This window comes from Sphingomonas phyllosphaerae (assembly GCF_029623345.1).
GTDB classification, from domain to species: domain Bacteria; phylum Pseudomonadota; class Alphaproteobacteria; order Sphingomonadales; family Sphingomonadaceae; genus Sphingomonas; species Sphingomonas phyllosphaerae_C.
Map to the genome: position 1 here is coordinate 1 of NZ_JAPYKH010000006.1, position 114477 is coordinate 114477.

Annotated in this window: 101 protein-coding genes and 2 pseudogenes (1 of these 103 only partly in view); 45 read left to right on the plus strand and 58 right to left on the minus strand. The window is 70.7% G+C overall.

Going from position 1 to position 114477, the window contains the following annotated elements:
- Both rpoB and QBJ89_RS07535 read right to left on the minus strand, forming a co-directional pair.
- A partial coding sequence (gene rpoB, locus QBJ89_RS07530; protein ID WP_277979911.1) for a DNA-directed RNA polymerase subunit beta occupies window positions 1-4167 on the minus strand: 4167 nt, incomplete at its 3' end.
- Between the two features lie 66 nt (window positions 4168-4233).
- Complete coding sequence (locus QBJ89_RS07535) at window positions 4234-4887, minus strand: hypothetical protein (protein WP_277979912.1); 654 nt, start codon at window positions 4885-4887, stop codon at window positions 4234-4236.
- Window positions 4888-4894: 7 nt separating this feature from the next.
- Here QBJ89_RS07535 and QBJ89_RS07540 point away from each other — a divergent pair, with 7 nt between their 5' ends.
- Window positions 4895-5656 (plus strand): hypothetical protein, encoded by a 762-nt coding sequence (locus QBJ89_RS07540; protein WP_277979913.1) that lies wholly within the window; start codon window positions 4895-4897, stop codon window positions 5654-5656.
- A gap of 341 nt (window positions 5657-5997) precedes the next feature.
- On the opposite strand, the gene rplL is transcribed toward QBJ89_RS07540, so the two are convergent.
- Complete coding sequence (rplL, locus tag QBJ89_RS07545; RefSeq protein ID WP_183923453.1) at window positions 5998-6375, minus strand: 50S ribosomal protein L7/L12; 378 nt, start codon at window positions 6373-6375, stop codon at window positions 5998-6000.
- 69 nt (window positions 6376-6444) lie between these two features.
- The gene (gene rplJ / locus QBJ89_RS07550; RefSeq protein WP_277979914.1) at window positions 6445-6960 is read right to left on the minus strand and encodes a 50S ribosomal protein L10; all 516 of its coding nucleotides are present in this window, start codon (window positions 6958-6960) and stop codon (window positions 6445-6447) included.
- Between the two features lie 402 nt (window positions 6961-7362).
- Here rplJ and QBJ89_RS07555 point away from each other — a divergent pair, with 402 nt between their 5' ends.
- The gene (locus QBJ89_RS07555) at window positions 7363-9888 is read left to right on the plus strand and encodes a PhoX family protein (RefSeq protein ID WP_277979915.1); all 2526 of its coding nucleotides are present in this window, start codon (window positions 7363-7365) and stop codon (window positions 9886-9888) included.
- Window positions 9889-10091: 203 nt separating this feature from the next.
- Here QBJ89_RS07555 and QBJ89_RS07560 read toward each other — a convergent pair whose 3' ends face one another.
- A complete protein-coding gene (locus tag QBJ89_RS07560) occupies window positions 10092-10943 on the minus strand; it encodes a LysR family transcriptional regulator (RefSeq protein WP_277979916.1) in 852 nt (283 codons plus the stop codon).
- Window positions 10944-11208: 265 nt separating this feature from the next.
- Here QBJ89_RS07560 and QBJ89_RS07565 point away from each other — a divergent pair, with 265 nt between their 5' ends.
- Window positions 11209-12216, plus strand: a complete 1008-nt coding sequence (locus tag QBJ89_RS07565) for a bile acid:sodium symporter family protein (protein ID WP_277979917.1) — start codon at window positions 11209-11211, stop codon at window positions 12214-12216.
- On the opposite strand, the gene QBJ89_RS07570 is transcribed toward QBJ89_RS07565, so the two are convergent.
- Window positions 12203-13108 carry a pirin family protein gene (locus tag QBJ89_RS07570; RefSeq protein WP_277979918.1) on the minus strand — a complete coding sequence of 302 codons (906 nt, stop codon included), beginning with the start codon at window positions 13106-13108 and terminating at the stop codon, window positions 12203-12205. The genes QBJ89_RS07565 and QBJ89_RS07570 overlap by 14 nt on opposite strands.
- 112 nt (window positions 13109-13220) lie before the next feature.
- On the opposite strand from QBJ89_RS07570, the gene QBJ89_RS07575 reads away from it, so the two are divergent.
- A complete protein-coding gene (locus QBJ89_RS07575; protein ID WP_277979919.1) occupies window positions 13221-13586 on the plus strand; it encodes a hypothetical protein in 366 nt (121 codons plus the stop codon).
- A gap of 142 nt (window positions 13587-13728) precedes the next feature.
- On the opposite strand, the gene QBJ89_RS07580 is transcribed toward QBJ89_RS07575, so the two are convergent.
- Entirely contained in the window at window positions 13729-14382 is a 654-nt protein-coding gene (locus QBJ89_RS07580; RefSeq protein ID WP_277979920.1) for a TIGR02117 family protein, read from the minus strand.
- A gap of 23 nt (window positions 14383-14405) precedes the next feature.
- Between QBJ89_RS07580 and phhA the strand changes: the two genes are divergently transcribed.
- The 3 genes from phhA (at window position 14406) to QBJ89_RS07595 (ending at window position 16346) form a co-directional block, all read left to right on the plus strand.
- The gene (gene phhA, locus QBJ89_RS07585) at window positions 14406-15278 is read left to right on the plus strand and encodes a phenylalanine 4-monooxygenase (protein WP_277979921.1); all 873 of its coding nucleotides are present in this window, start codon (window positions 14406-14408) and stop codon (window positions 15276-15278) included.
- 193 nt (window positions 15279-15471) lie between these two features.
- Entirely contained in the window at window positions 15472-16032 is a 561-nt protein-coding gene (locus QBJ89_RS07590) for an FxDxF family PEP-CTERM protein (protein ID WP_277979922.1), read from the plus strand.
- Window positions 16033-16139: 107 nt separating this feature from the next.
- Window positions 16140-16346, plus strand: coding sequence for a hypothetical protein (locus tag QBJ89_RS07595; protein ID WP_277979923.1), 207 nt, complete (start codon window positions 16140-16142; stop codon window positions 16344-16346).
- Here QBJ89_RS07595 and QBJ89_RS07600 read toward each other — a convergent pair.
- The gene (locus tag QBJ89_RS07600; RefSeq protein WP_277979924.1) at window positions 16328-16513 is read right to left on the minus strand and encodes a hypothetical protein; all 186 of its coding nucleotides are present in this window, start codon (window positions 16511-16513) and stop codon (window positions 16328-16330) included. The two genes, QBJ89_RS07595 and QBJ89_RS07600, sit on opposite strands and share 19 nt — an antisense overlap.
- 71 nt (window positions 16514-16584) lie before the next feature.
- Here QBJ89_RS07600 and QBJ89_RS07605 point away from each other — a divergent pair, with 71 nt between their 5' ends.
- The 3 genes from QBJ89_RS07605 to QBJ89_RS07615 all read left to right on the plus strand — a co-directional run bounded on the left by QBJ89_RS07605 (window position 16585) and on the right by QBJ89_RS07615 (window position 18139).
- Window positions 16585-17286 (plus strand): NAD-dependent deacylase, encoded by a 702-nt coding sequence (locus tag QBJ89_RS07605; protein WP_277979925.1) that lies wholly within the window; start codon window positions 16585-16587, stop codon window positions 17284-17286.
- Window positions 17287-17507: 221 nt separating this feature from the next.
- Complete coding sequence (locus QBJ89_RS07610; RefSeq protein ID WP_277979926.1) at window positions 17508-17879, plus strand: SAM-dependent methyltransferase; 372 nt, start codon at window positions 17508-17510, stop codon at window positions 17877-17879.
- Window positions 17876-18139 (plus strand): hypothetical protein, encoded by a 264-nt coding sequence (locus QBJ89_RS07615; RefSeq protein WP_277979927.1) that lies wholly within the window; start codon window positions 17876-17878, stop codon window positions 18137-18139. Before QBJ89_RS07610 ends, QBJ89_RS07615 begins: the two co-directional genes overlap by 4 nt.
- Before the next feature lie 122 nt (window positions 18140-18261).
- Here the strand turns inward: QBJ89_RS07615 and QBJ89_RS07620 are convergent, their stop codons facing one another.
- From QBJ89_RS07620 to QBJ89_RS07640, 5 genes are all read right to left on the minus strand, one after another.
- Window positions 18262-20295, minus strand: a complete 2034-nt coding sequence (locus QBJ89_RS07620) for a response regulator (RefSeq protein ID WP_277979928.1) — start codon at window positions 20293-20295, stop codon at window positions 18262-18264.
- Window positions 20292-21779 (minus strand): ATPase domain-containing protein, encoded by a 1488-nt coding sequence (locus tag QBJ89_RS07625; RefSeq protein ID WP_277979929.1) that lies wholly within the window; start codon window positions 21777-21779, stop codon window positions 20292-20294. Before QBJ89_RS07625 ends, QBJ89_RS07620 begins: the two co-directional genes overlap by 4 nt.
- 121 nt (window positions 21780-21900) lie before the next feature.
- Complete coding sequence (locus QBJ89_RS07630) at window positions 21901-23211, minus strand: L-fuconate dehydratase (RefSeq protein WP_277979930.1); 1311 nt, start codon at window positions 23209-23211, stop codon at window positions 21901-21903.
- A 271-nt stretch (window positions 23212-23482) separates the two neighbouring features.
- Entirely contained in the window at window positions 23483-24271 is a 789-nt protein-coding gene (locus tag QBJ89_RS07635) for an IclR family transcriptional regulator (RefSeq protein WP_277979931.1), read from the minus strand.
- A gap of 271 nt (window positions 24272-24542) precedes the next feature.
- Window positions 24543-26858 (minus strand): TIM-barrel domain-containing protein, encoded by a 2316-nt coding sequence (locus QBJ89_RS07640; RefSeq protein WP_431522522.1) that lies wholly within the window; start codon window positions 26856-26858, stop codon window positions 24543-24545.
- A gap of 282 nt (window positions 26859-27140) precedes the next feature.
- Between QBJ89_RS07640 and QBJ89_RS07645 the strand changes: the two are divergent.
- Window positions 27141-27964, plus strand: a pseudogene (locus QBJ89_RS07645) (3-keto-5-aminohexanoate cleavage protein).
- A 175-nt stretch (window positions 27965-28139) separates the two neighbouring features.
- On the opposite strand, the gene QBJ89_RS07650 reads toward QBJ89_RS07645, so the two are convergent.
- Genes QBJ89_RS07650 through QBJ89_RS07680 form a run of 7 tightly spaced genes read right to left on the minus strand, consistent with a single transcriptional unit; the run spans window position 28140 to window position 34655 of the window.
- Window positions 28140-28490 (minus strand): L-rhamnose mutarotase, encoded by a 351-nt coding sequence (locus tag QBJ89_RS07650; RefSeq protein WP_277979933.1) that lies wholly within the window; start codon window positions 28488-28490, stop codon window positions 28140-28142.
- Window positions 28487-29215, minus strand: a complete 729-nt coding sequence (locus tag QBJ89_RS07655) for an SDR family oxidoreductase (RefSeq protein WP_277979934.1) — start codon at window positions 29213-29215, stop codon at window positions 28487-28489. Before QBJ89_RS07655 ends, QBJ89_RS07650 begins: the two co-directional genes overlap by 4 nt.
- Window positions 29212-30195 carry an aldo/keto reductase gene (locus QBJ89_RS07660; RefSeq protein WP_277979935.1) on the minus strand — a complete coding sequence of 328 codons (984 nt, stop codon included), beginning with the start codon at window positions 30193-30195 and terminating at the stop codon, window positions 29212-29214. Before QBJ89_RS07660 ends, QBJ89_RS07655 begins: the two co-directional genes overlap by 4 nt.
- Entirely contained in the window at window positions 30192-31001 is an 810-nt protein-coding gene (locus QBJ89_RS07665; protein ID WP_277979936.1) for an amidohydrolase family protein, read from the minus strand. The genes QBJ89_RS07660 and QBJ89_RS07665 overlap by 4 nt, the downstream gene beginning before the upstream one ends.
- Window positions 30998-32227 (minus strand): L-fucose:H+ symporter permease, encoded by a 1230-nt coding sequence (gene fucP / locus QBJ89_RS07670; protein WP_277979937.1) that lies wholly within the window; start codon window positions 32225-32227, stop codon window positions 30998-31000. The genes QBJ89_RS07665 and fucP overlap by 4 nt, the downstream gene beginning before the upstream one ends.
- On the minus strand, window positions 32224-33855 hold the full coding sequence (locus tag QBJ89_RS07675) for an alpha-L-fucosidase (RefSeq protein ID WP_277979938.1): 1632 nt from the start codon (window positions 33853-33855) through the stop codon (window positions 32224-32226). Before QBJ89_RS07675 ends, fucP begins: the two co-directional genes overlap by 4 nt.
- A gap of 2 nt (window positions 33856-33857) precedes the next feature.
- On the minus strand, window positions 33858-34655 hold the full coding sequence (locus QBJ89_RS07680) for an SGNH/GDSL hydrolase family protein (RefSeq protein ID WP_277979939.1): 798 nt from the start codon (window positions 34653-34655) through the stop codon (window positions 33858-33860).
- A 331-nt stretch (window positions 34656-34986) separates the two neighbouring features.
- On the opposite strand from QBJ89_RS07680, the gene QBJ89_RS07685 reads away from it, so the two are divergent.
- Window positions 34987-35895, plus strand: coding sequence for a VOC family protein (locus QBJ89_RS07685; protein WP_277979940.1), 909 nt, complete (start codon window positions 34987-34989; stop codon window positions 35893-35895).
- A 210-nt stretch (window positions 35896-36105) separates the two neighbouring features.
- Here QBJ89_RS07685 and QBJ89_RS07690 read toward each other — a convergent pair whose 3' ends face one another.
- The 6 genes from QBJ89_RS07690 to QBJ89_RS07715 form a co-directional block, all read right to left on the minus strand.
- A complete protein-coding gene (locus QBJ89_RS07690; RefSeq protein WP_277979941.1) occupies window positions 36106-36567 on the minus strand; it encodes a DUF3429 domain-containing protein in 462 nt (153 codons plus the stop codon).
- Window positions 36568-36572: 5 nt separating this feature from the next.
- Window positions 36573-37196 (minus strand): YbhB/YbcL family Raf kinase inhibitor-like protein, encoded by a 624-nt coding sequence (locus QBJ89_RS07695; RefSeq protein WP_223013768.1) that lies wholly within the window; start codon window positions 37194-37196, stop codon window positions 36573-36575.
- 201 nt (window positions 37197-37397) lie between these two features.
- Window positions 37398-38393, minus strand: coding sequence for a DUF2891 domain-containing protein (locus tag QBJ89_RS07700; RefSeq protein ID WP_277979942.1), 996 nt, complete (start codon window positions 38391-38393; stop codon window positions 37398-37400).
- The gene (locus tag QBJ89_RS07705) at window positions 38390-39289 is read right to left on the minus strand and encodes a 5-oxoproline transporter, DUF979 family subunit (protein ID WP_277979943.1); all 900 of its coding nucleotides are present in this window, start codon (window positions 39287-39289) and stop codon (window positions 38390-38392) included. Before QBJ89_RS07705 ends, QBJ89_RS07700 begins: the two co-directional genes overlap by 4 nt.
- Complete coding sequence (locus QBJ89_RS07710; RefSeq protein WP_277979944.1) at window positions 39286-39951, minus strand: DUF969 domain-containing protein; 666 nt, start codon at window positions 39949-39951, stop codon at window positions 39286-39288. The genes QBJ89_RS07705 and QBJ89_RS07710 overlap by 4 nt, the downstream gene beginning before the upstream one ends.
- 364 nt (window positions 39952-40315) lie before the next feature.
- Complete coding sequence (locus QBJ89_RS07715; RefSeq protein ID WP_277979945.1) at window positions 40316-43888, minus strand: hydantoinase B/oxoprolinase family protein; 3573 nt, start codon at window positions 43886-43888, stop codon at window positions 40316-40318.
- 85 nt (window positions 43889-43973) lie between these two features.
- Here QBJ89_RS07715 and QBJ89_RS07720 point away from each other — a divergent pair, with 85 nt between their 5' ends.
- The 5 genes and pseudogenes from QBJ89_RS07720 (at window position 43974) to QBJ89_RS07740 (ending at window position 46584) form a co-directional block, all read left to right on the plus strand.
- On the plus strand, window positions 43974-44816 hold the full coding sequence (locus QBJ89_RS07720; RefSeq protein WP_277979946.1) for a hydroxypyruvate isomerase family protein: 843 nt from the start codon (window positions 43974-43976) through the stop codon (window positions 44814-44816).
- 233 nt (window positions 44817-45049) lie between these two features.
- Window positions 45050-45421, plus strand: a complete 372-nt coding sequence (locus tag QBJ89_RS07725; protein ID WP_277979947.1) for a GtrA family protein — start codon at window positions 45050-45052, stop codon at window positions 45419-45421.
- A 53-nt stretch (window positions 45422-45474) separates the two neighbouring features.
- On the plus strand, window positions 45475-45819 hold the full coding sequence (locus QBJ89_RS07730) for a hypothetical protein (protein ID WP_277979948.1): 345 nt from the start codon (window positions 45475-45477) through the stop codon (window positions 45817-45819).
- A pseudogene (locus tag QBJ89_RS20200) lies at window positions 45729-46262 on the plus strand (acyltransferase family protein); the annotation flags it as partial. The gene QBJ89_RS07730 and the pseudogene QBJ89_RS20200, both read left to right, overlap by 91 nt.
- 181 nt (window positions 46263-46443) lie before the next feature.
- Complete coding sequence (locus QBJ89_RS07740) at window positions 46444-46584, plus strand: hypothetical protein (protein WP_277979950.1); 141 nt, start codon at window positions 46444-46446, stop codon at window positions 46582-46584.
- Window positions 46585-46587: 3 nt separating this feature from the next.
- Here QBJ89_RS07740 and QBJ89_RS07745 read toward each other — a convergent pair whose 3' ends face one another.
- From QBJ89_RS07745 to QBJ89_RS07755, 3 genes are read right to left on the minus strand one after another with little or no spacing between them, the layout of a single operon-like run.
- Window positions 46588-46767: a hypothetical protein gene (locus QBJ89_RS07745; RefSeq protein ID WP_219754705.1), complete on the minus strand. Its 180-nt coding sequence runs from the start codon at window positions 46765-46767 to the stop codon at window positions 46588-46590.
- A 40-nt stretch (window positions 46768-46807) separates the two neighbouring features.
- The gene (locus QBJ89_RS07750) at window positions 46808-48130 is read right to left on the minus strand and encodes a PQQ-dependent sugar dehydrogenase (protein WP_277979951.1); all 1323 of its coding nucleotides are present in this window, start codon (window positions 48128-48130) and stop codon (window positions 46808-46810) included.
- Window positions 48127-48579, minus strand: coding sequence for a DUF2231 domain-containing protein (locus QBJ89_RS07755; protein ID WP_277979952.1), 453 nt, complete (start codon window positions 48577-48579; stop codon window positions 48127-48129). Before QBJ89_RS07755 ends, QBJ89_RS07750 begins: the two co-directional genes overlap by 4 nt.
- Before the next feature lie 314 nt (window positions 48580-48893).
- Here QBJ89_RS07755 and QBJ89_RS07760 point away from each other — a divergent pair, with 314 nt between their 5' ends.
- Together QBJ89_RS07760 and QBJ89_RS07765 are read left to right on the plus strand one after the other, a co-directional pair.
- A complete protein-coding gene (locus QBJ89_RS07760) occupies window positions 48894-49481 on the plus strand; it encodes a glutathione S-transferase family protein (protein WP_277979953.1) in 588 nt (195 codons plus the stop codon).
- A 126-nt stretch (window positions 49482-49607) separates the two neighbouring features.
- The gene (locus QBJ89_RS07765) at window positions 49608-50309 is read left to right on the plus strand and encodes a helix-turn-helix transcriptional regulator (RefSeq protein ID WP_277979954.1); all 702 of its coding nucleotides are present in this window, start codon (window positions 49608-49610) and stop codon (window positions 50307-50309) included.
- A 4-nt stretch (window positions 50310-50313) separates the two neighbouring features.
- Here QBJ89_RS07765 and QBJ89_RS07770 read toward each other — a convergent pair whose 3' ends face one another.
- Window positions 50314-51009, minus strand: coding sequence for a glutamine amidotransferase (locus QBJ89_RS07770; RefSeq protein WP_277979955.1), 696 nt, complete (start codon window positions 51007-51009; stop codon window positions 50314-50316).
- A gap of 208 nt (window positions 51010-51217) precedes the next feature.
- Between QBJ89_RS07770 and QBJ89_RS07775 the strand changes: the two genes are divergently transcribed.
- From QBJ89_RS07775 to QBJ89_RS07790, 4 genes are read left to right on the plus strand one after another with little or no spacing between them, the layout of a single operon-like run.
- On the plus strand, window positions 51218-51724 hold the full coding sequence (locus QBJ89_RS07775; protein ID WP_277979956.1) for a 2Fe-2S iron-sulfur cluster-binding protein: 507 nt from the start codon (window positions 51218-51220) through the stop codon (window positions 51722-51724).
- A complete protein-coding gene (locus QBJ89_RS07780) occupies window positions 51721-52710 on the plus strand; it encodes an FAD binding domain-containing protein (RefSeq protein WP_277979957.1) in 990 nt (329 codons plus the stop codon). The genes QBJ89_RS07775 and QBJ89_RS07780 overlap by 4 nt, the downstream gene beginning before the upstream one ends.
- Window positions 52707-55046 (plus strand): xanthine dehydrogenase family protein molybdopterin-binding subunit, encoded by a 2340-nt coding sequence (locus tag QBJ89_RS07785; RefSeq protein WP_277979958.1) that lies wholly within the window; start codon window positions 52707-52709, stop codon window positions 55044-55046. Before QBJ89_RS07780 ends, QBJ89_RS07785 begins: the two co-directional genes overlap by 4 nt.
- 56 nt (window positions 55047-55102) lie before the next feature.
- The gene (locus QBJ89_RS07790) at window positions 55103-55786 is read left to right on the plus strand and encodes an AcvB/VirJ family lysyl-phosphatidylglycerol hydrolase (RefSeq protein WP_277979959.1); all 684 of its coding nucleotides are present in this window, start codon (window positions 55103-55105) and stop codon (window positions 55784-55786) included.
- 241 nt (window positions 55787-56027) lie between these two features.
- On the opposite strand, the gene QBJ89_RS07795 is transcribed toward QBJ89_RS07790, so the two are convergent.
- The 9 genes from QBJ89_RS07795 to QBJ89_RS07835 all read right to left on the minus strand — a co-directional run bounded on the left by QBJ89_RS07795 (window position 56028) and on the right by QBJ89_RS07835 (window position 64899).
- The gene (locus QBJ89_RS07795; protein WP_277979960.1) at window positions 56028-57449 is read right to left on the minus strand and encodes an efflux transporter outer membrane subunit; all 1422 of its coding nucleotides are present in this window, start codon (window positions 57447-57449) and stop codon (window positions 56028-56030) included.
- A complete protein-coding gene (locus QBJ89_RS07800) occupies window positions 57446-58339 on the minus strand; it encodes an efflux RND transporter periplasmic adaptor subunit (RefSeq protein ID WP_277979961.1) in 894 nt (297 codons plus the stop codon). The genes QBJ89_RS07795 and QBJ89_RS07800 overlap by 4 nt, the downstream gene beginning before the upstream one ends.
- A 5-nt stretch (window positions 58340-58344) precedes the next feature.
- Window positions 58345-58569, minus strand: coding sequence for a DUF1656 domain-containing protein (locus QBJ89_RS07805; protein WP_277979962.1), 225 nt, complete (start codon window positions 58567-58569; stop codon window positions 58345-58347).
- The gene (locus tag QBJ89_RS07810; protein ID WP_277979963.1) at window positions 58566-60581 is read right to left on the minus strand and encodes an FUSC family protein; all 2016 of its coding nucleotides are present in this window, start codon (window positions 60579-60581) and stop codon (window positions 58566-58568) included. Before QBJ89_RS07810 ends, QBJ89_RS07805 begins: the two co-directional genes overlap by 4 nt.
- Before the next feature lie 4 nt (window positions 60582-60585).
- On the minus strand, window positions 60586-61038 hold the full coding sequence (locus QBJ89_RS07815; protein WP_277979964.1) for a MarR family winged helix-turn-helix transcriptional regulator: 453 nt from the start codon (window positions 61036-61038) through the stop codon (window positions 60586-60588).
- 139 nt (window positions 61039-61177) lie between these two features.
- Window positions 61178-62044: an SDR family oxidoreductase gene (locus QBJ89_RS07820; protein WP_277979965.1), complete on the minus strand. Its 867-nt coding sequence runs from the start codon at window positions 62042-62044 to the stop codon at window positions 61178-61180.
- 447 nt (window positions 62045-62491) lie between these two features.
- On the minus strand, window positions 62492-63160 hold the full coding sequence (locus QBJ89_RS07825; protein ID WP_277979966.1) for a hypothetical protein: 669 nt from the start codon (window positions 63158-63160) through the stop codon (window positions 62492-62494).
- Window positions 63154-63951 carry a metallophosphoesterase family protein gene (locus QBJ89_RS07830; protein WP_277979967.1) on the minus strand — a complete coding sequence of 266 codons (798 nt, stop codon included), beginning with the start codon at window positions 63949-63951 and terminating at the stop codon, window positions 63154-63156. Before QBJ89_RS07830 ends, QBJ89_RS07825 begins: the two co-directional genes overlap by 7 nt.
- A 27-nt stretch (window positions 63952-63978) precedes the next feature.
- Window positions 63979-64899 carry a hypothetical protein gene (locus QBJ89_RS07835; protein WP_277979968.1) on the minus strand — a complete coding sequence of 307 codons (921 nt, stop codon included), beginning with the start codon at window positions 64897-64899 and terminating at the stop codon, window positions 63979-63981.
- Between the two features lie 417 nt (window positions 64900-65316).
- Here QBJ89_RS07835 and QBJ89_RS07840 point away from each other — a divergent pair, with 417 nt between their 5' ends.
- The gene (locus QBJ89_RS07840) at window positions 65317-67275 is read left to right on the plus strand and encodes a putative bifunctional diguanylate cyclase/phosphodiesterase (RefSeq protein WP_277979969.1); all 1959 of its coding nucleotides are present in this window, start codon (window positions 65317-65319) and stop codon (window positions 67273-67275) included.
- Here QBJ89_RS07840 and QBJ89_RS07845 read toward each other — a convergent pair.
- Together QBJ89_RS07845 and QBJ89_RS07850 are read right to left on the minus strand one after the other, a co-directional pair.
- A complete protein-coding gene (locus QBJ89_RS07845; RefSeq protein ID WP_277979970.1) occupies window positions 67272-68186 on the minus strand; it encodes a crotonase/enoyl-CoA hydratase family protein in 915 nt (304 codons plus the stop codon). The two genes, QBJ89_RS07840 and QBJ89_RS07845, sit on opposite strands and share 4 nt — an antisense overlap.
- A 97-nt stretch (window positions 68187-68283) precedes the next feature.
- Window positions 68284-68541, minus strand: a complete 258-nt coding sequence (locus tag QBJ89_RS07850; protein WP_277979971.1) for a hypothetical protein — start codon at window positions 68539-68541, stop codon at window positions 68284-68286.
- A gap of 202 nt (window positions 68542-68743) precedes the next feature.
- On the opposite strand from QBJ89_RS07850, the gene QBJ89_RS07855 reads away from it, so the two are divergent.
- Complete coding sequence (locus QBJ89_RS07855; protein ID WP_277979972.1) at window positions 68744-69064, plus strand: DMT family transporter; 321 nt, start codon at window positions 68744-68746, stop codon at window positions 69062-69064.
- Between the two features lie 146 nt (window positions 69065-69210).
- Window positions 69211-70710: a PAS domain-containing protein gene (locus QBJ89_RS07860; RefSeq protein WP_277979973.1), complete on the plus strand. Its 1500-nt coding sequence runs from the start codon at window positions 69211-69213 to the stop codon at window positions 70708-70710.
- Window positions 70711-70929: 219 nt separating this feature from the next.
- Here the strand turns inward: QBJ89_RS07860 and QBJ89_RS07865 are convergent, their stop codons facing one another.
- From QBJ89_RS07865 to recF, 10 genes are all read right to left on the minus strand, one after another.
- On the minus strand, window positions 70930-71742 hold the full coding sequence (locus QBJ89_RS07865) for an NIPSNAP family protein (RefSeq protein ID WP_277979974.1): 813 nt from the start codon (window positions 71740-71742) through the stop codon (window positions 70930-70932).
- 52 nt (window positions 71743-71794) lie between these two features.
- Window positions 71795-72190: a hypothetical protein gene (locus tag QBJ89_RS07870; protein WP_277979975.1), complete on the minus strand. Its 396-nt coding sequence runs from the start codon at window positions 72188-72190 to the stop codon at window positions 71795-71797.
- Window positions 72187-72471 carry a CsbD family protein gene (locus QBJ89_RS07875; RefSeq protein WP_277979976.1) on the minus strand — a complete coding sequence of 95 codons (285 nt, stop codon included), beginning with the start codon at window positions 72469-72471 and terminating at the stop codon, window positions 72187-72189. Before QBJ89_RS07875 ends, QBJ89_RS07870 begins: the two co-directional genes overlap by 4 nt.
- Complete coding sequence (locus QBJ89_RS07880; RefSeq protein ID WP_277979977.1) at window positions 72468-73826, minus strand: mechanosensitive ion channel; 1359 nt, start codon at window positions 73824-73826, stop codon at window positions 72468-72470. Before QBJ89_RS07880 ends, QBJ89_RS07875 begins: the two co-directional genes overlap by 4 nt.
- Before the next feature lie 37 nt (window positions 73827-73863).
- Complete coding sequence (locus tag QBJ89_RS07885; RefSeq protein WP_277979978.1) at window positions 73864-74178, minus strand: hypothetical protein; 315 nt, start codon at window positions 74176-74178, stop codon at window positions 73864-73866.
- 336 nt (window positions 74179-74514) lie between these two features.
- Entirely contained in the window at window positions 74515-77007 is a 2493-nt protein-coding gene (gene gyrB / locus QBJ89_RS07890) for a DNA topoisomerase (ATP-hydrolyzing) subunit B (RefSeq protein WP_277979979.1), read from the minus strand.
- A gap of 52 nt (window positions 77008-77059) precedes the next feature.
- Window positions 77060-77938, minus strand: a complete 879-nt coding sequence (locus QBJ89_RS07895; RefSeq protein WP_277979980.1) for an alpha/beta hydrolase — start codon at window positions 77936-77938, stop codon at window positions 77060-77062.
- A gap of 3 nt (window positions 77939-77941) precedes the next feature.
- Window positions 77942-79144: an MFS transporter gene (locus QBJ89_RS07900; RefSeq protein ID WP_277979981.1), complete on the minus strand. Its 1203-nt coding sequence runs from the start codon at window positions 79142-79144 to the stop codon at window positions 77942-77944.
- Between the two features lie 358 nt (window positions 79145-79502).
- The gene (locus QBJ89_RS07905; RefSeq protein ID WP_277979982.1) at window positions 79503-80807 is read right to left on the minus strand and encodes an MFS transporter; all 1305 of its coding nucleotides are present in this window, start codon (window positions 80805-80807) and stop codon (window positions 79503-79505) included.
- A gap of 78 nt (window positions 80808-80885) precedes the next feature.
- Complete coding sequence (recF, locus tag QBJ89_RS07910; RefSeq protein WP_277979983.1) at window positions 80886-81923, minus strand: DNA replication/repair protein RecF; 1038 nt, start codon at window positions 81921-81923, stop codon at window positions 80886-80888.
- Between the two features lie 152 nt (window positions 81924-82075).
- Here recF and rarD point away from each other — a divergent pair, with 152 nt between their 5' ends.
- Entirely contained in the window at window positions 82076-82966 is an 891-nt protein-coding gene (gene rarD, locus QBJ89_RS07915) for an EamA family transporter RarD (RefSeq protein WP_277979984.1), read from the plus strand.
- Between the two features lie 146 nt (window positions 82967-83112).
- Here the strand turns inward: rarD and QBJ89_RS07920 are convergent, their stop codons facing one another.
- Both QBJ89_RS07920 and QBJ89_RS07925 read right to left on the minus strand, forming a co-directional pair.
- The gene (locus QBJ89_RS07920; RefSeq protein WP_347342824.1) at window positions 83113-83874 is read right to left on the minus strand and encodes a Coq4 family protein; all 762 of its coding nucleotides are present in this window, start codon (window positions 83872-83874) and stop codon (window positions 83113-83115) included.
- A gap of 61 nt (window positions 83875-83935) precedes the next feature.
- Complete coding sequence (locus QBJ89_RS07925) at window positions 83936-85195, minus strand: dicarboxylate/amino acid:cation symporter (protein WP_277979986.1); 1260 nt, start codon at window positions 85193-85195, stop codon at window positions 83936-83938.
- Window positions 85196-85264: 69 nt separating this feature from the next.
- On the opposite strand from QBJ89_RS07925, the gene glmM reads away from it, so the two are divergent.
- The 7 genes from glmM (at window position 85265) to QBJ89_RS07960 (ending at window position 92455) form a co-directional block, all read left to right on the plus strand.
- Entirely contained in the window at window positions 85265-86602 is a 1338-nt protein-coding gene (glmM, locus tag QBJ89_RS07930) for a phosphoglucosamine mutase (protein ID WP_277979987.1), read from the plus strand.
- A 177-nt stretch (window positions 86603-86779) separates the two neighbouring features.
- Complete coding sequence (locus QBJ89_RS07935; RefSeq protein WP_277980113.1) at window positions 86780-87004, plus strand: DUF1272 domain-containing protein; 225 nt, start codon at window positions 86780-86782, stop codon at window positions 87002-87004.
- On the plus strand, window positions 87001-88170 hold the full coding sequence (thiD, locus tag QBJ89_RS07940; protein ID WP_277979988.1) for a bifunctional hydroxymethylpyrimidine kinase/phosphomethylpyrimidine kinase: 1170 nt from the start codon (window positions 87001-87003) through the stop codon (window positions 88168-88170). The genes QBJ89_RS07935 and thiD overlap by 4 nt, the downstream gene beginning before the upstream one ends.
- The gene (locus QBJ89_RS07945) at window positions 88170-88778 is read left to right on the plus strand and encodes a ribonuclease HII (protein WP_277979989.1); all 609 of its coding nucleotides are present in this window, start codon (window positions 88170-88172) and stop codon (window positions 88776-88778) included. The genes thiD and QBJ89_RS07945 overlap by 1 nt, the downstream gene beginning before the upstream one ends.
- Window positions 88779-88958: 180 nt before the next feature.
- Window positions 88959-90089 carry a site-specific DNA-methyltransferase gene (locus tag QBJ89_RS07950; protein ID WP_277979990.1) on the plus strand — a complete coding sequence of 377 codons (1131 nt, stop codon included), beginning with the start codon at window positions 88959-88961 and terminating at the stop codon, window positions 90087-90089.
- Window positions 90090-90330: 241 nt separating this feature from the next.
- Window positions 90331-91377 carry a dihydropteroate synthase gene (gene folP, locus QBJ89_RS07955; protein WP_277979991.1) on the plus strand — a complete coding sequence of 349 codons (1047 nt, stop codon included), beginning with the start codon at window positions 90331-90333 and terminating at the stop codon, window positions 91375-91377.
- A gap of 193 nt (window positions 91378-91570) precedes the next feature.
- On the plus strand, window positions 91571-92455 hold the full coding sequence (locus QBJ89_RS07960; RefSeq protein ID WP_277979992.1) for a bestrophin family protein: 885 nt from the start codon (window positions 91571-91573) through the stop codon (window positions 92453-92455).
- A 16-nt stretch (window positions 92456-92471) separates the two neighbouring features.
- Here the strand turns inward: QBJ89_RS07960 and msrB are convergent, their stop codons facing one another.
- Window positions 92472-92921, minus strand: coding sequence for a peptide-methionine (R)-S-oxide reductase MsrB (gene msrB, locus QBJ89_RS07965; protein WP_277979993.1), 450 nt, complete (start codon window positions 92919-92921; stop codon window positions 92472-92474).
- Window positions 92922-93246: 325 nt separating this feature from the next.
- Here msrB and QBJ89_RS07970 point away from each other — a divergent pair, with 325 nt between their 5' ends.
- Window positions 93247-95670, plus strand: coding sequence for a TonB-dependent receptor domain-containing protein (locus QBJ89_RS07970; protein ID WP_277979994.1), 2424 nt, complete (start codon window positions 93247-93249; stop codon window positions 95668-95670).
- Between the two features lie 28 nt (window positions 95671-95698).
- Here the strand turns inward: QBJ89_RS07970 and QBJ89_RS07975 are convergent, their stop codons facing one another.
- A complete protein-coding gene (locus tag QBJ89_RS07975) occupies window positions 95699-96211 on the minus strand; it encodes a metallophosphoesterase family protein (RefSeq protein WP_277979995.1) in 513 nt (170 codons plus the stop codon).
- Window positions 96208-97290 (minus strand): SPL family radical SAM protein, encoded by a 1083-nt coding sequence (locus tag QBJ89_RS07980; protein ID WP_277979996.1) that lies wholly within the window; start codon window positions 97288-97290, stop codon window positions 96208-96210. The genes QBJ89_RS07975 and QBJ89_RS07980 overlap by 4 nt, the downstream gene beginning before the upstream one ends.
- 148 nt (window positions 97291-97438) lie before the next feature.
- Here QBJ89_RS07980 and QBJ89_RS07985 point away from each other — a divergent pair, with 148 nt between their 5' ends.
- From QBJ89_RS07985 to QBJ89_RS07995, 3 genes are all read left to right on the plus strand, one after another.
- Window positions 97439-99511: a M13 family metallopeptidase gene (locus tag QBJ89_RS07985; RefSeq protein ID WP_277979997.1), complete on the plus strand. Its 2073-nt coding sequence runs from the start codon at window positions 97439-97441 to the stop codon at window positions 99509-99511.
- A gap of 220 nt (window positions 99512-99731) precedes the next feature.
- Window positions 99732-101288: a cryptochrome/photolyase family protein gene (locus QBJ89_RS07990; RefSeq protein ID WP_277979998.1), complete on the plus strand. Its 1557-nt coding sequence runs from the start codon at window positions 99732-99734 to the stop codon at window positions 101286-101288.
- A 135-nt stretch (window positions 101289-101423) separates the two neighbouring features.
- Entirely contained in the window at window positions 101424-101975 is a 552-nt protein-coding gene (locus tag QBJ89_RS07995) for a gluconokinase (RefSeq protein WP_347342823.1), read from the plus strand.
- 54 nt (window positions 101976-102029) lie between these two features.
- Here the strand turns inward: QBJ89_RS07995 and QBJ89_RS08000 are convergent, their stop codons facing one another.
- Entirely contained in the window at window positions 102030-102707 is a 678-nt protein-coding gene (locus tag QBJ89_RS08000) for a FadR/GntR family transcriptional regulator (protein ID WP_277979999.1), read from the minus strand.
- Window positions 102708-102906: 199 nt separating this feature from the next.
- Here QBJ89_RS08000 and QBJ89_RS08005 point away from each other — a divergent pair, with 199 nt between their 5' ends.
- The 5 genes from QBJ89_RS08005 (at window position 102907) to QBJ89_RS08025 (ending at window position 109416) form a co-directional block, all read left to right on the plus strand.
- On the plus strand, window positions 102907-103155 hold the full coding sequence (locus QBJ89_RS08005) for a response regulator transcription factor (RefSeq protein ID WP_277980000.1): 249 nt from the start codon (window positions 102907-102909) through the stop codon (window positions 103153-103155).
- 59 nt (window positions 103156-103214) lie between these two features.
- Entirely contained in the window at window positions 103215-106226 is a 3012-nt protein-coding gene (locus tag QBJ89_RS08010; protein WP_277980001.1) for a glycosyl hydrolase family 28-related protein, read from the plus strand.
- Between the two features lie 79 nt (window positions 106227-106305).
- The gene (locus QBJ89_RS08015; RefSeq protein ID WP_277980002.1) at window positions 106306-107412 is read left to right on the plus strand and encodes a GAF domain-containing protein; all 1107 of its coding nucleotides are present in this window, start codon (window positions 106306-106308) and stop codon (window positions 107410-107412) included.
- A complete protein-coding gene (locus QBJ89_RS08020; RefSeq protein WP_277980003.1) occupies window positions 107402-107830 on the plus strand; it encodes a response regulator in 429 nt (142 codons plus the stop codon). The genes QBJ89_RS08015 and QBJ89_RS08020 overlap by 11 nt, the downstream gene beginning before the upstream one ends.
- A gap of 83 nt (window positions 107831-107913) precedes the next feature.
- The gene (locus QBJ89_RS08025) at window positions 107914-109416 is read left to right on the plus strand and encodes a hypothetical protein (RefSeq protein ID WP_277980004.1); all 1503 of its coding nucleotides are present in this window, start codon (window positions 107914-107916) and stop codon (window positions 109414-109416) included.
- A 6-nt stretch (window positions 109417-109422) separates the two neighbouring features.
- On the opposite strand, the gene QBJ89_RS08030 is transcribed toward QBJ89_RS08025, so the two are convergent.
- The gene (locus QBJ89_RS08030) at window positions 109423-111957 is read right to left on the minus strand and encodes a glycoside hydrolase family 9 protein (protein WP_277980005.1); all 2535 of its coding nucleotides are present in this window, start codon (window positions 111955-111957) and stop codon (window positions 109423-109425) included.
- A 179-nt stretch (window positions 111958-112136) separates the two neighbouring features.
- Here QBJ89_RS08030 and QBJ89_RS08035 point away from each other — a divergent pair, with 179 nt between their 5' ends.
- Both QBJ89_RS08035 and QBJ89_RS08040 read left to right on the plus strand, forming a co-directional pair.
- Window positions 112137-113201 (plus strand): alpha/beta hydrolase, encoded by a 1065-nt coding sequence (locus tag QBJ89_RS08035; RefSeq protein WP_277980006.1) that lies wholly within the window; start codon window positions 112137-112139, stop codon window positions 113199-113201.
- Window positions 113198-114477, plus strand: partial view of a glycoside hydrolase family 43 protein gene (locus tag QBJ89_RS08040; protein ID WP_277980007.1) — the 5' portion only. 277 nt of this gene lie beyond the right edge of the window; the window shows 1280 of its 1557 coding nt (coding positions 1-1280); it begins with the start codon at window positions 113198-113200; its stop codon lies beyond the right edge, outside the window. Before QBJ89_RS08035 ends, QBJ89_RS08040 begins: the two co-directional genes overlap by 4 nt.

The following is a 114477-nucleotide window of genomic DNA, read 5'->3' on the forward strand; positions in this document are numbered from 1 at the left end:
GGCGACGCCGTCCTCGTCCACGCCCAGGTCCATCGTCTTGAGATCGACGTTGAGACCCAGCGAGCGCATCTCCTTGACGAGCACGTTGAAGCTCTCGGGGATGCCGGCCTCGAACGTGTCGTCGCCCTTGACGATCGCCTCATAGACCTTGGTGCGGCCGACGACGTCGTCGGACTTCACCGTCAGCATCTCCTGCAGCGTGTAGGCGGCGCCGTACGCCTGAAGCGCCCACACCTCCATCTCGCCGAAGCGCTGCCCACCGAACTGCGCCTTGCCGCCCAGCGGCTGCTGGGTAACGAGCGAGTAGGGCCCGATCGACCGCGCGTGGATCTTGTCGTCCACCAAGTGGTGCAGCTTGAGCATGTAGATGATGCCCACCGTCACCTTGCGGTCGAACTGGTCGCCGGTGCGCCCGTCGAACAGGTCCGACTGGCCCGAGCGATCGAGCCCGGCGAGCTCCAGCATCTCGGCGACGTCGGCTTCCACCGCGCCGTCGAACACCGGGGTCGCCATCGGCACGCCCGCCTTCAGGTTCTGCGCCAGCTCGACGATCTCGTTGCCGTCACGGGCGCGGATGTCGTCGAGATAATGCTCGCCATAGACCGTCTCGAGCCGCTCCTTCACCGCCGCGGGCATCTCGCCCGCCTTGGCGTCCGGGTTGGCGTCACGCCAGTCTTCCAGCGCGTGCGCAATCTGCTGGCCGAGGCCGCGCGCGGCCCAGCCCAGGTGGGTCTCGAAGATCTGCCCGACGTTCATGCGCGACGGCACGCCCAGCGGGTTGAGCACGAGGTCCACCGGCGTCCCGTCGGCGAGGAACGGCATGTCCTCGACCGGCAGGATGCGGCTGATCACGCCCTTGTTGCCGTGACGGCCGGCCATCTTGTCGCCCGGCTGCAGCTTGCGCTTCACCGCGACGAACACCTTGACCATCTTGAGTACGCCCGGCGGCAGTTCGTCACCGCGCTCCAGCTTCTCGCGGCGATCCTCGAACTTGTCGCGGATCTTCTTGGCGGCCTCGTCATACTGCGCCTTGACCGCTTCCAGGTTGGCCTGGACCGTGTCGTCCTGCACCGCGAACTTCCACCACTCGTGGCGGTCGACGCTGTCGAGCAGGTCCATGTCGATCGTGGCGCCCTTCTTCAGGCCCTTCGGCACCGCGGTGGCGACCTGGTCGAGCAGCATCTCGCGCAGGCGCGACCAGGTGGCGCGGTTGAGGATCGTGCGCTCGTCGTCCGAGTCCTTCTTCAGGCGCTCGATCTCCTCGCGCTCGATCGCCATCGCGCGCTCGTCCTTGTCGATGCCGTGGCGATTGAAGACGCGCACGTCGACGATCGTCCCGGCGACGCCCGGCGGCAGGCGCAGCGAGGTGTCGCGCACGTCGCTGGCCTTCTCGCCGAAGATGGCGCGGAGCAATTTCTCCTCCGGCGTCATCGGGCTCTCGCCCTTCGGCGTGATCTTGCCGACCAGGATGTCGCCCGGCTCGACCTCGGCGCCGATATAGACGATGCCCGCCTCGTCGAGGTTGCGCAGCGCTTCCTCGCCGACGTTGGGGATGTCGCGGGTGATGTCCTCCGGCCCGAGCTTGGTGTCGCGCGCCATCACCTCGAACTCGTCGATGTGGATCGACGTGAACACGTCGTCCTTCACGATCCGCTCGGAGATGAGGATCGAGTCCTCGTAGTTATACCCGTTCCAAGGCATGAACGCGACGAGCGCGTTACGGCCCAGCGCCAGCTCGCCGAACTCGGTCGACGGGCCGTCCGCGATGACGTCGCCGACATTGACCACGTCGCCTACCTTCACCAGCGGGCGCTGGTTGATGCAGGTCGACTGGTTCGAGCGCTGGAACTTCATCAGCGTGTAGATGTCGACGCCCGACTCGGCCGCGCTGACGTCACCCGTGGCACGGATCACGATGCGGCTGGCGTCGACCTGGTCGATCACGCCGGCGCGCTTGGCCGCGATCGCCGCGCCCGAATCGCGCGCGACGGTCTCTTCCATGCCGGTGCCGACGAACGGCGCCTCGGCCTTGACCAGCGGCACCGCCTGGCGCTGCATGTTCGAGCCCATCAGCGCACGGTTGGCGTCGTCGTTCTCGAGGAACGGGATCAGCGACGCCGCGACCGACACGAGCTGCTTGGGCGAGACGTCCATCAGCGTGATCGTCTCGGGCAGCGCCATCAGGAACTCGCCCGCCTGGCGCGCGGAGACGAGCTCCTCGGTCAGCCGGCCGTCTGCGTCGAGGTCGGCGGAGGCCTGCGCGATCGTGTGCTTGGCCTCCTCCATCGCCGACAGATAGACCACCTCACCGGTGACCTTGTTGTCGACGACCTTGCGGTACGGCGTCTCGATGAAACCATATTTGTTGACGCGGCTGAAGCTCGCGAGCGAGTTGATCAGACCGATGTTCGGGCCTTCCGGCGTCTCGATCGGACAGATGCGGCCATAGTGCGTGGGGTGGACGTCGCGAACCTCGAAGCCCGCGCGCTCGCGGGTGAGGCCGCCCGGCCCGAGCGCCGAAACACGACGCTTGTGCGTCACTTCGGAGAGCGGGTTGGTCTGGTCCATGAACTGCGACAGCTGCGACGAGCCGAAGAACTCGCGCACCGCGGCGACCGCGGGCTTGGCGTTGATCAGGTCGTTCGGCATGACCGTCGACACGTCGACCGACGACATGCGCTCCTTCACCGCGCGCTCCATGCGCAGCAGGCCGACGCGATACTGGTTCTCGAGCAGCTCGCCGACCGAACGCACGCGGCGGTTGCCGAGATTGTCGATGTCGTCGATCTCGCCCTTGCCGTCCTTCAGGTTGACCAGCGTCTTGACCACCGCGAGGATGTCCTCGGTGCGGAGCGTCGTCACCGTATCCTCGGCATCGAGGTCGAGGCGCATGTTGAGCTTGACGCGACCCACCGCCGACAGGTCGTAGCGGTCCGGATCGAAGAACAGGCCGGCGAACAGCGACTCCGCGGTCTCGAGCGTCGGCGGCTCGCCCGGGCGCATCACGCGATAGATGTCGGACAGCGCCTGCTCGCGCTCCTCGGCCTTGTCGGCCTTGAGCGTGTTGCGGATCCACGGCCCCGTCGTGACATGGTCGATGTCGAGCAGCTCGATCCGGTCGATCCCGGCCTTGTCGAGCTTCTCGAGGCTCTCCGGCCCCATCTCGTCGCCAGCCTCGACGTAGATCTCGCCCGTCTTCTCGTTGATCAGGTCATAGGCGGAATAGCGGCCATAGATCTCCTCGGTCGGGATCAGCAGCGTCTGCAGACCGTCCTTGCCCGCCTTGTTGGCGGCGCGCGGGGTCACCTTGGTGCCCGCGGCGAACACCACCTCGCCCGAGGCGGCGTCGATCAGGTCGAACGTCGGCTTCACGCCGCGCCAGTTCTCGGCCGCGAACGGGATCTGCCAGCCACCCTCGCCGCGCACATAGGTGACGCGGTTGTAGAAGTGGTTGAGGATCTCTTCCGAGTTGAGACCGAGCGCGTACAGCAGCGCCGTCACCGGCAGCTTGCGCTTGCGGTCGATGCGGACGTTGACGATGTCCTTGGCGTCGAACTCGAAGTCGAGCCACGACCCGCGATACGGGATGACGCGCGCGGCGAAGAGATACTTGCCGCTCGCATGCGTCTTGCCGCGATCGTGGTCGAACAGCACGCCCGGCGAGCGGTGCATCTGCGAGACGATCACGCGCTCGGTGCCGTTGATGAAGAACGTGCCGTTCTCGGTCATGAGCGGCATGTCGCCCATGTAGACGTCCTGCTCCTTGATATCGAGCACCGAGCGGGTCTCCGTATCGGGATCCACCTCGAACACGATCAGGCGCAACGTCACGCGCATCGGCGCGGCGTAGGTGATGCCGCGCTGGCGGCACTCCTCGACGTCGAACTTCGGCGGCTCGAGCTCGTAGGTCACGAAGTCGAGCTCGGCGGTGCCGGCGAAGTCACGGATCGGGAACACGCTGCGCAGCGTCTTCTCGAGACCCGAGACGTAGCCGATCGAGGGATCCGAGCGCAGGAACTGCTCGTAGCTCTCGCGCTGGACCTCGATCAGGTTCGGCATCTGCACGACTTCGTGGATGTTGCCGAAGACCTTGCGGATGCGCCGCTTGCGCGTGCCGCTGAGCCGGTCGGAACGCGCGGAGCCCGCGTCGATCGCCTTGGTTGCCATAGGAGCGTGTGCCTCGTCAGCCAGAAATACGGGCGCTTGGGACAGAACGGCGAAAGGCCGCGCGTCTTACCCCGGCGAGCGGGAGACGGCGACCTTCAGCGTCCTGAACCCCTCGACCCATACGTATGACTCGCTGCGCGACGGCGTGCCATGTCCCGAGATCGAAGGAAGTGACCGGGATATAGGCTCGTCGTGTTGGAGCGTCAACCGGGCGGGGTCGACGCGGCGGCGCGGGGGAGAGCGGTTGACCTCGTCGGCGAGCGCGGTAGCGGATGCGACGATGTTCACGCGTAACTTCCTGTTCCTGCTGGCGGCCGCTCCGCTCGCCATGCCCGCGTTGGCGCAACAGGCGAGGCCGGCGCCGGTCACCACCGTGCCGCCGGCCGACTCGGCGGTGCCGCCGCCGATCTCCTGGTCGCTGCCGCCGGGCCCTGGTGCCACGCCGAGCGTGCCCGCCGCGGTCGCGCCGGTGCGGGTCGCGCCGACGCCGCGTCCCACGCCCACCGCCCGCGTGTCGCCCGCACCGGTGCTGCGAGCAAGTGCGACGCCGCGGGTCGCGCCTACGCCGACCCCGCGCAGCAGCGCCACACCGGCTGAACCTGCGCCGGCCGCCATCGCGACGTCGGTTGCTGCACCCAGTCCGTCGGTGACACCGTCCATCGCGGCTCCCGTCGCGACACCGTCGTCGACGCCGTCGCCCAGCGCTGCGGCGAGCGGCATCGGACCAGTGCCTCCACCCGCTCCCGCTCCACCGGCACCGCTGTGGCGGGCCGACGGGCTGATCGCGGGTGCGCTCGTCCTGCTGGTCGGCGTCGCGCTGCTGCTGTGGCGGCGGCGACGCAACGGACCGAGCGACGGGGACGCCGATGAGGTCGCGGTCGCCCCGATCACAGCGGAGCCGCGCGCGCACCGGCCGCCCTCGGAGCCGGCATCACGCATCGCGCCGGTGCCGAGCGGCCCCACCCCGGCGTCGCCCGCCGTCGGCGCACCGCGCGCGCGCCTCACGCTCGCGCTGCGCCCGCGCCGCGGCGGGATCAATCTCGTCACCGCGACGCTCGACGCCGAGCTGGAGATCGTCAACGCGGGCGACGCGCCGGCGGGCGCGGTACAGGTCGCGGCGCGGCTGCTGAGCGCGCATCGCGACCAGCAGGCCGAGCTCGATGCGCTCTTCGCCGAGCCCGGTGTGCGTCCCGCGGTGATGCCGTTCGCGCTCGCGCCGGGCGAAGGTCGCGTGCTGCCGCTGCTGCTGACGCTGCCGCGCGGCGCGATCCGGCCGATCGACATGGGCGGGCGGGCGATGTTCGTGCCCGTCGCCGCGGTGGACGTGCGCTATGCCAGCGGGGCCGCGAAGGCGCAGAGTGCGGCGGCGTTCGCGGTGGGCGTGGAACGCGACGGCGCGGCGAAGCTCGCGCCGTTCTGGCTCGACGGTCCGGCGCGGATGCACGAGACGCTCGGCGCGCGGCCGCACGGCGAGCCCGTGATGCGCTAACGGCTGATCCGGGTCGGCCGCAGCGATCGCACCGACGGTTGTTAGATCGCGCGGCGTCCGCCAACCCGCGGCCGTCACTCCGGACCTGGTCCGAAATCCAGCCTCCCGTATACACCGCGAGACCTGCTCCTGCGGGTCGGTGGATCCCGGACCAAGTCCGGGATGACGGATGGGGGCGCGCCATGTCGGCGCGTCGGGCCCGTCACCACGCGCGATCGACGAAGCGTCCACCGGCACGCCATTTCCACCAACGCGAACGGGGCGACCTTCCGCCAGGAAGGCCGCCCCGCTGCTGCTGAGCCCGTGCCCCGCGGGCGAACCCGCGGGATCCGGTGATCGGCTTACTTGAGCTCGACGGTCGCGCCGGCTTCCTCGAGCTGCTTCTTGACCTTCTCGGCCTCGTCCTTGCTCACGCCTTCCTTGACCGGCTTCGGCGCGCCCTCAACGAGAGCCTTCGCCTCGGTCAGGCCGAGCCCGGTGAGCGCGCGGACCTCCTTGATGACGTTGATCTTCTTGCCACCGTCGCCGGTCAGGATCACGTCGAACTCGGTCTTCTCCTCGACGGCCGGAGCCGCCGCACCGGCGCCGCCGGCGGCCGGCGCCGCAACCGCCGCAGCGGCCGAGACGCCCCACTTCTCTTCGAGCAGCTTCGAAAGCTCGGCGGCCTCGAGGACGGTCAGCTCGCTCAGCTGGTCAACCAGCGCGTTCAGGTCTGCCATGATGTTACTTCCTATCAAGCGGGGACAGGTGCCCCAAGTTCACGAAACAAAAGCCGGTCAGCTGCCCGATCAGGCGGCTTCCTTCTCCGCATAAGCAGAGAGGACGCGCGCGATCTGCGCGGCCGGTGCCTGGGTGATCGTCGCGATCTTCGTGGCCGGGGCCACGATGAGGCCGACGAGCTTGGCGCGCAGCTCGTCCAGCGACGGAAGCGTCGCCAGTGCCTGCACGCCGGCCAGGTCGAGCGCGGTCGCGCCCATCGCGCCGCCGACGATCTCGAACTTGTCGGTCGTCTTGGCGAAATCGACCGCCACCTTGGCTGCCGCGACCGGATCGGTCGAGGACGCCAGGCCGACCGGGCCCGTCAGCATATCGCTGAGCGAACCGTAATCGGTGCCGTCGAGCGCGATCCTGGCAAGCTTGTTCTTCGAGACCCTGTAGCTCGCGCCGGCATCCCGCATCCGGTTGCGCAAGTCGGTCGACTGCGCCACCGTCATCCCGAGGTTGCGGGTGACAACCACCACGCCGACCTTCGAGAAGGTATCGTTCAGCTCGGCAACGGCCGCGGTCTTCTGACTACGATCCATGCCATTCTCCACGTTGGGACAGAGGGCCGAGGCCGACTGTCCGAGTACGAACCGCCAAGCGCGAGCGCCCGGCGATACAGTCCAGCGATGGGGAATGGGAGCCCGTGTGGGCAGCGACAGCACGTGCCTATGAGAGGCGCGCCGCTGCCGCGTTGGTCCTGTCCCCGTCTCGGCGGGGAATTAAGGCCCTGGGGCCACCCGCTGTCTCGGACGGTGCGTCACCACCCGGGGGGCGGGACGCGCGGGGCGGCACATAGCGGATCGGGCGCGCCAGTCAAGCGGGTCACCGCTGTCACGCAGCCGTAACGCTCACGTCATTCTCCTCTCATCAAACTGTCGCGCCCGTGCCTCGGAGCGCGGCCATTACGCCTGGGTACAAGCACATAGCGCCCAGGGAGCGTCATGACCGACCAGCAGCTCAGCCTCGCCACCGCATCCTACGAAGACGGTGACATCGACACCAACCCGACGCGCAACCCGCATCTCGCCGACCTCGTCGCGCGTCGCTACTCGCGGCGCCAGCTGATGGGCGGGATGAGCGCGATGACCACCGCGGTGTTTGGCGGCGCGCTGCTCGCCGGCTGCGACGACGACAACAAACAGGACGTCATCACCGTTTCGGATGGCGTTAACGTGCAGACCCAGGGTGGCCGCGTGGTGACGCTCACCGCCACCGCGACCGACAATGCCAGCACGACCAAATTCACTCAGGTCAGCGGCCCGACCGTACCGGTGATCACGAGCGGCAACTCGATCACCTTTACCGCGCCCAATGTCGCGCAGTCGACCGCGCTGGTGTTCGAGTTCACCGCCAGCGGGGGCAGCGGTTCGAGCAGCGCGCGCTCCACGGTGACCGTGCTGCCGGCGACGCTCGCCTTCGCCGCGGTGGCGAAGAATCTCAACGACATGGTCACCGTGCCGTCCGACTATCAGGTGACCGTCCTCTACCGGCTCGGTGACCCGATCGCGGCCAGCGTCGCCGCCTATGCCAATGACGGCAGCGACACCAATTTCGCCCAGCGCGCCGGCGATCATCACGACGGCATGTCCTTCTTCGGCCTCGCCGCGAGCGGCAACACGCCGGACACCACCAACAACACGCGCGGCGTGCTCGTGCTCAACCACGAGAACATCACCCAGGCCTATCTGCACGCCAGCGGCCCGTCGCCGTCGCCCCGCCCGGAGGCCGAGGCGATCAAGGAGATCGAAGCGCACGGCGTCTCGGTGATCGAGGTCACCCGCGCCAGCAACACCGGCGCGTGGAGCTACGTCCAGGGCAGCGCGCTCAACCGTCGCATCACCCCCAACACGCCCGTGCAATTCAACGGCCCGGTGCGCGGCAGCGCGTCGCTGCGCACGCTCTACTCGGCCGACGGCACCACCGGGCGCGGCACGATCAACAATTGCGCCAACGGCTATATGCCCTGGGGCACCTACCTCACCAACGAGGAGAATTGGGCGGGCTATTTTCGTCGCACCGGGGGGGATGCCGCGGTCCGCACCGCCGCAGGCAACGCCAAGCAGAACGTGTCGCTGACCCGCTACGGCATCAGCGAGGGCCGAGCCGGCAATTACGGCTGGACCACGGTGACGCCGTCCGACGCGGCCAGCACCGTCTTCATGCGCTGGAACGCCACCGCCAGCGCCAGCGCCGCGGCGGACGGCACCGCCGACTTCCGCAACGAGCCCTTCCAATTCGGCTGGGTGGTCGAGATCGACCCCTATACGCAGACCGCGACGCCGCGGAAGCGCACCGCGCTGGGCCGCATGAACCACGAGGGCTGCATGGCCGGTCGCGTGATCGCGGGCGTCCGCCCCGCCTTCTACATGGGGGACGACGCGCAGAACGAATATATCTACAAGTTCGTCTCGGCGACGCCCTGGATCGCCGGCGATGCCACGCCGAGCGACCGCCTCGCGACGGGCGACAAATATCTCGACACCGGCACGCTCTATGTCGCGCGCTTCGAGGCCGACGGCACCGGCACCTGGCTGCCGCTGACGTTCGGGCAGAACGGGCTGACCGCGTCCAACGCGAGCTACGCCTTCGTCGACCAGGCCGACGTGCTGATCAACGCGCGCCTCGCCGCCGACGTGCTCGGTGCGACGCGGATGGATCGGCCCGAGTGGACCGCGGTCAACCCGGTCAACGGCGAGATGTACTGCACACTGACCAACAATTCGTCGCGCACCCCCGCCACCACCGACGCCGCCAACCCGCGCGCCTATACCGATCCCAAGCTGCCACAGGGCGACGTCATCAACGCCGACCCGCCGACGAGCGCGCAGGCGACCCGCGGCAATGCCAACGGCCATGTCATCCGCCTGCGCGAGGCCGGCGATACCACCGAGGCCACCGGCTTCACCTGGGACATCTACGCTTTCGGCGCGGGCAGCGACCTTGATCCGACCAACATCAACCTGTCGGGTCTCGACGCGAGCAACGACTTTTCCTCGCCCGATGGCTTGTGGTTCGGCCTGCCGAGCAACGCCAGCGGTCAGGTCGCGCCGGTGCTGTGGATCGAGACCGACGACGGCGCCTATACCGACGTCACCAACTGCATGCTGCTCGCGGCGATGCCGGGCAGCGTCGGCGACGGCGGCACGCGCGTGGTCAACAACACGCTGACGACGGCTGCCAATACCACCACGACGAGCACCACCACCACGCGCATCGGCGCGGCGCCGGGCAGCAAGCTCAAGCGCTTCCTGGTCGGGCCCAAGGAGTGCGAGATCACCGGCATCACCTCGACCCCGGACGGCCGCTCGCTGTTCGTCAACATCCAGCACCCGGGCGAGAACGGCGGCCCGGCAAACATCACCTCGAGCTGGCCGGCGAACCAGGCCGGCGCGGTGACCAGTCCGACACGCCCGCGCTCGGCGACGATCGTGATCACCAAGAACGACGGCGGCGTGGTCGGCCTCTAACGCGGACGCGAGGACGGTACCGCCGCCCGGCCGACGGGCGCGGTCACGTCTATAGCGACAGACGTGCGCGTACCCGTTCCCCGGCGAACGCCGGGCCCAGCTGGGGAACGGTTCGGTGAACCCAAGACGGCCAACCCAACCGGGCCCCTGCCTTCGCCGGGGAACAGCGTAGCCTCGCGACGCTAGCCTCCCCCACGACATCCTCACCGTACCCCGCGCGACCAGCCGAGCATCGCCGCCGCCAGTGCCGCGATGGCGGGGTCGTGCCCGGGCGCGATCACCACGAACTCCATTGCCGGCAACGCTGGTAGCGCTTCCCCGGGCGGCAGCACCGCCAGTCCGGCGGGCAGCAGCCGCGCCGAGTGCGGCATCACGCCCAGCCCGGCGCGTGCCGCTGCGCTCAGCCCGGTGAGGCTCGCGCTGGTGAAGGCGACCCGCCACGTCCGCCCGGCCTCCTCCAGCGCGGCGATCGCGCGCGCGCGGGTCACGCTCGGTGGCGGGTACAGCAGCAGCGGCAGCGGCGCCTCGGCCTCAGCGCGCCAGCCCTCGCGCCCGACCCAGGCGATCGGCTCCTCCCACGCCAGCGTGCCGCGCCGGTCGCCGCTGCGGCGCTTGACGAAGATGAGGTCGAGCTGCCCCGCGTCGAACGCCTCGTAGAGGTGCTCGCTCAGCCCGGCGCGAAGCTCGAGGTCCACCTCGGGGTGGCGGCGCGCAAAGCCGGCGAGCACGTCGGGCAGCGCCGACAGCACGAAATCCTCCGACGCGCCCAGCCGCAGCCGCCCGCGCAACGGCACCGCGGCGAGGTGGCGCGCGAGTCGCTCGCTCGCCGTCAGCACCGCGCGCGCCTGGTCGAGCAGCGCCTCTCCATCCGGAGTGAGCGCGACGCGGTGCGTGTTGCGATCGATCAGCCGCCGCCCGGCCTGATCCTCGAGCCGGCGGATGTGCTGGCTGACCGTCGACTGGCGCAGGTCGAGCGAGCGCGCGGCGGCGGTGAAGCTGCCGTGTTCGGTCACGGCGACGAAGGTGCGGAGGAGGTCGAGCGCGATGTCAGGCATGATCATCACGCTAGATGATAAGCGATATCGCGGCGATCGGGTTTGTGCATGAGCTGCGATCGCCTAGATGGAGACTGAAGCGGTGCCACCCCGTCCGTCATTTGCGCGAAGGCGGGAATCCAGACGCGCCCACCTCACGGCCAGAGGCGCGGCGTCAGCGCGTATGGATCCCCGCCTTCGCGAGGATGACGGAAGGGGGCGAGGGTTGCGAGGTGGTGGAACCGTAGCCCTTGAGACAGACGCCACCCCGAACGAAAGGTCCCGCATGTCCTCCCGCTCCTTCCGCTGGCCGCGCGTCGACCGTTACCTGCTGCTGCTGATCGCGACCGTCGCGCTCGCCGCGCTGCTGCCCGCGCGCGGCGCCTTCACCAGCGTCGCCGACGGCGCGGTGACGGTCGCGGTGGCGCTGCTATTCCTGCTGTACGGCGCGCGGCTCGCGCCCGAGGCGATCTGGGCGGGACTCACGCACTGGCGGCTGCAGGCGCTGGTATTCGCCAGCACCTTCGTGCTGTTCCCGCTGATCGGACTCGCCACCGCGGCGGCGACCAGGCCCTTCCTGCCGGCGCCGGCGGTGACAGGGCTGCTGTTCCTCAGCCTGCTGCCCTCGACCGTCCAGTCGTCGATCGCCTTCACTTCGATCGCGCGCGGCAATGTCCCGGCGGCATTGTGCAGCGCGTCGCTGTCGAACCTCGTCGGCACGCTGCTGACCCCGCTGCTGGTCGCGCAGCTGATGCCGGCGGCGAGCGGGGGCGTGTCGCTCGCCGCGCTGGAGGAGATCGCGGTGCAGATCCTGCTGCCCTTCGTCGCCGGCCAGCTGGTGCGCCCGCTGATCGGCCAGTGGCTGCTGCGCCATCCCAGGCTCACCGCGACGGTCGACCGCGGATCGGTGCTCGTCGTCGTCTACGCCGCGTTCAGCGCCGGCATGGTCGCGGGGATTTGGACCCAAGTGTCGCTGGTGGACCTCGTCGCGATCGTCGCCATCGCCAGCGTGATGCTGGCGCTGGTGCTGTTCGCCACCCGCGCCGCGGCCCGTGCGCTCGGCTTCAGCAAGGAGGATGAGATCGCGATCGTCTTCTGCGGCTCGAAGAAGAGCATGGCGAGCGGCATCCCGATGGCGGCGATCCTGTTCCCGGCCGCCTCGGTCGGGCTGATCGTGCTGCCGCTGATGCTGTTCCACCAGATCCAGCTGTTCGTCTGCGCCGTGCTGGCGCGGCGCTATGCCGAGCGCACGGACACGCCGGCGCCGGCGCTTGCCACGGTCACGGGTAGCTGACGGTCTTGGGCACTTCGGGGATCGGGATCCACTCCTTCTCGTCGCCGGGCACGCGCGCGAACTCGCCCGCCATCCAGGCGCGCTTGGCCTCGCGGATCGCCTCGCGCGACGAGTGGACGAAATTCCACCAGACGTGGCGCTTGGTCGCGAAGGCCGCGCCGCCGGCGAGCATCGCGCGCCCGCCCAGCGCCGAGCTCAGCGTGGCGGCGGTGCCGGGGCGCAGCACGTAGAGCTTGCGCGGATCGAGCACGAGACCGTCGAGCGAGGCCTCGCCCTCGGCAAGATAGAGAGCGCGCTCGTCGGTGCTGACGTCGATCGGGACGCTCGCGCCCGGATCAAGCACGACGTCGGCGTAGATCGTATCGGCGTAGGTGGTGGTCGGCGCGCGCGCACCCCATAGCGACCCCATGATGACGCGCGCGCGGGCGCCGCCCGCCTCGACGATAGGCAGGTCACCCGCGCCGACATGCTCGAACGCGGGCGCAATGTCCTCGCGCCCGTCGGGCAGCGCGAGCCAGGTCTGGATGCCCGCGAGCGCGGGACCGTCGGCGCGGACGTCGGCGGGCGAGCGCTCGGAGTGGACGATGCCCGTCCCCGCGGTCATCAGGTTGACCGCGCCGGGCGTGATCCGCGCGTCGGTGCCGAGCGAGTCCCGGTGCTGGAACGCGCCGTCGAACAGGTAGGTGACGGTCGACAGGCCGATATGCGGATGCGGGCGCACGTCGACGCCGTCGCCGGGGGCGAGATGCGCCGGACCCATCTGGTCGAAGAACAGGAACGGGCCCACCATCGTGCGCTCGCGATGGGGCAGGGTGCGGTACACCTTGAAGCCACCGAGGTCGTGCGTGGCGGGCTCGAGCGTCTGTAGGATCAGGTCGTCGCGGGTCGACATGGCGCGTCTCTCGGGTTGCGGTTGAACGGGCTAGCAGGTTGGCGACGCGGCGGAAACCTTCCGGTCCTCGCGGTCGCGGGAACGCGCGCGCGCGCCGCCCGTTGACCCGCGCATGACCCAGAAGAGCAAGCCGAAGGGCAAGAGCAAGCGCGGCTACAAGCCGGATCACCATCGCCGCGACCGCGCGATCGCGGCCGCCGGCCTGATCGGCGCGGTCGCCGCCGGTATCGGGGCGGCGCTGAAATTTGGCTGGTTCGACCGCTACTTCCCCGGCGACGACGGCGAGCATGCCGCGCCTGACCTCGCCGCGGACGCACCGACACCGGGCACGACCCGCGCGCCCGACGCGTTCCGGCCGGACCCGACCGCGCCGGTGCCCGCGTCCGAGCGCGAGTCGCTCCGTCCGGCGACCGGCCCTGCACCGACGCTCGCGGCGACGCGCGGCGAAATGGCGAACCAGACCGGCGCCGCGAACTGAGGCTGGCGACGGGCGCTCTGTGCTTGTGCCCCGGCGACGGCCGGGGCCCGGTTGGAGCGCCGCCGGTGGGTCTCCAGAGCGTGCCCCACCCGGGCTCCGGTCTTCACCGGGGTACGAGTGGAGCGGTCACGATCCGCTTACGCTAGAACCATCGCATCACGGTCGTGGGGAAGGGCGTCCACCACCCGACGCGGACGCCCGCCGCTGCCAGCGTATTCCCGGTCCAGGCGTTACACGTCGTGATCGCGTCATACCGCCCGGCACCCGGGTAGAAGGCGTCGAATCCATAATAGCCGCGCACCGCGGGCCCGGGGGCGCGGCTCGCGCGAACCGCCGCCGCCAGCCGGCGATACTCCTCCGGCCGCAGCACGATCGCGCGCACGCCAGGGCCAAGCAGCGGGCGCGACACGTGCTCGACATGGACCAGCGTCGAGTCGCTGCCGAATGCCGCGCCGAGCAGCACGCCCGGTCGCACGTCCCACCACGTCGGCGTGCCGAGATAAAAGCCGCGCTCGCCCCAGCCGATCGCGACATGGTCATAGCCGGCGTAGCGTGGGTCGACGAGGTCGGCGGCAGGGAAGTCGGCGGTCCAGTCGATCCCGGCGGCGCGCTTGGGCACCACCAGCCCGGTGTGGACGCCATTGTCCTCCACCCAGATCGTCACGCCGCGCGCCGGCGGTCGCCAGCCGGGATGGCGCGGGATCAGCCCGCCGACGGTCGCCGCGACCGCATAGCCGAAGAGCAGCAACGCGACGACGGCGAGCAGGCGACCGAGCGAGGCGGATAGGCGAGCCACGCGGCCATGCTATACCGGGAGGCATGACCGAGGAAACACACGTGCTCGACTCCCCGCCGCCCGGCGCCGCGACCGACTGGACCGTCGCGCAGGACTGGTCGCACTACACCGCCGAGGAACACGCCACCTGGGACATGCTGTTCCAGCGCCAAAGCGCGCTGTTGCCGGGGCGCGCGGCCGACGCCTACCTGCGTGGACTGGACGTGCTCAATCTCTCCAAGCCCGGCATCCCTGACTTCCAAGAACTGTCCGAGCGGTTGATGAAGCTGACCGGCTGGCAGGTGGTGGCGGTGCCGGGGCTGGTGCCCGACGACGTGTTTTTCGACCATATGGCGAACCGCCGCTTCGTGGCGGGCAATTTCATCCGTCGCCCCGATCAGCTCGACTATATTCAGGAGCCCGACGTCTTCCACGACGTGTTCGGGCACGTACCGATGCTCGCCGACCCGGTTTTCGCCGACTACCTCGAAGCCTATGGCCGCGGCGGTCAACGCGCGCTGGAGCTCGGCGCGCTCAAGCAGCTGGGCAGACTCTACTGGTACACGGTCGAGTTCGGGCTGATCGACGAGGGCGAGGGACTGCGCATCTATGGTTCCGGGATCGTCTCATCGGCGGCGGAGACCCGGTTCGCGCTGGAGAGCGACAGTCCTCACCGGATCGCCTTCGACCTGAAGCGGGTGATGCGCACCGACTATCGCATCGACGATTTTCAGCAGAATTACTTCGTCATCCCGAGCTTCGACGCGCTGCTGCGCGCCACGGTGGAGACCGATTTCGCGCCGCTCTACGGGGAGATCCTGGCACAGCCCGACGTACCCGTCGCGACGATCCTGCCTGCGGACGAAGTGATCACGCGCGGCACTCAGGCGCATGCGCGCCGCGCGGCGCAGGCGTAAGCGCCGCGTCCTGCGGCGATCACGTTACCACTCACCCGCAAAAGTTCCCGAAGAAAATGAAAAAGCACCTGTTTTGACTGCCTCGCGCTGGGGCAGGCGCGGTTCACAAGAGGGTCACGCCGATCGACGCTCTCGGGCATTCTGAACGACGGCTTCGTGCGTCGAAGTCGTGTTCCAGTCAGGGAGTTCATACATGAGATCTGTCGTCGCTATCGCCGCTGCCGCCGCCGCGGTGATCGGTGCTGCCGCGCCCGCCGCCGCCGCCACCTACCCGGTCGGCTCGCCCAACTTCCAGGCGACCGCCGGCCCCAACGGTACCTTCTCGGGCGCGTTCTACGCGACCGGCCTCGCCGCCGGCGTGTTTTCCGACACCTTCACCTTCACGCTGCCGACCAACGGCCTGGGCAGCGGCACGGTGACGACCAGCGTGACCGACCTCGGTTCGGCCAACGATCTCGACTTCACCTCGGTGACGATCAACGACATCGCGGCGCAGATCACGAAGACGGCGGGCGGCGCCTTCGAGGTCGCCTTTACCAACAACGTGCCGATCGTGGCCGGCCAGCTGAACAAGCTCGTCGTCACCGGCCTGTCGCGCGGCAATGGCGCGTACGGCGGCCAGGCCACCTTCACCCCGGTCAACTCGGCGGTGCCCGAGCCGGCGACCTGGGCGATGATGATCATGGGCTTCGGCGTGGTCGGCTATGCGATGCGTCGCCGTCGTACCGCGGTGCGCTTCAGCCAGGCGGTCTGAAGACCATCCCGCTGCGCGTCGACGTGAGTCGGCGCATCGAGGGCGGCGCAGTACCGCGTCGCCCTCACCCCGCGCCGGCTGACCACCGGCGGCCAGGACATCGCACCATGTCGAGCCGACCCATCACGCCGTCGCTCGCGGGCACCACCCGCGTGACCTATTGCCAGGATCAGCCGAAGCGCTTCCTCTGCGAGCGCGACGAGGCATCGCTGCCCACCGCTGGCGGCTATGTCGCGCTTGGGGAAGCGCGCTACGCTGTCCGCCGTGTGGAGCGGATCGCGCGCGAGGCGCTCGCCTATGTCATGCCCGACTGATCGCGTCGCAGCGCGGCTCGATCGTCGGCCTGATGGTTGTGCTCGGTCAGCCGAGGATTGTGCGCGCTCGTCTTGAACACCAGCATCACCGCGACGATCGCGACCAGGCCGATCGCGATCGCGATCAGCAGGCGTCTGGCGGCATAGCGGCCCGGTTCTCGCGGCATCATCGGCTCCCCAGCAGCGCGCCTCCAGGCGGCGCTAGTCGGCTCGGGCCCGCGGCGATATCACCTGGCGCATGACCGCCGTCGGCAACATCGTCATCCTCACCGGCGCCGGCGTATCGGCCGAGAGCGGCATCGCGACGTTCCGCGGACCGGGTGGCCTGTGGGAGGGCCACCGCGTCGAGGACGTCTGCACGGCCGAGGCGCTCGCGCGCGATCCCGCGCTGGTGCATCGCTTCTACGACTTGCGCCGCGCCGCGCTCGACACGGTCGCGCCCAACGCCGCGCATGACGCGCTGGCGCGGCTCGACGCCGCCTGGCCGGGCGAGCTGCTGATCGTGACCCAGAACGTCGACGACCTGCACGAGCGCGCCGGGGCGCGCCGTTTGCTCCACATGCACGGCGAGCTGCACTCGGCGTTGTGCGCCGCCTGTGGCACGCGCCACCCGTGGCATGACGCGCTGCCACCCGCGACGCGCTGTCCGACGTGTGGCGCGACCGCGCTGCGCCCCGACATCGTCTTCTTCGGCGAGATGCCGTACGAGATGGAGCGGATCGAGGCAGCGCTAGGGCACGCCGACCTGTTCGTCTCCATCGGCACTTCGGGCGCGGTCTATCCGGCCGCCGGCTTTGTGCGCGGCGCCGCCGCGGGCGGCGCGGCGACGCTCGAGCTCAACCTCGAGCGCTCGGCCGGGAGCGCCTGGTTCGACGAGATGCGGTTGGGACCGGCGGGCGTGCTGGTGCCGGCCTGGGTCGATGCGCTGCTGGCGGGCTGAGCCCGCTATACGCGCGCGCTACGCGATCGATCGCGATCGCTCTCGCACGCCTATGCGCCGCCTCGTAGCTGTGGTCGGCGGGCGCTCGGACGCCCGATCATGCGAGGCTATGACGCGAAATGGTGCGGCTTCACCTTCGTCGGTTGGCGATCCCCGATCCAGCGACGCCGCGGCCACCCGCCGCGTCACGCCCCGGCCCGATGGCGGACGCGCGCTGGCCTGTGCTGGCACGGGCCCTCGCCGAGTTGCGGGCGGCGCGTCGCCGCGCGGTGCGGATCGTCGACGCCGACTGCGGCGACGGTGCGCTGCTGCTCGCCGCGGCGCGGCATGCGCGCGCGCTCGGCTTTGTCGCGATCGAGGCACGCGGTGTCGACGGTGCGCCCGCGCTGATCGCGCGCGCCCGCGCCGCCGCGGCTGCGCTCGACGACGCGGCGATCGGTATATGCTTCGACTGCGCGGACATGGTGGAGGCGCTCGCGCAGGAGCACGATGTTCCGGCAGACATCGTGCTGGCGCCGGCCGCGCTCTCCGAAGCAGCGACGCTCGCCCTGGCGCGCGCCGGCGCCCGCGTGATCGCGCGGGTGCGGGCGTGACCCGGCGCGATCACGCCTGGCGCCTGGGCGGCCTCGCGTTGACCGTTGGCGCGTGCACCGCCTGTCTCTCGCTCGATCGGTCACCGCTGATGGTACCGCTCTTCGTCGCCGCGCTGCTCGGTTTGCCGCTGATGATCCACGGCAAGCGCGTGGCGCAGGTACTGCGCGCCGAGCGACGTGGCCACGCGCTTACCGCGGACGCGGTGCATGCGGCGAGGCTTCGCGCGCGCGGGCAGAACAGCGACGGGTTCGATAGGTGAGGCGGGGCGGCGATCGTCCGCTCGCCGCATCCGCGCAGGCGTCTGATCCATCTGGTGTGTACGGCTGGCGCTGAGCTCCGGCGTGTCGCCGGAGCGCAGAGCCGATGGCGGTGGATTGAACTCTAGTGCCGTCGCCCGGCCAGCCGCACCACCTTGCCGCTGCTCGTCAGCGCCGCGAGCGCGCCGGCGAGATCGGCGCGGCGGAACGGCTTGGCGAGCTGCGGTAGCTCCAACGCGAGGTCGCCGCCAGCATAGCCCGTCACCACCAGCACCGGCAGGTGCGGGTGGCGGCGGTGGACCTCGGCGGCGAGCTCGGCGCCGTTCATCCGCGGCATCATGTAATCGGTCAACACCGCGTCGACCGAGAGGCCGTCGTCGAGTGCCGCGAGCGCCGCGGCGCCGTCGCTCGCCTCGGCGACCTGATGACCGAGATCGCGCAGCATCTCGGCGGTGCCGGCGCGCACCAGATCCTCGTCGTCGACCAGCAGCACCGCAAGCGGGCGAATCTCGGCAATCCGCTCGCCCTCGCGCTGCTGCGCGCCGGTCTCGGCGTCGCGTTCGGCGACGGGCAGGTAGAGGTCGGCACGCGTGCCCTGGCCGGGCTTGCTCGTCATGACGAAGGCGCCGCCGAGCTGCGCGGCGAGTCCGTGGACCATCGACAGACCCAGGCCGGTACCCTTGCCGCGCTCCTTGGTGGAGTAGAAGGGCTCGATCGCGCGTGCGAGCGTCGCCTTGTCCATGCCGGTGCCGGTGTCGATCACCGCCAGCCGCACATAGGCGCCGGGCGCGAGGCGGAGCGGCGAACCCGGCCCCACCGCCTCGGTCGCGGCGACGACGGTGAGCCGACCGCCCTCGGGCATGGCGTCGCGGGCGTTGACGCACAGGTTGAGCAGCGCGAGTTCGAGCTGGTTGGGGTCGGCCAGCGCCGGCGGCAGGTCGTCCGGCAGCACCAGCTTGAGCTCGACCCGGCCGCCGATCGAGCTGGCGATCAGATCACGCATCCCCTCGATCAGTGCCGCGGTATCGACCGCGTGTGTCTCCAGCGCCTGTCGCCGCGCGAACTGGAGCAGGCGCTGCACCAGCGTCTTGGCGCGCTCGGCAGACTGGAGCGCGCCGTCGATCAGTCGGGCGGAACGCGCGTCGTCGGTGTAGCGCTTGCCGAGCAGGTCGAGCGCGCCCGTGATCGGGGTGAGCAGGTTGTTGAAATCGTGCGCGACACCCCCGGTGAGCTGGCCGATCGTCTCGAGCTTCTGCGCCTCGTGCAGCTGCGCCAGTGCCAGCTCGCGCTCGTCGATCGCGGCGGCGACGCGTCGCTCCAGCGTCTCGTTGAGCTCGCGCAGGGCGATCTCCGCCTGCTTGCGCTCGGTCACATCCTGGAAGATCACCGCCACCTCGCGCCGGCTCGCCGGCTCGACGCGGAAGGCGGCGAGTTCGAGGTGGCGTCGCGTCGCGACCAGCTCGCGTTCGAAGCGGATCGCCTCGCCGCTGGTCAGCACGCCGCGGTACAGCTCGATCCAGCCCTCCGCCTCGTCGCCGACCAAGGCGCGCACCGTCCGCCCGACGACGTCGGTGATACCGGTGTGACGCTCATAGGCAGGGTTGGCCTGGACGTGGACATAGTCGCTCAGCGGGCCGTGCGGGCCGTCGAGGAACTCGATCACACAGAAGCCCTCGTCCATCGTGTCGAACAAGGTGCGCAGCCGCGCCTCGCTCTCGCGGATCGAGACCAGCCGCGCGCGCGCTTCATATTGTCGCCGCCGCGCGCGGATCGCGGCACGCGCGAGGCTGATCAGCGTGGTCGGATGGAAGGGACGCTCGAGGAAGGTGACGTTGCCGAGCAGTTCGAGGTGGCGCACCGCCGCGGGATTGCGCTCCAGCCCGCCGCCGCGGCTGGTCAGCAGGATGAAGGGCAGGTCGGACCATTCCTCCTGATCGCCGATCCAGCGCGAGAGCGCGCGCACGTCGGCGGTGGCGACCGCCTCCTCGGTGACGATGGCATAGCCCGTACCGCGGTCGAGCTCGGCCACCAGATCCGTCAGCGTATCGCACGCGCGCGCCTCCAGCCCGGCCTCGCTCAGCATCCCGGTCGCCACCGCGGCGTCCCGGCCGCGCGGCGCGAGAACCAGCGCGCGTTCGGAGAGCGTGCTGCGCTTCACATGTGCTCGCCGCGCAGCGACTGCTGCTCGCCATGGAGCACGGGAACGCCGCGCAGCACGCCTTGGAAGCCGCTGAGCGGCTCGCCCAGCGTCACGCCGTGGTCACCGATCTGATATTCGCGGATCGTGTCCTCGTGCGGCCCGGTACGCTTCTTCACCACCGAGATCGCGCGGCGGACGCGGCCGAGCGCCTCGAAATAGCGCAGCAGCACGACCGTGTCGGCCAGATAGGTGACGTCGACCGGCGTGCTCATGTCGCCGACCAGGCCATGCTGGGCGACGGTGAGGAAGGTCGTCGCGCCGCAGCGGTTTAGATATTGCAGCAGCTCGTGGAGGTGGAGCACCAGCGCGTTCTCGCCGGGCATCGCCGCCTGATAGCCGTTGATGCTGTCGACCACGACGGTGCGCGCGCCATGTTCCTTGATGCAGCGCCGCACGCGCGCGGAGAATTCCCCCGGGCTCAGTTCGGCGGCATCGACCTGCTCAAGCACCAGCGCACCGTCGTCGATCATCGCGCGCACGTCGATGCCCAGCGCGACGGCACGCTGGATCAGCAGTCCGATCTCCTCGTCGAAGACGAACATCGCGGCGCGCTCGCCACGCGCCACCGCGGTCTGAATGAAGGTGAGCGCCAGCAAGGTCTTGCCCGTTCCGGCCGGGCCGAGCACGAGCACGCTGGAGCCGCGCTCCAGCCCGCCCCCGAGCAGCCGGTTGAGCTCGGGCGAGTCGGTCGTCACCAGATCGCGCGGGAAGTCGCCGCGATGCTCGGCGGCGACCAGGCGCGGATAGACGCAGACGCCGCCTCTGACGATCTTGATGTCGTGATAGCCGCCGCGAAACGAGCGTCCGCGATATTTGATGACGCGCAGGCGGCGGCGCTCGCCGCCATATTCGGGTGACAGCTCCTCCAGCCGGATCACGCCATGCGCCACCGAATGGACCGTCTGATCGTCCCGATCGGTGGTGAGATCGTCGAGCATCAGCACGGTCGCGCCGCTTCGCGCGAAATAGTGCTTCAGCGCGAGGATCTGGCGGCGGTAGCGCAGCGAGCTCTGCGCGAGCAGTCGTATCTCGGAGAGGCTGTCGATCACGACCCGCTGCGGGCGCACTCGCTCGAACGCCTCGAAGATCCGCCGCGTCGTCTCGCCCAGTTCCAGGTCGGAGGAATAGAGTAGGCTCTGCTGCTGTTCGTCGTCGAGAAGGTTCTCGGGTGGGATCAACTCATAGATGTCGACGCCGGTGAGGTCCCAATCGTGCGCCGCGGCGGTGGAGCGCAGCTCGTCCTCGGTTTCCGAAAGCGTGACGTACAGGCAGCGCTCGCCATGCTGCGCGCCGGTGATGAGGAACTGCATCGACACGGTGGTCTTGCCCGTGCCCGGGCTGCCTTCGGCGAGGAAGGTGCGTGATCGCTCCAGCCCCCCGCCCAGCACGTCGTCGAGGCCCTTGATCCCGATCCGTGCGTCGTCCGACTTCGTCCCTGGCACCCGCGATCTCCGCCCTCGTGGCGATCACCGTAGCATAGTCGGGCGCGGAGGGTAGCGCCGCACGATTGAGGCGGATGAAGCGGCACCTGCGCGGCAGGAGGAGGGGCGTGCTGTGTCGATGTCAGTGCAGCCGTCTGCTCGCGCCCCCCGCTGCCGGTCGGCCGTGCCGGAAGTCGAGCAGCGTCTCCGGCCGCATCTCGATCGAATAGCCCGGCGTGGTTGGTGCCTGATAGGCGCCGTCGCGCACGATGCAGGGCTCCAGAAAATGCTCGTGGAGGTGGTCGACATATTCCGCCACCCGTCCCTCAGCGGTACCGGCGAAGCAGAGATAGTCGATCATCGCGAGATGCTGGACATATTCGCACAGCCCCACGCCGCCGGCGTGCGGGCAGACCGGCAGCTCGGCTTTCGCGGCCATCAGCAGCACCGCGAGCACCTCGTTGACGCCGCCCAGGCGGCAGGCGTCGATCTGCACCACGTCGATCGCACCTTCGGCGATGAACTGCTTGAAGACGATGCGGTTCTGGCACATCTCGCCGGTCGCGACCTGGACCGGGGCGACGCGGCGGCGGATCGCGGCATGGCCCGCGACGTCGTCCGGGCTGGTCGGCTCCTCGATGAACCACGGCCGCGCGAAAGCGAGCGCGTTGACGTGATCGATCGCCTGGCCGACCTCCCACACCTGATTGGCGTCGATCATCAGCACCGCGTCCTCGCCGATCGCGCGGCGCGCGATACCGACGCGGCGGATGTCGTCGTCGAGGCTGACGCCGACCTTGAGCTTGACGTGGCAAAAGCCCTCGGCGATCGCCTCGCGGCACAGCCGCTCGAGCTTCTCGTCCGAATAGCCGAGCCAGCCGGCCGAGGTGGTGTAGCAGGGATAGCCGGAGCGCTCGAGTTCGGCGATACGCTGTTCCTTGCCCGCCGCCCGCGCGGTGAGCAGCGCCAGCGCCTCTTCCTCGGTGATGTAATCGGTGAGGTAGGTGAAGGGGATCTGACGCACCAGCTCGGCCGGCGTCATCTCCGCGACCAGCCGCCACAGCGGCTTGCCCGCTTCCTTGGCGAGCAGGTCCCACACCGCGTTGACGATGGCCCCGGTGGCGAGATGGATCACACCCTTGTCGGGACCGACCCAACGCAGCTGGCTGTCGCCGGTGACGCGGCGCCAGAAGGCGGCACCGTCGGCGCGGACGGCGGCGAGGTCGAGCCCCACCACCAGCGGGCGCAGCGCCTCGATCGCGGCGCAGCACAGGTCGTTGCCGCGCCCGATCGTGAAGGTAAGGCCATGGCCTTCGAGGCCGGGCGTGTCGGTCTCGAGGATGCAATAGGCCGCGGAATAATCCGGGTCGGGGTTCATCGCGTCCGAGCCGTCGAGCGAGGCCGAGGTCGGGAAGCGCAGGTCGAGCACCTGCAGGCCGGTGATCACGGTCACGCCGCCGCCTCCGTCACGAGCACGCCGGCTGCTGCGTTGCGATAGCCCAAAATGATGCCGCCTCCCCCTTGTGGTCTGTTCGTGGGTGCTATCAATGTTCACGGGTGCGCACAACGGGGATGATCTCTACCCTCGGCGTGATCGCGGACTCGTTTCAGGATCCACGTCGCCGCAAACGCCTCACGTGCAGCAAATGCGGCGCCGTTGATCCTGAGACAAGCTCAGGATGACGCCGGCGGCGGCGCGGCGGGCACGGCGTGGCCGACGCCGCTCAATACAGCCGGCTGTCCGCCTCGACGAGCTGCGCCGCGATTGCGTCCGCCGCCTCGCGCACCGACCTGGCGGCGGAGCGCGGCATCAGGTCGGCGCCGATCTTCTTGAGGAAGGGGACGGTGAGCGCGGCAGCGGCGGCGCCGCCGCGCATCACTGGGGCGGAGATGTCGGTAACGCCGGTGACGAACGGGCTGGGCGTCAGCTCGACACGGCGCTCGCGCACCGCGTCGGCGTGCGCGCGGAACGCGGCGAGCTCCTCCGGCGAAAGCGGCGGGTCGAGTAGCGCCTCCCAGCGCCGCCGCACGTCCTCGGGCTGGAAGGCGTAGAGCACGGCGCCCGAGGCGACCTGCGCCAGCGGCTTGCGATAGCCCACGCGCACCGAGAAGCCGAGCTGCTCGCTTGATTCCATCCGCGCCACCACCACCATCTCGCCCAGCGTGTGAAGCGCGAGGTGGCACGACTGCTGGATGTCGAGCGACAGCTGCCGCATCACCGGCAGCGCGACCTCGACCAGGCTCTGCGTGCGCGGCTGCTTCATGCCGAGCGAGAACAGCCGATCGGTGAGGAAATAACCGTCGTCGCTCGGGTCCTGGTCGAGGTAGCCGCGGAACTGGAGCACCTGCACCATGCGGAACAGCTCGCCATGGCTGCGGCCGAGCCGGTTGACGATCGCGGTGAAGGTGAGGGGGCTCGGCGAAGCGGCGAGCAGCTCGAGGATGTCGAGCCCCTTCTCCAGCGCGGGCGCGCGGTAGCGGCGTTCGTCCTTGCCCGCGCTGTCCTCGATCATCGGCGTCCCCCTCCGTGTCGCGCCTTGGCGCCCCTGTCACACGCTGTGTAGGCGGGGGAGGGGGCGCGCGGTCAAGAACTTCGTCCACACGAGGGAGCGTCCCGATCGTCGCCCGAGGTTCTCTTTTCTCCCGTCATCCCGGACTTGTTCCGGAATCCAGCGTACCGCGAAAGCTACAGCTTCGGATGATGCTGCCCAGTGGATTCCGGACCGAATCCGGGATGACGGAGGTGTCGAAGACGACGGGGCATCGTCGCAGCGAAACGCCGCGCTACCGCCCGACCACCTTCACCAGCCCCGCCACCGCCTGGCCGGTCGGCAGCGCACCCGAGGCGGTGAGCCGCGCCGCCGCCTCGTCCCAGCGCAGCGTGGCGCTGCGGCCGCCGTTCTTCCGATAGGCCTCGGTGGTGCCGTCGTCGTCGTACAGCCGCGCGCTGGCGTCGCGGCCGGGGAAGACGCGGATCTCGGCCAGCGCCTGCTTGGCCGAGGTGTTCTGCACCGGTGCGCCGATCGGCACGATCGAGCCCGCGCGGACGAACAGCGGCATGTGCTCGATCGGCGCGGCGGCGTCGATCCACTGGCCGCCGGCGTGCTTCTGGTTGGTCCACCAATCGTACCAGTCGCTGCCCGCGGGCAGATAGACGCGGCGGCTGGTCGCGCCCTGCTCGGTCACCGGTGCCACCAGGAAGGCGGGGCCGAACATATATTCGTCACCGACGGTCGACACCTGCGGGTCGCCCGCGAAATCCATCCACAACGCGCGCATGAAGGGCGCCCCGGTCTCATAGGTGGTCCGCGCCAGCGGGTAGATGTACGGCAGCAGCGAATAGCGCAGCTTCGACCAGCTGGCCAGGATCGGCTCGGCGGCGGCGCCATAGTCCCAGATCGCGGTCGCCGGACGCTGGCCGTGGATGCGCAGCGTCGGGGTGAAGCTGTTGTACTGGAACCAGCGCACGAACAGCTCGGGATAGTCCGGATAGTTCGCGCCCATCGCGGTGGCGCCCGCCGGGCTGAGCAGCGGCGCGTGCGCCGGGTTGCTGCTGCCGGGATATTGCCAGCCGCCGGTGTCGCTCGACCAGAGCGCGATGCCGGAGGCGGTCATGTTGAGCCCGGTCGGCACTTGGCGGCGCAGCGATTCCCAGGTCGACTGGATGTCCGATGACCAGAACAGGCAGCCGTTCGCCTGCGTGCCGAGATAGGCCGCGCGGCACAGGATCATGTTGCGGAAGTCGGGGCGATCCCGCCGCGATCCCTCGGCCGCACCGTCGGTGTGGAGCAGCGGAAAGACGTTGTGGTAGCGGTCGCCCGAGCCGATCGAATAGAAATAGCCGTCAGGCACGAGATCGGGCTCGGTCTCGTCGAGCCAGAGATAGTCGAAGCCCTGGCTCAGGATATTGTCGCGCACCTTGCCCCAGAACCAGCCGCGCGCCGCGGGATTGGTCGAATCGATCAATGCGCCGGCGCGGTCGGAGCGTACCGGCAGGCCGTCGACGGTCTTGCCGTCGACATCCTTGAGGAACCAGCCCTTGGCATCCAGCTCGTTGAAATAGCGGCTCTCCTTCTCGAAGCGCGGCCAGACCGAGATGATCGAGTGCAGCCCGCGCTGGTGCAGCTCGCGGTTCATCCCGGCGGGATCGGGGAAGAAGTTCCGGTCGATGTCGAGCTGGCCCATGCGGGTCCAGTGGAACCAGTCGAGCACCATCATATCGAGTGGATAGCCGCGGCTGCGATAGCCGTCCGCCACCGCCATCAGCTCCTGCTGGCTCTCGTAGCGCGCCTTGGACTGGATCAGGCCGAAGGCGGCCTTGGGCGGCAGCGGGGTCTTGCCGGTCAGCTTGGCATAGCCGGCGTAAAGCTCGTCGCTCGAGTTGCCGGTGATGACGAAGAAGCTGACCCGATCGCCTACCTCGCTCTCGAAGCGGGTCTGGCCGTGGATCCCGGGCGAGACGCGGGTGACGGAGGGATTGTCCCACACGATCGCGTAGTTGCGGCTGGAGACGAGGACGGGCACGCACACCTGCTCGCCCGCCGGCGCGTCATACCAGTGGCGGCAGTCGATCGTGCGCCCGCGCAGGTCGAGGATCCCTTCCTGGTTCTGCCCGAGGCCGTAGAAATGCTCGTTCGGGTCGGCCTGGAAATTCGCGCCGACTAGGAATGTCTTCTCGCCCGAGACCGTGTGCGGCGCCATCGACCAGCCGCCCATGTTGATCGTGCGCCCGTCCGCGGTGGTGATCGCGACCGAGACCGGCGGCAGCGAGGGGGCGAAATAGCGCTGCATCTGGCTCGGCGCACCGGGCCAGGGCTGCGCCTTGACGGTGACGTTGAGCGTGCTCGAGGCGAAGACGTCGCCGGCCTGGGTGGTGCTGTGCGACCAGCCCGCGGCATCGGCGGCGGCGCTGATGCCATAGCCCGGCTTGCCATCGGCCTGGTCGCGCTCGGTGGCGATGGTGACGCGGACGATGTTGGGCGCATAGGGCTCGATCGCGACGAGGCTGCCGTGGCGATCGACCGTGGCGACCGGCTCGGCGACCGCCTGTGTGCCGAGCGCGAGCAGCCCGAGCGGTAGCGTTCGCGCCCAGCGCGCCATGCTGCGGTTCATCGTCTTTCCCCTCCGATTAGTATGACGGCTTCTGCCCCAAGTGAACGTTATCGCTCAAGCGCTTTTCGGTAGCGGTACCATGTTGATGACGGGCGCACGGTCCGTCTTGAGCTAGCCACCCCCGCCGGCTTCCCTGGCCGCTCGAAGGCCTTTCCTAAAAGAGGACAGGCGCGTCATCGCGGTCGCGATCGCTCCCGCGTGCCGCGCCTCAGAACAGAGGAAGGGCGCAGCCGCATGGACGATCTGATCATCAACTTCGCTCCCACCGGGATGGTGCCGACCAAGGAGCACACGCCGCACGTGCCGATCACGGTTACCGAGATCGTCGACGACGTGCTCGCGGCCTGCGACCTGGGCGCCGGCATCGCGCACCTCCACACGCGCGACGCGCTTTCGGGCGCACCCGAGGTCAATCCGGACACGTTCGCCGCGATCATCGAGGGTATTCGACGCCACGCGCCCGATCTGGTCATCTGCGTGTCGCTGAGCGGCCGCAACGTCACCGACCCCGATCTGCGCGCCGCGCCGCTGAACCTGGATGGTGAGCTCAAGCCGGACATGGGCTCCCTGACGCTGTCGTCGCTCAACTTCGTCCAGCAGGCCAGCGTGAACAGTCCGTCGACGATCCAGTTCCTGGCACGCCGCATGCACGACCGCGCCGTATGCCCGAGCTGGAGGTCTTCGACCTCGGCATGATCAATTACCTCAAATACATGCGCTCACGCGCGATGCTCACGCCGCCGTTTTACTGCAACGTCCTGTTCGGCAACATCGCCGGCCTGCAGGCGAGCGCCGTTGAATTCGGCGCGGTGGAGGCAGTGATGCCGCCCGACGTCACCTGGGCGGCCGCGGGGATCGGCGCGGCGCAGACCCCCGCGATGTCGCTCGCGGCGGCGCTGGGGCGCCACGTCCGCGTCGGGCTGGAGGACAATATCTGGCTCGACCGCGCGCGCGCCACGTTGGCCACCAACCGCCAGCTGGTCGAGCGCGTGGTGCAGCTCGCCGAGATCGCCGAGCGTGCGCCGATGGCGCCGGCGCGGATCCGCGAGCTGCTCGGGCTGGCGCCGGGGAACGGGCGCTACGGGCGCGCGTGAGGTGGCAAACGGCCAGGAAGAGCCGACCCAAGTCAAACTGTGCTCCGGCGAACGCCGGAGCCCAGGACCACACAGGGATGACGTGGGTAGGCCTGGGCTCCTGCGTGTGCAGGGCTACGTCGGTGGATCAGCACGCCGGCCTGCGCGAAGGCCGTGCAGGGCTGCCTCTCCCGCGTCAGCCCTGCGCCGCGAGGTCGAAGATCAGTCCCGCCTCGACCCACTTCTCCCCCGAGGCGGCCCACGGCAGGCGCTGCTGGAAGCCGTCCATCAGCGTCTCCCAGGCGACCACGTCCGGGTCGGCGGCGTCGGCGCGCGCCTTGGCCGCAGGGTCGAACGCCGCGGTGACGTCCATCACCATCACCAGCCGGTTGGCGCTGCGGAAGATCTGCATCGCCGCGATCCCCGCAGCGCGGATGCTCGCCACGACCGGCTTAGGCACTGCGCCGGCGGCATGCCACGCCTCGTAGCGCGCGATCGACTCAGGCTGGTCGACGAGGTCGAGCAGCAGGACGTGGCGCCGGGTCAATTGATCCACCCGCCGTCGATGATGTGCGCCCGCCCGGTCGTGAACGCCGACTCGTCGCTGGCGAGGTACAGAGCGAGCGCGGCAACCTCCTCCGGTCGCCCGAGCCGCCCCATCGGCTGGCGCGCAGTGAAGTCGGCGCGCGCCTTGGCATAGTCGCCGGTGTCGTGGAGCCGCTGCTGGAGCGAGGGCGAGTCTACCGTGCCCGGGCAGATCGCGTTGCAGCGGATCCCGCGCGCGACGAAATCGGCCGCGACCGACTTGGTCAGCCCGATCACCGCCGCCTTGGTCGCGCCATAGGCGAAGCGATTGGGAATGCCCTTGATCGAGCTGGCGATCGAGGACACGTTGACGATGCTGCCGCCGCCGCGCTCCAGCATCGCCGGCAGGAAGGCGCGCACCGTGCGGTACATGGCGGTGACGTTGAGCGCGTTGGAGAAGGCCCAGGCGTCCTCGTCGCAGTCGAGGATGGTGCCGCTGTGGACGAAGCCGGCGCAGTTGACGAGCACGTCGACCGGCCCGGTCCGCCCCGGCAGCGCGGCGACCGCGGCGGCGTCACGCACGTCGAGCGCGAGCGTCTCGGCATCAAGGCCGTCGAGCTTGGCGCGGTCGATATCGCTGGCGATGACGCGCGCGCCCTCGCGCGCGAACAGCTCGGCGGTGGCACGGCCGATGCCCTGACCTGCGGCGGTGATGAAGGCGGTCTTGCCCGCCAGACGGTCGCTCACGCGGATGTCTCCGTTGAAGATAAATCGAGCGCGGCGCGACAATCGTCCCACAGCGGCTCGGGAATGGGGTGGCGCGCGTAGCGCAGCGTGTCCGCCACCTGCGCCGCGCCGACCAGGCCCGGGATGACGCTCGCCACCGCGGGCGAGCGCGTGGGAAATTGCAGCGCGGCGGCGGGCAGCGGCACGCCGTGGCGCGCGCAGACCCGCTCCAGCGCGGCAACGCGCGCGACCACCTCGGCAGGGGCGGGGGCGTAGTTGAAGTGTCCCTGCGCCGCGCTGCCCTCCACCAGGATCCCGCTGTTATACGGCCCGCCGATCACCACGCGCGTGCCGACGCGCGCGCAGCGGTCGAGCAGCGCGGCGGCAGCGTCGGGCTCCAGCAACGTGTAGCGGCCGGCGAGCAGGATGACGTCAAGCTCGATCGCGTCGAGCAGCCGCTCGCATATCGCGATCTCGTTGACGCCCAATCCGATCGCGTCGATCGCGCCCGCGTCGCGCAGGTCGCGCAGTGCGCGATAGCCGCCGTCGAGGAAGACGCGCAGGTGGCGCTCGGCGTCGGCGCCATGGGTCACCTCGCCGAGATCGTGCGCGAACAGGATCTCGACCCGGTCGCGCCTGAGCCGCGCGAGGCTGGCCTCGTGGCTGCGCAGGATCGCGTCGCGGCCATAGTCGAACACCGGCTCGAGCGGCGGCGCGGCGACGAAGCCATGCCGCTCGGGCGCGGCGCTGTCGGTCGGCATGAGCAGCCGGCCGACCTTGGTCGAGACGATCGCGCGCCCCTCCGGATCGTGGCGCTCCAGCGCGCGGCCGAGCCGCTCCTCCGCGAGCCCGAAGCCGTAATGCGGCGCGACGTCGAAATAGCCGATTCCCGCGGCGAGCGCGGCGGCGACGGTGGCGTCGGCGGTGGCCTCGTCCACGGCGCGGTAGAGGTTGCCGATGCCGGCACAGCCCATGCCGAGTGGCGGCAGCGTCAGCGTCATGCGGCGATCCCGTAAGTGGCGCGCGCGGTGGCATCGAACACCGCGGCGTGATGCTCGGCCGGCACCAGCGCGCGCGCCTGTGCCTGCCAGCCGGCATAGTCGCCCGCGAGCGCGAGCACGGGCCAGTCGCTGCCCCACATCAGCCGCTCGGGCGCGAACAGCGCGACCAGCGCGGCGGCGGCGGGCGCGATCGCCTCGGGCGGATCGGCGGGGCGGCGCTCGGTGAGCAGGCCGGAGAGCTTGCAGCGCACTTGTGGCAGCGCGGCGAGCGCGGCCATCTCGGCCTGCCAGGCGGCGAGATCGTCGAGGACCGGCTTGGCGCCGTGGTCGATCACGATCGTGAGCGCGGGATGCCGCGCCGCGAGCCGCGCGAGGCTCGCCAGGTGGCGCGGGCGCACCAGCGCCTCCAGCACCAGCCCGGCGTGCGCCATCGCCTCCCACACCGGGTCGCGCGCGGGCTCGTCGTACCAGTCGGCGGCGAGGTCCTGCACCATCGGGCGCAGCGCGCGCAGCTTGGGCGCGCGCGCCAGCCGCTCGACCGTGCCGACGGCGTCGGGCGCGTCGACGTCGGCCCAGCCGGTCACCGCGAGCACCTGCGGCTCCTGCGCCGCGATCGCGAGCAGCCAGTCGGTGTCGCGCGCGTCGGGTTGCGACTGGACCAGCACCACGCCGTCGACCGCCGTCGCGCCGGGCAGAGCGCGCCAGTGGTCCATCAGGAAGTCACGGTGGATCGCGGTGAGGTCGGGCGTCGGCCAGCTGTGGCCGTTGGCGCCGATGCGCCAGAGGTGGACGTGGGTGTCGATCACGCGCGCCCCCGCCGCAGCGAGAGCGCATACAGCAGCACCACCACGAAGCACGCCGCCGGCACGACCATCGCGACGACGATCGAGCCGCTGCGATCCGACACCAGCCCCATCAGCGCCGGGAACACCGCACCGCCGACGATCGCCATCACGAGCAGCGCCGCCGCGGATTTGGTCAGCGCGCCGAGGTCGCGCACCGCCTCGGCGAAGATCGTCGGGTACATGATCGACATGAAGAAGCTGGTCGCCACCAGCGCAACGATGCCGATCCCGCCGCCGAGCAGCGCCGCCGCCAGCGTCAGCGCGCCCGCGATCGCGGCGAAGCCGGCGAGCAGCCGCGCCGGCGCGACGCGGGTCATCAGCGCGGTGCCCGCGAACCGGCCCACCATGAACAGCACCAGCGACAGCGTCAGGTAATTGGCCGCGGTGCGCTCGCTCGTGCCGGGCACCGCCACCTCGCTGTAGCGGATCAGGAAGCTCCAGATGCCGACCTGCGCGCCGACGTAAAAGAACTGCGCCGCGACGCCGCCGCGCACCCGCGCCGAGCGCACCACCTCGGCGAAGTCGCCCGCGGCACCCACGCCCTCCTCGACGTCGCGCTCGGTCGCGACCGGCGGGAAGGGCGTCAGCCGGATCAGCACCGCCCAGACCAGCACGCCCAACCCGATGACGAGATAGGGCAACTGCACCGCCGCCGCCTCGGCCGCGCGTGCGGCCTCGCCGGTGACCGGCCCGGACTGACCCGACAGGATGAATTGGCTGCCGATCAGCACGCCCGTGATCGACCCGAGCGGGTTGAACGCCTGGGCCAGGTTGAGCCGCCGCGCCGCGGTGTCCTCGCTGCCCAGCTTGGCCATCAGCGGGTTGGCCGAGGTCTCGAGGAAGCCCAGCCCGCTCGCGATCACGAACAGCGCCAGCAGGAAGGCGGGATAGCTCTGCCACGCCGCGGCGGGCCAGAACATCAGCGCGCCCGCGCCGTACAGCAGCAGCCCGAGCAGCACCGCGGCACGGTAGCCGAAGCGCCGCATCGTCAGCGCCGCCGGGATGGCGAGGCAGAAATAGCCGAGGTAGAAGGCCGACTGCACCAGCCCCGCGCCGAGATCGCTCAGCACGAACAGCTTCTTGAAGTGCGCGATCAGCACGTCGTTGAGGTTGTTGGCGACGCCCCACAGGAAGAAGAGCGCGACAACCAGCACCAGCGGCAGCCGCCGCATCGACGCGCCGCTCATGCCAGCCCGCGCCCGTCCACGCGTACCGCCGGGACGAAGCCGCCCGGCGCGCGCCCGCCCAGGTCGAGCTCGAGCCCGCGCGGCGTCTGGCGGTGCGCCACCGTGCCGCCGCCCAGCAGCGTGACGCGCTCGACCACCGGCGCGTTCGGCCGCGTCGCCAGCGCGGCGACGCGTGCGGTGCCGGCGGGCGGCTTGAGGAACAGCGCGTAGAGCGCGCCGGCGCGGGTGGTGAAGCGCACGTCCTCGGCGGTGAAGGGCTTGGCCGCCTCCTCGTTCTGCGCGCCGGCGGCGACCTGGGTCGGCCCTTCGCCGTAGATCCGCCATGGGCGCGAGGCGAAGATCGCCTCGCCGTTGATCGCCATCCAGCGTTCCATCGCGTCCAGGATCTTCTCCTCCTCGGCGTCGATCGCGCCGTGACCCGGCTGCGGGATCGAGAGCAGCAAATTGCCGTTCTTCGAGACGACATCGGCCAGCCGCTGCACCACGTCCTCGGCGGTCTTGTAGCTGCGGTCGTTGAGCCTGGCGACATTGTAGAACCAGTCGCCGATGCAGGTGTCGGTCTGCCACGGCTCGGCGCGCAGCCGGTCGCTGAAGCCGCGCTCGACGTCCTCGATGATCCCGCCCAATTGGTGCGGCTCCAGCTTCTTGCCGGTGAGCACCACCTCCGGCGCGCCGTGCCACTGGATCGCGCGGTTGTAATAGTCCGCCGCCGCTTCCAGCCCGATCGCGCCGAACGGCAGCGCGGTATCGTCCATGTAGCAGAGGTCCGGCTTGTACTTGGCCATGAGGTCGGCCTGGCGCAGCAGCCACTGGGCGGCGTAGCGCGGGTCGGCAGGCGGCGGCGTCTCGATCCACTGGCCGTCGTGCGCCTCGTGCCACTTGCCCATGGCGGCGGCGCTACGGATGCCGTCGGGCGCGACGATGTGGCGGCCGGTGTAGAGCTGCTGCGGATCGAGCCCGTCCCACCAGGTGCCGCGCCCGTCGGCGCGGGTGAGGTGATAGGCGTCGTAGCGCTCGCCCGCACGCGATCCTTCGGGGTCGTAGGCGTAGGCGGTCTGGTACCAGTGCCAGGCGTGTGCGGCATGGTTCGACACGCCGAACTTGAGCCCCGCCTGCCGCGCCGCGCGTTCCCATGTGCCGACGACGTCGCGCTTTGGGCCGACACGTAGCGAATTCCAGGCGTGATAGCGGCTGTCGTAGCAGTCGAGATTGTCGTGGTGGCAGGCGAGCGCCATGAAATACTTGGCGCCGACGCGCTTGTAGCGGTCGACCAGCGCCTGCGGGTCCCAGCGCTCGGCCTTCCACAGGTTCTGGATGTCCTTCATCCCGACCTTCGTCGGATGGCCGTAGGTGCGTAGGTGGTGCTCGTAGACCGGGTGCCCCTGCATGTAGAGGAAGCGGCCGTACCAATCGCCCTGCTCGGGCACCGCCTGCGGCCCCCAATGCGACCACAGCCCCAGCTTGGCGTCACGGAACCAGTCGGGGACGCGATAGTGCGAGCGCAGCGACTCCCACGTCGGTTGGACCGGCCCGCGCACCGTGCCGGTCGGACTGGCGGCGAGGCCGGCGCGCGCGGCGAGCACCGCGGCCGAGCCGGCGAGGAAGGCGCGGCGCTGGATCGCGGCCACGCTCAGCGCCCGAGCGCGCGGCGGATCGAGTCGAGCGCGACGGGCGCCATCGCGGCATAGCCCGCGGCGGTGGGGTGGACGCCGTCGCTCGCCAGACCCTCGCGCATCGCGCCCGCCGGCGTGGCGAGCACCGGATGATAGTCCACCCAGGTCGCGCCGGTGCGCCGCGCATAGGCCTTGAGCCAGGCGTTGAGCGCGGCGATCTGCGGCGCGGGGCGCTTGTCCGGGCTCCACGGGAAGGACGCGGCGGGCGGCACCGAGGCGAGGATCACCTTGATCCCGTTGGCACGCGCCAGCTCGGCCATGCTCTGGATGTTGCCCTCGACCGTCTCGATCGTGGTCGCGCCGGTGTTGCCGGCCACGTCGTTGGTCCCCGCCATGATGTGGACGGCTTGGGGTCGAAGATCGATCACGTCCTGGCGGAAGCGCAGCAGCATCTGCGACGTGGTCTGGCCGCTGATGCCGCGGTCGACGCGGCCGTCGCGCCAGAAATCGGGCGCGAGATTGATCCAGTTGTCGGTGATGGAGTCGCCCATGAAGACGACGCGCGGCTTCTCGGCCAGCGCGCGATTGGCCGCGTCGTAGCGGCACAGCTGACCGTGGTCGCGCGTGAGCATGTGGAGGTTCGCCATGGTCCCCGCCGCCTTGTCCGCCGGCTTGGGATGCGCGGGGCAGGGGTCGGCGACGATGCCCGACTGATCGTCGGCGTACGGGTCACCGGGTATTTTCGTCTGCGCCGTTGCGACGGTGGCGGTGGCGAGCAGTGCCGCGGCGGTCGCCCAGCTGATCGATGCGCGCAACGCTTCCTCTCCCTCGCCCAGGCGCCGCCGCTCGCTCGGGTAGCGCTCCTGTCGTGACGCTACAACGGGCGGAGGGGCGGACGCAACCGGCATGAAGCGGGTTTTCACTGGTGAAGTCGTGCATGGTCTCGGGCCGGCGGCGTTCCATGTAGCGCTCGAGCGGCTGCGTCCGGGCGGAACCGCTGGAGCATTTCGGGGGGCGCTTCGAGAGGGCACCGCGGCATGCTCAGCACCTTCCCGCCTTTGCGCCGCGCCGCGTGACACACACGCTTGCGCCAGCTAACCTACAGACCTGGCGCCATTACTTCGGCGCAACAGGGGAGGATCTCACATGCGTCTCACGCGGGCGGCGATGATCGTCGCAGCGTTCTTCTCGGTCGGCGCGCGCGCGCCCGAGCGGCCGCCGATCACCGGCATCTCGCATCTTGCGGTGTACAGCCGGGACCTCGCCGCGTCGGAGCGATTCTACGCTGGCGTACTCGGCGCGCGGAAGGTGGCGGACCCGGAGAATGCCGCCGGTGCGCGCTACGCATTCAGCGGCGCGCAGTTCGTCGAGGTGCTGCCCGCGCCCGCGGGACTCGGCGCCAGCCTGTTCGCGCACGCCGCCTATCGCACCGCCGACGCCGCCGCGCTGCGCTCCTGGCTGCTCGCGCGCGGCGCCCCCGGCATCGGGGCGCTGGAGCAGGGCGCGGGCGAGCGCCGCTTCGCCGCGCGCGACACTGAGGGCAATGAGGTGCAGTTCGTCGAGACCAAGGCGAGCGCCGCGGCGGTGCCGGGTGCGGTGAGCGGCCGGATCATCCACATCGGCCATGCCGTGCGCGACCGCGCCAAGGAGGACGGCTTCTACCGTACGTTGCTCGGCTTTCGCCCCTATTGGTTCGGCTCGTTCGAGCCGCCCAAGGTCGACTGGGTGTCGCAGCAGACGCCCGACGGGCGCGACTGGCTCGAATATATGATGGTCGGCGAGGGCTCGCGCGTGACCGAGGCCTCGCTCGACGCGCGCCAGCTCGGCGTCCTCAACCATCTCTCGCTCGGCGTGAACAACATGCAGACCGCAGTGACCGGCCTGTATCGCGGCAAGAAGATGACCGGCCGCCACGACGGCCCGCAGCTGGGGCTGGACGGCAAGTGGCAGGCCAACCTCTACGATCCCGACGGCACGCGGGTCGAGCTGATGGAATATCATGCGGTGACCGAGCCGTGCTGCTCGCCCTTCACCGCGCCCGATCCGGAGGGCTGAGCAGGCGCCGTCAGTCCTCCGGTCTCGGCAGGTCGTCAGGAGAGCCACTGGTCACGCGTGTCGTGCCTGGGTTCCGGCGAACGCCGGAACCCAGGGTCAAGCAGAGCGACGCGGCACGGCGCGCGCGCCTAGGCTCCTGCCGCCGCAGGAGCACGGGGCAGCAAGGTCGCAGCGATCTCCCCAGAAGGGAGGACTCACAGGGCCGGTCCTTCACCGCGCCAGCAGCGCCAGCAGCAGTGTCAGCGTACCGAGCCCGCCCGAGAGCGTCAGCCGCAGGCCCCACCAGCCGGGCAGCTCGCGCACGGTGGGCGAGGCGGCGCGGTCGGCGAGCGGGGAGACCAGCACCGCCGCACCCAGCGCGACCAGCGACGAGGCCGGCGGTGCGCCGCCGAGCAGCCACGTCAGCAGCGCCGCCCAGGCGACGAGGCTGGGTGCCACGGCCAGCACGTAAGGCGCCGCGAAGGTGACGCGGCGTTCGAGCGCGTCCATCCACCACAGCCCGCCGAGGAACGACAGGATCACCGCGGCGTAGAGCCCGCCCACCAGTGTCGCCGCGGGCTGCAGCGCCGGCAGCGCGAGCGCGACGGCGACGCAGCCCGCGGGCGGGAGCAGCCCGGAGAGGCCGAGCCAGCGCGGCGCCGCGGGCAGCGGGCGGGGGGTCGGATCGCGCACGAGGCTCAGGCGGGCTGTGCGGCGCCGACCGGCCCGATCCCGGCGGGCTCGCCGCGCGAGTAGGTGCCGCTCAGCGTGCCAGCGGCGAGCACGCGCCCGCGCAGCGCCTCCAGCACGGCGCTGCGCCCCGGGCTGACGTCGAGTGCCGCCGCCTCGCTCAGCGCGAACAGCTGGAAGACATAGTCGTGGCTGCCGTGCCCGGTCGGCGGGTCGGGCGGCAACCAGCCTTCCTGCTGATAGCTGTTGCGGCCCACGTCCGAGCCGTCGAACGCGCCGCGCCCGTCGGCCGCGATCGCGCCTTCCTCCAGCCCCGCCGAGTCGGGCGGCAGGTTCCATACCACCGCATGGACCAGCGGGTTGGGCGCGGGCGCGTCGGGGTCCTCGACCAGCAGTGCCAGCGCGACCGCGTCGGCGGGCACCCCGGTCCAGGTCAGTGGCGGCGACATGCCCTCGCCGTCGGCGGTGAAACGCTCGGGCAGCCGCGCCCCGTCGGCGAAGGCGGGGCTGGAGAGCGTCAGCTGCGCGCCGCCCGCGGGCACGATCCCGTCCTGCACGATCACCAGCTTCGCATGGCCCGCGCGGACGTTGTGCAACAGGTTGCCGAGCCAGTGGGGAACATGTTCGAGCATAGTGCCTCCTACGGGTGTTGCGCAGTGAACCGCCGGCGCGCCGGCTGGTTGCGGGGGATCGGCGCGGTTGACGTGCCGTCGTCCGGACCGGCTCGTGCGCCGGCGAACGCCGGAGCCCAGGGCCACGAAGATGGCCCCCGCGGCCCTAGGCTCCTGCGTGCGCAGGAGCACGCCGGTAAAACACCGCGGATGGATGAAGTCTCAGCCCGACAGCACCGCCAGCAGCGCGAAGGTGGCGAGCCAGTGGCCGCCCATGTAATCGTCGTCGAGGTGCGGCAGGCTGGCGGCGAGATGCGCCGCAGCGACGTGGCGCATCGCCGCGGCGCCTGGGTGGCGCGGGCCGAGCGCGGCGGCGAGCTGGCGCCAGCACCAGGCGCGGCTGAGGTTGAGCCCATCGAGATGCGCGATCTTGCCGTCGCTCCGGTCGGAGACGTGCGCCGGCCGGAACAGCGTGACCGGCTCGCCGCGCGCGACGTCGGGCAGGAAGGCGTCGAACCACGCGCCGAACGTGACCGCGGGCAGCACGCGGCTCATCAGCAGCGCCTCGCAAAGGGCGGAGGAGAGGAAGTCGTCCCCCGACGGCTCCCACGCCTGGCAGGCGCGGTCCTCGCCGAACCAGCCGCGCGCGCGCGCGTCGATCAGCTCGACCAGCGTGGGGTCGTGTCGGAGCGCCCAGTCGCGCGCCAGCACCAGCGCGAAGCTGGTGTTGAAATGCGTGCCGACCCGCACCGCATAGGTCAGCTTCGGCAGGTAAGCGGCGAGGCGCGCGGCGAAGGCGCGCGCCAGCGGCTCCAGCGCCTTGCCCCAGGGGGCGGCATGCCGGTCCGCCTCGCCGTGAAGCGCGAGCAGCCACGCCCAGCCATAGGGTCGCTCGAACCCGCCGCTCGTCGGCCGGTCGAGATAGGCGAGCTCGCCAGCGACCTTGGCGGGGACCAGCATGGCGTCGGCACGCGCGCGGATCGCCTCGGACTCCGCCAGCGCCGGGAAGAGGCGGCGGATCGTCAGCAGCTGCCACCAGCCGTGGACGCAGCTGTGCCAGTCGAAGCTGCCGTGGAAGATCGGGTGCAGCGTCGCGGGCGGCACCGCGTCGTGTGCGCCGGTGAGCACATGGTCGAGCTTGTAGGGATAGTCGCGTCCGACATGATCGAGCGTGATGCGGGCGAAGCGCGCGGCGAGCGCGGGGTCGAGCCTGGTCATCGGATCACCCACCATAACAGCAGCACGTTGAAGAGGAGCAGCGGCAGTGCGGTCGCCGCCTGTGCGCGGATCACGCCGTAGCGGTCGCGCAGCTCGAGCAACGCCGCGGGGACGATGTTGAAGTTCGCCGCCATCGGGGTGAGCAGCGTCCCGCAGAAGCCCGCTAGCATGCCGATCGCCGCGACCGCTGCCGGATCGCCGCCGTATTGGCGCACCAGCAGCGGCATCCCCACCGCCGCCGCCATCACCGGGAAGGCGGCGAAGGCGTTGCCCATCACGATCGTGAAGAGCGCCATGCCGAGACCGTAAGCGATCGCGGCGCCGAGCACGCTCCCCGCCGGGATCGCCCCGCCGACCAGCCCGCCGACCACGTCGCCGACGCCGGCGAGCGCGAACACTGCGCCCAGGCTGGCGAGCAGCTGCGGCATGATCGCGGCCCAGCCGATCTCGTCGAGCAGCCGCCGCCCCGTTCGCACCCCCGCGAGTGGCGGTGCGCGCAACCGCCAATGGCCGAGCACGAGCGCGACGAGCGCGCCGAGCGTCAGCGCCACCAGCGTGGCCTGCTGCGAGTCGACTAGCCTGGGCAGCCGCTTGAACAGCAGGGTGCCGCCGAGCGCGGCGGCGGGGATCACCAGCGCGAGCGCGAGCAGCGGGCCGTGTGGCTCACTTGGCGTCTCGGGCTCGCCGCGGCGCATCCGGCCCGACGTGGCGGTGGCCACCAGCGCGAGCACGAGCACGCCGTTGCCAAGGTCGCCGATCGCGTCGCCGGCGAAGAAGGAGAGCGCGAGCAGCGCGTGGAACAACGAATTGGCCCAGCGCCGGTCGGCCGCGCCGAGCAGCGCGCAGGCGGCGAAGAACAGCCCCGCGACCGCGTAGACGAGGTTGAGCCCGATCATCGCGCGCGTCGCTTCAGCCGGCGATCGAGCCACCACAGCCGTGCGCCGTGGACGAGGAAGGCGGCGACCGCGCTCGGGATCGCCCAGACCGAGAGCTGGAACGGCTCGACCCGCACGCCATAGCCCTCGAGCACGCCGCGCATCAGCAGGATCGAACCGATCGCGATAAAAATATCCTCGCCGAAGAACAGCCCGATATTGTCGGTCGCGGCGGCCAGTGCGCGGATCGGCTCGCCGTCCTGCTCGCCCCCAACCCCGCGCTGGCGTGCCGCGGCGGCCTCGGCCATGGGCGCGACGAGCGGCCGCACCGTCTGCGCCGGCCCCGCCACCGCGTTGAGCCCGAGCGCGGCGGAGAGCTGACGGAACAGCAGATAGCCGGCGAGCAGCCGCCCCACGGTGAGCCCGCGCAACCCGCCGACCAGTCCGCGCGCACGCTCCTGCAGCCCGGCACGCTCGAGCAGGCCGATGACCGGGAGGACCATGTAGATCGCGGTGACGTAGCGGCTCTGGTTGAACGCGTGGCCGAACCTGGCGAGCACGGCGAGCGGGTCGAGCCCGGCGGCGAGCCCCGTCACCGCGGCGGCGACGACGATCACCAGCAGCGGGTTGAAGCGCAGCAGGAAGCCCAACGCGATCACCGCGACACCGGCAAGGACCAGCATCAGCGACGGATTCGCGCGAGGAGGGGAGCGAAGTCATGGATCGTTCGTCCGCCTCGCCTCGCGATCCGACCACCCCGGCGCACGCCGGGGTCCAGGTGGGAAGGCCGACGTGAGGACCACCCACGTCCCCCCACTGGACCCCGGCTTCCGCCGGGGTGGAGGCTAGAAGGGGAACGCTCCTTCACCTCTTCCGCACCCCGGCGGAGGCCGGGGCTCGGTCGGGAGAGCCCGCGCGGCTCACGCGAGCGGCGCGTTACTGGACCCCGGCCTGCGCCGGGGTACGTGCTCGATGGAAGAGGCGGGGCTCCCACGATCGCATCGCTCCGGACCGCACCTTCCAGACGACGACGACAGCCCCACCCGCTCACGCCGCGCCCCCGTAGCCACCGCCGCCCGGCGTCTCGATCACGACCACGTCGCCCGCCGCCAGCTCCACCGACGCGGTCGCGCCGAGCGTCTCGACGCGCCCGTCCGCGCGCTCCACGCGGTTTGCCCCCACCGCACCATCGCCGCCGCCCGCCAGCCCGAACGGCGCCACGACGCGGTGGTTGGACAGGATGTTCGCCCGCATCGGCGCCCGGAAGCGCACGCGCCGCAGCGCGCCGTCGCCGCCCGGCCAACGCCCCCCGCCGCCCGAGCCGCGCCGGATCGCGAACGTCTCCAGCAGCACCGGGAAGCGGGTCTCGAGCACTTCGGGATCGGTCAGCCGGCTGTTGGTCATGTGCGTCTGCACCGCGCTCGCGCCCGCGAAGCCGTCGCCCGCGCCCGCGCCGCCCGCGATCGTCTCGTAATATTGGTGGTTGGAGTCGCCGAAGGTGAAGTTGTTCATCGTCCCCTGCGACGCCGCCATCGCGCCGAGTGCTCCCATCAGCGCGTCGGTGACGACCTGGCTGGTCTCGACATTGCCCGCCACAACCGCCGCGGGATAGCGCGGGTTGAGCATCGAGCCCTCCGGCACGATCAGCGTCACCGGGCGCAGGAAGCCGTCGTTGAGCGGCGTGTCCTCAGCCACCAGCGTCCGCAGCACGTACAGCACCGCGGCGCGCGTCACCGCCAGCGGGGCGTTGGTGTTGCCCGGCCGCTGCGCGCTGGTGCCGGTGAAGTCGACCGTCAGCGCCCCGGCGTCGCGGTCGACGCGCACCGCGACGCACACCTCCGCGCCGTCGTCAGTGGCATAGGCGAAGGCGCCGTCGGACAGCGATCGTACCGCGCCGCGCGCCAGCGTCTCGGCGTGCGCCTGGACATGCTCCATGTAGGCCGCCACGACCTCACGCCCCTGCTCGGCGACGAGCCGCTCCAGCCCCGCCGCTCCACGCGCGCAGGCGGCGAGCTGCGCCGCGAGATCGGCCATGTTCTGGTCGATCGTGCGCGCCGGGTGCGGGCCGCTGGCGAACAGCGCGCGCACCTCGCCGCCGCGCAAGCGGCCCTTGGCGAGCACCAGGACGTCGTCGAAGACCACGCCCTCGTCGGCGAGCGTGCGGCTGTCCGCGGGCATCGAGCCGGGGCTGGTGCCGCCGACGTCGGCGTGGTGCCCGCGCGCGGCGACGAAGAAGGCGGGCGCGTCGCCGCCAGCGAACACCGGCTGGACGACGGTGATGTCGGGCAGATGCGTGCCGCCGCGATAAGGGTCGTTAACGGCATAGGCGTCCCCCGGGCGCATCCCGCGACCGCCGCCGGCGCGGCTGGCAATCAGGTGGCGAACGCAATCGCCCATCGAGCCGAGATGCACCGGTATGTGCGGCGCGTTGGCGACGAGGTGCCCGCCGGCGTCGAACAGGGCGCAGGAGAAATCGAGCCGCTCGCGGATGTTGACCGAGGCGGCGCTGCGCTGGAGCGCGGAGCCCATCTCCTCCGCCAGCCCCATGAACAGGCCGGCGAAGATCGCCAGCCGCACCGGGTCGACCGCGGCGTCGCCGGCCGCCGCGGCGCGTGCTGTGACGCGGGTGAGCCGCAGCGAGCCGTCGTCGAGCACCGTCGCTTCCCAGCCCGGCTCGACCGCGACGGTCGAGGTGGCGTCCACCAACAGCGCCGGCCCGGCGACGCGCGCGCCCGCGCCGAGTGACTCACGGCGGTGCAATGGCGCTTCGTGCTTCGCACCCGCCATCGTCACCATGACCATCTCGGGCGTCGACGCCGCCGGCGCGGGCGCCGCCATCGCCGGCGCCGCGCTCGCCCGCACCGCCTCGACCTGGAGCCGCTCGACGATCAATGCGTCCTCAGCGGTGAAACCGAAGCGCTCGCGATGCGCCGCTTCGAAGGCGGCGCGCATCGCCGCGGCGTCCGCGACCGACACTTCGATCCCCTGGTCGGTGCGCGCGTAGCGCAGCGTCGCCACCGCCTCTACCGTCGCCTCGGCCGTGCCCTCACCGTCCAACTCGGCGCGCGCCGCGGCGGCGAGCTGGTCCAGCGTCTCGCGCCACGCGCCCGCGTCGAGCGGGGCCGCGACGGTGCGCTGGCGCACCGCGCGGCGGTCGGCGAGCGCGATGCCCCAGGCCGAGAGCACGCCGGCGAGCGGGTGGATCAGCACGTCGCGCATCCCCAGCGCATCGGCGACGAGACAGGCGTGCTGCCCGCCCGCGCCGCCGAAGCTCATCAGCGCGTAGCTCGCCGGATCATGCCCGCGCGCGACCGACACCGACTTGATCGCCTTGGCCATGTTGGCGACCGCGATCGCCACCAGCCCCTCCGCCGCGGCGAGCGGATCGGGGCGCGTGCCGACGGCGACCTCCACCGTGTCGAGCAGCGCCTCAAGCCGGGTGCGCGCGGCGCCGCGGTCGAGCGGCTGGTCGCGCCCGGGCCCGAACACCGCGGGAAAATGCTCGGGCACGATCTTGCCGAGCAGAAGGTTGCAGTCGGTCACCGTCAGCGGTCCGCCGCGGCGATAGCTCGCGGGGCCGGGGTCGGCGCCGGCGCTCTCCGGCCCCACCGTGAAGCGACCGCCGTCGAAGCCGCAGATCGAGCCGCCGCCCGCCGCGACCGTGTCGATCCGCAGCATCGGCGCGGCGACGCGAACGCCGCCGATCACCGCCTCCTGGCGCCGCTCGAACGTCCCCGCCCACAACGAGACGTCGGTCGAGGTGCCGCCCATGTCGAAGCCGATCACGCGCTCGACCCCGGCGGCGCGCGCCGCCGCGGCCATGCCGACGATCCCGCCCGCCGGTCCCGAGAGCAAAGCGTCCTTGCCGCTCACCGCGCGCGCCGCGGCGAGTCCGCCCGAGGATTGCATGAAGAGGGGCGCGCCGCCGAAGGCCGCCTCCAGTCCGTCGACGTAGCGGCGCAGCACGGGCGAGAGATAGGCGTCGGCCGCGGTGGTGTCGCCGCGGGCGACGAGCCGGATCAGCGGCGCGACGCGGTGGCTCACCGATATCTGGGTGAAGCCGATCGCGCGCGCCAGCGCCTCCAGCGCCGCCTCGTGCGCGGGGTAGCGCCAGCCGTGCATCAGCACGATCGCGACCGCGCGCAGCCCGGCGTCGTGACCGGCGCGCAGGTCGCGCTCGGCGGCGGCGAGGTCGAGCGCGCGCACCAACGCGCCGTCGACGTCGACCCGCTCGTCGATCTCGACCACGCGCTCGGGCAGCGGCGGCGGGCGGACGATTGCGCGCGCGAAGATGTCGGGCCGGTCCTGGTAGCCGATCGCCAGCGCGTCGCCGAAGCCGCGCGTGATCGCCAGCAGCACCGGCTCGCCGCGCCGCTCGAGCAGCGCGTTGGTCGCCACCGTGGTGCCGATGCGCACGTCGAGCGGCGGCAGCGCGCCGTCGCGCACGCCGGTCAGCCGCCGTACCGCCTCCACCGCGGCATCGTCGTAGCGGCCGGGGTCGACCGAGAGCAGCTTGATCACCTCGATGGTGCCGTCCGCGCGCTCGGCGACCACGTCGGTGAAGGTGCCGCCGCGGTCGATCGCGATGCGGCGGAGCGGGGCGGGGGACGCGGTCGACACGGCGCAAGCTATCGCAGCGCCGCCGCTTCTTGTCGATCGCCGCGCGGCGGCTTGCTCCCGCGGGCGGGTGCGCTACACTCGGCCGATGGTCACAAGGCGACAGGTCATCGGCACTTCCCTCACCCTCGCCGCGAGCGCGGCCGTCGCCGGGCCGGCGACGCCGCCGCGTAAGCGCCTCAAACAGTCGGTCAGCCGCTGGTGCTACGAGAAGATCCCGCTCGATCAGCTCTGCGCCTTCGCCGCCAAGATCGGGCTGGACGGCATCGACCTGCTCGAGCCCAAGGACTATGACGTGCCGCGCCGCCACGGGCTGCGCTGCACGATGGGCTATGCCGCGGACGTGATGCAGATCCCCAACGGGCTCAACCGCACCGAGAACCACGCCGCGATCGAGGCGCAATATCGCGTCGGCATCCCGCAGGCGGCCAAGGCCGGCGTGCCCAACGTCATCGCCTTCTCGGGCAACCGCAAGGGCATGTCGGATGAGCAGGGCGCGGAGAACACCATCGCCGGGCTCAACCGCGTCAAGAAGATCGCCGAGGACAACAACGTCACGATCTGCCTCGAGCTGCTCAACAGCAAGGTCGATCATAAGGACTATATGGCGGACCACACCGCCTGGGGCGCACGCGTGATGGAGGCGGTGGGCTCGCCGCACGTGAAGCTGCTGTACGATGCCTATCACATGCAGATCATGGAGGGCGACCTGATCGACACGGTGCGCCAGAACATTCGCTGGATCGGCCATGTCCATACCGGCGGCGTGCCGGGGCGCCACGACCTCGACGACACGCAGGAGGTCAACTGGGGCGCCTTCGCGCGCGCGCTCGCCGATACCGGCTTCGACGGCTATCTCGCGCACGAGTTCGTCCCCAAAGGCGATCCGCTGCCCGCGCTCGCGCGCGCGGTGAAGACCTGCGCGGCGTGACCGACCGCTAGGCGCCGCGCCGCGCGTCTCGCGCACGCGGCTCGAACGTATCGATCCCGTCGAAGCGGGCGTTTAGCTTAAAGCGGGGCAGATCGAACAACTTATCGCTTCGGGCGCGGCGGTCTCGGCCCCCCCTTCGGCATCCCCCCGCAATAGCCGCGGCGCGCTCGTCTGCGGGAGTCCGCGGCACGCGTCGGCTGCTAGGCTGGCGCGCAGGGAAGAGGGGACAGGTCATGTGGGGGCAGATCGTCCGGTTCGGCGTGATCGGTGGATTGTGCGCGACGATCTACTCGTCGGTGTACCTCGCTTACGTGCTGATTATCCTGCCCGTCAGCCTCAACGTGGCGGCGGTGCTGCCCGCCTTCCTGCTCTCGGTCTATGTCGGCTACCACCTGCAGTCGCGCGTGACCTTCGGCGACGCGGGAACCGCGCCGTTCGGCCTGCGGACTCGCGCCAAGTTCGTGCTCACCCAAATCGTCGGCCTGCTGATCAACTGCGCGATCACCTGGATCATCACCGGTCCGCTCCAGGGGCCCGACTGGGTGCCGCTGGTGCCGAGCGTGCTGATCACCCCTACCGTTACCTTCGCGTTGCAGCGCTGGTAGGTGTTCCGGGCGGCGCGCCGGGTCGAGGTGCGGACGGTGGCGGGCGCGCCGCTGTGACGCTTGCGCTCGCGCCGCGCGACGGCGCCGTCGAGCCGCTCGCGGTGCGACCGTCGCCCGGCGCAGGCGCACACCTGGGCTACGTCAACCTGTTCCGCGGCTTCAGCATCGTGCAGGTGGTGCTGATCCACGCCGGCAACGCGCTGCTGCTGCGCGGCCTGCCGGCGTGGCACGGTGATGCCGCGACGGTGCAGGCGCTGCTCCACGTCGTTGCGCACGACGCGACGGTCTATTCGCGATCATCTCCGGGCTGCTCTACGGTCATCTCTTCGCGCCCTGCCCGCATCGCCGCTTCCTCGCGCAGCGGCTCTCCGCGGTGGCGCTGCCCTATGCGGCGGTGACGCTGGTGCTGACGCTGGCCACCAACGCCACCGCGCAGGCCGCGCACGACGCGCCGCTGCTGGCGCGCACACTGGCGACCAATCTGGTCACCGGCGCGACCTGGAATACCTTGTGGTACATACCCGTGATCCTGGTGCTGTATCTGGTGAGCCCGGCGCTGCTCGCCGCGCTGCGCGGACCGCGTCTGCGCTGGCCTGGCGCCGCGCTGATGCTCGCGCCGCTGCTCGCGTCGCGTACGGGTACCGAGGTGACGCCCGCGATGATCGTCTATTTCGCGGGCGCCTACGCGATCGGTATCGCGGTGGGGCTCGACCTGGAGGCACGCCTCGCCTGGCTGCGCCGGCGTGCGGCCTGGCTCGGCCTCGTCGCCGTGGCGGCGACGATCGGGCTGGTGCTGCTCTGCGTGCAGCGCGACGCCTGGCACGGCGTGTCGTTGCGCGAGAGCGCCTTCTATCTTCAGCGCGCGACGATCGCGCTGCTGCTCTTGGTCTGGGCGCGCGCGCGAGGCCGCGCTGCCGCCGGGCGCCCGCGCGGCGACCGGGTTCGTCGCCGGGGCGGCGTCCGGCATCTATTTCGTCCACGGGCCGATCCTGCGGCCGGTGGCGCGACTGATCGGAGCGTGGGTGCCCGACGATCAGCCAAGGTGGGCGCTGCTCGCCGCGATCGCCGCTACGTTCGCGGCGGGATTGCTGCTGTCGCTCGGCCTGGTCCAGCTGCTGCGCACGCTGGTCGGGACGCGGTGGCGGCTGCTGATCGGCGCCTGACGCCTAGTGCAGCTTGGCGATCGACAGGCCGTCCTGCTTGGCCCGCTCCTTCACCGATTCCTCACTCCGCGTCAGCGCCTTGGCGATCGCCTTCAGCGCCATGCCCTTCTTCGCCAGGGTATGAAGCTTCTGGATCTCGTCTGGGCGCCACGGCTGGCGGTGTCTCTCGAAGCGGTCGGCCATCGCGCCGTGCTACGCGCTTCGTGCCGTGCTGGCCAGCGGCTCAGCCGCGGGCATAGCTGACCCGCCACACCGTGCCGCCGACGTCGTCCGCGATCAGCAGCCGGCCGCGCGGATCAACCGCGACGCCGACCGGGCGGCCGCGTGCCTTGCCGTCCTTGAGGAAGCCGGTGACGAAGTCGCGCGGCGTGCCGACAGGGCGCGCGCCGCGGAAGGCGATGAACGCGACCTTGTAACCGTGCGGGTCGGTGCGGTTCCAGCTGCCGTGCTCACCGACGGAGGCGCCCCCGCGATAACCCGCGGGGAAGCTCGCCCCGGTGTAGAAGGTGAGCCCGAGCGGCGCGACGTGCGAGCCGAGCGCATAGTCGGGCGCGATCGCGCGCGCGACCAGGTCGGGGCGCTGCGGTTTGACGCGGTGGTCGAGGTGCTGGCCGTAATAGCTGTAGGGCCAGCCATAGAAAGCGCCCGGCCGCACTGACGTGAGATAGTCGGGCACCAGGTTGGGGCCGAGCTCGTCGCGCTCGTTGATCACGGCCCACAAGGTGTCGGTGCCGGGATAGAAGGTGAGCCCGTTGGGATTGCGCAGCCCGGTGGCGAAAGGCCGTGACGCGCCGGTCCGCGGGTCGACCTCGAAGATCGCGGCGCGGTCCTTCTCGGCATCGCTGCCGCGCTCCATCGCGTTGCTGTTCGAACCGACGCCGACGTACAGCCGCGTGCCGTCCGGACTGGCGGTGAGGCTCTTCGTCCAGTGATGGTTGATCGTTCCCGCGGGCAGCGCGGTCAGCCGTGTCGCGGGGGCGGTGATCCGCGTCTGCCCCGGCGTGAAGGGATAGCGCACGATCGCGTCGGTGTCGGCGACGTAGAGCTGGCCGCCCAGCGCGACCTTGCCAAACGGCGCGTTGAGCTGGTCGACCAGGATCGAGCGCGCGGCGGGCTGGCCGTCGTTGCCGGCACCGCTCAGCAGCGTCAGGCGGTTGCTCGACGCGGGCGCATTGCCGCTCAGCGTTTGCGAATGCGCGCGCGCCATCACCCAGTCGCGGATCGGATCCTTGGGGCGCTGCACCGGCTCCTTGCCGTCGTTGCGCGACTCGACCACCAGCACGTCGCCGTTCGGCAGCGCGACGACGTTGCGCGGGTTGCTGAGCCCGCTGGCGAGCGGCTCGATGCGGAAGCCGGCGGGGACGGTGGGCGTCTCGCCCTTCTTCCAGCCGACGGTCTCGTAGACGCCGACGTCCGCGACGAGCTGCTCGTGCGGCGCCGGCAGCACCGGGTTGGCGCCGTACTGGCGGTTCTGGTCGATCTGCTGCCCGCTGCCGCAGGCGGCGAGCGGGAGCGCGACGAGCGCGAGCGTCAGCCGTCGGGTCATCGCACGTCTCCCGAGCGGCGCCGCGGCACCGCCTGCCAGAACCACCCCGCGGCGAGTGCCAGCAGCACGGCGACCACCGATAGCGCGAGCCCGGTCGGCACCACCGCGGTCCAACCGTCGCGCGCGTGAATGAAGGAGTTGAGCACCTCGACGATCCAGGCGGAGAGCAGCAGCGTGAAGTGCAGCCCGAGCGCCCCCCGTCGCGCCGCGCCCGCGCGGACCAGCTCGACCAGCAGTAGAGCACCGGCCAGACCGCCCGCGATCAGCCCGGCCAGTAGCAGCCAGGACGAGAAATCGAGCCACATCATTTCGGCACTGCCGGCATAAGCGAGATCGGTGACGAGCGCGGCGACGAACAAGGTGATCGGCACTGGCAGCAGTACCGGGTAAATCGGCCGGCCTGCGAGCGCGAGGGGGGCGAGCGCTGGGCGCCCGGGGCTTGATGCCATCGAGTCAGGTCCTTCCGGTCCGAGTGGCGCGAGCACGAGCGGGCAAGGCACGCAGTTCCGCCCCCGGGGCGGGATGAAGGTATCGATCGAGATCAAGGGGCTTTCGGGTGTCGAAATCCTCCCCTTCGACACGCTCCTCCGCAGGCGCTTGCTTCGGGTCTCTTTCCGCGTCTGTCATCCCCCGCCTTTCCTCTCCCGTCATCCCCGCTTTCGCGGGAATGGCGAAAGGGGCGGATGGTCCCTGCTGCCACCACGCTGGCAGCAGGCCCGGCGTACACCGTCTCCTTAAGCCGTCCTGACCCAAGGAGACCTTCATGCTGACGTTGTTCCACGCCCCGCGCTCGCGCTCGACCCGCATCATCTGGCTGCTCGAGGAGCTCGGCGTGCCCTACCAGCTCCGCTACGTCACGATCCGCTACCGCGACGGCAGCGGCGACGGCCCCGACCCCGCCAACCCGCACCCCGACAGGAAGGTACCCGCGCTGCTCGACGAAGACGTTCTGGTCACCGAATCTGCCGCGGTGGCGACCTATCTTGCCGACCTGGCCAACGGCGCCGGGCTCGCGCCCCGGATCGGCGACCGCGACCGCGGCCCTTATCTCACCTGGTTGAGCTGGATCGAGGGCGAGTTCGGCCCCGCGATCGGCGCGCGCCTCGGCGCCCCCGAGGATGAGACCCCACCGGCCTTCGCCGCCGCGCTGGCGCGGGTCGAGCGCGCCTTGGCCGACGGGCCGTGGTTGCTCGGCGAGCGCTTCAGCGCGGCGGACGTGATGATGGGCGGCACACTCGGCTGGGCACATCAGCTGATGCCCCGGGACGGCCGCATCCCCGCCTATCTCGCGCGGCTCACGCAGCGCCCCGCCTTCCAGCGCGCCATGGCACGCGACGCGGTGCCGGCGTGACCGCACGCGACCTGCGCTGGGCGGCGGCGGGCTTCGTCGCGACCGCGCTGCTCATCCTGGCGAGCGCCGCGCCCCCGCTTCTCGCGCTGCTCGCCTCGCCGCTCGCGCGGCTCTAGGATCGGCCCCATGCGTCGCGCCGACCGCCTGTTCGAGATCGTCCAACTGCTCCGCCGCGCCCCCGGGCCGATGACCGCCGACGCGATCGCGGCCGAGCTCGAGACGAGCCGGCGCTCGGTCTATCGCGACATCGCCGCGCTGGTGGCGCAGCGCGTGCCGATCCGCGGCGAGGCGGGGATCGGCTACGTGCTGGAGCGCGGCTTCGACATGCCGCCGCTGATGCTTACCTCGGACGAGGTCGAGGCGGTGGTGCTCGGCGCGCAATGGGTGCTGGTGCACGCCGACGAGGGGCTGGCGCGCGCCGCGGCCGATGTGCTCGCCAAGGTCGCGGCGGTGATCCCGGAGCGGCTGCGCGCCGCGATCGATGAGCCCGCGGTGATCACCCCGCCCGCGTGGAGCGAGCGCGCCGACGCGGGGATCGATGTCGCGCGGCTGCGCGCCTGGAGCCTGCAAGGGCGCAAGCTGCGGATCGGCTATGCCGACGCCGCGGGCGAGCCGAGCGAGCGGACGGTGTGGCCGTTCCTGGTCGGCTATATGGACGGCATGCGCATGCTGATCGCCTGGTGCGAGCTGCGCGGGGACTTCCGCATGTTCCGCACCGACCGGCTGACGAGCGTGACCTTCCTCGACGAGCGCTATCCCGAACGCCGTGCGGTGCTGCGCCGGCGCTGGCTCGCGATGATGGCGGCGCGCCGCGAGTCGGCGGGGTAAGCGCTCAGCTCGACGCGAACAGCCAGCGGGTGAGCACCGCCGCGGCCGCGTGGCGCAGGGCGGCGTCGTGACGCGCGGCGTCGCGCGCGATCGCGGCGGGGTCGATCGGCGCGGCGCGCAGCTCGGCGGCGTGGCCCGCGAGCCACCGCTCGATCCTGTCCGCCTCGAGGTGAAATTGCAGCGCGAGCGCGTGGCGGCCGAACGCGAACGCCTGCTGGCGATACAGGTCGGTCGAGGCGAGCAGAGTCGCGCCCGCCGGAAGGTCGAAGGTGTCGCCGTGCCAGTGCAGGACCGGCTGGTTCGCGGGCAGAGCGGCGAGCGGCGAGGCCGCTCCCGCCGCGCTGAGCGTCACCGGCGCGTAGCCGATCTCCTTGGCCGGCCCCGGGTAGACGCGCGCGCCGAGCGCCGCCGCGATCAGCTGCGCGCCGAGGCACAGCCCGAGCGTCGGCCGCTCCGCCGCCAGCCGCGCGCGCAGCAGCGCCAGTTCGTCGCCGAGAAACGGGTGCTCCGACGCCTCGTAGACGCCCATCGGGCCGCCGAGCACGATCAGCAGGTCGGGCGCGAGCGGGTCGAGCGCGGCGACGCTACCCTCGGCCGCCTCGACGTAGCGGATCGCGTAGCCGGCGGCGCGCAGCGGCGCGTCGAGATGGCCGAGGTCCTCGAAGGCGACATGGCGGATCGCGACGGCGGTGAGCGGCACGGGGGACCTCCACGAATGTGACCGACGCGGCAAACGATTCGCGTCCTCTCGCCCCCACTTACCCCAGCCGGGCGGGCGCGCCACGATGAGGCGCCGTCGCGCCCGGTCGAGTGTCGCAGCGCAGCGAAAAACGGCGCGGACTTTCCGAAACTTGGTATAGGTTAACCAAGGCGCACGCGCTGCATCGGAGAGGTAGGGAGAAGCCCTTATGTCGCTCATCGTCAACGGGGAGGCGGTGGCGCTGCCATCCGACCCGCGAGTCTCGCTGCTCGATCATCTGCGCGAGACGCTGCATCTTACCGGCACCAAGAAGGGCTGTAACCAGGGCGCGTGCGGTGCGTGCACGGTGCTGGTGGAGGGCGAGCGGATCCTCTCCTGCCTCGCGCTGGCGGTGCAATATGAGGGTCGCTCGGTCACCACGATCGAGGGGCTGGCGGGCGAGGATGGGCTCCACCCGCTGCAACAGGCCTTCATCGAGCATGACGGCTTCCAATGCGGCTATTGCACGCCCGGCCAGATCTGCTCGGCGATCGGCATGGCGGCGGAGGCGGGCCGCGGCGTGCCGAGCCACGTCAGCGCCGACCTCACCGCCGCGGTCGCGCTGACGCGCGAGGAGGTGCAGGAGCGGATGAGCGGCAACCTGTGCCGCTGTGGCGCGCACAACGGGATCGTCGACGCGATCCGCGCCACCGTCGCGGCGGAGTGGGCGGCATGACCCCCTTCACCTATGCCCGCGCGGGCGATGCCGCCGAGGCGCTGCGGCTCGGCGCGGCGAACGCGACCGCCTATCTCGGCGGCGGCACCAACCTCGTCGACCTGATGCGCGAGACCGTGGCGCGGCCCGAGGCGCTGGTCGACGTCAGCGGCCTCTCCGCTGCGATCGCGGAGAGCGACGGCGGCGGGCTACGGATCGGCGCGGCCGTGCGCAACACCGCGCTGGCGGAGCATCGCGCGGTGCGCGAGCGCTACCCGATGCTGTCGCGCGCGATCCTGGCCGGCGCCTCGGCGCAGATCCGCAACATGGCGACGGTCGGCGGCAACCTGCTCCAGCGCACGCGCTGCACCTATTTCTACGACACCGACGGCTCGCGCTGCAACAAGCGCTCGCCCGGCGAAGGCTGCGACGCGCGCGATGGCTTCAACCGCATCCATGCGGTGCTCGGCGCGTCGGAGGCGTGCGTCGCGACCCATCCCAGCGACATGTGCGTCGCGCTGGTCGCGCTTGACGCGCAGGTCCATGTCGCCGGCGCCGGCGGCGAGCGGACGGTGCCGATCGCCGACTTCCACCGCCTGCCGGGCGACTCGCCCGAGCGCGACACGGTACTGGCGCCGGGCGAGCTGATCACCGCGATCGAGCTGCCCGCGCTGCCGCTGGCGGCGCGCTCTACCTATCGCAAGGTGCGCGACCGTGCGAGCTACGCCTTCGCGCTGATCTCCGTCGCGGCGGCGATCGAGCTCGACGGCGAGCGCGTCGGCGACGTGCGCGTCGCGTTCGGCGGGGTGGCGCACAAGCCGTGGCGTGCGCTCAAGGCCGAGGCGGCGCTGCGCGGCGGCCCGGCCACGCCCGAGGCGTTCCACGCCGCCGCGGCGCTGGAGTTCGCCGACGCCGCCCCGCTGCGGCACAATGCGTTCAAGCCGGCGCTGGCGGGGCGGACGCTCGCCGCGGTGCTGGGCGAGCTGGTCAAGGGAGAGGCGGCATGAGCATCGTCGATACGGCCAAGCAGGCTGCGCAGGGGCTGGTGCAGGGCGCGATGAACAAGCTCGTCCCGCTCGCGCCGGACAGCTGGATCCCCGGCGGCGTCCCCGATCCGCTGATCCAGCACAAGCACGGGCTGATCGGGACGTCGGTGTCGCGGCTCGACGGACCGCTCAAGGTGAAGGGTGCGGCACCCTTCGCGGCGGAGTTCCGCTTCGACGACATGGCCTATTGCGCGTTGGTCTACGCCACCATCCCGCGCGGGCGGATCATCGCGATCAACGGCGCGGCGGCCGAGGCGGCGCCCGGCGTGGTGCTGGTGATGTCGCACCGCAACGCGCCGCGGATGAACAAGCCGCCCGCGTTCGGCTCCTCGCCGCACGGTGTCGGCCCCGCCGACCTGACGATCTTCCAGGACGATCGCGTCCACTGGAACGGCCAGCCGATCGTCGCGGTGCTGGCCGAGACGCAGGAGCAGGCCGACCACGCCGCCGCGCTGGTCGAGGTCACGTACGCCGCCGAGCCCTCGACCACCTCGCTAAAGGGCGCCAAGGCCAACGGCATCACGCAGGGCCTGTTCATGGGCCAGCCGTTGCTCAACGAGATCGGCGACGCGGAGGGCGCGCTGGCGCGGGCCGCGGTCACGGTCGACGCGGTGTATCGCACGCCGCGGCACAACCATAATCCGATCGAGCCGCACGCCGCGACGATCGCCTGGGTCGGCGACGAGCTGGTGATCCACGACGCCAGCCAGATGGTGACCCAGCAGGCGCAGACGATCGGCGAGGTGTTCGACCTGAAGCCCGAGCAGGTGCGGCTGACCTCGCCCTATGTCGGCGGCGGGTTCGGCAGCAAGGGGCTGTGGGACCATCAGGTGATCGGCGCCGCCGCGGCGAAGATGACGGGGCGCCCGGTGCGGATCGCGCTGTCGCGCGAGGGCGTGTATCGCGTCGTCGGCGGGCGGACGTTGACCGAGCAGCGAGTCGCGATCGGCGCCAGCGCGGACGGCCGATTCGAGGCGCTGATCCACACCGGCCTCTCCGTGATGACGCCGCACAACAACATGCCCGAGCCGTTCATCCTCGGCACGCGCGCGGGTTACGCCTGCCCCAATATCCGGCTGCAGGTGGAGGTGACGCAGATGAACATGCTCGCCAACACCTTCATGCGCGCGCCGGGCGAGGCGGTGGGCACCTTCGCGCTCGAGTCGGCGATCGACGAGCTCGCGGTGGCGCTGGCGATCGACCCGGTCGAGCTGCGGTTGCGGAACGAGCCCGACAAGGATCCCACCACCGGTCTGCCCTTCTCGTCGCGCCACATCGACAAGGCGTGGCGCGACGGCGCGGCGCGCTTCGGCTGGTCGGACCGCGGCGCACCGGGCGCACGCCGCGAGGGCGAGTGGCTGGTCGGCACCGGCTGCGCCACCGGCACCTATCCCTATTATCGCATGCCCGGCGCCGAGGCGCGGATCACGCTTCGCCGCGACGGCGACGGCGTCCGCGCGCTGGTCGAGGTCGCGGCGGCGGAGATGGGGATGGGCACCTCCACCACCACCGCGATCGTCGCCGCCGAGCGGCTCGGCCTGTCGCTCGACCGTGTCGAGGTCGCCTACGGCGACTCCGCCATTCCCGGCGCGATCATGGCGGGCGGGTCGCAGCAGACCGCCGCGATCGGCGCGGCGGTGATCGCGGCGCACAACGCGCTGGTGGCCGAGCTGCTGACGCTGGCAGGCAACGACTCGCCGCTCGCGGGCCTCGCGGCGGGCGACGTCGGCAGCGAGGACGGCGGGCTGGCCAAGCTCGACGACGCCGCGCGGCGCGAGAGCTACGCCTCGATCCTGGCGCGCGCGCAGCGCGACGAGGTGACCGTCACCAAGGCCGGCACGCCGCCGCTCGAGCTGATGCACTGGTCGATGCACTCGCACAGCGCCCTGTTCTGCGAGGTGAAGGTCAATGCGGTGACGGGCGAGACGCGGGTCAGCCGCTTCCTCGGCGCATTCGACTGCGGGCGCATCCTGAACGCCAAGACCGCGGCAAGCCAGTTCCGCGGCGGCGTCATCATGGGGCTGGGCCTCGCGCTGATGGAGGAGACACAGTTCGACGAGCGCAACGGCCGGATCATGAATCCGAGCCTCGCGGAATATCATCTGCCCGTGCACCTCGACGTGCCCGAGATCGACGTGATCTGGACCGACATCCCCGACCCGCACACGCCGATGGGCGCGCACGGCGTCGGCGAGATCGGCATCACCGGCGTCGGCGCGGCGGTGGCGAACGCGATCTACAATGCCACCGGCCGGCGCGTGCGCGACCTGCCGATCACGCTGGACAAGCTGCTATAGCGCGGCGGTGGGGAAAGCGCGCGGGGGCGCGCTCGGCCTTCTGGCGCGGGGTGCGGGTGAGCCTGGTCAGCTCGGCCTTCGTCTGCGCGGCGGTGGCGGCGGCTGGCTATTTCGACCGCGACGCGGTGCACGTTTACCCGGCGCGCCCGCCGGTGCGCGACGTCGCGGTGGTCAACGTCTCGGGCGACATGGGGCTGCGCTTCCTGCTCGGCGCCTCGACCTCGCGCGGCCTGACTGAGCATCATATCGGCGTGGTCGGCATCTCGTCGCCGGTCTACTTCCGCCGACGCCGCAGCCGCGCCGAGGTTGACGCCTTCGTCGCCGATGCGGTGCGCACCGCGCTGGCGGGGTCGGGTGCGCGTCGGCTGGTGGTGATGGGCCAGTCCTATGGCGCGGACATCGTCCAGACCGGGATGGCGCACCTGCCGTCCGAGCTGCGCGCGCGCGTGGCGGGGATCATCCTCGTGCTGCCCGGTGACGCGGTCTACTATCGCGCCGACCCGACCGGCTGGGCCTATCACGGCACGCCCGACAGCGTCGCGATGACGACCGCGCGCACGCTGACGTGGACGCCGTTCACGTGCATCTACGGCGTGGAGGAGGACGACAGCCTGTGCCCGTTGCTGGACCTGCCCAACCTGCGCAAGGTCGCCATGCCGGGCGGGCACAATATCAACCACGATGCCAACGGGCTGCTGCGCCATGTCCTGGCGGCGGTGGGGAGGGCGGACCGGCCTTGACCTTGGCAAAGGCGCGGGACTGCGTGCGCCGAGATCCTCCCCGGCACGGAGCATCGGGTCGGATCGTCCCCCGGACGATCCTTGATCATGCGGGGCATGATCAACCCGATGCTGGGGACCGCCCGGCGCAGCCGGGTGGTGAAGGGGGTGGCCCCAAACGGACCGGCTCGCTCGCGGAAAGCCCTCTCCGTCAGCGCTGACGCGCTGCCACCTCCCTGCCAGCGGGAAGGATTGGCAAACCTCACGCCTCCCACCCGCCGCCCAGCGCGAGAAACAGCTGGACCTGCTCCGCCGCCAGCCGGCTGTCCGCCGCGGCGAGCGTCTGCTCGGTGCCGATCAACGTGCGCTGCGCGTCGAGCACCGGGAGGAAGCCCGTCCGCCCCGCGGTGAACAGCCGCTCCGAGTCGCTCGCCGCCTGCGCCGCCTGCGTGCGCGCCTGCGCCAGCGCGGCGCGGCGGTCGAGGTCGCGCGCATAGACGGTCAGCGCGGTCTCGGTCTCGCGCAGTGCGCCGAGGACGACGCCGTCGAAGCTGGCCATCGCGGCATCGGTCTCGGCCTGCGCACCCGCGATCCGTGCGCGCACGCGGCCGCCGTTCGGGAATTCCCAGCTGATCAGCGGGCCGAGCGAGAATTTGTAGGTGTCGCCCGCCAGCGCGTTGCGCAGCAGCCCGACCGAACCGGCGGAGGCGCCGAGCGTCACGCGCGGGTAGAGCGCCGCCTCGGCCACGCCGATCCGCGCGGTCGCGGCGTGGAGCAGCAGCTCGGCGCGGCGCACGTCGGGGCGGCGACGCAGCAGCGCGGCGCCATCGCCGATCGGGATCGGGCGGTCGAGCCGGGGCTCGAGCGCGCAGGCGGCGACGTCGCGATCGAACTCAGTGGGAGGCCGGCCGGTGAGCGTCGCCAGCCGGAACAGCGCCACCTGCCGCGCCGCGAGCAGCGTCGGCAGCGTCGCGCGGACCTGCTCCTCCTGCGCGCGCGACCGCGTCGCGTCGAGCGAGATGCCGCGCCCGGCGCGCACCAGTCGCTGGGTCAGCGCGGTAGTACGCTGCTGCAGCGCGAGCGCGCGCTGCCCCACGCCGATCTCGCGCCCGGCCGCGCAGGCGTCGACATAGGCGCGCGTCGTGTCCGCCACCACGGTGACCTTCACCGCGTCATAGGCGGCGCGCGTCGCGGCCACGTCGGCGGTCGAGGCCTCGACCGCACGGCGCACCTGCCCGGCGAGATCGAGCTGGTAAGAGACGCCGACCCGGCCCGAATAGATCGGGGCGGCAGGCAGCGCCGCCCCGGGCAGGAGCTCCTCCTCGGCCGAGCGCTGCGCGTAACCCGGGGCGACCTCGACCTGCGTCTGCGGCGTGCGGTCAGTCTCGGCGAGGTCAAGCGCGGCGCGGGCGCGTGCGATGTTGGCGGCGGCGACGCGCAGGTCGGTGTTGTGCGCCATCGCCGCCGTGACGAGTTGGTCGAGCAGCGGGTCCTGGTACAGCCGCCACCAGTGGTCGGGTAGCGGCGCCGGCGCGTAGGCGGCGGCGTCCCCCGAGACGAACGCGCCGGTCGCGCTCGGCCGCTCGATCACCGCGGTGGCGGGCCGGTGATAGTTCGGGCCGGCGGCGGCGCAGCCGGCGAGCAGCGCGGCGAGCAGCGCGGGGGCGAGGCGCCGCGGGCTCACGCGCGATGCTCCCTCGTGGCCGGGGTGGGAGCGGGCGGCACCACCTCGACCGTGGCGGTGCGCCCGACGACGAGCGAGGTGCCGGCGGGCAGGCGGTCGATGGTGACCCGCACCGGGATGCGCTGCGCCAGCCGCACCCAGCTGAAGGTCGGGTTGACGTTGGCGAGCAAATTGGCCCCGGCGCTGCGGTCGCGGTCCTCGATTCCGCCGGCGATGCTCTGGACATGGCCGGCGAGCGCGCCGTCGTCCCCCATCAATCGCACCCGCACCGCGTCGCCGACGTGGATGCGCGGCAGCTTGGTCTCCTCGAAATAGCCGATCACGTGGAGCGAGGCACGGTCGATGATCGCGAAGGCGGGATGCCCCGCGCTGGCATAGTCGCCGGGGCGCAGGTCGAGGTTGGTCACCGTGCCTGCCACGCCCGCGCGCACCAGCGTCCGCGCGAGGTTGAGCTCGGCGGTGTCGAGCATGACGCGCGCCTGCGCCAGCGTCGCCTCGAGCTGCGCCACCTTGGCGAGGCTCTGCTCGCGCACCTCGCCCGCGACCAGGTCGCCGAGTTCGCGGTCGCGTCGCGCCTCGCGCCGCGCCTGGGCGAGCTGGACCTGCTGCGCCGCGATCGCCGCCCGTGCCTGCGCCACCGCGAGCCGGTAGCGCGGCCGGTCGACCTCGAACAACGGCGTGCCCGCCGCGACCGGCTGGTTGTCGCGCACGAACACCCGGGTGACGAGGCCCGAGACGTCCGGAGCGACCTGGACCACGTCGGCGCGAACGCGGCCGTCGCGGGTCCACGGTTCCTCTTCATAGTGGAACCACAGCCGCTGCGCCGCGAGACACGCGACGGCGACCACGATCAGCGTCACGGCGACGCGGAGAATGACGATCTTTCTCATAAGTCCTAGCCGAAAAGAGCGGCGGGCGCGGCGCCGCCGAGGAGCGCAGCGCAGCCGGCCCAGAGGATGACCGTGAGCGCGACGTCGAACAGCCCGCGGTGCCAGACGAAGCGGTAGAGGCCGAGCCGCGCGAGCGCCCAGCCGATCGTCTCCGTGGCGACGAAGGCCAGCACCGCGGCGAGCAGCAGCGGGTGGACGTACACGCCCGCCAGATCGATCTCGCCGTTCATGCCGCCGCCCTCGCGTGGTCGAGCCCGCGCGCGGCGGGGAAGAAGTTGCGGCGCAGCCCGGTCAGCGCGGCGAGCCGGTCGCGCGGGGCCGGCACCTCCGCCAGCGCCGTCGCGATCGCCGCGTCGAGGCGCGCGAGCAGCGCCGTGTCGGGTGCGGCCACGTCGCCGCGGGCGCGGGCGCGATAATGCGCGGCGATCTCGGCGCGCAGCGCGGCGAGCGCGTCGTCGCCGAGGTCCTTGGCAACGTCGTTGGCGGGGGCGAGCTGCGCCAGGTTGACCCCGACGCGGAGCTCGCGCAGCGCCGCCATGCCGGCGTCGCGGTCGCCCTGCTCGAGATCGCCGACACGCGCGCCGAGCAGCCCGACGCGGTCGAGCATGCGGCTCCGCCACGCCGGCAGCGGGGCGCGGCCGGGTCGCGCCGCCAGATCGGCGAGCTCGCGCCAGCCGGCGCGCCGCAGCCGGCGCAGCGCGGCGCCCGCGCCGAGGCTGCGGCACAGCCGCGTCGCCACCATCGCCGCGGCGACGCCGGCGAGCTGCGCCACGCTGCCGTTGAAGAAGCCGGCCGCGTCGGCGGTGAAGCTGTTGGTCAGCGCCAGCCCGCCCGCGAACCCGATCAGCAGCGGCATCATCCGCCCGTACCAGCGCGGCAGCGCCATCAGTGCGCCCGCCGCCAGCAGCGCGGGCGCGAGCAGCAGCGCGAGCGTCTCGAAGCTGTGCACCAGCGGCAGCAGCGCAAACAGGTAGAGCGCGACGAGCGGCAGCGACGCGACCGTCCAGATCAGAAAGCCGCGCTGCGCCGGCACGGGGTCGTCCATCGTGGCGAAGAAGCAGCATACCACCGCCGCGATCATCGCCGCGACCGCGCCCTCGGGCCAGGCGGTCATGATCCAGAAGCCGCAGCAGGCGACGATCGCGGCGAAGGTGGCGACGGCGGAGAGCAGGGCGAGCGGCAGGTCGCGGTGGAGCGGCCGCTGCCGCCGCTCGCGCAGCAGCGCGCGTACCCGCTGCGGCGGCGCGGCGCCGGGATCGATCGTCTGTGCCGCGATCAGGCGCGCGGTATCGAGCGCCTCCACCAGCTCGCGCAGTCGGTCGAGCAGGTTGGCGATCAGCAGCTCGCGCCAGTCGGCCGGTGTCAATTCAATGGAGAGCGCGTCGACGCGCGCGATCAGGCTGGCCGGGGCGTGCGCGCCCGCGTCGCTCGCCCAGGCCCGGACGTCCCCGACCAACGCGCCCACCTCGGCCGGCACCTCGCCCTCGACGGCGATCGCGCCGAGCCGGTCCTCGACCGCGGAGACGAGCGGCAGCAGCAGCACGAAACGGTCCTGCAGCGCGCTCAGCAGCGCGCGGGTGGGGCGCGCGGCGGCGGTGTCGAAGGGGACATGCGTCGCCATGACGTGCAACTCGGTGACGTCGCCTGCGAGGCGGCGGCGCTCCTCGTCGGCGCGCTCGATCGGGGCGGGGGCGAGCGCGTCGGCGACCCAGCGCTCGGCCTCGGCCAGCAGGGTCCGCACGCGCGCGCCGAGCAGCGCGGTGACGCTGCGCGGCCAGATCGCGGCATGGACGAGCGCGGCGCAGGTCACACCGATGCCGATTTCCTGCGCGCGCAGCACTGCGACGTCGAAGATCGCCTCGGGATGGCCGACGGTCGGGAAGCCGACCAGCGCGGCGGTATAGCCCGCGAGCATGAAAAGGTAGGAGCGCGGCGTGCGATCGAGCAGCGAGACGAATTGGCAAACCGCCACCCAGCCGGCGAGCGCGAGCGAGAGCAGCAGCGGGGCGCCCACCAGCAGCGGCACCATCACCACCGCCGCGCTCGCGCCGACGAGGGTGCCGAGCAGGCGGAGCACCGCCTTGGAGCGGACCGCACCGCTCAACGGCTGGCTGGTGATATAGACGGTCGCCATCGCCCAGAACGGGCGCTCGAGCCCCAGCGCGAACGAGACGTACAGCGCCAGCATCGCCGCGGCGAAGCAATTGGCCGAGAACACGACCTCACGCAGTCCGACCTTCATCGGATCACGCCGCGTCGGCCGCCGCCAGCGCCTGGGCGAGCGACTCGAGCACCTTGCTGGCCACCGCGATCTCGGCGGGATCGATCCCCGCGAACAGCGCGGCGCGGATCTCGGCTGAGCGCGCCTCCGCCGCGGCGGCCAGCGTGCGGCCCGCATCGGTGAGGTGGAGCGTCTTGGCGCGCTTGTCGGCGGGATCGGGGCGGCGCTCGGCAAGCCCCGCGCGCTCGATCTGGTCGAGCATCGGCACCACCGTGGGCGGCTCGACCCCGAGCTGCTCGGCCAAGGCGCCTTGGCGAACCCCGTCCTCCATCCGCCCGAGCAGCATCACCGCCAGAGCGGAGGAGTGCGACAGCGAGAGGTCTGCCAGTTCACGGTCGAGATGGCGGCGATAGGCGCGCGCCAGCGGGACGAGCAACGTGGTGAGCTGACGTTCGGGCGAGAATGATCGAAGCGACACATCTATTAGTTAGCTATCTATCGAAATTCTCGCAAGAGGCAGGGTTTGGCGTTCCTGCGAACCTTCTGCTTTAAGCTTATCCCGCGCCACCGGCCCTCGCCGGTGGCGCGGCGCGCAACTCTCGCCGCGCGAGTGAACCTCAGGAGAAGGCCAGACGCTGAGCGGTCTCGCGATAATCGTGCAGCGGGCGGCCGAGCAGCCGGATGAGGCGCTCGCGATCACCGTCGTGCGGGATCATCCCGTCGCTGACGTAGCGCTCCGCCATCAGCCGCATCTCATAGGCGGTCCAGCGAGGCATGAAGCTCGCCATGTTCTGCTCGAAGCCGCTCGGATCGTCACCGCCGTAGACGATCGGGCGGCCGAGCACGTCGGACCAGATCGCCGCGACGCCGGCGCCGGTCAGCGTCTCCGGGCCGACCAGGTTGATCGTCTCGAGCGGCAGCTTGACGGGGGCGCGCTCGCGGCGGACCAACTCGATCGCGGCGACCTCGGCGATGTCGCGCGCGTCGACCATCGCCACGCCCTTCCCCCCGATCGGCATGGGATACACGCCGTGTTGCAGGATGACGTCCTTCACCATGGCCTCGTTGTCGATGAAGTAGGTGGGGCGCAGGATCGTGGCGCCCGCGCCCATCGCCGCCAGCATCCGCTCGGCGCCCGACTTGACCGCGAAATGCGGGACGTTGACCGCCTCGTCGGCGCCGAACACCGAGAGATAGACGATGCGGTCGATCCCGGCCTCGCGCGCGAGGTTGAGCGTGATGAGCGCCTGGGTGAATTCATCGCCGGTGACGGCATTGAGTAGGAACAGCGTGCTCACCCCGGTGAGCGCTGCGCGCAGCGAGTCGATGTCGAGCAGGTCACCCTTCACGACCTCGACCGCGGCGGGGAAGCTTGCCTTCGCGGGATCGCGCGTCAGGACGCGGACGTCGGCGTCGCGGACGAGCAGCTGATCGACGACGTGCTGGCCGACGCGCCCGGTGGCGCCGATGACGAGAATGGTCATGAAAGGTCTCCTTCGTATGTCGTGCTGACGAAGGTAAAGATGATCGTTCCATGATCGGGCGAATAGATGCGCATTATAGACTATGTGTTCTGCCAGCGAGACGATGTCGGCCGCTCGCCGTGCTAAGCTGTGCCGGCATTCAGTCGATCCTCCGTTGCATAAGAGCGCAAACGAGGTCGGCGCCGCCGGACCCGCCTTTGGCGTGCCGAAGCCAGGGCAAAGCACGACATTCCGCAGAAGGAACGGTTCAGGCGCTCGCGGCACGATAAATCCACGCTCAGGGCCGGGATCGCGGGAGGCTCGCGATCACGCTCGGCAGACGCCGGAGCCTAGCGCCAGGGGAGGTGCCCCGCAGCGCAGCGCTGCCGTAACGCGGCGGAGCGCCGCGTCAGGCGAGGCCGATCAAGTCCCCTTGCCGGCGCTACACAGCCTGGCCGCGACATGCGCTCACCACTGCCGGCGAAAGCTTCGGATCGCCACCACAGAGTCGCGTCGGGCGCGCTGCGTCGGGGCGCCGAGGACCGCCGCCGCTGGGGGAAGACTGGAATCAACCACCATGCTGCTCGTCGGCTGAGGCGAGGGTGCCGCGGGCGCCGAGATCGCTATTGCCGCGGGTTCGACCGCATCAACCATCTGGTCCGGCAGCACGACGGCGGGTCGGCGTGTGACCTCCTCCCGAACGGCGGTACGGTGGAGGGTGCGCGCGACGCGGGTGACAGCGGCGGGCAGCGCCGTAGGCTGCGCGACCGAGCGCGGGCGGGGGACGTTCGCTGCGATCACGCGGGTGGAAGCGACGGGCGCGGGCGCGATGCGGCCGAGCGCGCTGCCGGCGCTCGTCGCGTCCGCACGCTGGCTCGGCGCGGCCGCTCGGACGCGCGGACGATCGGGAGTCTCGTCGCGCGCGAGAGTCAGGAAGGCGAGGCCGGCGATCGCGCCCACCGCGGCGAGACCGAGCGTCGCCGAGGCGCGGCGCGATCCCGCAAGCGAGCGAGCCACGCCGCGCGGCGACGGCGCGACGCTGCCGTCGGCGTCGCCGGCTACGGGTTCTCCGAGCACTGCCAACAGCGCGGCGTCGAGCTGCTCGTCCTCGAAGACGGCGGTCGGGCGGGTCACCATGCCGCCACCGTTTGCCGGTGCTCAGCTGCCTCTCGGATCACCGCCCGCACCGGCATGGCCGTGCCCGTCGCCTCCAGAAACCAGCGCTTGCCGCGCTCCAGCCCCATGGCGGTAAGGCGACCGGTGCGATACGCGCCCGTGTCGAGCCCGACGCGGTTGCCGCGCACCTCCGGTCCGTTCTCGACGATGGTGTGGCCGTGTACGACGGTGGCGCCGTGATCCTCCTCGCTTTCGAGGAACTCCTCGCCGATCCACAGCAGGTCGCGCGGCACCTGGCGCTCGAGCGCGACGCCGGGCCGAATTCCCGCGTGGACGAACAGATGATCCTCGTGGCGCAGCGTCAGCGGCAGCCGCGCCAACCAGTCGATCACGTCGCGGCCGACCAGTTGCGCCGCCGCACGCAGCTCGCGTATTCCCGGCATGTCGTCGGTCAGCGCGGGTGACGCGCCCCAGCTGAGCAGCGTCTCGCGGCCGCCGAAATCCAGCCAGGCGCGAAAAGCCCAGAGGTCGCCGCGCAGCGCGTGCACCATCATCTCCTCGTGATTGCCCCTGAGAACGGTGAAGCGAGGATTGAGCTGGCTGAGCCGCATGCAGCCGCGCACCAGCCGCGCGCTGTCGGGACCGCGATCGATGATATCGCCGAGCAACACCATCCGCGTCGCCGACGGCGCGCGTGCAGCATGGTCGCGCTCGATCGTGCGCATCAGCGCGCGGAACAGATCGAAGCGGCCGTGCAGGTCACCGATCGCGTAGACCCGTTCCGGCTCGTTCGCGTGATCGCCGCCCGTCACTCGCTCAATACCCCCATGCTGGTGCGCTCACTCGCGCGCTCGTGACAATCCCACCGAGACGGCCAGGCCCGCCGAGAAGCTGGCCGCACCGCGCGACAGCCCTGCCGTGGTGAACCCCGTCAGCCGCAACGGTGTTCCCGCGAGCCGCGTCGAAGCGCCCGCGAACAGCTCGTGCGCGTCCTCGACGAGGCGCGTCGCCGCGCGCGCATAATGGTAGGAGGTCAGCAGATAGGCGTCGCGCCCGATCGCGAACGAGGCACCGGCCGAGGCCGCCGGGCCGTCACGCAGCTCGTACAGCGCGGTGTCGCCCAGAAAGCGATAGGTCACCGAAACGAACGGCGTCACCGCGCCGAGCGGCAGCGACGCGTCGGCGCCGACGGCATAGTCGTTTTCCCCGCTGGAGAGGCCGCTGCGCTGGGTCGCGGTGTTGATCTTGGCCCGCCCCGACAGCTCGACTTCCACCGGGCTACCCGCGGGCGCGATCGTGTAGGCGGCACCGAGCGTGAGATCGCCTATGCCCTCGGCGGTGCGCTTCACCGCGGAGGTATTGGGCGCGACCAGCACCGGCGTGGCGTCGATGCCGGTGAAGACGGTGGAGCGGCTGCGGATCCGCATCCACGGCAGCGAGGCCGAGAGCGTGAGATCGTTCAGCCGCAACCGCGCACCGAGCGCGGAGCTCCAGATCGTCGTCGTCGAGCCGGTGCCGAACTCGCCCTCGCCGTAGATGCCCCCCAGCGAGACATCGAGCGTGGCGTCGTCGCGGTCGAGCCGCTCCATCGCCTGCGGCACGGTGGCGGCGGACACGGTCGCGTTGGCGCTCGAGGGCGAGATCGCGCTCGGGGCGTCGTAGCGGATGGCCCGTTCGGGCGGTTCGAGCACCTGCGCTGCCGCCGGCAGGCTGAGTGCGGAGAAAGCGAGCGCGGCAAGGGCCGCTCTGTCATGGATCATCGGGCTCTCCCTGAGGCCGGCGTCACGGTGCCCGTCACCGCGCAGGGACTGGCGGCACCGAATGGTTAATCAACGCCTTACGCGATCAGGCCGGGAGGGAAACAGCGTTGATCGTGTGTCGAAAAGTGAACGGCCGGCGGAGTGAGACGAGCACGAAGCCGAGCGTGGCACGCGCGTGGCGCTCGCTCTGCTGCGGACTGCGGGGTGCGCGGCGCCGGCGCGGTCGGTCGCTCGTCAAGACGCCTGTCGCGACGACGGTCGCTCACCCGATGCTTCTGGTTCGTTTTGGGACAGTGACCTGTGCGTCGCTGCGGCCGCGACGCGCCTCCCCGGCGGAGGCCTGGTCACCGCTGGATACCAACGCCGGTTAAGGTGAGTCTTTCGAGAAGGTAGATAGTTGCTGCGCATGAGGAAGTTATGGCGCGTTTGATCCACCGGCTGCGGCAGTTGCGACATTCGGACGAGCGGATCACCGCGGCGGCGCGCGCCACGTTGGTCGAGTCGCTCTATGCCTCGCCGCAGTCGCTGGTGATCGGCGCGCTGACCAGCAGCGTGATCGCCACCGTGGTGGCCGCCGTCAGCCGCGATCGCTGGCTCACCGCCTGCGCGGCGATGATCGGCGTGATCGGTGGCGTGCGCATCGTCGACGCGGTGCGGCTGCATCGCCAGGGGGCCGAGGTCAAGGTTGGAGCAGGGGCGGCGGCGCGGCGGCAGGAGCGCGGCTACCGGCTCGGCGCGCTGAGCTACGCCGGGCTGCTCGGGCTGTTCGGGCTGCTGACGCTCACGCGAGCGGACGACGGCGTGCTCCAGCTGCTCGCGGTCACCACCGCGATCGGCTACGCGGCCGGGATCGCCGGGCGCAACGCGGCGCGACCCTCGATCGCGCTGTGCCAGCTGTGCGGCGCCTCCTTGCCGCTGGTCGTGGGACTATTGATCGCGTTCGATCCGCTCAAGGCGGTGCTCGCGGCGGTGATCCTGTTGTTCGTGGTAGCGATGATGGAGATCACGCTGCAGACCTACGAGGCGATCCTGCGGGCGGTGGTCGTCTCGCACGAGAAAGCCGCCCTGGCCGAGCACAATGCCAATATGGCGCGGCGCGACGACTTGACCGGGCTGGCCAATCGCACCGCTTTTCGCGAGCAGTTCGAGGCGCGGCTCGCCGCGGTGGAGGCGAACGGCGGATTGCTCGCCCTGCTCTGGCTCGATCTCGACCGCTTTAAGGAGGTGAACGACACCTTCGGGCATCTCGCCGGGAATGCGTTGCTGGTCGCGGTGGCGGAGCGGCTGCGGCGCACCTTCACCGATTGCGGCACCGTCGCGCGGCTGGGCGGCGACGAGTTCGCCATCGTCTGTGCGCTCGACAGCCCCGAGCAGGCGGTCGCGATCGGGCGGCGGTTGCTCGAGGTGGTGGGAGAACCGGCGCAATGCGATGGTCACCGGCTGCGCTCCAGCGTCTCGGTCGGGGTCGCGGTAGCGCCGCGCGACGGCACCGATGCGGACACCTTGCTCAAGAACGCCGACCTCGCGCTGTACCGCGCCAAGGAGAGCGGGCGCGGCCAGATGTCGCTCTACGAACCGGCAATGGACGAGAAGATCGAGCGTCGGCGCCAGCTCGCCGCCGAGCTGCACGGCGCGTTGCAGCGCGGCGAGTTCCACCTTGCCTACCAGCCGATCTACGATCTCGTAGGCGATCGGATCACCTCGTGCGAGGCACTGCTGCGCTGGACCAACCGGCGCCACGGCGCGGTGTCGCCGGCCGAGTTCATCCCGATCGCGGAGGATAATGGCCAGATCGTCGCGATCGGCAACTGGGTGCTCTACCAGGCCTGCCGCACCGCGCGCGACTGGCCGGTGCATATCTCCGTCGCAGTCAATCTCTCACCGGTGCAGCTGCGCGAGAGCAACCTGCCCGCGGTGGTGATCAGCGCGCTCGACTCGACCGGGCTGGCGCCGCAGCGGCTGCACCTGGAGGTGACCGAGTCGGTCCTGCTCGAGGACGTCGACTCTTCGCTCGCTGCGCTCAAAGTGCTCAATCGCCTGGCGGTAAACACCACGCTCGACGATTTCGGCACGGGCTATTCGGCGCTGAGCTATCTCACGCGTTTTTCGTTCCAGACGCTCAAGATCGACCGCTCCTTCGTCACCGACCTCGATCATAGCCCGGCGTCGATCGCCATCGTGCAGACCGTGGTCGATCTCGCCGCCAAGCTGGGGATGCGAACCGTGGCCGAAGGCGTCGAGACTGCGGCGCAGCTCGACCAGCTGCGCCGCACGCGGTGTGATGCGGTGCAGGGCTATCTGCTCGCGCGGCCGATGCCGGCGGACATGGTCGCGGCCCTGTTCGCCGGCACGCGGCTGCGCGCGGGAAATGCCTAGGCTGCGGCGCGCTCGAGCAGGCGGCTCTGCGCGCCGGTCAGCCGCCGCATCAGCTTGAGATCCGATTCGCTCAGCCGCAGCGCGGCGTCGGCCCATAGCTCCACCACCGCCTCCAGCTCGGCGAGCGGAAGCGGGTTCACCGCACGCGATGCCTCGTAGATCGCGCAATGCGCGCTGTGGCGGCGGCGGTTCTGGCGGATATAGTCAGCCACCATGCCGCGTCCGGCGCCCGGCTCGGCGAGCGCGTGGACGAGCCCCATGTCGTAGAGCTCCTCCGCCCGGTACGTCCGCCCGCTCAGGATCATCTGCTCGGCGCGCGCGGCGCTCAGCCGGCGCGACAGGAAGCAGTGCGCGCCCATGCCCGGGAACAGCCCGAACAACGTCTCGGGCAGGCCAAAGCTCGCGCCGCGCTCGGCGATGACGACGTTGAACGACAGCAGCGCCTCGAAACCGCCGCCCAAAGCGTCGCCCTCGACCAGACCGATCGTGACGATCGGCCGGTCGAGCCCGGTCATGTTGCGGTGAAGGATTTGGACGCAGGCACGGCCGTACCGCACCAGTGACTCGCGATCGCCCGCGCGGATATGCTGCGCAAACAGGTCGAGGTCCCCGCCGAGCGAGAAGACGCCGGGAAAGCGCGAGCCAAGCACGAGGTAGCGGATCGGCATGGCGCCGCTGGCGCAGGCGAGCTCGATATCGTCCTGCCAGGTCACGAAGTCGCGGAGCAGGTCGGGGTTGAAGCTCGGCCGCGTGCGCGGGCGCATATAGGTCCACAACGTTTCCAGCGCGGGATCGAAGCTCACGTCGAGCTGGTCGAGCTGGAACAACGTCCGCGCACCCGAAGCAGGCGAGTCGGCGTGCTGGAGGCGGTGATGCGGCCCGGGGACGACCGGAGGATATTCGACAGTCATGGTGTTTTCCTCTTCTCGTACAGCGCTTTGCTGCGTGAGAAGAATATCCCGGAGCGGTTGCGGATGCTGGCACTGTTATGTGTCCGGCGATGGTCCGTCAGTCGTATTCCTGCAACGCGACCACTTCGAAGTCGAACGATCGCCATCCGCGCTGCTTCGCCGCCTCCTCCGCTGGCGCGCGCTTGGCGAGCGCCGCTCGGTGCGACGTTTCGTGTCCCCAGAACACCTCGGTGCGCCCGTTGTGGAGCTGCGCGACGATGCGCCAATAATGCGTCAGCGGCGCCGCGGTTGGCCCGATCGTCTTGACATAGCCGTCGGACAGCGTCGCGCTCAGGTAACGTTTTTTCTTCGCCATGGCGGAATGCTGCCCAAACCTACGAAACAGACCTATAAGCCTTCGTGTTGTTTTTGCTCCTGCGTGCGTGAGCGCGCAGCCGAGCCGAGTGACGCCGCTCTGGACAGCACCGGCGCGAGCAACTATCGGGCGCGCCTTCGCGGCCTCTTTCGGGTTTCCGGCCGCTATAACCTCCACCGAGCCCGCGAGAAGGAACCTCCTCATGGCGTGGCTCATCCTCGGCATTGCCGTGGTCACCGAGATCATCTGGGCACTGAGCCTGAAATGGGCGGCGATGCGCCCCGGCATCCTTGTCTCGACGATCCCTATCGCGCTGAGCTTCGTCAACATGGGGCTGCTCGCGCTGGCGATGCGCGGCCTGCCCGCGGGCACCGCATACGCGGTGTGGACGGGGTTGGGTGCGGTCGGCGTTACGCTGCTCGGCGTGGTGCTGTTCGGCGAAACGCTCAACCTGGCGCAGGTCGGCTTCATCGCGCTGATCATCGTCGGCGTCGCCGGCACCAAGTTCTTCGCCTCGGCCTGAGGATTGCCCTTCACGCTGGCGCCAGGCTCCGCGCAAGGCATGGTGTCGGCTGCTGATGCTGGACGCCGCGCGCGATCACGACCGGGGTGAGCCGGTCCCGCGCAACGAACGCTTCCCCCGCGACTTCCTAACCCATATTAGGGATTTTGCGACTCGACTCGATCGCCGCGGGGGACATCGAGACTTTGCCCGACTTTAAGGAAGAGGCGCGGATCATCCGCGAGCTGGTGCGCGCGGGCAACGGGCCGGACCCGTTCTCCTCGGCCGTGCGCACCACGCGCATGCCGATGCTCATCACCAACCCGCGCCAGCCGGACAATCCGATCGTCTTCGCCAACGCCTCGTTCGCGCGGCTGACCGGCTACGACCGGGCCGAGATCATCGGCAGGAATTGCCGCTTCCTTCAGGGTGCCGCGACCGATCGCAGCGAGGTGGCGCGGCTGCGCGCCGCGATCGACCTGCGCAAGCCGATCGAGCTGGAGCTGCTCAACTATCGCAAGGATGGCACCACCTTCTGGAACCGCCTGCTGGTCTCCCCGGTGTTCAGCGACGACGGCGTGCTGACCTTCTACTTCGCCTCGCAATATGACGTCACCGAGGAGCGCGAGCGGCTTGCCCGGCTCAAGCGCGACCGCGACGAGCTGGAGGCGGAGGTGGCGCGCCGCACCGCAGAGCTGCAGGCGAGCGAGCAGCGGCTGCGGCTGGCGCTGGAGGCGGGGCGGCTCGGCACGTGGAGCCTCAACCTCGAGACGCGCCACCTGATCGCGTCGGACAGCTGCAAGGCGATCTGCGGCCGTCGTCCCGACGATTCGCTCAGCCTGGAGGAGTTGCAGGCGACGATTCACCCGGACGATCGTGCGATGCAGGCCGCCGCGATCGAGCGCGCGATCGCCGAGGGCACGATGCTCGACGCGGAGTACCGGCTCGCCCTGCCGTCGGGAGAGGAGCGCTGGGTGCAGGTGCGCGGCCAGGCCAACCGTTGCGCCGACGGTACGCCGATCGCGCTGGTCGGCACCACGCAGGACGTCACCGAGCGCCGGCGCGACCAGGGTCATCGCGCGCTGCTGGCGCGCGAGCTCAGCCACCGCGTCAAGAACACGCTCACTTCGCTCCAGGCGGTGGTGGCGCAGACGCTTCGCCGCGCCAGCTCGCTCGAGGACGCGGGCGAGACGATCGCGGCGCGGATCCAGGCGATGGCAGCGGCCAACGAGTTGCTCGTCAGCGAGGCCTTCGCCAGCGCCTCGGTGCGCGATCTGCTCGAGCGTACGCTGGCGCCCTTCGGCATCGACGACGTCCAGCGCTTCGTGCTGAACGGCCCCGCGCTGAGCCTGCCGCCGCATCTCGTCGTCGCCTTCGCGCTGGCGCTGCACGAGCTGGCGACGAATGCGACCAAATATGGCGCGCTCTCCAATGCCGCGGGCGTGGTGGAGGTGACGTGGGAGCTGATCGACCGCGCCACGCCCGCGCTGCTGCGGCTCAGCTGGATCGAGCGCGCCGGCCCCCCGGTGGTCGCGCCCGAGCGCAGCGGCTTCGGCACGCAGCTGATCCGCCGCGTGCTAGCGAGCGAGGCGGGGGGCAGCGCCGACGTCGATTACCGACGCGAGGGCGTGGTGTTCACCGCGACACTGCCACTGTCGCTCGACTAGGGAGCGTCGCCGTCCTCACGCAGGCAAGCCCCCCCCTGTAGGGGGAGCGGTTGGGGCGGGATCCTTTCACCAGCGCGGCGTGTTTGGAACCGCCGCGCCCCCGACCCCTCCTTGAAGGGGAGGGGAGTGGTTTTTACCCGACATCGTACACCCGTTGCTACGGACGACGAATGTTACTAGCGGGCGATCAACGAAGCCCATCCTCCTCGCGCCGCCGCCTCAGATCTGCGAGTAAGCGGTCGGGCTGAGGATCTGGTTGTCGGCGGCCGAGGTGATCTCGGGATCGGTCAGCCCGGGCGTGGTGATCAGCTTGCGCCACGCCGGGTCCGAGCCGAAAGTCGCCCAGTTGCGCTCGCGCGTCGCCAGGTCGGGGAAGGTGAGCAGGTAGGTCAGGCTCGGCAGGTGCGCGCCGGTCAGGTCCTGCGCGAAGAAGACCGGGGTGAGACCCGTACGGCGGAAGATGTCGATCTCGCCGCCGGTGTCGAACATGCCGATCTTGGTCGTGCCCGCTCGCTCGCTGTGGCTGTAATAGGTGCGCAGTTCGAAGATGCGCCCCTTGTTGCCCGCGGTCGCGACAGGCAGCTCGACCCGCGGGAAATGCGGAAACGCGCGCATCAGCTTGACGTCGAGCGCCACGAAAGGCGGCGCATCCGGCGTGGTGCCGAGGAAGGGTGCGGCCGCGGCGGTGTAGCGCGCGTCGGCGGCGAGCCGGTCGGGCAACGTCGCGAAGTCCGCGATCGTCGGGTGCGGCACGAGCACCTGGAGCCCCGGGGTGCCATAGCCGATCGCCACCGTGAACACGCCGATTGGACCGCAGCCGGCGCGGCGCGCGGCGGGGATGAAAGCGTCGCGCAGATAGGTGTCGAGCCGCTCGCGCATCGGCCCGCGCACCAGATGGTAGGTGCGCAGCTCATAGACCTCCGGCGCGGTCGTCGCGGCGGCGCGCTGCGCGCTCGCCGGGCCGCTCGCTAGCGCCATGCCGCCGATAGCAGCGCCCGCGAGCAGCGAACGTCGTTGGATCGCTTGCGTCATTCTGTCCTCTCCCCGGCCCTTATGCCCGTAGGAGCTGAAATGGCGCGCTCCGTCAATCCGTTACGGCAGGCCGCCGGCGGCGATCAGCCGTCCGCGCGGTCCAGCGCGGCGTGGCGGCACGATCGGCGTCGACCAACCGCTCGATCGGCCTGTCGCTGGTCTGACCGGGGGACTGGCCGCGCGCCTCGTGGCCGAAGAGCCAACGACCGACGAGCCCGCTCGAACCGGGCATTGCGCTGCCGGCGGCGCGCACCGCTGCGCCGCCGCCGCCGGCGACGAGCCAGAAGGTGCCGAAGGCCTCGGCCGCAAGGCGCCCGGCGGCGGCGATCGGGCGAGGCCGGGGAGCGAGCGTGACGGTCTTGACGATCGCCGCGGACGAGAGAGCAAGAGCGGAAGCGAGCGAAGGGGTGGGCGAGGCGCCGGCCGGCACCTCGCCCCGCGCGATCATTTGCCGCGCAGCGTGTTGATCAGCGCGATCCCGAGCACGCCGCCGAGCGCCGCGGCGGTGAACGGCCGCTCGTGGATGAACTGGCGCGCATAGTCGATCGCGGGACGGATCGTGTCCTCCACCGCATTCTTGGCCTCGCCGTAGCTCTGCCGCGCCTGGCCGCCGAGCTGGTCGGCCTTGCCCTCCGCGCGCAGGCTCTTGTCGCCAGTGCCGCTGCCCAGGCCTTCCTTGATCTTGCCGCCAAGGTCGGTCGCTGCGCCGGCGAGGGTATCAGTGTTCATCGATCGTCTCCTTCATTGAACTGCGGGTTGAACGGTGCGGCACGCGGTGCCGGGCTGTGCTGCGTGGCAGGTGCCGCGGTCAGGTCGCGATCGGCCGGAACGCGCTCGAGCAGCCGCGCCACGACGCGGCCCGCCGCCTCGCGGCCGCCCAGCCCGAAGGCCAGCGCCGCGGCGACCGCGACCGCGCCGAGCAGCAGCCCGAACGCCATGTTGATGATGTCGTCGGCCAGTCCCATGAAGCGCAGCCCGATCGCGGTGCCGAGCACGATGATCGCGACCCGTACCAGCGGCGCGGCGGCGTGCGCCCCGCTCTGCCCCTGATGCTCGATCACGCGAGCGACGAGGCGCGCGATGATCACCGCGGCGAAGATGATGATCGAGCCGAACACCACCTGGCCGAAGAGCGCCAGTACCTCGGCCATGATGCGCGAGCCATAAGCGAAATCGAGCTGGCGGAACGCCTCCATCAGGCCGAAGATCAGCACCGCGACGAACGCGCCCTTGCCGACCAATGCGCTTGGGCGGAGACCGGCGCGCGCTGCGCCCAACTCGCTCGCCGTCGCCTGCGACCACAGGCCGGTGGCGCCGATCGCGCGATCGAACCCGGTGGTGCCGAGGAACTGCGTCAGCAGCCGCGACGCGAACTTGCCGATGGCATAAGCGACCGCGAGGATCAGCGCGGCGGCGATGACGTGCGGGATCGCGTCCAGGATCAGCCGCAGCATCGCGGTGGCGGGCTGCGAAATCGCGGCGATGTTGAGCGTGTCCAGCGCGGCGATCGCGACGGGAATGATGATCAGCGCGAACACGATCGCGCCGAGCGTGCGCGGCAGCATCGACGGGTCGGCCGGAGCACTCTCCCCCAGGCTGGTGGAGAGGCGTTCGACGTGGCTGGCGGTGACCACCGCCTCGACTGCCTTGCGCGCGACCTTGGCGAGCACATAGCCGAGGAAGAAGATCAGGCTCGCGCCGATGATGTGCGGTACCGCTTGGCCGAAGCCGCGCAGCATGTCACCGAGCGGCCCGGTCGCGCCGGTCAACCCGAGCGGCTGGACGGCGAGGAACAGCGCGATCAGCAGCACGACCCAATAGGCCGCGTCGCCCACTTGGACGCCGATGCTGTCGGGATGGCGCTCGCCGAGGCTGGCGGCGTTGGCGTGGCGCGCCAGCGGCGTGCGATTGACCAGCTTCGCCACCGCCCATTTGATCGCACGCGCGGCGAGCCAGCCGATCAGCAGGATGACGAGCGCCGCGACAATGCGCGGTCCCCATTCCTCGACATAATAGAGCAGGCGTGCACCGATCTCGCGGCCGTTCGAGACGACCTGGCCGCCCGCATAGGTGACATCGTTCATGGGTTTAGATCCCCTTTGTGTAGCGTGAGACCGCGCGTCAGAGCGCGGGCGGCGCGGTGACGATGCCGCAGCCCGCAGCGGCGCGGGCGACTTCGAGCGGGACCTTGGGGTCCTTCACCTGACCCGCGACGCGGACGAAATCGCCAACGGTCAGGCGGCCCGGCGTGGTGTCGCCCACACGCGCGGCACGTGCGGCGCGGCCGAGTTGCTGCAGCTGACCGAGCGAGAGGTTTTTCTCGAGGTGCTCGCCGACGCAGGTCGATTGATCGGGCGCGAAGCCATAGCCTTCCAGCGAGGACGCGATGCGCGCCGACGGGTCGACGCACGCCGACGTCGCGCCGAGCAGGGTCAAGCACAATGCGACAGCTACTAAAGTTCTCATGGTCTATCTCCCCTGATGTGGGAAGAACCATATTAACCTAGATTGTTTCCTGGTAGTTATGCACCAGCGGTGCCGTCTTTTTTACTTGTCGCGGCGGGCGGCAAGGCAGGACTGACGAGGGCCTCGTTCGATGGAAAGGGCTATCCGCGGCGGATGATCTCGGCCGATTGAAGCGCCAGCAAGTCGTTGCATGGCAGGGCCGAGGAGGAGAATACCATCGATGTGGCTCGCGCTCCGGCCTGCGCCGGAGCACGAACCCGCCTCGTTCGATCCTGCTGTCGCGCCGCGCACCGGCGCCGCCCGTCTTCAGACGTCGAGGTTGGCGACGCTGAGCGCGTTCTCCTGGATGAACTCGCGGCGTGGCTCGACCACGTCGCCCATGAGCCGGGTGAAGATCTCGTCGGCCACGTCGGCCTGGTCAATCGCCACCTTGAGCATCGAGCGGTTCGACGGATCGAGCGTGGTCTCCCACAATTGCTCCGCGTTCATCTCGCCGAGTCCCTTGTAGCGCTGGATCGCCAGACCCTTGCGTCCCGCCGCCAGGATCCCGTCGAGCAGCTGCGACGGGCGCGCCACGAGCGACTCGCCGCGCCCGACCGTTACCGTCTCTTCGCCCTCCTCGTCGGTGGCGATCGCGTCAGCGGGCGTCTCGACGGCCGCGCCCTTCACCGGCACCAGCTTGGAGGCATGCGCGAAATTCTCGGCCTGCTCGGACGCGAGCGTGTGCATCTTGCGCGCCTCGGCGGAGGAGAGGAACGCCGGTTCGACGATGTGGTGATCGGTCACCCCGCGCCACAAACGCTCGAAATGGATGCCGCCTTCCTCGGTCAGCCCCGCGCTCCACGTCGCCTCGCTGTCACCCTGATCGAGCCGGCGGGTCACCTCGGCCACCGCGGCGGCGCGCGCCTCGCGCGACAGGTCGGGGGCGAGCGCGCCGCCCAGCGCCAGTGTCTCGATGATGACGGGGTCGTAGCGCCGCGGCACGTAGCGCATCAGCGTCCGCATGCGTCGTGCATGCTCGACCAGCGGGCGCAGGTGCGCGCCGGTGAGCGCCTCCGCGCCGCGGTCGAGCGCCATCGCGGTGACCCCCGCGTCGACGAGATATTCGTCGAGCGCGGCGTCGTCCTTGAGGTACACTTCCGATCGCCCCCGCGTCGCTTTGTAGAGCGGCGGCTGCGCGATGTAGAGATGGCCCTGTTCGATGATCTCGCGCATCTGGCGGTAGAAGAAGGTCAGCAGCAAGGTGCGGATATGTGCGCCATCGACGTCCGCGTCGGTCATGATGACGATCTTATGATAGCGCAGCTTGGACAGGTTGAAGTCGTCACGCCCGATGCCGGTGCCCATCGCCTGGATCAGCGTGCCAATCTCCTTCGAGCCCAGCATCCGGTCGAAGCGCGCGCGCTCGACGTTGAGGATCTTGCCGCGCAGCGGGAGAATGGCCTGAAAGTGGCGATCACGTCCCTGTTTGGCCGAGCCGCCGGCGGAGTCACCCTCGACCAGGAACAGCTCGGACTTGGCGGGATCGCGTTCCTGGCAGTCGGCCAGTTTGCCGGGGAGTGAGGCGATGTCCATGACGCCCTTGCGCCGAGTCAGCTCGCGCGCGCGCTTGGCCGCCTCACGCGCGGCGGCGGCGTCGATGATCTTGCCGACGATCGAGCGGGCGTGCTGCGGATTCTCCTCGAGCCATTCGGCCATCTTGTCGGCCATCAGGCTCTCGAGCGGCTGGCGCACCTCAGACGAGACGAGCTTGTCCTTGGTCTGCGAGCTGAACTTGGGGTCGGGCAGCTTGACCGAGACGATCGCGGTGAGCCCCTCGCGCATGTCGTCGCCGGTGAGGCTGACCTTCTCCTTCTTCAGCAGCCCCGACTTCTCCGCGTAATTGTTGAGCGTGCGGGTCAGCGCGGCGCGGAACGCGGCGATGTGGGTGCCGCCGTCGCGCTGCGGGATGTTGTTGGTGAAGGCGAGGACGTTCTCGTAATAGCTGTCGTTCCACTCCAGCGCGACCTCGATCGTCACATGATCGCGCGTGCCCGCGACCGAGATGGGATCGGGGAAGAGCGGCTGCTTGTTGCGATCGAGATAGCGGACGAAGGCGGCGATGCCGCCCTCGTAGAACAGCTCGACCTGCTTGGGCTCCTCGTGCCGCGCGTCGGTGAGGAACAGCCGCACGCCTGAGTTGAGGAAGGCCAGCTCGCGATAGCGGTGCTCGAGCTTGTCGAAGTCGAACTCGGTGATCTTGAAGGTGGCGGGGGAGGGCATGAAGGTGACGCGTGTCCCCTTCATGCCCTCGGCCTTGCCGACCACCTTGAGCGGCGCGACCGCGTCGCCATGGGCGAAGCGCATGTAATGCTCCTCGCCGTCGCGCCAGATCGTCAGGTCGAGCCATTCGGACAGCGCGTTGACCACCGAGACGCCGACGCCGTGGAGCCCGCCCGAGACCTTGTAGGCATTGTCGTCGCTGGTGTTCTCGAACTTGCCGCCGGCATGGAGCTGGGTCATGATGACCTCGGCCGCCGACACGCCCTCCTCGGGATGAATCCCGGTGGGGATGCCGCGGCCGTTGTCGGTCACCGAGACCGAGCCGTCGGCGTTGAGTGTGATGTCGATCCGGTCGCAATGGCCCGCCAGCGCCTCGTCGATCGCATTATCGCTCACCTCGAACACCATATGGTGGAGGCCCGAGCCGTCGTCGGTGTCGCCGATGTACATGCCGGGACGCTTGCGCACCGCGTCCAGGCCCTTCAGCACCTTGATCGAGGAGGCGCCGTACTCGCTGGAATTCTGCTGTTCTGCCATAGCGGGCATATAGGCACGGCGCCCTCCTAACGGAAGCGAAATGGCGCCCCGTTCAGCCGAGGAACTGGTCGATCCGCGCCAGCACGCGCTCGCGGATCGGGTCGGCCTCGCGCAGCAGCTCGTGGCCGCGACCGGGCAGCAGCTCGAGCTGGCCGAGCGGGAGGATTCGCGCGGCGCGGGTCACCGCGCGTGGCGACACGATCGGATCGCGCCGCGACACCAGCAGCAACGCGCGCGTGTCCACCGCGGCGAGCGCGGCGGGGCGCAGGCGGAGGATCGAGGCGCAGGCGGCGCGCGTCCAGCCCCAGCTCGGCGCGCCCGAGGCGATCTGCGGGTGGCTCGTCTTCCACCAGACCTTGTCGGCCTGGCGCTCGGGGCAGGAGGTCATCCGTCCGCCGACGTTGCCCGCGTCGCCGTCCCACACGCGCCGCTCGCCGCGACCGGTACGAGCCGCCGCTGCGGCGAGTGCGGCGATCGCCGGGGTGCCGAGCGGGCCGGCGCGCAGCCCCAGCATCGGCGACGACAGCACCGCCGCGTCGAAGCGCGCGCGCTTCTCGGCAAGCAGTCGCAGCAGCAGGTGCGCGCCCATGGAATGCGCCACCGCCACCGTCGCCGGCCGCGCCGCGACGAACTCGGCGAGATCGTCGAGCAGCGGATCGAGGCTGTCGAGGTGGTTGACCAGCGGATCGCGTCCGACCCGGCCCGAACCGCCCTGGCCGCGCCAGTCGAAGCCCGTGACGCTCCACCCGCGCCCGCGCCAATGCGCCATCGCCTCCAGGTACTTCTCGGCGAAATCGCCGCGTCCGCCGAGGAACAGCAGCCGTCCGCGCGACGCCGGCGCGGGCCAGTCATAAGCGCGCAAGCCCCAGCCGTCGCGCGCGCGCCAGGTCGTGAAGGCAAGCCCGGGCGGGTGGCGGCGGCGGTCGAGCATCGCTCAGCCGCCTGCGCGCTGGCGCAGCGAGAGGAACAGCAGCGCCGCCGCCACCATCGCCCCGGCGCCGAGCGCGAGCGCGAGATCATAGGCGCCGGTCGCGTCACGCAAACGCCCGAAGCCGATCACGCCGGTGGCGGTGCCGAGCAGGGCGATCACCAGCAGCGAGCCGTACGTCTCGCCGTACGCGCCGACCCCGAACAGCCGCGCCGCGAAAAAGGGCAGCAGGTCGTTTTCCGCGCCGTTCATCAGCCCAGCGACGAACACGATCTGCCACAGCGCGGCGAAACCGGGCGCGCGCAGCTCGAGCAGCGCGAACCCGCCCGCCGACACCAGCGCCACCACGGCGGCGACGCGGTGCGGTGCGAGCCGGTCGACCAGCGCGCCGATCGCGACTCGCGCGACCAGCTGTGCGCTGCCGAAGGCGGTGACGAGCAGCGCCGCCTCGATCGCGTCCAGCCCGCGCTCGAGCCCGAGCGGCACGAGCTGGGTCACCAGCCCGACCGTCGCGAAATTGACGCAGAAGGCGGTCAGCCCCAGCCGCCAGAAGCGCCCCTGGCGCCGCGCCGCCTGCGCGCTGGGACCGCGCGCCGTGTCCATGGGCGCGACCGGACCGGCGCGGCGCAGCGCGAGCAGGGTCAGCGGCAGCGCCACCGCGACGACATAGCAAGCGAGGACGACGAAGCCGCCGCGCCAGCCGTCTCGCGTGATCGCCGCCCCGACGATCGGCGGCATCAATAGGGTGGTCACCGACAGGCCTGAGGTGGCGACGCCGAGTGCCAGCCCGCGATGCGCGACGAAGCGGGTCGCGATCAGCCGCCCGTAGGCGACCGCGCTGGTGCCGGGCACGCCGAGCGCGAGACACAGCACCATGACCTGATAATGCCACAGCTCGCCCGCCAGCCGCGTGAAGGAGAGATAGGTGGCGCCGAGCAGCAGCAGCGAGAAGGCGATGACGGGGACTGGCCCGGCGCGGTCGGTGGCGCGACCGAAGAAGGGGATGGCGACGCAGCCGAGCAGCCCCGCCCCAGCCGCCGTGGCGATCTCGCCGCGCGTCCAGCCGAACTCGGCGATCAGTCCGGGGATGAACAGGCTCGAGATGTTCTGAAACAGCCCCGGACCCGCGCCCATGCCGACCAGCCCGCCCAGCACGAGCGGCCAGCCCGCGCGCCACTCGGCGCCGGCGCGGTGATTCGGTATACCCATCCGCGGAAAGCTCTAGGATGGTTGGCCCGCGGCCTGCCAGCGCGCGCGAAGTAAATTTCGGTTCGTCTTGGGTCGGAATGGCGGGCGGGTATCGTCAGCCGGCGCTGTCATGAATGACGCTTCTCCAGCGAGCGCGGCCGCCCTGGAGCGGACTTCGCCTGTCCTCCTCGCGTTCGCGCTGCGAAGAGGCTGAGCTCGTGAAAGCTCGTCTCGACGCGCCTGTGCTGCGTGGGTGGGATGGTGCTTCGAGACGTCGCGTCGACAGGCTCAGCGGCTCCTCGGCACGAACAGGCAGGCAGGCCCTGTCGCTGCTTCGTCTCTGAGCAACGTTCCCACGACGTGCACGCCAGCTCTTCCGTCAGAACGTCTCGCCACGCCCCGGCAGCGCGCGGTCGGGCAGCAGCAGAAAGCAGGTGCAGGCGAGCAGCAGTGCGCCCGCACCGCACGCCAGCGCGGGCGTGTAGGTGCCGGTAGCGTCGTGCAGCCGGCCGAAGCCGATGATCCCCACCGCTGTGCCGGAAAGCGCCAGCGGCATCGCAGTGCCGTAGATCTCGGCATAGGCGCGCAAGCCGAACAGCCGCGCCGCGAAGAAGGGCAGCAGGTCGTTCTCCGCGCCGTTCATCAGCCCGGCGAGGAAGACCAGCAGCAGCAACGTCGCCTGTCCCTGTGGTGCGAGTGCGAGCAGCACGAACGCCATAGCCGACACCAACGCGAACCCCGCCGCCACGGGCTGCGGCCGAAGTCGGTCGACCAGCATGCCGACCATCAGCCGGCCCGCGATCGCGCTCGCGGCGAAGGCGGTGAGCAGCAGCGCCGCCTGCGCCGCGCTCTGGCCGAACTCGATCCCGATCGGCACCAGCTGGGTCACCAGCCCGGTGGTGGCGGCGTTGATCAGCAATGCCGAGGTCACCAGGATCCAGAAGCGCCGGTCGCGCCGCGCGTCGCGCGCCGACACGCCGCTCGCCTCGCTGGGCGGCGCGCGCGGCGCGACGATCGCGCGCGGCGCGCGGCGGATCGCGAGCAGGATCAGCGGTAGCGCCAGCACCGAACTGCCAGCCGCCAGCGCGACGAAGCCGGAGCGCCAGCCGTAATGGCCGATCACCCAGCCGAGCGCAGGGGCGGCGACGATCGTGGCGAGCGCGAGCCCTGAGGTGCCGAGCGCCAGCGCGAGCCCACGCCGCCGCTCGAACGCGGCCGCGATCAGCTTGCCGTAGGCCAGGCTGCTCGTTCCCGGGATGGTGAGCACCAGCAGAACAACGCCGATCTGATAACGCCAGATCGCACCACCGATCGAGGCGAGCCACAGATAGGCGATGCCGAGCAGCAGCATCGAGGCGGTGATCACCGGCCGCACGCCGACCCGGTCGGCGGTGCGCCCGATCAGGGGCGCCGCGAGCGCGCCGAGCAGCGCGAGCCCGGCGGCGGTGGCGATCTCGCCGCGCGACCAGCCGAAGCTACGCTCCAGCCCCGGCGTGAACAGGCTGGACAGATTCTGGTAGAGGCCGGGGCCGAGCCCGGCGCCGAGCATCGCCGCCGTTACCAGCGGCCAGCCCCGTCGCCACTCGCCGGCGCCCGCCGCCGAGGCACGTTCGGTGGCGACGGGAGAAGATGGCTCGGTCAGCGGCGTGGTTCCTGCGTGCGGCGCGCGGCGCCGGATGGTCATCGCGGCCTGCGCGCTTTTCTCGTGCGAGGCAACGCCGCTGCGACACGCGGACCGCGCGGCCCGCTCGCGGTCGCGCGATCACAGCGCCAGACGCGTCGCCTCGCCCGCCGCGGCGAACAGTTCGGGTTCGGTGCCCGTCATCCACACCTGGCCAAGCGGGGCGAGCCGTTCGAACAGCGCGGCGCGGCGCGCGGGGTCGAGATGCGCGGCGATCTCGTCGAGCAGCAGCAGCGGCGCACGACCCGTGGCGCGCGCGACCAGCTCGGCGTGGGCGAGGACGATGCCGAGCAGCAGTGCCTTCTGCTCGCCGGTCGAGGCGCTGGCGGCAGGACGGGCCTTGTCGACGTGCGTGACGAGCAGGTCGGCACGGTGCGGTCCCGCGAGCGTGCGCCCCGCCGCGGCGTCCCGCGCGCGGCCGGCGCGCAGCTCGGCGGCGAGCGTCTCGGTGTCGCCGCTCCAGCCGGCGAGCGCCAGCGCCGCCCGCGGCACCGCGCCCGCGGGCTGCGCCGCCAGCGCCTCGCCCAGCGCCGCGACGGTGCGGCGGCGCGCGGCGTCGAGCGCGGCGCCGTGCTGCGCCATCTGCGCCTCCAGCGCGGCGAGCCAATCGCGGTCGGGCGTCGGCTCGGCGAGCAGCCGGTTGCGGTCACGCATCGCGGCCTCGTAACGTGTGCCGTGGCGCGCGTGCTCGGGGGCGAGCGCCAGCGTAAGCCGATCGAGGAAGCGGCGGCGCTCGCCCGCCGCCTCGGTGAACAACCGGTCCATCGCCGGGGTGAGCCACAAGACCGCGACGCGCTCGGCCAGCGCGCCTGCGCCCGCGGCGGCACCGTTGACCCGCACCACCCGTCGCTCGGGGGCCCCCGCCATCGCCCCGGTGGCGAGTTCGACGCCGTCGCGCAGCGTCGCGGCCACGCCGAAGCCGCCCGGCCCGTCGGCGCGCGCGATCTCGGAGAGAGCGGCGCGGCGTAACCCCCGGCCCGGCGCGAGCAGCGATACCGCCTCCAGCACGTTGGTCTTGCCCGCGCCGTTCGGGCCGGTGAGGATGACGAAGCCCGGCGCGGGGGCGAGGCTCAGCGCGGCGTGGTTGCGGACATCGGTGAGGACCAGGCGCACGAGCATCGCCCGCGGCTGTAGGCGGTGCGGACAGGGGCGGCAACGCGCCTCACGGTACCGCCGACATCGCGATGCGCGCAAGCCGGGCTCGCCACCCCGGGTCATGACGCCGTCGTGACGACTTGCGCCGTGCGATACGGCAGGCGAAGGGTCGCGGCATGTCCGACCCTCCCGCCTCGACCCGCACCGGCCTGTTGCTCGGCGTCGGCGCCTTCGTCTGCTGGGGGCTGCTGCCGCTCTACCTGCACCTGCTCGACGCGGTGCCGCCGCTCCAGGTGCTGGCCTATCGCGTGATCTTCTCGCTGCTGCTGCTCGTCGCGATCGTCCTCGCGCTGGGGCGCGGGCGCGCGATCCTGGCGAGGGCGCGCGGGCGCACGCTCGCGCTGCTGACCGCGACCGCGCTGCTGATCGCGGTCAACTGGTTCGTCTATATCTGGTCGGTGCAGAACGGCCATGTGCTCGAGGCGAGCTTGGGCTATTTCATCAATCCACTGCTCAACGTGCTGCTGGGTGTCGCGGTACTACGCGAGCGGATCACACGGGTGCAGGCCGGGGCGGTCGCGATCGCCGGAGCGGGCGTGGTGCTGCTCGCGCTCGACGGCGGCGGGGCGCTGTGGATCTCGCTCACGCTGGCGGTGAGCTTCGGGCTGTACGGGCTGATTCGCAAGGTGGTGGCGATCGACGCGCTCGGCGGGCTGCTGATCGAGACCGCGCTGCTGCTGCTGCCTGCGGTCGCGATCGTCGGCTGGGCCCATGCGCACGGCAGCGGCGCCTTCGGTCAGACCACGCGCATCGACGTGCTGCTGGTGCTCGCCGGCGCGGTGACCGCGGCACCCTTGCTGATGTTCGCCGCGGCGGCGCGGCGGCTTCGCTATGCCACGTTGGGGCTGCTGCAATATATCGGGCCGACGCTGCAGTTCCTCGAGGCGGTGCTGATCTTCGGCGAGCCGCTTCGCCCGGCGCAACTGCTGAGCTTCGCACTGATCTGGACCGCTTGCGCGCTCTACGCGGCGGCGGGCTGGCGCGCCGTGGCGGGCGAGAAAAGCTGAGCGGCCCTATCCGCGCTCGATCTGTGCGCCTGCGAACGCAGGAGCCTAGAGCCACAAACGGTTGACCCGCCGCCCTGAACCCCGGCGTTCGCCGGAGAACAGTGCGGTTCAGGTCGTGCGAGAGCCTGCGCGAGCGACTGCCCCGCTCACGCCGCGATCCCACGCGCGCCGCCGAACGAATCGATCGCGGCGCCCAGCTCGCGGCGCGCGCGGCGGTAAGCGTGCGGTTCGCGGATGCCCAGACGCGCGCGGACTGCGGCCAGTGGCTCGTCGAGCAGCGTTCTCGGATCCTCCGCCACGAGCCAAGCCGCCGCGCGGCCGTGGCGATAGCCTTCCCACACCGCGCGCGCGAACAGCATGCTGCGCGTCACGGCGAGGCTCTTGATCGCGGCCGCGAGCGCGATCAGCGCCCAGCCGAGCCCGCCGACCTGGGCGAAGCTGAACGCCACCAGCGCCGCCTCCCCCAGCGGGTCATCGGCCTGGTAGCCGGTGAGCACGTGCCAGAGATCATGCAGGTCGCGGATGCGACGGCCCATCCAGCCATAAGGATGTTCGGCGCCCCAGGCGTCGGCATGGTCCGCCTCGCTGACCGCGACGAGCCCGTCGGCGGTATAGCCGGTGGTGGCGAGGAAGTCGCGATAGGCGGCGCCGACCGTGCCCGGCGCGTGGCGCGCTACCGCCCCGGCGTCGGCGAGCAGCGCGGCGAGCTCGGCGCGCTCATAGGCGATTCGGCCGCCCGCCGTGGAAGCGATCAGGCGCGCGTAATTGGCGGGGGCGTTGCCGGTGTTGAGCGCGCGCATGATGCGGAAGACCTGCCGCGTGTCGTCGGGGTCGCGCATCAGTCGCCGCACCGCGTCGAGCGCCCCGCGCCAGTCGCGCCGTCCGCTGGTGCCGGGATAGGGGGGCATGCGGGTCACGGGAAGAATCCTTACTGACAAGCGTGTCAATAAAGGTGTCGGCTGGCCCTCGTCAAGTTTCCGGCTCGGGCGGGTTTGACCGGTCGTCCGCGCCGCCGCGGCGGCCCAATAGTGCCGTCGTGGCGATGTCCATTGTCACGTTGCCGACCGTGCGGACGATATCGGGGATCGTCTCCACTGCCACCAGCAGCCCCAGCGGCGCGATGGGCGCCCCGATCGTGCCCGCGATCGGCGCGATCGCGCTGACATAGCTCACCGTGCCGGGCAGGCTGACCGAGCCAAGCGAAGTCAGCGTCGCTACCACCACCCCGATCGCGAGCGTCGCCGGCGACAGCGTGACGCCGAACCAAGTCGCCACGTAGATCGCCACCGCGAGGTTCATCGCCGGCCCGGTCGCTCGGAAGATCGCCACCGCCAGCGGCAGCGTCACGCCGGCGACCCGCACCTCGACGCCGAGGTCGCGGGCGCCCTCGATCATCGCCGGCATCGAGGCGAGCGAACTCTGCGTGCTGATCGCCACTGCCTGCGCCGGCAAGGTCGCGCGCGCGAAGGCGCCGAGCGGAAGGCGCGCGCCGAGCCGCGCGATCGGATAGGCCAGCAGCATCACCGCGATCCCCGAGGCGCTCACGATCAGGATATAGTGGATCAGCGCGCCGAACGCCCCGGTGCCCGCGCGCGCGCCCACCACCAGCGCTAGCGCCAGCACGCCCAGCGGCGCGACCCACAACACCCAGTCGATCACCACCAGCATCGCGTCGCGCAGCGCAGTGAACAGGCGCACCAGCAGGTCGCGCTGGTCGCGCTCGATCCGCGCGATGGCGAACGCGAACACGAGCGTGAAGATGATCAGCGACAGGAAAGCGTCGCTCGCCGCCGCCTGGATCACGTTCTTGGGCACGATGCCGGCGAAGAACTCGCCCAGCGGCGGCACCGCGGGCACCGCGCTTGCGCCGGACAAGGCGCCGCGCAGCGCCGCGGCCGAGGCGGCGGGCAGCGGCACCAGCGCGAGCAGCAGCGGCGTCAGCAGCGCCGCGATCGTCGCCGAGGTGGCGAGCAGCGCGACGTAAAGCGCGATCGCGCGCGCCGCCAACCGACCGGCCCGCGCCGCCTCCGCGGTCGCGGCGACGCCGGTCACCAGCAGCGAGACCACCAGCGGCACGATCGTCATCTGCAACGCGTGCAGCCAGGCGGTGCCGAGCGGCTCGGCCACCGCCACCACGTTCGGCACGGCGCCGGGCGCGCCGCGCGCCAGCGCGATACCGGCGGCAAGGCCGGCGATCAGGGCAAGGAGGATACGGGTGGCCTGCGACATCAGCGCGCTCTTCGCCCTTCGTTCGTCATCGTTTATGGGAGCCCGTCAGCGGAGCGAAGGTAAGAGGCGATGGCAAGGAAATATTTCGGCACCGACGGCATCCGCGGGCTCACCAACACCGGTGCGATGACCGCAGAGATGGCGATGAAGGTGGGGATGGCCGCCGGCCGCCACTTCCTGCGCGGCGCGCACCGCCACCGCGTGGTGATCGGCAAGGACACGCGGCTGTCGGGCTATATGCTCGAGAGCGCGCTTCAGGCGGGCTTCACCAGCGTCGGCATGGACGTCACGCTGGTCGGCCCGATGCCGACGCCGGCGGTGGCGATGCTGACCAAGTCGATGCGCGCCGACATGGGCGTGATGATCTCGGCCAGCCACAATCCCTTCGCCGACAATGGCATCAAGTTGTTCGGGCCGGACGGATACAAGCTCTCTGACGAGGACGAGGAGGCGATCGAGGCGGCGATTGACGGTGACGTCGCGCTTGCCTCTGCTCATGAGATCGGCCGCGCCAAGCGGATCGACGACGCGCGCGGGCGCTACATCCACTTCGCCAAATCGACCTTCCCGAACGACCTCCGACTCGACGGGCTCAAGGTGGTGGTCGATTGCGCCAATGGCGCGGCCTATCAGGTCGCGCCCGAGGCGTTGTGGGAGCTCGGCGCCGACCTCGTCCAGATCGGGGTCAGCCCCAACGGGCTCAACATCAACGACCGGATCGGTTCGACCCATCCGGAGGCGCTGTCGGCGGCGGTGGTGGAGCATGGCGCGGCGATCGGCATCGCGCTCGACGGCGACGCCGACCGGCTGATCGTGGTCGACGAGCGCGGCCGCGTGATCGACGGCGACCAGCTGATGGCGACGATCGCGGCGGGCTGGGCACGCGCCGGCCGGCTCGCCGGGGGCGGGCTGGTCGCGACGGTGATGTCCAACCTCGGCCTGGAGCGGCATCTGTCGGCGCAGGGGTTGGGGCTGATCCGCACCAAGGTGGGCGACCGCTACGTGCTCGAGGCGATGCGGCGGCGCGGCTACAATGTCGGCGGCGAGCAGTCGGGGCACATCATCCTGTCCGACTATGCCACGACCGGCGACGGGCTGGTGGCCGCGCTCCAGGTGCTGGCCGAATTGTGCCGCGCGGGCGCGCCGGCGAGCGAGGTGCTGCACCGCTTCGAGCCGCTGCCCCAGCTCCTCAAGAACGTGCGCTTCGCCGGCGGCAAGCCGCTCGAGCAGGAAGGAGTGAAGGCGGTGATCGCCGAGGCCGAGGCCGAGCTGGCGGGCACCGGCCGATTGGTCATTCGTCCGTCCGGCACCGAGCCGGTGATCCGCGTGATGGCCGAGGGCGACGACCCGCAGCAGGTCGAGCGCGTGGTCGACCGCATCTGCGACGCGGTGCGCGCCGCGGCGTGAGGGGGGGCATGTGCTTGTCAGCACGCGTCCATCCATTTCTTTCCACCCCGGCGTACGCCGGGGTGGAAGAAGGGAGGCGTCGCGCTCGACCGGCGGCGGCGCCGACAAGTAGGCGTCGTGCACCATTCCACCCTGATCCCGCGTGACCTCGCGCGTGCGCGGCGCTATGGCGCGCGCATGCTGGAGATGCGTCCCGATTGCGAGCGCTGCGGCGTCGATCTGCCCGCCGACGCGGGCGGCGCCTTCATTTGCTCGCTCGAATGTACCTATTGCGCCGACTGCGCCGACGACCTCGATGAGCGCTGCCCGGGCTGTGGCGGCGAGCTGCTCGACCGCCCCGCGCGGGTCGGTGCGACGCTGAAGAAACACCCCGCCGCGACCGAGCGGCGCCACCGCGGATGACGCCGCGCGTGCTGATCGTCGCCGGCTCGGACTCGGGCGGCGGCGCCGGGATCCAGGCCGACATCAAGACCGTCACGATGCTGGGCGGCCATGCCATGACCGCGATCACCGCGATCACTGCGCAGAACACGCTCGGCGTCCAGGCGGTCGCGGCGCTGTCGCCCGAGCTGGTGCGGCAGCAGATGGCGAGCGTGGTCGCGGATCTCGGCGTCGACTCGGTCAAGATCGGGATGCTCGGCGGCGCCGACATCGCCGCCGCGGTCGCCGACGAGCTGGCGGACGGGCGCTACGGCAGCGCGATCGTGCTCGACCCGGTGATGGTGGCGAGCAGCGGCGCGGTGCTGGCCGATGCCGCCACGATCGCGGCGTTCGAGCGGCTGGCGCGGCTGAGCGCGCTGGTCACCCCGAACCTGCCCGAGCTGGCGGCGCTGTGCGGGCGCGGCTCGCTCGCGCCGGACGACGTGGCGACGGCGGCGCGCGACTATGCCGCCGCCATCGGCACGCCGCTGCTGGTCAAGGGCGGCCATGCCGAGGGCGCGCTGGTGGTCGACCGGCTGATCGGTCCGGGGGGCGAGATCCTGCGCTGGGAGGCGCCGCGGATCGACACGCGCCACACCCACGGCACCGGCTGCACGCTGGCGAGCGCCATCGCCGAAGGGCTCGCCCGCGGTCTCGCGCTGCCGCAGGCGATCGAGCGCGCACGGGTCTTCGTCCGGGTTGCGCTGCGTGAGGCGCCGGGGCTGGGCGGGGGGCATGGGCCGATGGGGCACGCGCGCGTCCGGCTCGACGTTGCCGCGGCGGCGCCGACGCTCAACCAGGTGACGTTGCCGATGACCGACCATGCCGCGACGCTCGCTTTCTACCGCGGGCTGGGGCTGACGCCGATCGTCGCCAGCGGCGAGCGCTATGCGCGCTTCGAGAGCGCCGGGGGTACGACGCTGTCGATCGAGGCGGCGCAGGAGATCGGCGGCGCGCCGCTGGTCTTCCTCGAAGTCGCCGACGTCGACGCGGCGGTGGTGCAGGCGCGCGCCGCCGGGGTCGCGGTCGAAGAAGCGCGCGACCGGCCGTGGGGCTGGCGCGAGGCGCGGCTGCGCGATCCCTCGGGCAACGCGCTGTGTCTGTACCAGGCCGGCGAAAACCGCCGCTTCCCGCCGTGGCGGCTCTGATGCCGGGGCTGCTCCACGAGAGGCGCTGCCTGCCGCCGGTCGCCGGCGTCGACGAGGCCGGGCGCGGACCGCTCGCCGGGCCGGTCGTCGCCGCAGCGGTGGTGCTGCCCGCCAGGGGCGTGCCGCGCGGCATCGACGATTCGAAGAAGCTGCCCGCAAGCGAGCGCGCGCGGCTCTGCGCGCGGCTGCGCGACTGCGCGATCGTCGGCGTCGGCATCGTCGAGCCCGCCGAGATCGATACGCTCAACATCTACTGGGCGACGATGAAGGCGATGACGCTCGCGGTCGACGAGCTGGCACGCGCGCTGGGCGACGTGCCCGGCCATGTGCTGGTCGACGGCAACCGGCTGCCGCGCTGGGGTTATGCCGCCACTGCAATCGTCGGGGGCGACGCGCAGAGCCGCTCGATCGCCGCCGCCTCGATCGTCGCTAAGCACACGCGCGACCAGATCATGATCGCGGCCGCCGAATCACACCCGCACTACGGCTGGCACTCGAACAAGGGCTACGGTTGCCCCGCACACCTGCGCGCGCTGCGCGAGCACGGCCCGTCGCCGCTCCATCGCCGCAGCTTCGCTCCGGTGGCGCAGGCGGTTCTGCCGTTCTGAGTCTTTTCCGTCACACCACCATATATCGAGTCAACGCCGCCCCGGACGGCTCAACATATGGACGTGGACTCATCTTGTTCCGCTTGCGACTCGGCTTTGGTCCGCGAGTCGCGTGGTAAAAGCCGGCTTGACGGAGAGGCGTTTCGGCGGCCTCTTGCGCGGGCAAAGGGGAGCTGATCGATGGGGGTGATGGACAAGGTCGCGCGATCGCGACGCGCGGCGGAGCCGGCGGACTCACCGCTCCCGCTCGACCAGATCGTGATGGGCGACTGCATCGCCGCGATGCGCGCCCTGCCGGCGAAGTCGGTCGACATGGTCTTCGCCGATCCGCCCTACAACCTCCAGCTCGGCGGCGAGCTGTTCCGGCCCGACGGCAGCCACGTCGACGCAGTGACCGACGACTGGGACAAGTTCGACACCTTCGCCGCCTATGACGCCTTCACGCGCGCCTGGCTGGCGGAGGCGCACCGGATCCTCAAGGACGACGGCACGATCTGGGTGATCGGCAGCTACCACAACATCTTCCGGGTGGGCGCCGCAGTGCAGGACCTGGGCTATTGGATCCTCAACGACATCGTGTGGCGCAAGGCCAACCCGATGCCCAATTTCCGCGGCACGCGCTTCACCAACGCGCACGAGACGCTGATCTGGGCGTCGAAGGGCGAGAAGGCCAAATACACCTTCAACTATCGCAGCATGAAGACGCTCAACGACGAGCTGCAGATGCGCTCCGACTGGGAGTTCCCGATCTGCGGCGGGCAGGAGCGGCTCAAGAAGGGCGGGGTGAAGGTCCATCCGACGCAGAAACCCGAGGCGCTGATCTATCGCATCCTGCTCGCCTGCACCAAGCCGGGCGACATCGTGCTCGATCCGTTCTTCGGCACCGGCACCACCGGCGCGGTGGCGAAGCGGCTGGGGCGCCGCTGGATCGGGATCGAGCGCGAACTGGCCTATATCGACGCCGCGGCCGAGCGGATCGCCGCCGCGCTGCCGCTCGACGAATCGGCGCTGGCGACGATGCAGAGCCCGCGCGGCGCACCCAAGGTGGCGTTCGGCGTGCTGGTCGAGAACGGCTATCTCACCCCCGGCACCATGCTGGTCGACGCCAAGCGGCGGCACAGCGCGACGGTGCGCGCCGACGGCTCGCTGGCGAGCGCGTGCGGCGCCAGCGGCTCGATCCACAAGGTAGGCGCCACGGTACAGCAGGCGCCCGCGTGCAACGGCTGGACCTTCTGGCACCGCGAGGTGGACGGCGCGCTCGAGCCGATCGACCGCGTGCGCCAGACCTATCTGCTGGCGACGCAACCGTAAGTCGTTCGAGATCCGACACGGCATCGGCAATCCTCCCCGGCAAGGGGAGGTGGCAGGCCGGAGACCTGACGGAGGAATGCTGCGGCGGGTGAGTCCACGTAACCTCGACAGCGACGCCACCCCGTCGTCGCGCTGCGCGCGCCACCTTCCCTTTCAGGAGAGGATCAGCGGGATAGCCGCGCTTGGGCGTTGCTCCGAAGCGCGCTAGCAGGCCGCACTCGCTCAGCAGAAGGTCCGTTCGATGCGCCTCCGCCCCGTCCACTTCGTCGACGCACCCTTCGCTTACCCGGAGGGGACCGTGGCGCGGCTCGCCGGCGGGCTGCAATGGTTCGCCGCCTATGAGATCAGCGGCCAGGGTCCACGCCGCGTCGTCCCCGTCGGCGAGGTGGCGGCGCTCGGCGAGCGCGCCGCGCTGCTCCACGCGCGCTTCACCTCGCCGCGCGCGCCGCTGGCGCTGGGCGAACGCGTGCTGCGGCTGGACCAGCCGCAGGTCGCTGCGATCCTCAACGTCACCCCCGACAGTTTCTCCGACGGCGGCGCGCACCGGGACGACCCCGCCGCCGCGGCCGCGGCGGGCATGGCGATGGCGGGGGCGGGCGCCGCGCTGATCGACGTCGGCGGCGAGTCGACCCGCCCCGGCGCCGCGCTCGTCTGGGAGGAGGACGAGGCGCGCCGCGTTACGCCGGTGGTCGAGCGGCTTGCCCGCGCGGGCGCTTTGGTCTCGGTCGATACGCGCAAGGCGCCGGTCATGGAGGCGGCGCTCGCCGCCGGCGCGGGGATCGTCAACGACGTCTCGGCGCTGCTGTGGGACGAGCGCGCGCTCGACGTGGTGGTGCGCAGCGGCGCGCCCGTGATCCTGATGCACTCGCCCGATCCGAAGGCCGGCGGGCACGGCCGGGTGAGCTACGACGACGTGGTCGGTGAGGTGTTCGAGTGGCTCGAGGCGCGGGTTGGGTCGGTGGTGGCCGCTGGGGTCGATCGTGCCCGCGTGATCGTCGACCCCGGCATCGGCTTCGGCAAGTCGCTCGCGGACAATCTCGCGCTATTGAACGGCCTGGCGATGTTCCACGGCCTCGGCTGCGCGGTGATGCTCGGCGCGAGCCGCAAGCGGCTCATCGGCGCGCTCAGCAACGAGGCGCCGGTGGAACAGCGGCTCGGCGGCTCGGTCGCGCTCGCGCTCAAGGGCGCCGAGGCGGGCGTGCAGCTGCTGCGCGTCCACGACGTCGCAGAGACGGTGCAGGCGCTGCGTGTCTGGCGCGGCCTGCGCGATCGCGCTTTGGTGGGGTGAGGGGCGTGCTCCTGCGAGCGCAGGAGCCCAGAGCCAGCACCGTTTTCGCTCGCGACCCTGAGCTCCGGCGTTTGCCGGAGCACGATGCGGGTCGACCGCACGCGGCGCACGGGCAGCTCTGCCCGCCCTGGCGTGCTCTGTAACAATTGGTTTCGTACGTGCAACGGCCGCTCCCAATGCGCGTTAGCGCGGCATGATCGTCACTGCCGTTCCCCGCCTCACTCAGATCGTGCGCGAAGTCTGGAAGCCGCTGACGCTGCTGTTCATCTGGGACGTGATCGTGACGGTCACCTATTATGTCCTGCCGTTCAAGGCACCCGAGCTGCCGCTGACGCTGTTCGGCTCCGCGCTGGCGCTCTTCCTCGGCTTCCGCAGCAACTCGGCCTATCAGCGCTGGTGGGAGGGGCGATCACTGTGGGGGCTGATGATCAACGCCAGCCGCAATCTCGCTCGTCAGGCGCGCAACTACCTGCCCGACCCAGAGGCGCGCGACATGAAGCGGACGATTGTGCTGCGCCAGATCGCCTATGTGAACGCGTTGCGCTGTCAATTGCGCAAGCAAAAAGCCGATGACGAGGTGCTGCGCTTCCTCTCCAAAGGCGAGGCCGACTTTGCACTGTCGCGCACCAATATCGCCAACGGCATCGTCGACGGCACCGGCCGCCGCGTCAATCTGTCGCGCGAGAACGGCTGGATCGACACGATCCAGCAGGCCTCGATCGAGGGCGTGCTGATCGACATCGCCAACGCGCAGGGCGGGATGGAGCGGCTCAAGAACACGCCGCTACCCAATCAATATCGCTTCTTCCCGATGGTGTTCACCCATCTGTTCTGCATCCTGCTGCCGATCGGGCTGGTCGAGACGCTGGGCTTCGCCACGCCATTGGGCTCGACCGTGGCGGGGCTGATGTTCCTGGCGGTGCTGGCGATCGGCGACGATCTGGTCGATCCCTTCGCCAACACCGTCCACGACCTGCCGCTGTCGGCGATGTGCCGAACGATCGAGATCGACCTGCTTCAGTCGATCGGCGAGGAAGCGCCCGAGCCGATGACGCCCGACAACGGCGTATTATGGTAAGCACGCCGGGCGAGCGTCAGCGTACGTCCTCGACCTGGGGCAGATAGGCGCCATAGCCTTCCGCTTCCATGTCGTCGCGGTGGACAAAGCGGAGCGAGGCCGAGTTGATGCAATAGCGCAAACCGCCCCGATCGCGCGGGCCGTCGTCGAAGACATGGCCGAGGTGGCTGTCGCCGTTCGCCGACCGCACCTCGGTCCGGGTCATGAAGTGCGAACGGTCGACCAGCTCGGCGACGTTGGCGGGCTCGAGCGGCTTGGTGAAGCTGGGCCAGCCGCAGCCCGACTCATATTTGTCCGCACTGGCGAACAGCGGCTCACCCGAGACCACGTCGACGTAGATGCCCGGCTCCTTGTTGTAGAGCAGTTCGCCGGTGCCGGGCCGCTCCGTGCCGCTCTGCTGGGTGACGCGATACTGCTCGGGCGTGAGCCGCGCGATCGCCTCGTCGGTCTTGCGATAGTCCGTCATGCAACCTCCGTTGACACGTAGATAAGGTGCGTCCCCGCAGGTTGCGAGGTGGCGTGAGGCGACGAGCGTCTGACCCGTCGTGGTGAGAGTGTGGCGCCGGAGCGGCCATCGTACAGCGCGGCAGACGTCGCGAAACCAAGCGAAATAGCGTGAGGAAATTCGACGGACGGCGCATCAGGAGCCGTCGTGCCGCTGCTTCGCCATCGCCGTAATGCGTCACCTGCATGATTGAGATGTGTCTACGGCCATCTCTATCCGCCCCGCCCGACGGCTAGCGTCGTCCTTGGGGGGTAAAACATTGATCTCGATATTCCTGGCGGCAGCGATGTCGTCGACCGCACCCGTCGCGCCCGGAGCCGATGCCAGCGAACCGCTGAGCGCGTCGGCGCCGGACACGGTCACCACCGGCGTGGCCAAGGGGCGCGACCGGCTCGACAGCGCCACCTCGACCAGCAGCCTCAGGGCCGCCGACATCGAGAAGCTGGCGCCGCGCTCGATCGCCGACCTGCTGCGCGACATCCCCGGCGTCCGCTCCGAGTCTGCCACCGGCGAGGGTTTGGTGAGCCTCAGCGTGCGCGGCCTGCCGCTGGCCTCGTCGGGGATCAAGTTCGTCCAGCTCCAGGAGGACGGACTGCCCGTGCTCGAGTTCGGCGACATGCAGGGGCTCGGCGCCGACGGGCTGGTGCGCGCCGACCTCAATCTCGCGCAGGTGGAAGTGATCCGCGGCGGCTCGGCCTCGACCTTCGCGTCCAACTCGCCCGGCGGGCTGATCAACTTCATCTCCAAGACCGGGGAGAGCGAGGGCGGCGCGGTCGCGCTGACCGCCGGGCTCGATTACGGCCAGTATCGCATCGACGCCGACCAGGGCGGCCAGCTCGGCGACACGTGGCGCTACCATATCGGGGGCTATTACCGCCGCGGCGAGGGGCCGCGCACGGCCGGCTATGACGCGCAGCGCGGCGGGCAGGTGAAGCTCAACCTCACCAAGACGTTCGATGGCGGCTTTGTGCGGCTGTACGGCAAGTATCTCGACGATCGCACGCCCTTTTACGACGTCGTGCCGATGCGCGCGACCGGGTCCGAGCGGCACCCGGCGCCGCGCCCAGTAGCGGCCTTCGACATCGGCTCAGGGGTGCTGCTATCGCGCTCGATCCGCGACGTTCTCGTGCTTGACGGTGCCAATCAGCCAATGCGGCACGACATCGGCGACGGGCAGCGCACGCGCTCGCTGAGCGGCGGGATCGAGGCGCAGATCGACGTGGCAGACTGGACAGTGAGCGAGCGGTTCCGCATCAGCAGCGTCTCGGGCGCGCTGGTGAGTCCCTTCGCGACCATGTTCCTGCCGGCCGCGCGCGCTGCAAGCCTCGCCGGCCTCGGCGGGCAGCTGTCCTATGCCAACGGTGCGCTCGCTGGGCAGGTGATCGCCGATCCGGCCAGCCTGAACGGCAACGGACTCGTCGGCCTGCTCAGCATTCTCGACCTGCGCATCCGCGATTATGGCAATGTCACCAGCGACACGCGTGCCAGCCGGGTGTGGAACGTCGGCGAGGGCGAACTGACGCTCACCGGCGGCTTCTACGCGGCGCGCCAAGCGATCGATCGCGACACCTTGTGGAGCACGATGCTCTCCGACGTGCGTGGAGACGGCAAATCGGCGCTGGTCGACCTCAGCACCGTCACCGGCGCGCGGCTGACCGACAAGGGCGTGCTCGCCTATCAGTTCATGTTGCTGCCCGGGAAGCGGCGGCGCAGCCTGGACCTCGATTACGCGGTCAACGCGCCCTTCGCCTCGGCCAATTACCACGTCGGCGCGGTCGCGCTCGGTGCGAGTCTGCGCTACGACACAGGCCGCGCCAGCGGTCGCCTGTATGGGTCGGATCTCGGCGGCGACCGCGTTGGCACCGTGACGCGCGACATCGACGGTGACGGCCGCCTCTCCGCGCCCGAGACCAAGGTCGGCATCACCCCGCTCGGTGCGCCAGCGCCGCTCGACTATCGCTACCATTATCTGTCCTACTCGACCGGGATCAACTGGCGCGTCGCCGAGCCCTTCGCGCTGTTCGCGCGCTACAGCCGCGGCGCACGCGCCAACGCGGATCGCCTGCTGTTCAGCTCGATCGTCGACACCACGACCGGTGCGCTGGCGCTGCCGCGTGCCGCCTACGACCCGGTGCGGCAGGCCGAACTGGGCGCCAAGTTCCGGCAGGACGGGCTGTCCTTCAACGTCACCGGCTTCTGGGCACAGGCGCAGGACAGCAACGTCGATCAGGTCACGACCGACCCGATCGAGCGTGACTATCAGGCGCACGGCATCGAGATCGAGGGCGGCGTGCGGCACGGCATCTTCGCGCTCAACGGCGGCGCGACGTTGACCCACGCGGCCATCACGCGCGACGCGGTCAACCCGCGCGTCGAGGGCAACGTTCCGCGCCACCAGGCCAAGCTGACCTTCCAGGCGACGCCGCAGCTCGTCACCAAGCGGTTCAGCCTGGGCGCGGTGTTCATCGGCACCACGGGCAGTTACGCGCAGGACAACAACCTGCTGCGCATGCCGGGCTATGTCACCACCAACGCGTTCGTGCAGGTCCGCGCGGCGGAGCGGCTATCGCTCGGGCTGAACGCGAGCAACCTGTTCGACGTCGCGGCGATCAGTGGGTTCGACGACGCGGCGATCCCGTCGAGCGGAATCCTGCGCGCGCGCGTGCTCAACGGGCGGACGGTGTCGGCGACGGCGCGGCTCGACTTCTGAGCCGACGGCGGGGGCGGCGTCACCCGCGTCACCCCCGCTCGACCGCGCGGCGCGGCGCGGCGGCGAGCAGCTGATCCAGCGCGACGGGCGCGAAACCGTGCACGTCGACGCCCACGTCATGCTGCCGCTTCATCGGTGCGAGCCGACCGTGGCTGTGGCCGTGCAGGTTGATCGCGCCGCGGTGCTGCCCGTTCCAGCTACGAAACGGATAGTGGCCGAGGACCAGCTTGCGTCCGTCGAGCTCGAGTTCGGCATAGTCGCCGACGCTCGCCCAACCCGGTGCGGCGAGCGTCTCTGCTGGATCATTGTTGCCGCGCAGCAGGTGCTTGGTCCCGTTCAGCCGGGCCAGCAGCGGCGCCACCGCGTCGGCGCGGCGCGCGACATCGCCGAGGTGCCACACGATGTCCTCGCGCCCGACCGTCGCGTTCCAGCGCTCGACCAGCAGCGCGTCCATCGCCGCCACGTCGGCGAAGGGGCGTCTCCAGATGTTGATCGTGCGGTGATCGCCGAAGTGCGTGTCGGCGGTGAACCAGATCGTCATGTCCAGTAGAGCAGCCGCGCCGCGGGCAGCGCCTTCGCCAGCCGCGCCTCGAAGAAGCTGCGCAAGGCGCGCATCGTCGCGGCGTCGTACACCTGCTTCTCGCCGCCGAACTTGGTCCGCTTGGTGGTGCGATCCCGGCCCGTCATGTCGAGGGAGGAGCCGGGATACCAGCTCGTCAGCACCGCTTGCGAGGTGGCGGTGTAGCGGTGCGTGATCAGCTCGACGGTGAGGTCGAGGTCGGGCGCGCCCGCCAGCGCGGCGGCGGCATCTTCGATCAGCGCGTCATAGGCGCTCTCCCAGCCCGGCGCCGCGATGATCGGCGCGATCGTCAGCCCCACAGGATAGCCGGCGTCCGCCATCCGCCGCAGCGCGCGCAGCCGCGCCGCGACCGGCGCCGTGCCGCCCTCGAAGCGCGCGAAGGCGGGCGGGTTGATCGAGGCGCGCATCCGCGTGCGACCATTGTGGTCGAGCGCGAGCAGCGGTGCGACATCGGCGAACTTGGTGGTGAAGCGCAGTTGCGCCTCGGCCTGCCACCGTCCGAACCAGGCGATCGCGGCGGAGAGCGATCCGGTCAGCGGCTCCAGCGCGAGCGGGTCGGTGTAGCAGGACGCCTCGAAGGTGGTGCCCTCCCCGGCGCGGGCGCGCTGGCGCGAGGTGACGGTGCCGCGTCCGAGATGATCGGGCAGCACCGCCAAGATCTCCTCGAGATTGGCGTAGACGCGCGTGACCGGCGGCCCCTGCAGCGAGCCGGCGAGATAGCAATAGCTGCAATGCGCCGGGCAGCCCTCGGCGAGGTCGACGCGCCAGTCGGCGCTGGGCGCGATCGGCTGGAGCCGCCGCTTCGACGGCGGCGCGACCGTGACCGCCAGCGTCGCCTTCGCCGCGGCATAGGCGCGGCGCGGATCGTCCGGCAGGTCGAGCGTGAGCCGGTCGCCGGGCAGCTCGATCACGTCGATGCCCGCGGCGCCCGCGCGCGCGGCGATCGCGCGGCCGTGGGCGAAGCCGCGCGCGGCGCGCGTGATCAGCAGCCGACGCGGGCGCCAGACGACGGGGCGGGGAAGGTCGGTCGCGAGCGCCACCAAGGCCGAACGAGCCGAGGCGGGCAGGGTTCAGCGTCAGATCGAAGAAGTCGTGGCGGCTGAACCCCGGGCGGCGGCGTGTGATTGCGCCCGTCGTCGCGGTGCCTTAATCGAGTGGCACAGTGACTCGATGAGGACGCCTGCCCCGATGACTTCGAAGATCCTGCTGGGACTCTCGCTCGTAAGCTCCCTCGCCGTGACGCCGGTGGCGGCCCAGACCCGACCGGCCACCGCGCCCGCGCCGACCAACACGGCCGCGGCGACCGGCCCGCGCTACGGCGCATTCGGCGTCGACCTGACGGCGCGCGACTCCGCGGTAAAGCCCGGCGACGATTTCTGGACCTACGCCAACGGCCAGTGGGACAAGACGACGCCGATCGCGGCCGACCGCCAGTCCGCCGGCCCCGCGGTGGTGCTGAGCGACGAGGCCGAGCTCCAGGTCCGCCGCATCCTCGAGGAGGCGACCAGCGACCCCGCCGCGATCGGCCCGGCGGCGCCGCAGATCGGCGCGCTCTACGCCAGCTTCATGGACCAGGCCGCGATCGAGCGCGCCGGCACCGCGCCGCTCAAGCCCTACTTTGCCACGATCGACGCGGCGCGCGACCGCGGCCAGCTCCAGCGCCTGTTCGCCACGGTCGGCTATGCCTCGCCGGTCGAGATCAGCCAGCTGCCAGACCCGTCCGATCCGACGCGCTACGTCGCCAATTGGGGGCAGGGCTCGCTCGGCATGGGCGGGCGCGACTATTACCTGCTGCCCGGCGCCAAGTACGACGCCTATCGCGCCGCCTACCGCCGCTATGTCGAGCAGGTGCTGACGCTCGCCGGGATCGGCGACGCGGCGGCGCGCGCCGACCGGATCATCGCGCTGGAGACCGCGATGGCCAAGGTGCAATGGTCGCCGGTCGAGCAGCGCGACCTCGCCAAGATGCTCAAGCCGATGACGGTGGCGCAGCGCCGCGCGCTCGCGCCCGAGTTCGACTTCGCCGCGATGGAGACGACCGCGGGCTACGGCAACCAGCCGGTGCTGATCGTCAGCGACGACACCGCGCTGACCGCGCTCGGCAAGATCTTCGCCGCGACGCCGGTGAGCACCTGGCAGGACTGGATCAAGTTCCGCTTCGCCTCGAGCCAGGCGGCGGTGCTGCCCAAGGCATTCGACGACGCGAGCTTCGCCTTCTACGGCAAGACGCTGAGCGACCAGCCCGAGCAGCGCGCGCGGTGGAAGCGCGGCGTGGCGCTGGTCAACGGCGCGATGGGCGAGGCGGTCGGCAAAGTCTATGTCGCGCGCTTCTACCCGCCCGAGAGCGAGGCCAAGATGGCCGAGCTGATCAAGAACCTGCGCGGCGCCTATCGCGAGCGGATCGACGGCAACAACTGGATGGACGCCGCGACCAAGCAGGCCGCGCTGGCCAAGCTGGCCGCGTTCGAGCCGCGCACCGGCCACCCTGTGACGTACATCGATTATGGCGCGCTCAAGGTCGTGCGCGGCGATCCGCTCGGCAACAACCTGCGCGCCGCCGAGTTCGACCATCAACTCGAGCTCAGCCGCTTCCCCAAGCCGGTCGATCGCAGCCTGTGGGGCATGACCCCGCAGACCGTGAACGCTTATTACGATCCGCTCGCGAACCAGATCACCTTCCCCGCCGCGATCCTGCAGCCCCCCTTCTTCGATCCCAAGGCTGACGTGGCGGTGAACTACGGCGCGATCGGGGCGGTGATCGGGCACGAGATGGGCCACGGCTTCGACGACCAAGGCAGCCAGTTCTCCGCCTCGGGCAAGTTCGAAAATTGGTGGACGCCCGCCACCCGCGAGGCCTTCACCAAGCGCACCGGCCTGCTGGTCGGCCAGTACGACCAATATGAGCCGATCCCGGGCGTGAAGGTGAAGGGCGCGCTGACCTTGGGCGAGAATATCGGCGACCTCGGCGGGATCGAGGCAGCCTATTCGGCCTACCAGCGCTACCAGGCCGAGCACGGCAAGGCGCCGGTGATCGACGGGCTGACCGGCGACCAGCGCTTCTTCCTCGCCTATGCCCAGGCGTGGCGGAGCAAGATCCGCGAGGGCGCGCTGCGCGCGCGGCTGCTGACCGACCCGCACTCGCCGGCCTTCTACCGCGTCAACGGCATCGTGCGGAACGTCGACGCCTGGTACGACGCCTTCGGGGTCAAGCCGGGCGACAAGCTGTACCTCGCGCCGAAGGATCGGGTGAAGATCTGGTGAAGGTGGCGGCCTAGGCGCGCCGGATCGGCGCCTCCCCGTCATCCCCGCGCAGCCGGGGATCCATGGACGCTGACGCGGCGGCTCTATCATGAGCGTCAGCGTGTCTGGATCCCCGCGTGCGCGGGAATGACGGTGAGGAGCGAGAATGACGAAGGGGAAGACGCGGACACCGCCCTCCTAACCCACGTTGCTTTCGCGCCGCCCGCGCGTTGGCGCTGGCATGACTCTGCTGATCCCGCTGCTGGGCGACCAGCTCACCCCCACGCTCGCCAGCCTGCGCGACGTCGACCGCGGTAGCGCGGTCGTGCTGATGATGGAGGTGTGGGACGAGGCCACCTATGTGCGCCATCATCAGAAGAAGATCGCGCTGATCTTCGCGGCGATGCGCCACTTCGCCGCGGCGCTGCGCGACGACGGGTGGACGGTCGACTATGTCGCGCTCGATGCGCGCGGCAACACGCAGAGCTTCGCCGGCGAGGTCGAGCGCGCCGCCAAACGCCACCGCGCCAGCGCGATCCGCACCGTCGCGGGCGGCGAGTATCGCGTCCGCCAGGCGCAGGACGGCTGGGCGGAGCGCACCGGCCTGCCGGTCGACATCCTCGAGGACGACCGCTTCGTCTGCCCGCTACCGGACTTCTTCGCCTGGGCGCAGCGCTCGCGCGAGAAACGGATGGAATTCTTCTACCGCGAGATGCGCCGCCGCACCGGGCTGCTGATGACCGCCGACGGCAAACCCGAGGGTGGCCAGTGGAACTTCGACCACGACAATCGCGCCGGCCCCACCGCCGGGCGCAACTATCCCGCGCCGCTGCGCTTCGCCCCCGATGCGACGACGCGCGACGTCCTCGCCCTGGTCGCGAAGCGCTTCGGCGCGCATTTCGGCGCGCTCGAGTCGTTCGCGCTGCCGGTCACCCGAGCGCAGGCGTTGCAGGCGCTCGACCAGTTCGTCGACGAGGCGCTGCCCGACTTCGGCCGCTACCAGGACGCCATGGTGGCGGGGCAGGATTATCTGTTCCACTCCAGCCTGTCGCTGTGCCTCAACCTCGGGCTGCTCGAACCCGTGGAAGTGTGCGAGGCGGCGGTGCGCGCCTATCAGCGCGGACGCGCGCCGATCAACTCGGTCGAGGGCTTCGTCCGCCAGATCATCGGCTGGCGCGAATATATGCGCGGCATGTACTGGTGGGACATGCCCGCGTTCGCCGAGCGCAACGCGCTGCAGGCGACGCGGCCGCTGCCCGACTTCTACTGGACCGGCGAGACCGACATGCGCTGCCTCGCCGAGGCGGTCGATCAGACCCGGCGGGAGGCCTATGCGCACCATATTCAGCGATTGATGGTCCTCGGCAATTTCGCGCTGCTCGCCGGAGTGGCACCGGCGGCGATCTCGGACTGGTTCCTGGTGGTCTATTTCGACGCTTATGAGTGGGTCGAGCTGCCCAACGTCGTCGGGATGAGCCAGTTCGCCGACGGCGGGGTGATCGCGTCGAAGCCCTATGTCGCGAGCGGCGCCTATATCGACCGCATGTCCGATTACTGCGGGCGATGCCGCTACGACGTCAAGAAGAAGACGGGTGAGGGGGCATGCCCGTTCAACGCGCTCTACTGGGACTTTGTCGCGCGTCACGAGGAACGCTTCTCGCGCAACCCGCGAATGCGCAACGTTTACGCCACGTGGCGGCGGTTCGACGACGCGCGCCGGGCGGAATATCGCGACAGCGCGCGGGCGTTTTTGGAGACGCTGGAACCGGCAGGCCCGGGTTGGGCGCGGGTGGAGTAAGGGTAAGCGCATCATTGACAGCCCATGTCGCGGCGCGCGGGTACGCCGACCAAGGTCGCGCTGGCCAAGAAGTCGCGGACGCGGGATAGGGTAAGCAAGGCGGCCCGCCGGGCCGTGCCGGAGACTGGGTGAGCATTGCACGCGATCGGGCAAGCGGACGGGAACGAGGGCGCGGGGGCGCTCGCGATCGTGGTGATGGGGGCGAGCGGCACCGGCAAGACGACGCTCGCTACCGCGCTGGCGCGCGCGTTCGCCTGCCCGATGCTGGAGGGCGACACTTACCACTCCGCCGCCAATGTCGCGAAGATGCGCGAGGGGCGCCCCCTGACCGACGACGATCGCTGGCCGTGGCTTGACCGGCTCGGCGCGGCGCTCGGCGACGCCGCGCGCGAGGAAAAGCGTGCGGTCGCGGCCTGTTCGGCGCTGCGGCGGGTCTATCGCGAGCGGCTGGGCGCGGCCTCGGGGCTGCGTCTCGCCTTCGTCCTGCTCGCGCTCGACCGCGACACGATCGCGCGCCGGATGGCGACCCGCTCGGGCCATTACATGCCGGTTGCGTTACTCGACAGCCAGCTCGCCACGCTCGAGCCTCCTTCCGCCGACGAGCGCGCGCTGACGCTGGACTCAACCCGTCCGCCCGACGAGCTGGTCGCGGCGGTGCGCGCGTGGTTGGGAGTGGTGCCAGGGTGAGGCGCTGAGACAAGGTGCCGATCCTCCCCGCAAACGGATAGGATCGTAGGTCGGTCATGGCATCAGCCGTCGTCTTCCCTGCGACAGATGCCAGCGCATCGCCAGCGCGGCGCCCTCGGCGTCCTGCGCGCGGATCGCGTCGACGATCGCGTCATGCTCCTCCATCATCGCGCCGATCACCGCGGGCGGGCGGGAGCGCGAGATGTCGACGCCCGCGCGCAGCACGCGCATGACGCCGTCGAGCAGCTGATCGAACACCAGCGGGAAGGATGCGTTGGCGGTCGCCTCGACGATCGCTCGGTGCAGCCGCCAGTCCTCGTCGTGCGCCGGCGCGTTGGAGAGCAATGCCGCACGCAGCGCCGCCAGGGCGCGCTCGATCGCCTCCATCTGCGCGGGCGAGCGGCGCTGCGCCGCCAGCCGCGCCGCCTCGGCCTCGAGCACGAAGCGCACCTCATAGGTACCCATCGCCGAGGCCATCGTGTCCATCGGCATGTGCGTGTCCAGCCGCGCCGAGGGGCGGCGCTTGACGTAGGAGCCCGCGCCGCGGCGTGCCTCGGTGATCCCGTCCGACGCCAGCCGCGCCAGCGCCTCGCGCACGATCGCACGCGACATGCCGAAGTTCTCGGCCAGACGCGCCTCGGAAGGCAGCCGGTCGCCGACGGCCAGTGCCTCGTCGTTGATGATCCGTACGATCGCGGCATAGGCGCGATCGGTCAGCCGTCCCTCGCTCACGATCCTCTCCTCGCTCCTGACATAACCGAGCGCAACGAGCGTGGCGAGGATGATGCCTGTCAGACAGGTTTGCGGCCACTCGAGCCAATTGACTTGCTAGGCCGGCGAAAACGAGCTCATATCGAACAAAGCTGTCTAACCGATTGCGGGGGGACGAGCCGATAAGCATGCGCGGCGACGTCCGCGAAGGAGGAGCAGGATGACGACGGGCGCTACCCCCGACGGACCGACCGGCGGCGTTGCCACGCTGGCGCATCTCACCCCGACGCAGGTGAAGGTGCTGCGCGGCGTGCGCTCGGGGAGACTCAACAAGGAGATCGCTTTCGAGCTCGGCATCGCCGAAGCGACGGTGAAGGCGCACATGACCGCGCTGATGCGCAAGCTGAACGTGCGCAATCGCACGCAGGTGGCGGTGGTAGCCGAGGCACTGGCCGCCCACGCCGGCTAGCGCACCGCGAGAAGGCTAGGTAAGTAGCTGTAAAGTAACAAGAAGCTGGGAGGCACGCGATGCGGGCGAAGAGGTGGCTGGGCGCCGCGGCAGTAGCGCTGGCGGCGGGAACGGCGGCGCCCGCGGCGGCGCGCTCGACCTCGGTCTATCTCACCCAGCCTGACGATCCGCGCGCGATCACGGTACGCGGCGTCGGCGACGGGCGCGCCGACGACAGCGCGGCGATCCAGCAGGCGATCGACCAGGCCGCGGCGAGCGGGAGCGGCGGCATCGTTTTCCTGCCGGCGGGTCGCTACCGCATCACGCGCACGATCCTGGTGCGCCCCGCGGTCCGGATCTTCGGCGTCGGCAAGACCCGGCCAGAGATCGTGCTGGGCGATGCCACCCCCGGTTTTGGCAGCGGCGTCGCGGCGATGGTCGCCTTCACCGGCGAGGACCAGTATCGCGTCGGCAAGGTCGCGGTGCCGCCGCCCACCACGGTGCCGTTTGATCCCACCGTCTATGACGCGACGTCGAGCACCTTCTACTCGGCCATCGCCAACGTCGATTTCCGCATCGGTGCGGGCAACGAGGGCGCGGTGGCGGTGCGCTTCCGCGTCGCGCAGCACGGCTATGTCCGCCACGCCGACTTCCATCTCGGCTCGGCGCTGGCGGGTGTTTACCAGGCCGGCAACGAATTCGAGGACCTGCGCTTCTACGGCGGGCGCTACGGCATCCTGAGCGAGAAGACCTCGCCGGCGTGGCAGTTCACGCTGATCGACTCCGCGTTCGAGGGCCAGCGCGACGCCGCGATCCGCGAGCACGAAGTCGATCTCACGCTGGTCAACGTCGCCTTCCGCGACACCCCGATCGGCATCGACATCGATCGCGGCTGGTCCGACTCGCTGTGGGGCAAGGACGTGCGCTTCGAGCGGGTCAGCCAGGCGGCGGTGGTGATCTCGGAGGAGACCAGCGTCTTCACCCAGATCGGCTTCGACCATGCGGTGGCGAGCGACACGCCGGTGTTCGCGCGCTTCCGTGACAGCGGGCGCACGATCGCGGGCAAGGGGAAGCACTACCAAGTCGCCGACTTCTCGCACGGCCTCGCGCTTGCCGGTCTCGGCGAGATCGGCAAGACCGCGACGACCTTCGATATCGTTCCGGCGACCAGCGCGCCGCGCGCGCCGGCGCCGGCGATCGCGGCGCTGCCGCCGGTCAGCCAGTGGGTCAACGTGCGCACGCTCGGCGTCAAGGGTGACGACGCCACCGACGACACCGCGGCGCTGCAGCGCGCGATCGACACGCATCGCGTGCTCTACCTGCCGATGGGGCGCTACCGCGTCACCGATACGCTCAAGCTTCGTCCCGACAGCGTGCTGATCGCGCTGCACCCGAGCCTGACGCATCTCTATCTGCCCGACAACGCGCCCAATTACGCAGGTGTCGGCGGCGCGCGTGCGCTGCTGGAGAGCGCGAAGGGCGGCAGGGCGATCGTCCACGGCATCGGGCTGTGGACCGGCAGCGTCAACCCGCGCGCGACCGCTCTGCTGTGGCGCGCCGGCGCCGCCTCGATGGTCAATGACGTCAAGATCCAGGGCGGCGGCGGGACGGTGCTGACCAAGGGCAGCGCGATCAAGCCGAACGACCCGCAGGCGCGTCAGGACGGCCAGCATCCGAGCATCTGGGTCACCGACGGGGGCGGCGGCACCTTCGCCGCGATCTGGTCGCCCAACACCCTGGCGTCGGCGGGCTTCTACGTCTCCGACACGACGACCCCGGGGCACGTCTACGAGCTCTCCGCCGAGCATCATTATCGCGCCGAGATCGTGCTCGATCATGTCGAGAATTGGGAGTTTCTCGCGCCGCAGACCGAGCAGGAGGTGCGCGACGGCGTCAACGCGGTCTCGACCGAGATTCACCGCTCGCGCAACATCCTCTTCGCCAATTATCACGGCTATCGCGTGACGCGGACGATCAAGCCGATGGACGCGGCGGTGAAGCTGTATCAGTCGGGCGACGTCCGCTTCCGCAACGTCCACGTCAATGCGGAGAGCGGCTTCGCCAGCTGCGACGCCAAGGGCTGCGGCACCTATCTGCGCGCGAGCAAATTCCCCTTCGAGAACGCCATCAAGGACATGACGCGCCAGCAGGAGGTGCGCGAGCGCGAGTTCGCGCGGCTCGACGTGCCCGCCGTCGCGGCCAGCGCGGCGACCGCCTCCGCGGTGCCGGTGTCACCGGGGATCGAGAAGCTGGCCGACGGCTTCTACTCGATCGCGGGTGGCGCGGTGGACAAGGCCGGCAAGCTCTACTTCATCGATCGCTTCTTCCACCGCATCCACGGCTGGTCGCGCGAGGAAGGTCTGTCGACCGTGGCGCAGGCTCCGCTCGATCCCGTCAACCTGGCGGTCGCGCGATCGGGCGACCTGCTCGTCCAGTCCTCGGCGGGGCGCGACGGCACGGTCTACAGCATCGATCCCGCCAAGCCCGAGGACGTGCGCGTCATCGCGCCGACCGCGGCGCGTGCGCATCCCGGCGCCGCCTTGCTGCTGCCGGTCAACGTCTGGGCCAACGGTGAGTTCGCCGACCGGATCGACCCGAAAACCTACGAGTTCCCGCCGATCGCCGCCTTCTTCACCAGCAAGATGGGCGAGGCCAAGCCGCAGGAATATGTCTCGCCCGACGGCTCGCTGGTGCTCCCTGCCTTTCGCGTCTGGAACCAGGGGCCGGACGATCACAGTGGCTGGCGCTGGTCCGACACGCTCGACTCCTATGGGCTCGTTGGGGCGGCGCCGGGCAGCCGGGTAATGCTGACCAACGCCTCGGAGAACCGCACCTACAGCGGCCTCGTCGGCGCGGGCGGGCAAGTGACCGACCTCAAGGTGGTGGCCGAGCGCGGCGGCGAGAGCGTCGCGCGCGACGACGCCGGCAACCTCTACGTCGCCAACGGCCAGGTCTTCGTCTACGCGCCCGACGGCAGCGAGACCAAGCGGATCGACGTACCCGAGCGGCCACTTCAGCTGCTGATCGGCGGCGCCGGGCGTCGTACCTTGTACATCCTGACCCATCACGCGCTCTACGCTTCGCCGATGTAGGTCAGTGGCCTGCGCGGAATTCACTTAAGCAAGTGGATTGGCCCTGTAAATTTTCACACGTGGGGGGTAACCAGCCGCCATGTCGGAGGTCGAGCGCGAGCGCCCACCCACGTATCCCGTCGACGACGCCGCGGCGACGCTGGACCTGTCGCGCCGCTACCTCGCGCTCGCCGCGGAGGCGGCCGACCGGCTGCTCGCCGCGACCGATCCGGCGCGGATGGTGGACGAGCTGTTCGCGCTGGTCCGCGCCGAGCTGCGGCTCGACGTCTTCTTCAACTACCGCCACGACGGCGGCCTGCTGCGGCTCGAGGCCTATGCCGGGCTGACGGAGCAGCAGGCGCATGACGGCGCCGAGCTGCGGCTGGGCGAAGCGGTGTGCGGCTGTGCCGCGCTGGAGCGTCGCCGCATCCACGCCAAGGGGGTGCAGCGCTCCGACTCGCCGCAGCTGGCGTTCGTCCGCTCGATCGGGCTCGACTGTTATGCCTGCACGCCGCTGCTCGACGGCGAGCGGCTGCTTGGCACGCTCGGTTTCGGGCGCCGCGACAGCCCGTGTTTCACCGCCGAAGAGCTGCAGCTGCTCCACACGCTGTGCCACTATGTCGCGCTGGCGAAGCTGCGGCTGCGCCACGAGGAAGAGCTGCGCTGCAACATCGCCGAGCGCGATCGACTGCTCGCCGAGCTCAACCACCGCGTCCGCAACAATCTGCAGATGGCGGTCGGGGTGGTGCGCAACGAGCTGCGCGGCGTCGAGCCGGTGCCGCCGGCGCTGACCACCGTCGCTGAGCGGCTCGAGCTGATCGCGCTGGCGCACCGCCCGCTCTACCAGGCCGACGGCGCCTCGCTCGCGGTCGATGCGGTCGAGATCCTGCACGGCGCGGTCGAGCTCACCACCGGCGGTGACGGGCGGGTCGAGGCGGCGGAGCGGGTGATGATCCCGATCGAGCAGGCCGTCGCCTTTTCGCTTCTGGTCCACGCCCTGTTAGATCGCCGCGATGGTGCCGGCGCTCGCGTCGCGGTCGCGCGCGGTGCCGCCACGCTGGAGGCGCGGATCACCGTCGCCGCGGAGCCGGCGGCCGCGCCGCCGCTCGACCGGCTCGCCAGCTCATTGCTGCGCCAGCTCAACGCCAGCCTCTACGAGGAAGCCGGCGCGATCCACTTGAGGTTCCCACTCGCTCATGCAGGCTGACACCGATACCCGCTCGCTCCGTCTGCTCGTGGTCGAGGACGAGGCGATCATCGCGATGCTCGTCGAGGACGCGCTGACCATGGCGGGCCACCTCGTCGTCGGCGTGGCGGAGAGCGCGAGCGAGGCGCTGGCGATCGCCGCGCGCGAGACGATCGATCTCGCTTTATGCGACGTGCGGCTGGCGGAGAATGACAGCGGCCTCACCGTAGCGCGCGAGCTGTCGGCGCGCGGGGTGCCGTGTTTGTACGTCAGCGGCAACTGCCCGAGCGCGGCGGATCACCCGCTGATCATCGGTTGCGTCGGCAAGCCCTTCGCCACCGCCGCGCTGAGCCGCGCGGTCGAGGCGGCCTATCGGATCGCCACGGGCGCGCGCGACGTCGAGGTACCGAAGAGCATGCAGGTCTTCGCGCGCGAGTGAACCGTCCCGTTCCAGGCACCGATCACCGCTGGACCCTGCTACCCCCGAAGAGCTAAGCGGTTAGCGGGCAATCAGGGGGACATATGCAGGGTCGGGGCGTTCTCGCCGGCCTCATCGCGCTGCTCGCGCTGTTGCTGCTGTTGCCGGCGGCGGTGAACCGTGGCGTGCTGCAATTCCCCGACACGACCACCTATATCCGTGGCGTCGACGCCGCCGTGGTCGCGGCGACGGGGCACAGCTCGGCCTGGTCGGACGATGCCAAGCGCGCGCTCGCGGCCAGCGCGGCGCCGGCGCCGGCAGCGGCGCCGTCATCCGGGAGCGACGAGCGGACGGTGCCGGCGACGACGCCGGCGGGTAATTTCCCGGTCGTGCTGTCAGGCCGCTCGGTCTATTATGGCGCGTTGCTCTACGCTGCCGACTGGCTCGGCAGCTTCTGGTGGGTGGTGATCGTCCAGGCGCTGGTGACCGCCACCGCGGCGCTGCTCGCCGCGCGCCGCGTCGCCGGCCGGCTCGAGTCGCCAGAGCGCCTGTGGCCGGTGCTCGCCGTGGCGCTCGTGACCAGCGTCGGGCTCCAGGTGGCGCTGCTGATGCCCGACATCTTCGCGCCGCTCGCCATCCTGGCGAGTGCGCAGATCGCGCTCTACTGGCGCGCGATGAAGCGCGGCGAGCGCGCCTTCTGGTCGCTGCTGCTCGCCGCCGCGGCGCTGTTCCACAGCGGCAACCTGCTCGTGATCGGCCTGCTGGTCGGCGTGCTGCTGCTGTGGCGGCTGGGAACGCGCACCGCCCTGTGCCTCGCCCCGATCGCGCTGGCGCTGCTGGTCGGCGCCGGTGGCGAGGCCGCCTTCGGCGGGGCGGTGCGCAAGATGACCGGCTATCCGCCGGTGCGACCGCCGTTCGTGGCGGCGCGGCTGATCGCCGACGGGCCGGGGCGCGACTATCTCGAGCGCGCCTGCGTCAACGGGTCGACGCTGACGCTCTGCCAATATCGCGACTCCATTCCCGCGGACAGCGACTCCTTCCTGTGGGCGAGCGGCCGTGGCAGCTTCATGGGCATGCCAGCCGAGGATCGGCGCCGCGTTGCCGCCGAGGAGCGCGGCTTCGTGCTCGCGGTGCTGGCCGACCAGCCCATGGCGGTAATCGGTGCCTCGCTGCGCAACATCGGCGGGCAGCTGCTGCGCTGGCAGGTGGACGATATCGCTGACGCGCGGCTCGGCGGGATCAACCGCGACAAGCTGCCCCCGGCGGTGCGCGCCACGTTCGACTCCACCCGCGCCGCCGCGGGCGAGTTCCCGAGCGGTTATTACAATCTGCTGGCGGCGCCCGTGACCCTGCTCGCGCTCGCCGCCCTGCTCGCGCTCGGCGCGGCACGGCGTGATACGATGCCGGCGGCCACGCGCGGCTATGTCGCGATCGTGCTCGCGGGCATCCTGCTCAACGCCGCGGTGTGCGGCGCCTTCTCCAAGCCGCACGACCGCTATCAGAGCCGCGTCATCTGGCTGTTGCCGCTACTCGCCGCCTCCGTGCTCGCGGGATCGCGCCGCCGCGTCCCCGCGTCCGCGCCCGCGGCGAGCGGGACGGCGGTGTAGGGCGCCTTACCGCCGCGCGCGCGCGAGCTCGTCGACCGCCTGCGCCAGCTCGATCCACATTGCGCCCTCGGGAATGACATATTCGTTCTCGCCCCAGAAGAACGGCCAGTCCTCGTGGTTCTCGGGGAAGTCGGGCTTGATCACCAGCACGCCGGGGACGACGCCGCCGGCGATGAAGGAGAAGTCGGCACGGTTGTTGCCATAGGCGACCTCCTTCGACAGCGTCCCCACGCCCGAGACAAACGAGCGGTCCGAGCCGGGATGGTGACCGAGCACGAACTCGGCGCCGCGGAAGACCGCGTCGGCGGGGACGATCTCGGGGAATGCCTTGTGCAGCGCATAGGCGTTGAGCGCATAGCCCATCACGGTGCCGCTGCCGGCCCAGCCACCCGTGGTGATCGGCACGCCGAACGGGTTGGCGGTCGCGGCCTTGTCTGCCTCCGCCGCATAGGCGCGGACCGCCGGGATCAGCCGCTGTCGGTATGGGGCGGGCATGAAGGGGATCGCGGCGACCGCGTCGCGCAGGCTCGGCGCGAACCTCTTCTCCACCCCGAGATAAAGCGCTTCGACCGCGGCGACGTAGCGCGGATCGCGCGTGGCGCGCAGCAGCTCGACCGCGGCAGAGAAGCGTTCCATATCGAGCGGACCGCCGGTGGTGTTGCCGTGCTGGTAGAGGTCGGGCGGGTGCGACTGCTCCTCCGCCCAGGTCGCGGTGGCGAGCGCGAGCGCACGCTTGGCCAGCGCCGGATCCGAGCTCTGCAGCGCGCGCGATGCCGCCGCCAACCCGGCGATCGACCCGTAGTTGAGCGCGGAGGCCTTGGTGGTGAACGCCCAGCGATCGTCAGGCATGCCACTGCGGCCACCCTTCTCCTCGTCGAGCGTCAGCGCGGGGTCGTAGATCAGCCCGTCGGTCTTGGTCGAGGCGTCGCCGAGGTGCGTATATTGCGCGACGTCGGGCTCGACGATGCCGTGAATGGCGTGGCCGACCGCGTCGAATTGCGCCACCAGCTGGCGCGTGCCGTGCGCGATCTGCTGGAGCAGGTCGGGCGTGCCGTCGGGCACGTGCATCTCGGTGCGGCGGCGCGCCTCGTCCACCGCGGTGGTGTCGCGCGTCGGGCGCCAGCGTTCCCAGCTGTCCACCATCGAGCGGATCACCTGATATTGCGACTGGGTGCGGATGTCGAAGTCGCCCGCGTCGAACCAGCCGCCGGTGTTGAGCCCGGGAATGTGCTCGCCCGGCTTGTACTTGCTGTCGGTGGTCGGGCCTTGCGCGTAGAGGTCGATATGCTCGTGGTTGATCGGTGCCTGGCGCGCGTCGTCACGGTGCGCCTCGCCGTGCCACACGCGATAGCCCTCGTTGACGTACATATGATCCATCGCCACCGGAAAATAGACGTCGAGCGTCGGGTGCCAGGCGCTCGCATAGACGTCATTGGCGATGCGGAACGGCGCGGTGCGGGTGGTGCCGTACTCGAGCACGTAGAGCCCCGGCTGGCGCACCGCGCTGAAGTCGAGCCGCAGATAGGAATAGCGCAGATAGTCGCCCCAGCGTGTCGCCGCGGGGATCGTCACCGGCGTCATCGCGCCGTCGCCACCGACGCGCAGCAGCCGCGGCGTCAGCGCGCGCGTGTCGGCGCGGTCGAGCTCGATCGTCGCCACCTTGCGCCCGCCCGGCGCATAGCCGAGCTGCGAGTGCGCGATCACCGGCGCGCGGCGCCATCCCGGCACGCTGGTCGGGCGCACCGTCCATTCGAGCACCGCGCCGGTCTTCCCCGTCGGCAGCAACGAGCGAAGCACGAACCAGCCGTTCTGCGCCTGGTTGCGCCCGTCGTAGAGTTCCACGGGCTCGCTCGACTCGATCGTCACGCGCCGCGTCGCGTCCTCGGGCGCGAGCACGAAGCGGCGTGCCGCGGCGATCGGCTGCGGCTCGGCGCCCGGGCCTTCGGCCCGGCCGCTCGCTGCGTTGCGCTCGGGCGTGCGCGTCATCGCGTCGGCGGGGTAGAGCGGGAAGGTGCCGGTGCGGTCGTCGGCGAGATAGCCGTGATGGAAGTAGGCGGCGGGCAGGAATTCGAGATTGAAGCCGGCGCGGCCCGCCAGCGCCTCGGGCACCGGCTGGTCGAGCAGCACCGAGACCTTCACGCCGCCGCCCGCTTTCTCCGAGCGGATCCGGTAACGCCAGTGCTGGTCAGGATATTCCAGCGTCACCGTGATGGCCCCGCTGCGCTGGTCGACCTCGCGCCCGACGAAGCGCGCGGTCGGGTCCCATTGGCCTGGCGTCGCGGCGAGGCGGACGTCGCCGTTGGTGGCGATCCGCTCGTCCTGCTGGATGATCTCGACGCCACTGATCTTGGAGTCGGCGAACAGCCCGTCGTACCAATTGGAAAAGACCAGTACGTTGGTGCCGGGCGACTCGTAATAGCCGCTCTTGTTGAGCGTCAGCTCGCTTGTGGGCGGCGCCGCGCGACGCGGTTGCGCCGGCGCCGCGCTCGCCAGCAGCAAGGCGATGACTGATAGGCCGATGCCGATACGCGCTTTGCTCATCCTCGTCCTCCGTACCCGGTCGTTCGCCGCCGGGCGCAGCGCATGTATAGCGCTAACATCGATGACTGCCATATGCCGTACATCAAGCTGGCGGCATTGACGGATGATCATTCAACTACTTACTCTTGCCCCGAGCAAACCGCGCGCCAGTGGCAGATAGCGGTAACAGGAGAGGGCGGATGAGGATCAATCGATCATGGTGCGTCGTCGCGGTGATCGCGAGCGCAATGCTGGGGTCCGCCGCGCCGGCTCAGGTCTCCACGCCCGCACCACCCGCCGTTGCCGGCGCGAAGTCAGCGACGGTCGAGCGGATCACGGTGCACGGCCGCTCGCTCGAAGCCAGCCTCGAGGGAGACAGCGCCGACCGCATTGTGCTGGTCGTGCTGCCCCCGAGCTACAAGACCAGCCCCAGGAGGCGCTACCCGGTGGTCTATGCGCTGCACGGCTATTCGATCGGGGCGGAGCAATGGACCCGCGAGATCCACGTGCCGCAGACGATCGAGGGTGCCTTCGCGCAGGGCGCGCGCGAGATGATCGTCGTGCTCCCGGACAGCAAGACCGCGCACAACGGCTCGATGTACTCCAGCTCGGTGACGACGGGCGACTTCGAGACCTTCGTCGCGCGCGATCTCGTCGGCTACGTCGACTCGCATTATCGCACCGTCGCCGACCGGAACAGCCGTGGGCTCGCCGGCCACTCGATGGGGGGATACGGCACCGCGCGAATCGGGATGAAGCATCCGGCGACGTTCGGCGCGCTGTACATGATGAGCCCGTGCTGCCTGTCCGCGCGCACGCCCGGCGGGGACGCGGCGGCCGACGAGAAGACCGTCGCCGCGCTGCGCTCGCCCGCCGATTCGGCGATGCTGACCTGGGGCCAGCGCGCGCAGCTCGCCGCGGCCGCAGCCTGGTCGCCCAACCCGACCAAGCCGCCGCTTTTCCTGGACCTGCCGACCGAGAACGGCCGGCCGCGCGCCGAGGTGGTGGCGCGCTGGGCGGCCAACGCGCCGCTGGCGATGCTCGACCAATATGTCGGCAACCTGCGCCAGTATCGCGCGATCGGGCTCGACGTCGGCGACCGCGACGGGCTGAAGGACGACGCGCAGGCGCTCCACGCCGCGCTCGACCGCTATGGCGTCAGGCACGATTTCGCGATCTACCCCGGCGACCATGTCAGCGGCGTGGCGACGCGCGTGCAGGAACAGGTGATCCCGTTCTTCTCGCGCGCTTTGGTCTTCCCGTGAGGCGGCGCGCGCTGGCGGCGCTGCTGCTTGCCGTCTCGGGTGCCGCGACCGCGCAGGTGTGGCGCGCCGACCAGGGTGACGGCACCTACCGCAACCCCGTGCTCTACGCCGATTATCCCGACCCCGACGTGATCCGCGTCGGGAGCGACTATTATTTCGTCTCGACCACCTTCGTGAACGTGCCCGGGATCACGATCCTGCACAGCCGCGACCTGATCAATTGGACGATCGCGACCCATGTCGCGACGAAGCTCGACGGCGACCCACGCTACGATCTCGTCGGCGGCAACGCCTATCGCAAGGGGCTGTATGCCGCGAGCCTGCGCCACCATGACGGCACCTTCTATCTCGCGATCACTCCGGTGGGGCAGAAGACGCGGATCTATTACGCCAAGAGCATCCGCGGCCCGTGGCGCTACCACGAGCTGGACCGCGAGGCGTTCGATCCCGGGCTGTTCATCGAGCCCGACGGCCGCGCCTATCTCGCGACCGCGACCACCGCCGACGGTACGATCACGCTGCTGACGCTCGACCGCACGCTCTCCAAGGTCACCGACGCGCGCAAGATCCATTATATCAAGGGCGCGGAAGGCTCGAAGCTGATCCGGCGCGGCGACTATTACTACCTCTTCAACGCGCTGCCGCCGCGCTTGGCGCTGAGCGTGTCGCGCTCGCACAGCCTGTTCGGGCCGTGGGAGACGCGCGACCAGATCGACGATAGCAGCGGCGGCCATCAGGGCGCGTTGGTCGACCTGCCCGACGGCGGCTGGTTCGGCTTCGTGATGGAGGACAGCGGCGCGATCGGGCGGATGACGAACGTCTCGCCCGTGTTCTGGAAGGACGACTGGCCCGTCTGGGGCACGCCCGATGCGCCCGATCGCGTTCCCGCGCGCGCACGCAAGCCGATCCCCGGCGGCGCCGTCGTCGAGCCGCCCTCGTCGGACACGTTCGACCGCCCGACGCTGGGCGTGCAGTGGCAGTGGAACCAGAACCCGGACGACCGCCGCTGGTCGCTGACCGAGCGGCCGGGCTGGCTGCGGCTGCGGCCGACGCGCGCGTCACGCTTCTGGGAGGCGCGTAACACGCTGACGCAGAAGGGGCAGGGCCCGGCAAGCCGCGGCGAGGTGGTGCTCGACTTGGCGCATCTCGCGCCGGGGGACCGCTGCGGCTTCGGTACGCTCGGCCAGGTGAGCGCCAATCTCACCGTCACGCGCGAGCCGGACCGGCGCGCGTCGCTGGCGATGGAGGTGACCGAGGACCAGATCGAAGGCGCGCG

Coding starts and splice junctions, on each gene's coding strand:
- QBJ89_RS07535 (WP_277979912.1), bottom strand. CDS start 4,887: ATGCCGCTCGCCGCAGCGCTGGGCGACGGCGTCGACGACGGTGTCGCG.
- rplL (WP_183923453.1), bottom strand. CDS start 6,375: ATGGCAGACCTGAACGCGCTGGTTGACCAGCTGAGCGAGCTGACCGTC.
- rplJ (WP_277979914.1), bottom strand. CDS start 6,960: ATGGATCGTAGTCAGAAGACCGCGGCCGTTGCCGAGCTGAACGATACC.
- QBJ89_RS07555 (WP_277979915.1), top strand. CDS start 7,363: ATGACCGACCAGCAGCTCAGCCTCGCCACCGCATCCTACGAAGACGGT.
- QBJ89_RS07560 (WP_277979916.1), bottom strand. CDS start 10,943: ATGCCTGACATCGCGCTCGACCTCCTCCGCACCTTCGTCGCCGTGACC.
- QBJ89_RS07565 (WP_277979917.1), top strand. CDS start 11,209: ATGTCCTCCCGCTCCTTCCGCTGGCCGCGCGTCGACCGTTACCTGCTG.
- QBJ89_RS07570 (WP_277979918.1), bottom strand. CDS start 13,108: ATGTCGACCCGCGACGACCTGATCCTACAGACGCTCGAGCCCGCCACG.
- QBJ89_RS07575 (WP_277979919.1), top strand. CDS start 13,221: ATGACCCAGAAGAGCAAGCCGAAGGGCAAGAGCAAGCGCGGCTACAAG.
- phhA (WP_277979921.1), top strand. CDS start 14,406: ATGACCGAGGAAACACACGTGCTCGACTCCCCGCCGCCCGGCGCCGCG.
- QBJ89_RS07590 (WP_277979922.1), top strand. CDS start 15,472: ATGAGATCTGTCGTCGCTATCGCCGCTGCCGCCGCCGCGGTGATCGGT.
- QBJ89_RS07595 (WP_277979923.1), top strand. CDS start 16,140: ATGTCGAGCCGACCCATCACGCCGTCGCTCGCGGGCACCACCCGCGTG.
- QBJ89_RS07600 (WP_277979924.1), bottom strand. CDS start 16,513: ATGCCGCGAGAACCGGGCCGCTATGCCGCCAGACGCCTGCTGATCGCG.
- QBJ89_RS07605 (WP_277979925.1), top strand. CDS start 16,585: ATGACCGCCGTCGGCAACATCGTCATCCTCACCGGCGCCGGCGTATCG.
- QBJ89_RS07635 (WP_277979931.1), bottom strand. CDS start 24,271: ATGATCGAGGACAGCGCGGGCAAGGACGAACGCCGCTACCGCGCGCCC.
- QBJ89_RS07640 (WP_431522522.1), bottom strand. CDS start 26,858: ATGGCGCGCTGGGCGCGAACGCTACCGCTCGGGCTGCTCGCGCTCGGC.
- QBJ89_RS07660 (WP_277979935.1), bottom strand. CDS start 30,195: ATGACGCTGACGCTGCCGCCACTCGGCATGGGCTGTGCCGGCATCGGC.
- fucP (WP_277979937.1), bottom strand. CDS start 32,227: ATGAGCGGCGCGTCGATGCGGCGGCTGCCGCTGGTGCTGGTTGTCGCG.
- QBJ89_RS07685 (WP_277979940.1), top strand. CDS start 34,987: ATGCGTCTCACGCGGGCGGCGATGATCGTCGCAGCGTTCTTCTCGGTC.
- QBJ89_RS07695 (WP_223013768.1), bottom strand. CDS start 37,196: ATGCTCGAACATGTTCCCCACTGGCTCGGCAACCTGTTGCACAACGTC.
- QBJ89_RS07700 (WP_277979942.1), bottom strand. CDS start 38,393: ATGACCAGGCTCGACCCCGCGCTCGCCGCGCGCTTCGCCCGCATCACG.
- QBJ89_RS07705 (WP_277979943.1), bottom strand. CDS start 39,289: ATGATCGGGCTCAACCTCGTCTACGCGGTCGCGGGGCTGTTCTTCGCC.
- QBJ89_RS07710 (WP_277979944.1), bottom strand. CDS start 39,951: ATGCTGGTCCTTGCCGGTGTCGCGGTGATCGCGTTGGGCTTCCTGCTG.
- QBJ89_RS07720 (WP_277979946.1), top strand. CDS start 43,974: ATGGTCACAAGGCGACAGGTCATCGGCACTTCCCTCACCCTCGCCGCG.
- QBJ89_RS07725 (WP_277979947.1), top strand. CDS start 45,050: ATGTGGGGGCAGATCGTCCGGTTCGGCGTGATCGGTGGATTGTGCGCG.
- QBJ89_RS07745 (WP_219754705.1), bottom strand. CDS start 46,767: ATGGCCGACCGCTTCGAGAGACACCGCCAGCCGTGGCGCCCAGACGAG.
- QBJ89_RS07750 (WP_277979951.1), bottom strand. CDS start 48,130: ATGACCCGACGGCTGACGCTCGCGCTCGTCGCGCTCCCGCTCGCCGCC.
- QBJ89_RS07755 (WP_277979952.1), bottom strand. CDS start 48,579: ATGGCATCAAGCCCCGGGCGCCCAGCGCTCGCCCCCCTCGCGCTCGCA.
- QBJ89_RS07760 (WP_277979953.1), top strand. CDS start 48,894: ATGCTGACGTTGTTCCACGCCCCGCGCTCGCGCTCGACCCGCATCATC.
- QBJ89_RS07765 (WP_277979954.1), top strand. CDS start 49,608: ATGCGTCGCGCCGACCGCCTGTTCGAGATCGTCCAACTGCTCCGCCGC.
- QBJ89_RS07775 (WP_277979956.1), top strand. CDS start 51,218: ATGTCGCTCATCGTCAACGGGGAGGCGGTGGCGCTGCCATCCGACCCG.
- QBJ89_RS07780 (WP_277979957.1), top strand. CDS start 51,721: ATGACCCCCTTCACCTATGCCCGCGCGGGCGATGCCGCCGAGGCGCTG.
- QBJ89_RS07785 (WP_277979958.1), top strand. CDS start 52,707: ATGAGCATCGTCGATACGGCCAAGCAGGCTGCGCAGGGGCTGGTGCAG.
- QBJ89_RS07800 (WP_277979961.1), bottom strand. CDS start 58,339: ATGAGAAAGATCGTCATTCTCCGCGTCGCCGTGACGCTGATCGTGGTC.
- QBJ89_RS07805 (WP_277979962.1), bottom strand. CDS start 58,569: ATGAACGGCGAGATCGATCTGGCGGGCGTGTACGTCCACCCGCTGCTG.
- QBJ89_RS07810 (WP_277979963.1), bottom strand. CDS start 60,581: ATGAAGGTCGGACTGCGTGAGGTCGTGTTCTCGGCCAATTGCTTCGCC.
- QBJ89_RS07820 (WP_277979965.1), bottom strand. CDS start 62,044: ATGACCATTCTCGTCATCGGCGCCACCGGGCGCGTCGGCCAGCACGTC.
- QBJ89_RS07825 (WP_277979966.1), bottom strand. CDS start 63,160: ATGGTGACCCGCCCGACCGCCGTCTTCGAGGACGAGCAGCTCGACGCC.
- QBJ89_RS07835 (WP_277979968.1), bottom strand. CDS start 64,899: ATGATCCATGACAGAGCGGCCCTTGCCGCGCTCGCTTTCTCCGCACTC.
- QBJ89_RS07840 (WP_277979969.1), top strand. CDS start 65,317: ATGGCGCGTTTGATCCACCGGCTGCGGCAGTTGCGACATTCGGACGAG.
- QBJ89_RS07845 (WP_277979970.1), bottom strand. CDS start 68,186: ATGACTGTCGAATATCCTCCGGTCGTCCCCGGGCCGCATCACCGCCTC.
- QBJ89_RS07850 (WP_277979971.1), bottom strand. CDS start 68,541: ATGGCGAAGAAAAAACGTTACCTGAGCGCGACGCTGTCCGACGGCTAT.
- QBJ89_RS07855 (WP_277979972.1), top strand. CDS start 68,744: ATGGCGTGGCTCATCCTCGGCATTGCCGTGGTCACCGAGATCATCTGG.
- QBJ89_RS07865 (WP_277979974.1), bottom strand. CDS start 71,742: ATGACGCAAGCGATCCAACGACGTTCGCTGCTCGCGGGCGCTGCTATC.
- QBJ89_RS07870 (WP_277979975.1), bottom strand. CDS start 72,190: ATGATCGCGCGGGGCGAGGTGCCGGCCGGCGCCTCGCCCACCCCTTCG.
- QBJ89_RS07875 (WP_277979976.1), bottom strand. CDS start 72,471: ATGAACACTGATACCCTCGCCGGCGCAGCGACCGACCTTGGCGGCAAG.
- QBJ89_RS07880 (WP_277979977.1), bottom strand. CDS start 73,826: ATGAACGATGTCACCTATGCGGGCGGCCAGGTCGTCTCGAACGGCCGC.
- gyrB (WP_277979979.1), bottom strand. CDS start 77,007: ATGGCAGAACAGCAGAATTCCAGCGAGTACGGCGCCTCCTCGATCAAG.
- QBJ89_RS07895 (WP_277979980.1), bottom strand. CDS start 77,938: ATGCTCGACCGCCGCCGCCACCCGCCCGGGCTTGCCTTCACGACCTGG.
- QBJ89_RS07900 (WP_277979981.1), bottom strand. CDS start 79,144: ATGGGTATACCGAATCACCGCGCCGGCGCCGAGTGGCGCGCGGGCTGG.
- QBJ89_RS07905 (WP_277979982.1), bottom strand. CDS start 80,807: ATGACCATCCGGCGCCGCGCGCCGCACGCAGGAACCACGCCGCTGACC.
- recF (WP_277979983.1), bottom strand. CDS start 81,923: ATGCTCGTGCGCCTGGTCCTCACCGATGTCCGCAACCACGCCGCGCTG.
- rarD (WP_277979984.1), top strand. CDS start 82,076: ATGTCCGACCCTCCCGCCTCGACCCGCACCGGCCTGTTGCTCGGCGTC.
- QBJ89_RS07920 (WP_347342824.1), bottom strand. CDS start 83,874: ATGCCCCCCTATCCCGGCACCAGCGGACGGCGCGACTGGCGCGGGGCG.
- QBJ89_RS07925 (WP_277979986.1), bottom strand. CDS start 85,195: ATGTCGCAGGCCACCCGTATCCTCCTTGCCCTGATCGCCGGCCTTGCC.
- glmM (WP_277979987.1), top strand. CDS start 85,265: ATGGCAAGGAAATATTTCGGCACCGACGGCATCCGCGGGCTCACCAAC.
- QBJ89_RS07935 (WP_277980113.1), top strand. CDS start 86,780: ATGCTGGAGATGCGTCCCGATTGCGAGCGCTGCGGCGTCGATCTGCCC.
- thiD (WP_277979988.1), top strand. CDS start 87,001: ATGACGCCGCGCGTGCTGATCGTCGCCGGCTCGGACTCGGGCGGCGGC.
- QBJ89_RS07945 (WP_277979989.1), top strand. CDS start 88,170: ATGCCGGGGCTGCTCCACGAGAGGCGCTGCCTGCCGCCGGTCGCCGGC.
- QBJ89_RS07950 (WP_277979990.1), top strand. CDS start 88,959: ATGGGGGTGATGGACAAGGTCGCGCGATCGCGACGCGCGGCGGAGCCG.
- folP (WP_277979991.1), top strand. CDS start 90,331: ATGCGCCTCCGCCCCGTCCACTTCGTCGACGCACCCTTCGCTTACCCG.
- QBJ89_RS07960 (WP_277979992.1), top strand. CDS start 91,571: ATGATCGTCACTGCCGTTCCCCGCCTCACTCAGATCGTGCGCGAAGTC.
- msrB (WP_277979993.1), bottom strand. CDS start 92,921: ATGACGGACTATCGCAAGACCGACGAGGCGATCGCGCGGCTCACGCCC.
- QBJ89_RS07970 (WP_277979994.1), top strand. CDS start 93,247: ATGTCGTCGACCGCACCCGTCGCGCCCGGAGCCGATGCCAGCGAACCG.
- QBJ89_RS07975 (WP_277979995.1), bottom strand. CDS start 96,211: ATGACGATCTGGTTCACCGCCGACACGCACTTCGGCGATCACCGCACG.
- QBJ89_RS07985 (WP_277979997.1), top strand. CDS start 97,439: ATGACTTCGAAGATCCTGCTGGGACTCTCGCTCGTAAGCTCCCTCGCC.
- QBJ89_RS07990 (WP_277979998.1), top strand. CDS start 99,732: ATGACTCTGCTGATCCCGCTGCTGGGCGACCAGCTCACCCCCACGCTC.
- QBJ89_RS08005 (WP_277980000.1), top strand. CDS start 102,907: ATGACGACGGGCGCTACCCCCGACGGACCGACCGGCGGCGTTGCCACG.
- QBJ89_RS08010 (WP_277980001.1), top strand. CDS start 103,215: ATGCGGGCGAAGAGGTGGCTGGGCGCCGCGGCAGTAGCGCTGGCGGCG.
- QBJ89_RS08015 (WP_277980002.1), top strand. CDS start 106,306: ATGTCGGAGGTCGAGCGCGAGCGCCCACCCACGTATCCCGTCGACGAC.
- QBJ89_RS08020 (WP_277980003.1), top strand. CDS start 107,402: ATGCAGGCTGACACCGATACCCGCTCGCTCCGTCTGCTCGTGGTCGAG.
- QBJ89_RS08025 (WP_277980004.1), top strand. CDS start 107,914: ATGCAGGGTCGGGGCGTTCTCGCCGGCCTCATCGCGCTGCTCGCGCTG.
- QBJ89_RS08030 (WP_277980005.1), bottom strand. CDS start 111,957: ATGAGCAAAGCGCGTATCGGCATCGGCCTATCAGTCATCGCCTTGCTG.
- QBJ89_RS08035 (WP_277980006.1), top strand. CDS start 112,137: ATGAGGATCAATCGATCATGGTGCGTCGTCGCGGTGATCGCGAGCGCA.